Genomic DNA, 90731 nt, shown 5'->3' on the forward strand with positions numbered 1-90731 from the left:
GTCCCAGTTCATAAATTTATGCAATCCACCAGCCTCTTGCACGAGGTCTGGGCCTGGTTGCAGCCACAAGTGATAAGTATTGGCCAAGATCACCTGTGAGCCCATTTCATCCAATTCTTCCGGGCTAATTGCCCCCTTGATGGCTGCTTGGGTCCCCACTGGCATAAACATCGGCGTCTTAAAGGTTCCATGTGGGGTAATCAATTCGCCAAGCCGGGCGCCAGTGTGCTTTTCAGTTTTAATCAAATGATACTTAATCGCGGGTTCCATGAATCATCCTCCAATTGCATTACTTGATAAACATTGCGTCGCCAAAGCTAAAGAACCGGTACTTTTCTTCAATGGCATGGTGATAAGCGTTTAAGATCTGATCGCGGCCCGTGAAAGCAGCGACTAACATGACGAGCGTAGATTTAGGCAAATGGAAATTCGTAATGAAGGCATTGACCACTTGCCACTGATAACCCGGTTTAATAAAAATATCCGTCCAGCCAGAATCCGGCTTAATTTCACCCTTAAACTTCGTCCCAATCGTTTCTAGGGTACGAATTGACGTCGTTCCCGTTGCGATAATCCGACCACCATTGGCCCGAACCTCATTCAACGTTGACGCAGCCGCTTCATCTAGACGATAAAACTCACTGTGCATCTTATGATCTTCAATATTAGCCTCTTCAACTGGTCGGAACGTCCCTAAACCGACGTGTAAGGTGATATAAACCAGTTTAACCCCTTTAGCAGCTACCTGATCTAACAATTCTTGCGTCCAATGTAGTCCCGCCGTTGGTGCAGCGGCAGACCCATTTTCCTTCGCGTAGACTGTCTGGTAACGGTCCGGATCATCTAACTTCTCTTTGATATATGGTGGCAGTGGGGTTTCACCCAGCTGTTCCAAGATCTCCATAAAAATTCCATCATAGTGAAATTCGATCAGCCGAATCCCGTCTTCACGTTCTTCCGTCACCGTTGCTGTCAATTGGCCATCACCAAAGGTAACAGTTGTTCCGACACGTAAGCGCTTAGCCGGCTTCATTAACGTTTCCCACACGTCACCTTCGACATTGTGCAATAACAGGACTTCCACGTGTCCACCAGTTTCTGGCTTAATGCCGTACAGCCGGGCTGGCATGACCCGTGAATTATTCATCACAACGGCATCCCCGGCGTGTAGTTCATCTAAGATATCGTAGAAGTGCTTATCTTCTAACGTATTAGCTTGATGGTCCAACACCAGTAGCCGCGACGTATCACGTTGCTTAATGGGGGTCTGGGCAATGAGTTCATGTGGTAAATCGTAATCAAAATCGTCTAGCGTATAAGCCATAATCAGTTCGACTCCTTTAGTTGTTATCTGGCATGGTGCGTCCCAAGTGTTGATAGCCGGTAGCCGTCACAACTCGACCACGTGCCGTTCGTTTTAAATACCCCCGCTGTAAGAGGTAGGGTTCATACATCGCAGCAACTGTTTCGGTTTCCTCACCAATGTTGGCCGCCAAGGTATTCAACCCCACCGGACCACCATTGTAATAGTCAATCATCGTCTCTAATAGCTTAATATCGGTGGCATCTAGGCCTGCCGAGTCCACCCGTAACAAATCTAGGGCATGGTCAACAATTGCCAAATCTATCTGGTCGTGGTCTGGGGCCACTTCCGCGAAATCACGAATCCGTTTTAACAACCGGTTGGCAATTCGCGGTGTTCCTCGCGAACGCAAGGCAATCTCATGAGCTCCCTCAGTTGCAATGGCCGTATGAAAGATATCAGCCGACCGCAGTACAATTTCCTGTAAATCAGTTGTTTCATAATAGGCCATATGCTCCACAATACCAAAACGATCACGCAATGGGGCCGACAATAATCCTGCTCGGGTCGTCGCACCAATTAACGTAAAGGGTGGCAGAGGGAAATGCACGGGATGAGCAGTTGGTCCCTGTCCCACCACGATATCAATGTAGAAATCCTCCATTGCTGAATACAACATTTCTTCAACAATCTTAGGCAGTCGGTGAATTTCATCGATAAATAAAATATCTCCGGGTTGCAACTCATTCAGTAACGCCACCAAATCACCCGGCTTTTCAATCGCTGGCCCACTAGTGGTGCGAATCTGAACACCCATTTCGTTGGCAATCACCATCGCTAACGTGGTTTTCCCCAGACCCGGTGGTCCATATAGCAAAACGTGATCCAACGATTCTTCGCGTTGTTTAGCCGCTTGAATATACACCGACAATTCATGTTTAATTGGTTCTTGCCCAATGTATTGCGCTAAGACTTGGGGCCGTAACGACTTTTCAACAGAATCTTCATGGTCATCAGCCGTTTCTGGGGATACGACGCGTTCATCATCTACCATTGCTTTTCCCCCTTCCTATTTAGTCAACAACCGCAATCCTTCACTCAAGTAATCATTGGTTGTTTGACCATTAAACTGACGCAATTGCGCGGTGATTTTCTTAACCGCCGTCTCCCGGTATCCCAGTGCCGTCAACGCTGCCAAGGCATCGGCTAACTGCGGATTTTCAGTAGTTGTCGGGGCCACTTCTGGTGTGAACAGGGTATTATCATCAGTAGCCGGTGCTAAATCATCTAACTTATTTTGCAAGTCTAACACGATTTGACCAGCCGTCTTCTTTCCCACCCCAGGGAACTTGGTTAAGAATCCAGTATCGTTGGTTTTAATTGCCATCATCAGTCCCTGATGATCCGGGTTAGCCAAAATGGCCAACGCACTTTTAGGGCCAATACCGTTGACATTGATTAATTTTAGAAATAATTGTTTTTCGGCAAAATCGCTAAACCCGTATAAGGTTTGTGCCGTATCGCTGACTGCCTGATACACATAAATCGTAACTGCTGTGGCACTCACTTCATAACGATAAGGGTTCGCCGTATTCACTAAATAACCGACGCCATTGACATCTACCACTACATGGTCCGGATAGACCGCTGTAATGAGGCCGTGAAGGTATTCGTACATTCCAGTAACTCTCCTTTAAGAAAACGTATGTTTGCTTCTCAAATTGTACCACATCAGGTTGCAAAACTGGTAATTTTACTGGTCCAGCCTGCAACCCAATCATCTGGTCACTTACACCCATTACCGGCAATCCAACAGGCCTTACGCCTCTTCCCAATCATCCCCACTGTGGTGTGGGTCCTGAATTCGCTTGAATAATTTTTCCAAATCCTGATCCGTGAAATGAACCAAAACCGGTCGGCCATGTGGACAGTTGAAAGGATTCTCAGCTGTTGCCAATTTCTGGAGTAACGCCCGGGCTTGCTGATCGTCAAGGTGATGATTGGCTTTAATTGCCCGTTTACAACTCATCATAATTGCCGTCTTTTCCCGAAAAGCAGCGACCGAGATTTTGCCATCTTTGAGTACCCAATCAATCATTTCTTGAATGGTTGCCGTCTCTTGTCCTGCTTTGAACCACGTTGGATGTTCGTGCACAATGAAGCTGTTTGGTCCAAATGAGTCTAAGTGAATGCCCACACTTGCCAATGTTTCCAAGTGATTCGTCAACTCCAAGACATCCGTCGTTGGATAATCTAATACGATTGGCACCAATAATTTCTGTTCATCATCACTGACTTCTCCAATTGCCTGACGGTAAAATTCATAATTCACCCGTTCTTGAGCCGCGTGTTGGTCAACCAGGTATAGGCCATCATCCGCTTCTGCTAACAAGTAAGTTCCATGAACCTGTCCTAAATAGCGCAAAGTTGGGAACCGTTGTGCGGGTGTTGCTTGAACGGGTTCAATTGGTGCTATTGACTCTACGGCAGGCTGGTCGACAGCATCTGGGGCCGCGGATTGTCCCAATGGCGCGGCGACCTGCTCTTGCCGATACTTGGCATCAAATTGCTGAACTGCTGGTGTCGCAAAATCACGCTTATCATGAACCACGACTGGTTCAACGGGGACTTCCTCCGGCGTTTGTAACGGTGCGGGCTGCCCCGCTGACGTCGCGACCGGCGCAGCGTCACTGGGCTGGGCAGCACTTTCACTAGGCATCTGTTGGGCACCACGAACCTGCCGATCGGACATGTCGTACTTGGCCGAGACGTCATTTAACGCCATCGTCAGTTGATCTGTTGTTTTAGTTTCTGGTTGTTTGGTTTGGACCTCATCAAAAACATCTGGAATCAGATTTTCTTGGGACAAGCGCTTGAAGACGGTCTCTTGAATGAGCTGGGTTAACTCAGCTTCTTGGCTGATGCGTACTTCTTGCTTGGTTGGATGCACGTTCACATCCACTAAAAGTGGATCCATCTGGATGTCTAAAACCGCCAGTGGGTAGCGACCAACCATTAACTTGGAGCCGTATCCCGCAATCAACGCCTTACTCAATTGAAAGTTGTGGATATAACGCCCATTCAACAAAAGTGAAATATACTGCCGACTTGCACGCGTCAGTTCCGGTAAACTTACATATCCCGTTATCCGAAAGTCTGGATTTTGCCCACTAATCGCCACCATCTTGCGGGCACTCTGGACACCATAAATACCGGCAATGACTTGTTGTAAGTCACCACGCCCAGTTGTCCGGGTCAGCTCGCGACCATTATGGACTAATGAAAAAGCAACCGTCGGATAACTCAGTGCTAAGCGATTAACGATATCCGTAATCCGCGCTAATTCCGTTGCTGGTGACTTCAGATACTTCAACCGAGCAGGAACGTTACCAAACAGCTCTTTAACAATCACCGTGGTTCCCTTACGCGCTTCGGCCGCCTTGTGTTCTTGAATAATCCCACCGACATTATGAATCTCAGTTCCGACACCGCCAGTTGACGTAATCAAGGTCACATCGGCGACAGACGCGATACTAGGCAACGCTTCACCACGAAAGCCCAACGACTTAATCCGAAACAAGTCACGCCGATCCGTAATTTTACTGGTAGCATGCCGCTTAAAAGCCATCTCACTATCTTCATCGGCAATCCCATCACCGTCATCAACAACGACAATACGCTGTAGGCCGGCTTCTTCTACCGTAATATCAATTTGCGTGCTGTGAGCATCGATGGCATTTTCCACCAATTCTTTAACCACTGAGGCTGGTCGCTCAACCACTTCACCCGCTGCAATCTGGTCAGCTAGAACTGACGCTAATTCATGAATTTTTGGCACTGCCATCCGCTCCTTTCGTCATTATTTAGTCAGCTTTTGTTGCCACTGGTAGACCTGATTCATAATCGCCATGGGGGTCATCCCCATGAGATTCAACTGACTGATCTGTTCCAATACCTTAGCCTGAGCTGGGCTCAACTCTGGGGCATCTGAGAACAACGATAATTGTTGGTCCGTTTCCGGAACTGCTGCCACCTTTTCTTGCGGTTCTGACGCGCTTGCGACAACGTCCTGTGCTACCACCGAATCACTTACCGGTGCTTGGGCAGGCTCAGCCGGTGCACTGCTTGACTGAGAAGCAGCTGCTACTGGCTGATTAGCCGCACTTTGTTCCAGATCTGTCAAAATAACTTCGGCACGTTGAAGCAGCTTGGTTGGCATTCCTGCTAACTTGGCCACGTGAATACCGTAAGACTTGTCCGCAGGGCCTGGTTGCATCTGGTGCAAGAAAACTAAGTCGCCATCTCGTTCAACGGCACCCACATGAACATTCTTTAATTGCTTGAGTGATTCATCTAAAGCCGTTAGTTCGTGATAGTGCGTTGAGAACAACGTCTTGGCATGAACGCGATTATGAACGTACTCAATGATCGCTTGAGCCAAAGCCATCCCATCATAGGTCGCCGTTCCCCGGCCAATTTCATCAAATAGAATCAAACTGTTAGCCGTGGCGTGACTCAGTGCCCGATTGGCCTCTTGCATTTCGACCATGAACGTACTCTGCCCCGAAATTAAATCATCGGCCGCACCAATCCGTGTAAAGATCTGATCGAAGATGGGCATTTCAGCTGCTTCAGCTGGGACAAAGCAACCCATTTGCGCCATAATCACCGTCAAGGCTAATTGGCGCATATAGGTACTTTTACCAGACATATTGGGTCCCGTAATCAGCAAAATATTGGTTTGGTCATCCATCGTAACATCATTGGGCACATAAGATTGTCGGCCTAATACTTTTTCAACCACCGGATGCCGACCTTGGGTAATCTTTAACTGATGACCACTCACTAGCTTAGGCTGAACAAAGTGATAGTCTTCGCTGACGACTGCAAAGCTCTGCAAGACATCCAAACTGGCGATAACTGCGGCTAATTTTTGCAGTCTCGTAATGGCCGCTTTAACTTGTTCGCGAAGTTCCACGAACAACTTATATTCCAACGCCACCGATTTTTCCTCAGCCTCTAAAATCAACCGTTCTTTTTCCTTTAATTCTGGTGTCGAGAACCGTTCGGCATTGGTCAAAGTCTGTTTTCGCTCATAGCGGTCGGCCGGTAATTTACTCAAATTGACCTTAGTCACTTCAATGTAATAGCCAAAGACATGGTTGTAGCCAATTTTTAAATTATTAATCCCAGTAACTTCACGTTCATGGGCTTCCAATTCGGCTAACCAGGTCTTCCCATTACGCATAGCGTCACGATACTCGTCAAGTTGCGCATTAAACCCATCACGAATAACGCCACCATCGGCAACGGATAAGGGCGGTTCCGGAACAATCGCAGCACGAATGGCATCAGCCACGTCACTGACTGGATCCAAGCCCGCCAAAGTGGCATCAAAGACCGGCTCATCAAGTTCTTCAATGGTATGTTGAATCTGTGGGACTTGTTCGAGGGACGTTTGCAGCTGGATCAAATCACGGCCGTTAACGCTCCCAAAGGCCACTCGACCAGCCAATCGTTCAAGATCATAGACTTTGACCAACTCTTCTTGCAAGCTATTTCGTTCAAAGTAATGATCCAGCAGCGCGGCCACGCGTGCTTGCCGGTTTTCAATCTGTTGACGATCAATTAATGGGCGATCTAACCACTGCTTTAACAGTCGACCACCCATAGCTGTCTTGGTTTCATCCAGCAACCACAGTAGCGTTCCTGACTTTTTCTTGGTCCGCAAGTTTTGCGTCAGTTCCAGATTCGTTTGCGAAGCGTGATCCATCTTCAAAAAGGCCGTTGGTTGATAGACAACTGCCCGTTGCAAATGCGCTAAACTTCGCTTTTGCGTCATCGTCACATAGGTCACTAAGACACCCACAACTTGCCGTAATAAATCCGTGGTTAAGTCCTGCTCGACGTAGCTAATCTCTGAGCTAGTTTGGATGGCATCTTGCGTCGAAATCATCATGCCTAACTGCTTCATGCGTTGGCGTAGTCCCTCGGCAACCGTGGTATCAACCACGACTTCTTTGGTTTGTAGACTCATCAGCTCGTTCAACACAGCATCCTCGCCAGTGATCGCAGCGGCTTTCAGCTCACCGGTTGACAAGTCGGTGTAGGCCAGACCATATTCGCCTGAATCAGCCAACGTCAAGGCTGTCAGATAATTATTACGCTTGGCACCAGCTGCGCCAGTATCCGTTTGTGTCCCCGGCGTGACCAGTTGGATTACTTCGCGCTTAACCATCCCTTTGGCAAGCTTGGGATCTTCCATTTGTTCACAAATGGCAACCTTATAGCCCTGATCTACCAAAATATCAATGTAGCTCTGGACGGCCTTATGGGGCACGCCACACATTGGGATGGGATTCTTGGCGCTGTGACTCCGGGTCGTTAGCGTCAACTCCAACAATTGTGACCCCTTGACTGCATCCTCATTAAACATCTCATAGAAGTCACCGAGACGATAGAATAAAAAGGCATCGGGGTATTGATCCTTAATCTTCTGATACTGCTCCATCATAGGGGTTGTGCTTGTTTTAGTCATGAAAAATGGTTCATCCTTCCATCATCGATTAACTTTGGTAGGGGTGCTGCGGGCTAATCAGGATTGGCCGAATTGCCGTTGCATGCCCCGTTTTATCATTCAAATCAATTACGGCGCCGGAAAGTAGTCCCGGACCAGCCGCCTGTACCGTGTAACGCGTTGGTCGTTGATTCTCAAAGCGCTCAATCACACTATCTGCTTGCATGCCTAAAATACTATCAGCAGGACCGGTCATACCGGCTTCCGTCATAAAGGCCGTCCCGCCAGCTAAGACCTGCGCATCGCTAGTTTGGACGTGTGTGTGCGTACCAACAACCGCGGAAACCTGGCCATCATAGCGCATAGCAAAGGCCCGTTTTTCACTTGTTGTCTCGGCATGAAAATCAACAAACACAAAGTCTGTTTCTAACTTAGGGAACAAGTCATGCATCTTAGCAAAGGGATCGTCTAAAGGATTCATAAAGACTCGGCCTTGCAGATTAACAACGGCCAATGTCTGCTGATTAACCTTTACTTTAGTCCACCCTTGCCCGGGGGTGACGCCGGGAAAATTGGCTGGCCGAACTAGTCGCTTGGCATCACCAATGAAGTCATACAATTCAGCGTTATCCCACGTATGATTGCCCATCGTCACTACATCGGCGCCATCCTTGAGAAGCTGCTTATAAATGGTTTGACTAATCCCGCGGCCAACCGGGGTTGAATTTTCCCCATTCACAATCGTCACCTGTGGTTTTAGGTCCCGCTTGAGCTGTGGCAGGTACTCATGAATCATCGCCATTCCTAAGTTCCCAACAACATCGCCGACAAACAAAATTCGCATTTTCGTTCCCCTATCTAGCCTTCGTGGCCACTGACCCATGAGCCAGTTCTATTAAATACCCTCTATTTTACCATGCTTTGCGTCTAAACAGACGTAAAAAAGCTAGAACCAACTGGCCTAGCTTCTCTGACTTATTTTGCATATTCAACTGATCGTACTTCCCGAATAACAGAAACCTTGACGTGACCTGGATAATCCAAGTCACCCTCAATCTGCTGTTTAATGTCTCGTGCCAAGACCACAGCATCCGTATCCGAAATCCGATCGGGCCGTACAATGACTCGAACCTCTCGTCCCGCTTGAATGGCAAAACTATGATCCACGCCGTCAAATTCATTGGCAATGGTCTCCAGTTTATCCAAACGGTGAATATAGCTTTCTAAGGAATCCGAGCGTGCACCTGGACGCGTCGCTGAAATGATATCAGCGGTGCTAACCAGTTCCGCAATCACAGACTGCGCGGCCGTTTCTTCTGCTTGAGCGGCGATTGCATTGACGACAACGGAACTTTCACGATACTTCTTTGTCAGTTCCATTCCCGTGGTAATGTAAGAATTATCGTCTTCATGCTCGGCAGCACGACCAATATCGTGTAATAATCCTGCACGTTTTGCTAACGTAACATCCTCACCTAATTCAGCTGCCAACACCCCAGTGATTTTAGCAACTTCGATTGAATGGGCCAACGCGTTTTGCCCATGAGAAATCCGAAAGTTCAAGCGACCAACGAGCTTGACCAACTCGGGATGCATGGAATGAATGCCCAGGTCAAAGGTTGCTTGCTCGCCAAGCTCCCGGACGTGTTCGTCCAGTTCTTTTTTGGCCTTTGCCACCATTTCTTCAATCCGGGCTGGATGAATCCGCCCGTCTTGAATCAATTTTTCCAACGCAATCTTGGCCACTTCCCGCCGTAATGGATCAAATCCACTCAACACCACTGCTTCCGGCGTATCATCAATAATTAAATCAATACCCGTTAGCGTTTCGAGTGTTCGAATGTTTCGCCCTTCACGACCGATGATCCGGCCTTTCATGTCATCATTTGGTAACGTCACCACAGTAATCGTAGTTTCAGTTACCATATCAGCAGCACTTCGCTGAATAGCTGACACAATCAGATCCTTAGCGTTGGCCTGAGCCGTCTTACGCGCGGTCTCTTCACTTTCTTTAATCATCTTTGCTCGTTCGCTGGCCAAAGCTGTTTTGGCTTCGGAAATAATCAGCTCACGCGCATCATCCTGGGATAAGGCGGCAACGGCTTCCACCGCTGCCTGGCGTTTTTCAATCAGTGAGTCTGCTTGCTGTTGCTTCTTAACTAAATTCTGCTCTTCAGCACTGAGTTTCTTGTCCCGTCGATTTAGCGAGTTTTCGCGTTTTTCCAGAGAGTTATCTTTCCGGTCCAACGTTTCTTCCCGTTGAATCAAGCGATCTTCTTGCTTCTGAACTTCGGCACGACGTTCTTTCAGCTCGGTTTCGACCTCTGCGCGGTACTTGTGACTGTCTTCCTTGGCCTCTAACAGAGCTTCCTTGGTCGCAGTCTCAGCCTGCTTCTTAGCTTCAGCTAAGACACCAGCAGCGGTGTACTTAGCTGCATCTAGTTTCCGCTCGTGAACGGACTTACGTAAATAATACCCGCCCACAACACCAACAACGATAGCGATGATTGCGAGGATTACAATTGGAACACTCATGATTCCACCTCCGCATCATCAAAAATGACTAATAGTTAAATCAGACGTTTTAAGATGTTCATTTGCTAATTTGACACAACCTTAATTTTAATGGTTGCCCTCAATGCTGTCAACTAAACTCGCCGGAATCCACCAGTATCCACGCAAATAATTCATTAATCACGGGTTTGCCGGTTAAGACGGTTAACCTTAGGTTGGTTAACTTCTAAGAATTAAGAATTTTCTCGAACTAAAGTGATCTTTACTAACCCGACTATTCAGGGGTTATTTCAATTACGTTCAAAATTGCAGCAACTATGATTCTTAATAAGAAAGGAGTGCTGTCACATGAAGAAGATTATCTTGGCCTTTTCAGTTATGCTGCTTGATTGTCTCTGGATCGTTACTTCACCACACTTCGGTATGAACCAAATTATCGGTCTGATTATTCTCTTAGGCGTTACCGGCTATCTGCTGAGCAAACTGCAACGTCAACAATAAGCTAGCGTACCACTTCTTTAAATTTAAAAGATTATAAAAACCTCTAAGATCGATTAGTCGGTCTTAGAGGTTCTGGTCATGATTATTTAGCTGATTTGTCTGGTGCTAACTCAATCTGACCGGGAGTAACATCGGCCGGTTTATCTTTAGCCTTTGTCTTCCCTTTATCCTTGTCTTTAGGCGCATCAGTCTTCGTCTCAGTTGCTTTAGTCGCTGCGGCTTCTTCATCGCCAACACCGTAAGCAGCCCGGACACGTTGATTAACTTCAGCCATCATATCTGGATGATCTGCCAAGTACTGTTTAGCATTCTCTCGGCCTTGACCAATTCGGTCTTCACCATAAGAATACCAAGAACCGCTTTTATCAACGATATCTTTCTCAACCGCCATGTCGAGCAATTCACCGGTTTGTGAGATTCCTTGCCCGTACATGATATCAACTTCGGCCCGTTTAAATGGCGGCGCAACCTTGTTCTTAACGACCTTGATTCGCGTTCGGTTACCGATAACATCCGTGCCATCTTTAATCTGTTCGGCCCGTCGTACCTCTAACCGCACTGTTGCATAGAATTTCAGTGCCCGGCCACCTGGTGTGGTCTCTGGATTACCAAACATCACACCAACTTTTTCCCGAATCTGATTGATAAATAACGCGATTGTCTTCGTTTTATTGATGGTCCCAGATAGCTTCCGTAAGGCTTGTGACATCAATCGGGCTTGCAGACCCACGTGAGCATCACCCATTTCGCCTTCAATTTCAGCACGTGGCACTAAGGCTGCCACGGAATCAACCACGACAATGTCAATCGCACCACTGGAAATCAAGGCATCAGCGATTTGCAAGCCTTGTTCCCCAGTATCTGGCTGCGACAGCAATAAATCATCAATGTTAACCCCTAATGCCGTTGCATAGGCTGGATCCAACGCATTTTCAGCATCAATATAGGCGGCTGTTCCACCACGCTTTTGGACCTCGGCAACTGCGTGCAGAGCAACGGTCGTCTTCCCAGAAGATTCTGGACCATAAATTTCTACAATCCGTCCGCGAGGGTAACCGCCGACACCCAAGGCAACGTCAAGTGCTAACGAGCCTGATGGTACGGTCTCAACTTCGAGGTTACTATTGTCCCCTAATCGCATAATCGAGCCTTTACCAAAGTCTTTTTCAATCTTCTTCAGCGCTTTATCCAGCGCCGCTTGTCGTTCGTCAGCCATTGAGAACCTCCTTAATGGATCAATATTCAAGTAATACTATACGGGTTTACTAACTAAAAAGCAAGCAAAAGCAGAACAAAAGTTCCCCTTTTTTTATTTTACTTTTTGCAATGTTCGTCGCAACCAGTCCAACCCGGTCAAGACACTCCGTTCCCGAATTGCCGATCGCGTACCCGTCAAATGTAACAGTTTTGCCTGTGGTTGTTGCCCCCGTTGCGCTAAACCTAACCAGACTGTTCCAGCCGGTTGGCCTTCCAAGGCGTCCGGGCCAGCAACTCCCGTGAAGCTCAACGAAAAATCAGTATCCAGCCGTTCTCGAGAACGTGATGCCATTTCCTTAGCTGTGGCCGCACTAACCACACCATCTTGATCAATCGTGGCCTGCGAGACTCCCAATAAGTCATGCTTGGCACTGGCCGCATAGGTGACAAAACCACCAGGGAAAACCACCGAAACACCGGGAACACTTCCCAAGGTACTTTGAAATTGACCGGCCGTTAAGCTCTCAGCAGCCGTAATGGTCAATTGACGGTCAATTAGTGTCTGAACCACCACTGCCGCCAATGAATTATCATCACCATAACCATAAAGATAATCCCCTACGCGGGCCTTAATCGTCGCCGTTAAGTCATCTAAGAGGCGTTGCCCTTGCATCTCATCCGGGGCCTGTGCGGTTAAACGTAACGTTACTTCATTAACTTTAGCATAAGGAGCGATGGTCGGATTAGTCTGCTGGTCAATCAGATCACTCAGTTGAGTGACCAATTGACTTTCGCCGATGCCAAAGAACCGAAGTACCCGTGAAGACAAGTACTCACTTCGTGGATATGTTTGCTTCAGCAGGGGTAAGGCTTGCTCACGAAACATGGGTTCAGTCTCACTTGGTGGTCCCGGTAATAGCATGATGTCCGCACCATCAGGATCTTGATAAAAAGCTCCCACAGCTAACCCAGTCCGATTTGCTAAGGGTTGACTGCCTGCTGGATATAAAGCTTGTAGGCGATTATTAGGCGTCATCTCACGGCCATTGATAGCAAACCGGCGACGAATCTTAGCCATTGCCAACGCATCTTCAACCAACTTTACGCCTAACAAGTGAGCGACCGTTTGTTTTGTCAAATCATCTTTGGTCGGTCCTAATCCCCCACTAATAATCACTAAATCGCTCCGCGAACGGGCTTGTTCAACAACAGCCGTTAACCGGGTTGCGTTATCACCTACTAGAGAATGGTAATACACCTCAATCCCAGCTTCCGCCAGTTCGCGCGCAATGAAGGCAGAGTTCGTATCCACAATTTGCCCGAGTAAAATCTCTGTACCAACCGCAATAATTTCTGCTTGCACTTGAATCCCTCCCGATGATGCCTTAGTTACTTCCGCAAAAAGTTCCCGTTAGTTTTTATTCCGCTGAAGATTCCGCAAAAACTTGTCGGTTTTGAACAAAGTAATCAATTCCCGAGTAAATCGTGAAGAATAAGCAAATGTAGAAGAACGTCAACGCCATTGGGAAGTGTAGCGTACTAAAGCCGATGTTATTCAATAATAACAAAATAATTCCGACCATTTGAGTCGTGGTTTTTATCTTACCTGGCCAAGCTGCTGCTAAGACTTGACCACCCGTTTCAACCACGATTAACCGTAAACCAGTGACGGCTAGTTCGCGACAGACGATAATGGCCACTCCCCACGCTGGCACAGCGTTCATCGAAACTAACAAAATAAAGGCCGTCATGACAATCATCTTATCTGCCAACGGATCTGCAAATTTGCCGAAATTCGTTACCAGATGCTGCCGCCGTGCAATCTGCCCATCTAAGAAATCAGTAATCGAAGCCGCCGCAAAAACAACGGCGCCCCAAATTTGCGCAACCGGAATCGCCGTTCCTAGCCACGTAACCGTTCCCCAATTCAAAGGCAAGACCAGTAACAAAATAAAGATGGGAATCAAAATAATTCGAACAATAGTTAGACGATTGGGTAAATTCACAACAATTCCTCCTTATAAATAAATAAAAAAGCGTACCGGTCGCAACGGACCGACCCGCTTTCTGGTTACTTCAGTTCCAACGTCACAGTTTGTACTTGAGAAGACGTGGTTGTACTTGAACTAGATGCACTACTGGTACTGGTTGATGAGTTGAAGTTAAAGCTCTTGCCATCAATCTTTACCTTAGTTGCCGGTGCATTACCAAACTTAAAGGTCACACTCGTGGCTGAGCTTGGAATCGTTAACGAATGTGAGGTTGATGTCGACAAAGTCCCTTGCCAAGTTGTTGCCCCACTAATTGTTACTGACATCCAAGCGCTACTCGTAGCTGACAAACTAACCTTTGGCTTGCTTGATGCATTCTTTAGTTCCCAAGTTGAGCCAGACGTCGTTGAACTCAGTTTCTTAAAGGTTGCTGTCTTAGCCGCCTTCTTTTTCGAAGAGCTCTTTGAAGAAGATGACTGACTGCTACTGCTACTCGTCTTGGTACTGCTACCTGAAACGCTAACCGAGCTACTATCAACATTATCCTTGGTGCCTGAATTACCATTATGCGCGGCCGCCACCCAAATTCCGACTAAAACCGCTAACACCACAATGACAATGCCAATTACGGGAATTGTCCGGCGTAACTGAACATAACGATCATCAACTTTACGCTGTTGTGATCGGGTTTCTGGATTACTTTCATTGACCTTATCAACGTATTCTTGCGTCTGTGTACTAGGAAGCGTACTGTCAAATTGTTTCAGCAGCTCAGCACCATCCAAGTCAACCATATCAGCATACTGCTTGATAAAGGCCCGAACATAAAAATCGCCGGGTAACTCATCAAAGTTCTGATCTTCAATCGCAATCAAATAACGCTTTTGAATCTTAGTTGCTTGTTGCAAATCATCTAAGGTAAACCCCTTAGCAATTCGCGCATCCCGCAGCGTCTTTCCCAAAGTTACTTTGCTGTTATCACTCATGATTTAATTCTCCACCTGTTCAAAATTTCTCTATATGCAGTATAGCATAGGCACCGCCTCAATTTCAGCGACAGCACCTAGAATTCAGGATTTAACGGTTTCTTAACCTCCGTTTACGGCAGAATCGTGTAGACCGTCCGCTGACTAGCCGCTAAAAATGCCGCTAAGGCCTGTTGCACATCTGCAAAGGTCAACTGCTCCAAAATCGTCAGTTCATCAAAAATTGTCGTACCACCGAACAAGGGGCCATCATACTGATTGGCAATTGCCTCAACCGAGTTAATTGCCCCAATCAAACGGCCAATTGCCTCTCGTTTGACGAGGTCAAATTGTTCCTGAGCCGCAACCAGTTGCGCTGCTGCATCATCTAAAATTGCCGTTAATTCACTCACAAAGGTCTCCGGATGATCCGTGTCCCCTGCTAGTTGAGCAAAATGTGCGCCCCGTTGGACTTGGAAGTCATAGCCAAAACTATCATCAATAATGTTAGCATCATATAAGCGTAAATAGTGATCACCCGTGTCGTTGAATAATAGATCCAATGCTAATGACACAGCGGCACTATAGCGCAATCCAGCGCGACCAGCGGGAACCTCATCGTACCCCCGCAGGCCAATGCTAACTTTTGGCCGTGTGACCGTTAGATGCCGCGTCGTTTGGGGGACAATTTCAGCCGCGGGTGTTTGCGGTGATGCTACGCGCTGAATGGGCTCATTAGGTCCAAACGTTTTGCGTGCTTGATTAGCCGTAATCCAGGCCAGCACAGTTTCTGGCTCCAATTGACCAACGATTACCAAGCTCATATTGCTCGGATGATAAAATGTCTGATAGGCCGCATACAAATCATCCGCCGTGATTTGGGCAATTGACTCAACGGTTCCCGCAATATCAATGTGCAGCGGCTCGCGTGGATATAACTGGCCGATCATGCCAAAGTAGCTTTGCCACCCTGGATCATCATCATACATTTGAATTTCTTGACCGATAATCCCTTTTTCCTTGTTCACAGTTGCCGCGGTGAAATACGGTTCTTGGACAAAATCTAGCAAAATATCTAAGTTTTCTCGAACGTGATTCGTGGTTGAAAACAAATAGCTAGTTTGCGTAAAACTCGTAAAGGCATTCGCGCTTGCGCCATATTGTCCAAATAAATCAAACGCATCGTGATCCTCTTTTTCAAATAATTTATGTTCCAGAAAATGGGCAATGCCATCAGGGAACCGGACCGCCTGCTGCTGACCACGCGGCACAAATTCATTATCAATGGCACCATAATTTGTTGTCATAACCGCAAAAGTCTTATGAAAATCGGCCTTAGGAATCAAGATAACTTTGAGACCATTTTCGAGCGTGGTTTGATACACCGTCTCGCCTAGACGACTATACGCGTGTTTCGTTAGCATCACCGGTCTCCTTTCCATGTAAACAATAAGTTGCCTGTAGACTAACTTGCTGCGCTACACGTTGCACGTCAGCCACGGTCACTTGCGCCAATTTTTCCTGCCAATGCGTTAAAGGCTCTTGCAAATGCGTTAAACCACTGTTTAAGGCTCCCGTCAATTGCCGTTGCGGACTATCTAAACTGGCAAGTCGGGCATTCAATAAGCTTGCTTTAACTTCGGCCAAAAGTTCGGTCGACAATTTACCAGCTTGAAGGGCTTGCAACTGCTCCGTCACAATCGCAATCACCCGTTCTTGATTCTGTGCCTGAATCCCGGTCTGCACCGTCAATGCGCCAGTAAATGGATTGTAATCACTGCTAGCATAATAGGCTAGACTGGCTTTTTCTCGAACATTGGTAAACAGCAACGACAGCGGTGTGCCACCGAAAGCCGCATTAAAGACAACTGCCGGTAAGAAGTCAGCGTCTGACCGATAGATCGGTAACTGGTAAGCCAGATTTAACTTAGCTTGCACAACTGGTGCCTCGTCGTCTCCCGCCTGAACCTGTGACCGGGCCGTCCAGCGATAGTAGGGCTCAGTCGTTGGTTCAAGTCGCTCCGCCAATGGCCAAGCCGCTAATGCCGTTGTCACACGTTTCTCACTTACATCGCCAATGACCGCCACGTGAACAGCATCGTGCGCCAACATCTCGTGATAAGTCGCCAAAATATCATTCGCAGTCAACTCACCTAACGTTGTCACATCACCCAAAGCACTCATTGCTTGCGCTGGTTGTCCCGTAAATAAGAGTTCCTGCAACCGTCGATTGGCCAGATACTGTTTATCATCGTCTAACGACTTGATAGCGGTCAACAAATTTTGGCGTTGTTGCGTAAACGTTGTGGGATCAAAGTTACCGTTGGGTAATAACGGCGCGAATAAAACGGCCTGTAGTAGCGCCATGCCACGTTCAAATAAGGGCATCGTATCCTGATATTGTGCTAAATACTGTTCATCAACGACGGAACACGTCAAGCGAATCACGTGCTTAGTCCCCAACTTCACCACACTGATCCCAAAACTGGCACCGTATAATCGTGAGAGCTGACGCGCTAATGCTGTTTGGGTTGGATACTCGGCCGTACTGGTTTCCAACACTTGGGCCAGCAACGCCCGAGCCGTAATGGCCGTCGCCTGTAAGGGTGCGACAAAGTCCACTTTAATGCCAATGGTCTTAAATTTTTTCGTGGGTAACAAATCCAGTGTTACCCCATCTCGTATGCGAACGTGCACGCGTCATGGCCTCCTCTAGTAAAATACTAATCGGTGTTTAATTTTAAGGGAACCACGACATAAATACAAGCAACCGACCACAGAAAAACACAATGATTTCCCAACAAGCTGGGCATCATTGTGTTTATTGATCTATTTTAATAGTGGCGTGTCAACGTTGCTACCAAACCATTTTTCATTAATTTTCTTTAACGTCCCGTTAGCCGCCAACTGCTTTAACCCCGCGTTAATCTTGTGTCGCATTGTCACATCACCTTTACGCATCCCCACCGCAAACTTTTCCTTGGGTAGTGCGCCGGTTGTGACGCGATAATTTTCAGGGTGAGCCTGGTGCTTAATATAATAGTTGGCGTACGTACTATCTATCAACAATCCCTGAATCCGACCAACATTCAAATCAATGAAGGCATTCGTAAAGGAATCATAAGTAACCGCCTCGTGATTTTTAATTCGATTCTTCAGTAACTTCGGATACGTGTCAATATCATTGGCCCCCGACGACCCGGTCTGAGCCCCTAAGACTTTACCTTGCATATCGGCAAAGGAGTTAATCTTATTTTTCTTCAGTGTCACTAAGACCTGATCGTTATACAAATACGTGTCAGAGAAAGCCGCTTGTTTCTGGCGTTGCGGTGTGATTGAAAAACCGTTCCAAATCAAATCAATCGTCCCATTATGGAGCTCCGTCACATTCATGTTCCAATCAATCGTTTGAAAATCAACCTTGATGCCATACAGTTTAAAGACAGCTCGGGCCAAATCAATATCATACCCGACTAACTTACCACTCTTCTGCCGAAACCCCATCGGTACGAAGCTATCATCTAATCCAACAACCACTTTCTTTTGCTGCTTAACTTTAGACCAAGTATCCGCCGTATTAGCTCGTTGGGTCACGGTTCGACAGCCCGCCAAAAGTCCACTTAGTCCAATGCAAACAGCTAAGAGTGCCCAAATTCGTAATCCTTTTTTCATTTAAGCACCCTCCTAACTCTTGGCTTCAACCCGTAACATCTGATCCGCAATCGCTTCGGCAAATGGGATATCATGGGTCACGACGATCTGGGTAATTCCCTCATCTCGCAGTTGAACAATAATCTGTTGCACTTCGCGGCGAAGATCTGGGTCTAACGCCGACGTTGGTTCATCATAGCATAACAATTTAGGTCGCATCGCTAAGGCCCGTACAATGGCAACCCGTTGCTTCTGCCCACCGGACAATTCATATGGGTACAAATCAGCCTGATCAGCCAAATTCAATTGTGCCAATAAAGTCTGAGCCGTTTCATTGGCTTCAGCCGCTGACTGTTTAAGCACCATAGTGGGAGCCAACGTCACATTTTGTCGGACTGTCAAATTAGGGAAAAGTTGATAATCCTGAAAAACAACCCCGATTACTGCGTCATTGTCCCGATTGGTTGCTGGATCAAAAGGCTGTCCATCCAACAAGAACTGGCCACTATCAACCGTTTCAAGTCCGCTGATACACCGTAGTAGCGTTGTTTTACCAGCGCCTGAGGGCCCGACAATGGTTAAGATTTTACCATCCGTTACGGTTAAGTTCAGATTATCCAGAATGGTCTTACCACCAAATTTTTTTGTAATTCCTTTAAGCTCTAACATACTGTGACCATCCTTTCATTAACGCCAGTAACTATAGTGTTTTTCCAACCGTTTCAAAACAATCGTGCAAACCGCCGTGAGTAGCAAGTAAATCACACCAACTAGAACCAACGGTACCAAGGTCACATCACGCGACATGGCAACATTACCTGCTCGTAATAAATCACCCAAGCCAATAACATAAACCAGTGAAGAATCCTTGATTAAGTTAATAACCTCATTTCCAATTGATGGTAAAACAATTTTGACCACTTGAGGAATCACAATTCGCCGTAACGTTTGCCACCGAGTCAGTCGTAACACTCGAGCACTCTCGTACTGTCCCACTGGAATAGCCTGTAACCCACCCCGGAAGATCTCGGCAAAGTACGCCGTATAGTTTAAGATGAAAGCAAATAATGCCGCATCATAACGCTGGAAAACAACCCCAATGATCGGTAACCCGTAAAAAACAAAAATTAATTGCAATAACAGGGGTGTTCCTCGCATCAACCACACATAGATATTAATTAACCAAGTCAAGGGTTTAAACCGCGTGGTCATTCCCAAGCCGACTAAAATCCCTAATGGAATCGCCACAATAATCGTCCAAAAGAAAATGGATAACGTCATGCCCGTTCCAGAAACCAATGATGGTAAAATCTCATTTACGTAGTGCATCTAATTCTCCTCCTTCTAACAACTAAAAAACGCCCCCTTGAGATTGAAATCTCAAGAGGGCGTTTGAACGCGGTACCACCTCATGCTTTCGACGAACTCACGTCACGCCGACTCACGGAGTTCCCCGTTTCTCACTGTCATTTCATCGGTGAAATAAAAAAGTCCTCTTAGGTCCAAAGACCTAAGAGGACGATCACATCGTGGTTCCACCTCTGTTTGTTGACACATCACTGCGTCAACCTCAGCGAGTTGCAAGCAACTCCAGCGATAACGGGCTAACCCGGACCATTCTACTTCATTCAAACGGCCAACTCACAGATGTGTTTCGCCAAATTAAGACCGCTTCTTCCCATCAACCGAAGCTTTCTGATGACCCTTAATTCAACTACTCTTCTGTTCACTGTCTTTTTTCTTTCGTTGACAGTATCCTACGATTTTTATTGGAAACTGTCAAGTGCTTTTTTTTAGCCGCGGTGAAACCAACTGCTAACCCGATGCCAAAAACCGGTATCTTCTTGCTCTTCAATCTTCATTAAAGGCACCGTCTCGCCTTCCAAGCGACGGGCAACATTCCGATACCCTTGACCAGCCGGATTTTCAGTTTCCATCACAACCGGTTCCCCTTGGTTAGAGGTCGTGATGACAGCATCGTCATCAAAAATAATTCCTAGGAGTTCAATGCCCAAATGGTGCGTGATTTCATCAATATCCATCATTGACCCATCTTGCATCATATTGCGGCGAATACGGTTGATCAGCAACCGTGGTGCTTCTGTCAGGGGATGTTGTTCCAGTAATCCCACAACTCGATCGGCATCACGGACAGCTGAAATTTCCGGCGTCGTTACGACAATCGCGGCATCAGCACCAGCAACTGCGTTCATGAAACCCTGTTCGATTCCCGCTGGACAGTCAATCAAAACATAGTCATATTCTGGCTTTAATTCATCCACAATTTCTTTGACCTGTTCAGGTTCCAAAGCTGTCTTATCGGTATTTTGAGCAGCTGGCAACAAATAAAGCTTATCATCAAACCGCTTATCCTTAACCAACGCCTGCGGTAATTTAGCCCGGCCTTCCGCCACATCCACAATATCATAAATGATTCGGTTATCCAGCCCTAAAACCACGTCCAAATTCCGTAAACCGATGTCTAGGTCCATTAAGCACACCCGTTTACCCATTAAGGCTAAAGCCGTGCCAATGTTGGCGCTCGTCGTTGTTTTACCAACGCCACCCTTACCGGAGGTGATCACAATTGCTTTTCCCATTATTAAATTCCTCCAATCTGGTTGTACAACTTCGGATTGATTTTCTTCAAGTTCGCTAATTTACCGAACGTCAACACGTGTAAGTCATTGACGTGGGCAATTGTTTGTTGTGAGTCGCTCAATTGTCCTGGTTCAACAATCTCAAACTGCTCAGCAATTCGAACCTGTTGGGCATTTTGTAAGTTTCCCATAATCAATTTTGATTCATCATCGGGATACCCCGCTTGCAAAATCCCGGCGACATCCCCCATTGAGAAGATATTCCCCGTTGTCCGCAGTTTACCACCTTCATGAATCTTGCCTAAGAACAGAACGTCACCAGTCATGGCAACCTCCTGCCCATTACGAATCACTTTACTCAGGAGATGAACATTTTCACGCTCACGTAGCTGAACCGCATCAGCGATCGTCATAACATTTGCGGCAATTTTATGAATTTCAAATCGCGGATATTGGGCGATCAATTGCTCAATTCGAGCCTTTTCATCCGCCGTCAAAATTCGATCTTCTGTCAAAACATCCAACGAGACTTTCGACGCTGCTAACGCCTGCGGATCTACCTTGAGATTTTCTAGTAATACTTTTAAATCGACCAAGATCTGGTCCAGACTCGCTGATTGCTTTAAGACCAAGTCATAGCCGTTTTGCGTTCCGCGTAATACGGCAGCCTGCATAGTGTTCGTTCCCTCCACCTATTTTAACCAATTATACACCCAACGAATGGGGAAATATAAGATGACAAACATTGCCAAATTAAACGCCAGTGTTGGCCCTAAAGTATTCACCAAAAAGGCATTCCCCGAGGCATCATTGAGGTGCATCGCCCGGCTCGCTAAGTACCCCAAGGCTTCCACGACTGTAATGTCAATGAAATAGACCAAGAGACCACTCAAAAAGTTCGGTCGAATCCAACTCACTAGTCGACGCGTCATGTAGATGACCAACGGAAAAATAAAGACGTATAGACCAAAGATCCCCGTGTAATAGAGATCAAATACGGCCCCCGCCACTGCTGCCCATCGCGCCAACGGCATCGAAAGGGCACTATCTGCTTCAAAAATAGCGCCACACACTAACCACAACACCACTAAATGACTAACCATGGTTGATGGTGTTCGAAATAACTGAACGCTAAAAACTTGGCTAACAGTCCCATCTATCAATAACCAAAAGAATAAGCCGATGGGGAAGCCAAAGCGTAACTTTGATAATCGATACACGACTAATCCCCCTCTACGACTTCGTCACAGCAACCGTCACAATATTTAGGTCACTGAGATCAGTAGCTGGTGTAATGTAGAGTTTCGTGGATAACCCGTAGTCATCTCCAGTTGTCTTGGCAACTTTCCCCACATACAAGCCCTTGGGTGTTAGCCCACCTAAACCACTGGTAACGACCTTATCACCCTTGCTGATCTTAGCTTTGGTTGTAATGTTATTCATGGTAATTTGACCAGTTGCGGCCTTATACCCACTTAGAACACCATTAACTGTCTTGCCAGACTTCGTCGTAATTGAAACGGCAAAGCGATTAGCAGAGTCATTATTATCGGTGATTAATTCCACCTTCGAGTTGGTTTTATTAACTTCGGCAACCCGGCCAATTAAACCAGAGCCAGACATAACCGGCATGTTCTTTTGAACACCGGCAGACGCCCCTTTGTTAATCACCACTTGATTTTGCCAAGATGATGGTGTCCGCGTAATAACCGATGCCGTTACCGCTGTGTAATCCGTTAACGAGTTATTTAGACTAACTTCTTTTTTCAGCTGTTGGTTTTCTTTGGCCAGTGTTTGATCACGTACTTTAGTCTGAGCCAACTCGCTGACTTGTTTTTTCAGTTGTTGGTTTTCTTGATACGTATTCAACAATTCAGAAATGGAACTAACTGAACCACTCAACCCATTACTAGGAATTGCCACAACCCGATCGACTAGACCAACAATATCATTACCAAATTGTTGCACCAACGGCGGCGTCGATTTCTTGTTACGGATAGCAACAGACACTGTCATCAAAGCAAAGCTGACAATCAAGCAAACGATGATAATCACTAGTCGCCGATTGAAAGAAAATTTCTGCATGTTTGACCTCCATTTTTCGGGTACGCCCTTAACGACATACCGTCACAATAAAGAAGCGGGAAGCTGCCTTCCCGCTAGTCCCTATTTTTTCTTCATGACATCGATACTCTTTAATGATTCACCAGTACCAGCAGCCACACAATCCAATGGGTCACTTGCAATGGAGACCGGAACTTTGGTTGCTTCCGCAATTACTTCTGATAAGTTTTTCAATAGCGCACCACCACCAGTTAACACAATCCCATGATCAATCACATCGGCTGCGATTTCTGGTGAAGTTTCTTCAAGGGTTTCCTTGATTGCTGTAATCACATCTTGGACGGGTTCTTGAATTGCCTTAGCGACATCAACCGCCGACACTTCAACGGCTTTGGGCAGACCTGTAATCAAGTCACGTCCGCGAATCGTTGCGCCCTCAATCTTCTCAGCTGCCTCAACTGATGCGGAACCAATGTCCATCTTCAGCTTTTCAGCAGTCCGTTCACCGATTAACAGGTTAAAGTTAGACCGCACATAAGTTGCAATCGCATCATCTAACTTATCACCCGCTACCCGAATCGAACGGCTAGACACAATGCCCCCTAGGGAAATCGTTGCAACATCGGTGGTCCCACCACCCATATCAACAACCATGCTTCCAGTTGGGTCCATTACGGGCAAGCCAGCGCCAATTGCCGCAGCAAATGGTTCCTCAATCACATAAGCATCGCGCGCACCGGCAACCCGAGTGGCGTCAATCACTGCTCGTTTTTCAACTTCCGTTACACCGCTAGGCACACAAACCATGACATATGGCTTACCGCTTGAACGACCAACTGTTTTTTCGATGAAGTATTTCATCATGGCAACCGTTGTATCGTAGTCGGCAATCACACCATCTTTCATTGGCCGAATAGCCACAATGCTACCCGGTGTCCGGCCGATCATTGCGCGTGCGTCTTCACCGACGGACACAATTTCTCCGGACTTTGTGTTCTTGGCGACAACAGAAGGTTCACGAAGAACGATTCCCTTACCGTCAACGTAAACAATGGTATTGGCGGTACCTAAATCGATTCCAATATTTTTCGTTCCTAATCCGAACACTATGTTTCATCCCTTCATTGTCAACAAAATTTTAATGGATTTTTGTCTTATTCATTGATAGACGTATTATAACATACCTATCTACGTGAGAACACGTCGTCAATGTCAAGAATACCGAACTTTTAACGAGAAAGAAATACCTAAAAGTGATTTTAATTAGTTTTTAAAGGTTCTATCCTTTTTTCAACCGTTTTCGGTAAAATTCCGGCTTCCTTAAAACTAAAATAGCTATGCAGTCCCACCACAAAGCCATCCAATAGCGGAATTCCCATTAACTGTCCGCAGGCCGCTAACCGTTGCATAAACGCGCGATCACTAGTGGATGGTTGTGGCTGCCCACTCGGATGATTATGGGCCACAATTACTGTTGCAGCGCCACTCATCACCGCAACCCGGAAAATTTCTCGGGGATGGACGGGACAACTATTGAGTGTCCCCTGAAAAACGGTTTGTCGTTCGATAATTCGGTGTTGGGCATCCAGCGCCAATACCTCTAGTTGCTCCTGCAATAGGTAACGTAAGTCATCCATCAAGACTTGTCCCAGCTGACTGCTTGCCAGAACTTCACCTAAAATGGGCCGGGGTGCTTTTTCGGCCCACCGCCCTAACTCAATGGCTGTCAATAAGGCCTGACGTTGCCGATTTCCACTAACATAAGCCCGTTGCTGCCGACGACTGGCATACCGCACAGCGGCCACACTGTGAAAATACTGAAAAAAGCGCTGTCTTTCACTGGCGTGTGCTAGTCCCAAGCTGACCAATACTCGGCCGACCAATTGTGGTTCCGTTTGTGTCGTTAATTGTACCCGTTGCATGCGCCTCACCTCTTACAGCTTAGCTCCGCACTTATTGGCTTACGACGCGTCTGTTTCCTTAAAATAATGTCGAACTTCAGAAATAAAATACAAGGAGCCCGTGAGTAGCACAACATCCTCAGCAGACATGGTTGCCAGGATTTGTTTCAAGGCACTCGGCCAATCCGGCGCTGAACTTAATCGCTCGTGTGTCGTCGCTGCTTGTTCTAAGGCATCAGGACTGGCAGCCTGCCGTTTACCCGGCCCTTGAAACTGCGTCACAACCACATGAACGTTGGGGACCTGTAAGAGAGTCTTCACCATCTGCTGGTACTGCTTATCGGCCAAAATTGCCAGAATCACATAAACCTCTCGATCACCAAAGTGTTGACGCAAAAGTTGGGCCATTTCCACCATTGCTGGCTCATTGTGGGCACCATCAATCACCATCAGTGGTTGCTCATTCACCCGTTCAAAACGACCGGGCCACGCCGTGTGACTCAGCCCCTGTCGAATGGTAGTCACACTCACTGGCAATTGACGTTGCTGGTGATAGACCAGAAAAGCCGTTAGAGCCGTCGCGGCATTATCAATTTGATATTGCCCCAGTAAGTCGATTTGCAAATGTTGCCATCGATTCGTTTTAAACGCAAAACCGAAGCGCTCGCCCCACTGGTCATGTGGTTGATTGTTCACCTGAAAGTCTCGACCTAATGCAACTATCATGGCTGATTTAGCAGCCGCCGTTTGATCCATCACCGCTAATGCTTCGGGTGTCAAGCGACCACAGATAACGGGGACTTGTGGTTTAATAATCCCGGCCTTTTGCGCGGCAATCTCGGGAATGGTATCACCCAAAATTTTCATATGGTCTAACCCAATCGTGGTAATCACGCTGACTGCCGGTGTGATGATATTGGTGGAATCATACAAGCCACCCAAGCCAACCTCAACAATGACCATATCCACGGGGTGCTGGGCAAAGTAGCAAAACATCAGTGCTGTATCAATTTCAAATTCAGTCGGTCCATTCTCGGCCAGTTCTTGATCTAACTGCGCGACAACCGGCTGAACCTGTTGCGTCATCGCCACTAAGTCATCATCACTGATGGGAGTGCCATCCGTACTAATCCGTTCGTTAAAGCGCGTGATGAACGGTGAGGTAAACGTCCCCACCGTCTGCCCTTCTGCCATGAATAAGTCACGTAGAAATGCGACAGTCGACCCTTTACCATTGGTGCCCGCCACATGAATCATGGTTAACTTTTCCTGTGGGTTGCCTAGTCGCCGCATAAATTCGCGCATTCGATCGAGTGTCGGCTTTTTTTTGAAGCGATCCCGTCCATGAATAAATTGTAATGCTTCAGCATACGTCGTTATCAAAATCTACCCCTCCCGCATAATCACTGTGTTTAAGTGTAGCAGATTTTGCCCAAAATAAAACTGGGTTGGCCCGTCTCCGATGTGGAAACGACCCAATCCAGTTTTATTTAAGCTTACAGTTGACGCTTAATTTCAGCTAATCGTTGCTGCGTTGCTTCTAACTTCTTTTGGTTATCAGCTTGCTTTTCTCGTTCACCAGCAACCACTGCTTCGGGAGCGTTGGCAACAAATCGTTCATTGCCCAACTTCTTTTCAGCCCGTTGCACTTCTGCCGTGAACTTCGCAACTTCTTTTTCCAACCGAGCGGCTTCGTCATTCAAATCGACCAATTCAGCCAGAGGTACGGACACTTCAGCATCCGTAATCACTGACGTCATAGCCAGCTTTGGTGCGACTAAATCAGCGCCAATTTCCAGCGCTTTAGGATGAACAAACCGATCGATATAGTCTTTGTTGGCTTCAAAGACCGCCTGTAGCTTCGCATCACTCGTCTTGATCTGAAGGTCAATTGGTGTGGACATTGGGGCGTTAGCTTCCGCTCGAATGTTTCGCACAGCCTTAATCAAGTCAATCAGACTCGTCATATCACTTTCCGCCGTTGGATTCGTAAATTCAGGATGATCGACTGGGTAGGCTGCCGTTACTAACGATTGCCCATCATGTGGCATCGCTTGCCAAATCGCTTCCGTGACAAACGGCATGATCGGTTGCAGTAAGCGTAACGTTTGATCCAAGACGTAAGCCAACAGGTCTTGCTTGTTGGCCTTAGCCGTTTCATCATCACCCGTTAAGACTTCCTTACTCATTTCGATATACCAGTCACAAAAATCGTTCCAGATAAAGTTATACAAAGCGCGACCGGCTTCACCAAATTCGAACTTGTCAAACATCTCAGTAACGTGCTTAACCGTATCGTTTAATCGACTTAAAATCCATTTGTCGGTTAAATCCCAAGTTTCAGCAGCTGGCACAACGGGTTGCGTCTTATCGCCCAGATTCATGATGACAAAGCGGCTGGCATTCCAAATCTTATTAATGAAATTCCAAGCAGCATCCATCTTGGTGTAACTGAACCGCACATCCTGGCCAGCCGTTGAACCAGTTGACAAGAACCACCGCAAAGCATCGGCACCGTACTTATCGATCACTTCCATCGGATCGATCCCATTACCCAAGGACTTGCTCATCTTGCGGCCCTCTTCATCACGAATAAGTCCATGAAGGAGAACATTTTTGAATGGTCGCTTACCCGTAAATTCAAGACTTTGGAACATCATCCGTGAAACCCAGAAGAAGATGATATCATAACCCGTTACTAAAGTACTAGTGGGGAAGTAACGTTTGAAATCAGCGCTATCTTCATCAGGCCAGCCCATTGTTGAAAATGGCCATAAGGCACTGGAGAACCACGTGTCTAAGACATCTGGATCTTGTTCCCAGTTTTCAATATCTTTAGGCGCCTTCGTATCAACGTAGACCTCACCAGTCTGCTTGTTATACCACGCTGGAATCCGGTGGCCCCACCAGAGTTGACGTGAAATAACCCAATCATGGACGTTATCCATCCATTGTGTAAAGGTATTTTCAAATCGTTCTGGTACAAAGTTAACGGCATCGTCACCTTGTTGATTCTTGATAGCTTCATCAGCTAATGGCTTCATTTTCACAAACCACTGAGTTGATAAGCGCGCTTCAACTTGTACCCCGGTCCGTTCAGAGTGCCCCACGGAATGCACGATTGGGTCAACTTTCAGCAATAACCCCTGTTCATCAAGATCAGCGACCATCGCTTTACGGGCATCAAACCGATCCATGCCCGCATACTTGCCCGCCTTCTCATTCATGGAGGCGTCGTCATTCATGGTATTGATCCGTTCCAAATTATGCCGATTACCAACTAAGAAGTCATTGGGATCGTGTGCTGGCGTAATCTTTACCATCCCTGTCCCAAACTCAGGATCAACGTATTGATCGGTAATAATTGGAATTTCTCGGTCGGCTAACGGCAAGATCACCTTTTTACCAACCAATTCTTTGTAACGTTCATCACCCGGGTTCACCGCAACCGCCGTATCACCCATCATTGTTTCTGGACGGGTCGTGGCAATTTCGATGTAATGCTGACCGTTAAACGTGTCGTCTGGGTTAGCAAATGGGTACTTAACGTGATAAAACGCACCTTTATCGTCCTTATGAATCACTTCAATATCAGACAAAGCTGTCCGCGCTTGGGGATCCCAGTTAATGATGTATTCGCCACGGTAAATAAGGCCCTTCTTGTACAAGGTGACAAAGACCTTCTTAACGGCATCTGATAAACCATCATCTAACGTAAAGCGTTCACGAGAATAATCCAGTGACAGCCCCATCTTAGCCCACTGCTTGTGAATGGTGTCGGCGTATTCGTCTTTCCATTCCCAAACCTTTTCAACGAATTTCTCCCGACCGAGGTCATAACGAGAAATACCTTGTTCACGTAACTTAGCTTCCACTTTTGCTTGAGTCGCAATCCCCGCGTGGTCCATTCCGGGTAACCACAGCGTATCGTAACCTTGCATCCGTTTCTGACGAATTAACATATCTTGCAATGTCGTATCCCAAGCATGGCCTAAATGTAGCTTACCAGTTACATTTGGCGGCGGAATCACAATCGAATAAGGTTTGGCCTTTTGGTCGCCACTAGGTTTAAAGACATCTTCGTCTAGCCAAGTTTGGTATCGTCCCGCTTCAACGGCGGTTGGATCATACTTGGTCGGCATATCAATTTGCTTGTCTGCCATAAAAATCAAGTCCTTTCTAAATGTAGAAGCGCTGTGTGCTGGCACAAAAAAACTCTCCATCCTATCAATTAGGACGAAGAGTCTTCGCGGTACCACCTAAATTGGGCATTTATGCCCCACTTAACTTCTTTGTTAACGGAGAGTGCTCCGGAAAGGGCCTACTATTAGTTCAGCCCTTCAGCTCGCAAGCTACGTTCACGTCATCCCCACCACCGGTTTCCAGCATTCCCAGCTCTCTATTGGTCGGTCATCACGCTACTGACTTGTTCAACGCTAGTTTTACTTAGTGTACTCAAGATTGACCTAAACGTCAACTCGTGGAACCAGTTTTTCCAGTGCTTCAATTGCGGCTAAATAATTAGGTTCATCCGTTTGCTCATTGACGACCTGACGGTAAACAATCTTACCGGTATCATCAATAATCCAAATTGAACGTGCTAAGTTTCCGGCATTGGGGATGTATAACCCCATTTCATAACCAAAGGATAATTCAGTATCCGACAACATATCAATGTTTTCAACACCTTCTGCTGCACACCACCCCGTCTGTTGGGCAATGGTGTTGTTAGAAACGGTGTAGAACTTCGCTGCTGGGTAATGATCCGCTTGTTGAATAAATTTCCGCGTCTGCATGGTGCAAACAGGCGTTTCCAAGTCAGGTACCACACTAATTAAGGCTACTTTGCCGATTAAATTAGCCGTTTTCACCTTGGTATCGTTTTGATCAAACAATTTAAACTTTGGTAATTGTGTCCCCACTTCTGGCAGGTCGCCAGACAGAGACATCTTGTCGCCGCGCACTGAAACTTCCACGCAGATCAACCCCTTCACATTAATTAATCGGTCATTCACCGATCGTTGCCCTAATTATCGCGCATTTAACGGGTGAAAAACAAGCGTTTTGACAGGAAAAACCAAAAAAGGAAGTCAACCATTGGTCAACTTCCTTTCAGATTAAAGTAACTCTGCAAAGACATCTTCATTTTGATTCAAATAGTTATCGTCCGGATGGATATCCGTGATAATCATCCCGTCTAACGCTTCTTGCATCAGACCATCCACGTCAATATATTTTTCATATTTACGAGATTTCTCTAAATCTGGATGGGTTTTCGGTGCCGGTGGTGTAAAGATCGTACAGCAATCTTCATATGGCAAGATCGATAGATCATAAGTGTCGATGTTTTCGGCAACCTTGATAATCTCCGTCTTATCCATCGACAATAGTGGCCGCAGGATTGGCATCGATGTGACATCATTAATAGCTGCCATACTTTCCAACGTTTGTGAGGCCACCTGTCCCAGGGACTCCCCATTAAAGATTCCTTTAGCGTGCCGACGTTCAGCCACTGCCGCAGCTAGTCGCAACATTAACCGCCGTTGAATCGTCATCAGATAGCCTTCTGGTACCTTTTCTTTAATCGTCTCTTGAATCTTCGTGAACGGTACTTGAATAAACTGGATGCTCCCAGAGTAACCCGCTAGCCGAGCCGTTAATTCTTTGGCCTTGGCGAGTGCCTGTTCAGATGTATATGGCGGACTGAAGAAATGAACCATATCCAACTTAACGCCACGGCGCATGCCGTAATAGGCCGCTACTGGTGAATCAATTCCTCCAGATAGCATCATGACTGCCTTGCCGCCAGTTCCAACTGGTAATCCACCAGCACCTTGAATCGTCTGGCCGGACAAGAAGACCCCATTAAGACGGACTTCGACCCGTAAAGTTAAGTCTGGTTGCTTCATCTTAACCTGAATGCCAGGGACGTTCTCTAAAATATAACCGCCCAATAGGTCATTCAAATGGTTCGTATCATATTCAAATTGTTTATCTTGCCGCCGGGTATTAATCTTGAAAGTCATCCCCGGTGTAAAGATTTCCTGCACCATCGCTAAAGCCGTGGCTTTAATAGCCGCGATATCTTTCTCAACTTTCACGGAAGGTGAAAAGTTCTCGATACCAAAGACGCCCTTTAACCGATCCATCACTGCCGTTGAATCAGCACCATTTAAGGTCACATGTAATCGGTCATGCTGCGCTTTGACTTCAATCCCGTCAAACTGATGCAAGGCTTTGCGGGTATTTTGACCGAGTTGTTTGATAAAGTCTTTCTTGTTCTTTCCCTTTGTCGACAACTCGCCATACCGCACCATAATCTCGCTGTATTCCATTGCGCGACCCCTTTCGTCGTTTAGCGTAACTTGGCAAACCCACGATAGAGTTCGTCAAATACTTGATTAAATTGTTCAGCTTCAGCCAACGTGTTGTGTTCATCCAACGATACGCGAACCGCACTGGTTGCAATGCCATCATCAATCTTCATGGCTTGTAATGTACTGGATTCAACGTGTTTTTTAGAGGAGCAGGCACTCGTGGTTGAGATATAAATCCCGTGTTCTTCAAAGGCATGGACGATAGTTTCGCCCCGAACACCTTCAATCGCAAAACACAGAATGTGTGGTGCAAATACCGGTAAATCTTTAGAAAAAATCGTGACATGTGAAAATGTCTTGATGTGGTTAAGAATTGCTAACCGTACCTCTTGTTGTTGCTGGACTTTTGTAGCTTCATCGTCTAACAACAGCCGTAGTGCTTTAGCCATTGCAGCAATTGCGGGTAAGTTTTCAGTTCCGGAACGTAGATCCCGTTCCTGACCACCACCTGTCATCAACGGGGCAATCGTCCGACCTTGGCGCTTATACATAAAGCCAATGCCACGTGGCGCATGAAATTTGTGTCCCGAGAACGTGATAAAGTCAACCCGATCATTAAAGATCAGATCGTGTAGTCCTTTACCAATCCCTTGAACGGCATCAATATGCCAGTGAATTTTAGGAAAGTCCCGCATCACATCCGCAATTTCAGCCAAGGGTTGTACGGCACCAATTTCGTTGTTGACGGCCATCGTTGACACTAAAATCGTGGTTGGCCGAATAGCAGATCGCAAATCGCTTGCCGAAACTCGGCCGTTCTCATCAACGGGCAAATAAGTCACCTCAAAGCCCAGTTGCTTCAACTGTTCCATGGAGTTGTGCACGGCGGGGTGCTCGACTTCGGTTGTAATCAAGTGATTACCAAATTCACGTTTTGCAATCGCCGTTCCTTTGATGGCCCAGTTATCGCCTTCGGTTCCCCCACTCGTGAAGAGAATCTCACTGAGTGAAACACCTAGTAAATCGGCAATCTGTTGGCGCGACTGTTCCAATAGATTAAATGCCTGTTCGCCAAAGTTATGCAAACTAGATGGGTTACCCCAATATCGTTCACTGACTTTCGCATAAGTATCCACAACCGCCGGTGCTGCCTTAGTTGTGGCACTATTATCAAAATAAATCATGCTGAACCCTCTTATCTCTTTTCTATTGGTTCGACTCCGATAGAAATTCTTTCTCATTATAAACACAAACGTCGTGAACCACAAGGGGGAGCCACATAATGTTAACGACACAAAAAACGCGAACCCTCTAACGAGCGGTTCACGTTTCCATCAATCTTTAGTTGTACGGTGCGGTTTATCCGTTCCTTTACGTTGATAATAGGCATCTTCTAGCCGCTTGTATGACCCAGGCTCAACTTCATCTAAAACGGTCGCAATTGTTTCTAGGGCCTGCGCATACTGGTACTGATGTTCAAACAAATCCGAGGCCTTTTGACTAGCTTCGGCCACATTGGCATGACTCGTTTGGTAGCGGTTGGCATACTGCAACAGTTGTTCCGCCAGTTGGGAACTGTCCACTAAGTCTTCAGTCTTCTCTCGTAAGGTGTCTAAATCGGTTTGAATGATCAATAGCTGTTTCGTAATACGTTCCATGTCAATTTGGGGCTGGTCCATATCCGTTGCTAATTGTGCCACCTCATCGCGAACCACGAAGAAATAATCCAAGTAAGATTGCGGAATGCCCGGCAAGTTCAAATTTTCCACCTGACGTCTTAAGCTATGTAGATCAAAATCAAATTGTTGCAAGGTGTCACGAGCCTGACGTTCTTCATCAGCGAGTCCCGCCACACTCTTCAAAATATCGGCTTGCTGTTTCTCAATTTGTTCCAAGTCTTTTTCTTGCTGCTGTTGATGCGCTAAAATCTGGGAGTACGTTGCCGTTTTTCCGGTTAGCGTTTGCACATCTTGTTGATAAATACCATCAATGTGTCGTAACTGCTCATTAAGCTCGCGAGCCGTTTCTAATTCATGATGATCTAACGTGTAGTTTTGTCCGAGACGATCCAGTTCATTTAATAGCATATGACTTTGATTCTGAGCATGCGCAATGAACTTAGCAATCCCATCTAAGTTTTTTTCAACGGGTTGTTTAGCGTCAATTTCTGTTTGCATCAGATCATAAATCTGGTCAATTTGTTTGGCAATTCGTTCGTTGACCACCTGCGCATCTGCCGGTCGAAGGTCACTAAGCGTTGCCAAGTTCTCTTGAATGTGCTGTTCAATTGCTGTGACTTGCGCCACAATGTCTTGATCGCCGAAGTGAAAGTGTTCAGCGCTCAATTGCTGATAACCGGCTTTTAACTCCTTCAATTGATCGGGGAAAACCACAGTCAGGTCTTTATACAACGGTGGAATCGTGTCAATTAGGTCATCTAATTGTTTCGTATCATCTTGTAATTGGCTTAAAACGTCAGCCGCTCGTTCATGGTCGCCTTCTTGGGTCAACTGGGTGAACGTGTCAAAGTTCCCTTCTAACTGACCCAAGCGTTCCTCTAAACCATCAATACTAGGGCCAAATGCAAAATTTTTGGCCAGCAAAGTCTTTCGTAAGTCTTGATACTTATGCTCTAATTGCTGAACGGCCTCTCGGTGCTGCTTATCAACTTCTTGCAAACTAGCCAACTTTTCTTGGACGGATTGAACCAGCTCGTCTGTCTGGTTAACGAGTAAGGTTACCTTATCAAGGTTTTTCTTTAGTTGAAGCACATTTACCCCACGGGCATCCGCGAGCAATTGACTGAGCTGTTCATCAATTCGGGGAAACCGATTCGTGGTAATGTCCGCATAGTCGGTCTGTAAACTTTGATACTGTTCTAAGGACTGTCCGGTTAGACTTAATTGTTCAACCAATGCCAACTCGTCTTTTAACGGGATGGCTACCATGGATTCTTTTTTTGTCGTTAGCGCTGCCACTTGTCGTCGGATACGTTGCTGGTATACCAGCACGCCAACGTAAATGACAATCGCTAGTATCACGATTCCAATTAGCACACCTATCATAATTGACCCCATCCTTCATCGCTTTTCATCATTTATCCGAGTTGCAAAATCGCCCGGTTCAATTTACAATTTAATCTAACCTCGATTATAGCATAACTCACGCCTAGGCTTCACTAGGTTTTCACGATTCTCTATCCGTTTTTATGTGTAATTGAATGATTCAAACATTAAACTTTGGAGGTCTTTACAATGAGTGAGTCCCTAAATCCAATCATCACCAAACAGTTGGATGCCCTATTATATGGAGAAACAAACCTGGTGGCCAACTTATCTAATGCCGCAGCGTTACTTAATCAAACCTTATCAGACATCAATTGGGCTGGCTTTTACCTCTATCAGCCCGAAACGGATGATTTAATTCTGGGACCGTTCCAAGGTAATGTCGCCTGTGTGCATATTGAAAATAACCACGGTGTCTGCGGCACAGCATTAGCCACGCAAACCACACAGCGGATCGCCGACGTTCATCAATTTCCTGGGCACATCGCTTGTGACTCGGCTAGCAATGCCGAAATTGTAGTTCCGTTGACCATTGGTGAAACGAAATTTGGCGTCTTAGACATTGACTCACCAACTAAAGACCGGTTTACAGCCGCTGACCAACAGGTCTTAGAAGAATTTGCTCGGGTTTTGCTGTCACACATTGACAAAGCCTAGCGTTTCCGGTTATACTGGTCGTTGTGTAAAATAATGCAGCGATAAGTGGTAAGCTCGTCAACAGATTGTTGCCGTTACATTGGTTCAAGAAGTAACCTGCGGCTGCATACGGTGAAACTTGCAAAGCAACCTGCACGAATACTAAACTTATAAACAGCTTATTTTACTCCAAATAACTTATTTATTGGAGGAACTATCTATGTCTCGTTACACTGGCCCAAGCTGGCGTATTTCCCGTCGTTTAGGGGTATCCCTTTCCGGCACTGGTAAAGAATTAAACCGTCGTCCTTATGCACCTGGTGATCATGGTCAAGGTCGTCGTCAAAAGTTATCTGAATACGGTACGCAATTGCGTGAAAAGCAAAAGCTCCGGTTCACTTACGGCATGACTGAACGTCAATTCTACAACTTGTTCAAACGTGCCGGCAAGATCAAGGAAGGTACCCATGGTACTAACTTCATGATCTTACTCGAACGTCGTCTGGACAACATGGTTTACCGTTTAGGTTTGGCAACGACTCGTCGTCAAGCTCGTCAATTGGTTAACCATGGTCACATCACCGTTGATGGCCAACGGGTTGATATTCCTTCATACGAAGTGAAGATTGGCCAAGTCATCTCTGTTCGTGAAAAATCCAAGGACATGGCAATCATCAAGGGCGCTGTTGAAGCCGTTGTTGGTCGTCCACAATACGTTGAATTCGACGCTGACAAGTTGGAAGGTTCCCTTACCCGCTTCCCTCAACGTGAAGAACTCGATGCAGAACTCGATGATTCCTTAATCGTTGAATACTACAACCGTTAAGATTAATTTTAACTGGTGGAAAAACACCCGTCATTTGGCGGGTGTTTTTTTTCATGATCATCAGTGTATTTCATCCACTCTTTAACGTTTTTGGACGAATGACATTGCACGATTTACTGGTCTTATGCTAACCTATTAAAGTAATCCCCCTATTTTATTTATCTGCTACTACACTTTTAGCTGTGATAGTGGATTATTTAAACTAGCCTGGATTATCTGACCAAGTACTGATGTCTGAAAAAGCTGATCAGAAACGAGGAGGAGTTCGTATGCAAGAAAATGGTAAAGTCACTCCACAAGAAATCAAGGGCTGGAACTGGGGAGCCTTTATGTACAATGTATTTTGGGGTATTGGTAACAAAACCTATCTACCACTACTCACTATTATCCCAATCTTCAATATTGTATGGATTTTCATTGTTGGCTTTAAGGGAAATGAATGGGCTTGGCAAAAAGGCGACTATCAAGACGTTGAAACATTCAAAGCTGTCCAAGCTACTTGGAACCGTGCCGGTCTTTTCAACTTTATTATTGCAATTGCTATTTTTGTTTTATATTGGGTGTTCATTGGTTCAATGATTGCCAGCTTGTTTAACAACTATTAGTCACAAACCACCCGGTCAATAAAGAGACCGGGTGGTTTTAATTTAATCAGCAATCAATTGTTGGTATATCGGTAATAACGCTACCACTGTGTCACGAATGATAGCCGCCTGATCATCTGGCGTTGTCGTGAAAAAATCACTACCACGCATAAAATTACGGCCAAGTTGCCACTCCGCGTGTCGGTTAACCTGCTCACGCATCAGTGCTTGATAATTGGTCAACGTTAGCGGCTGACCACAATTTTTATCGGTATGGTCATTTCCACATTCGAATGTACTCGGCAGATTTAACACATCAGCCAATTGGACTTGCCCCAATAATCCTTGGCGATTTTTGGCTTCTTGTAAAACCGCCAACCAGATAAAGAAGCGATCATCCCAAAAACCAATCTCAAGATGCGGTAACATTTTGTACCCTCGTTTGGATGTGCTAAAGGCAACCCACGTATCAGTTGGTGGATTCTTCGTTCGCCGTCGATGTTGGGAGACGTGCTGATAAATGGGCACAGATAATTCCGCTAACACCGGCTCTAAATCCCCAGCGGTAATCAAAAATTTCGGATCAATTTGTTTCTGGATTTTTCCGAGTCGCCCAGCCAGTGTTTGATCCTCAAATACTTGAAAATCTTGGTCTTGATACATATCCCAATCCCCTTTCTAAACGTTCGTTCAGTTCCATGTTATACTAGGAGAACTAACTTGAAAAGAAGGGAAACTCATGTCTGAAAAAACACCGATGGAACAACACCTGCAAACCGCTATGTATGGCACACCAAAAATCAATCCCGATGAGCAGCGCAAATATCTCGGGACTTTTCGTGAACGTGTTTCTCTTGCCATGACGATTGCTGAGGTCACTAATCGTGATAATATTAGCGACTTTGTTACGGAAATTACAGATCATCCTAACTATCAAGTCATTTTTAACGGCCATATTGACCAAGCTGATTTGGCCCCTTACTTGAAGTTAGTTGGCCAACACAATCTCAAATTCACCATTCGAGAAGAAGCCATCTACGGCATTAACGACAGTGACCTGGGGTTAGTTGTTGCTAGTGATCAAGCCATTAATCAGTCCCCCATTACACTACGTGACAAATATCCAGTATCATCAGCTGAGACAACCTCATCACCAACTAAGACCAGCTGGTTCGATAAGTTGCTTGGTCGTTAAGAAAGGAGTCCCCGTCGTGGCACAACAACCTTTAGCTTACCGCATGCGCCCGCAACGTCTGGAGGACATCGTCGGTCAACAAGACCTCGTGGCCCCTGGAAAAATCATTGCCCGCATGGTGGCAGCTAAATTACTTTCATCAATGATTTTATACGGTCCGCCTGGCACTGGTAAAACGAGTATCGCCAGCGCTATTGCCGGGTCCACACAATACGCCTTTCGGAAGCTAAATGCGGCGACTGATTCAAAAAAGGATCTCCAGATTGTGGCCGAGGAAGCCAAAATGAGTGGGACGGTTATTCTTTTATTGGATGAAATCCATCGTTTAGACAAAACTAAACAAGATTTTCTGTTGCCCCACTTAGAAAGTGGTCGCATCGTTCTAATCGGCGCAACTACGGAGAACCCCTATATCAACATCAATCCTGCCATTCGCAGCCGAACTCAGATTTTTGAAGTTCATCCGCTAACACCAGATGACATTAAAGTCGCTTTGCATCGCGCACTCACGGATACCGAAAATGGTCTGGGGAAGCTGCCCATCGACTTAGACACTGAGGCCTTGAACTTTATCGCCGGCGCCACCAATGGCGATCTCCGTAGTGCGCTGAACGGTTTGGAATTAGCTGCCCAATCAACTCCAGCGGCCGATGGCGACCGCATTCATATCACTTTAGCCGTTGCTGAAGCTTGTTTTCAACGAAAAGCGCTCATGGGTGATAAGGATGGCGATGCCCACTACGATGTCATCTCCGCATTTCAAAAATCCATCCGCGGTAGTGATACCGATGCCGCGCTACACTATCTCGCCCAACTTGTTGCTGCTGGCGATCTCCCGGCCATTTGCCGGCGCTTGATGGTGATTGCCTATGAAGATATTGGCATGGCTAATCTCCCGGCAGCTGCCCGCACCGTCCAAGCCGTGCAAGCAGCCCAGCAATTGGGCTTACCCGAAGGACGTATTCCTTTAGCTGATGCCGTTATTGAACTCTGTCTATCGCCAAAATCTGATTCAGGGATTAGTGCCATTGACGCCGCCTTAGCTGACGTGTTAAATGGTCACAACGGTGCTGTGCCCGATCATTTAAAGGATGCTCACTACGCTGGCGCCAAGCAACTTGGTCATGGGACCGATTATAAGTATCCACATAACTTTCCCAATGACTGGGTAAAACAACAGTATTTGCCCGACACACTAAAAAATGCCGAGTATTACCACCCTAAAACCAACGGACGCTTTGAAACTCAACTGGCGCAACAATACCAGCGACTTCTCACAGCTAACCGACACTGAAAAATTGAATTTTTAATATTTATATGCTACCATACAAGTAGTTCTAAGGTGTACGCGTTGTCTCACTACAAGTTGCCGAACAAGTAATTCATTTTAGGGATCGCAAGATGCTGAGGAAGATGACATGCCTTTTCACTTGGAAGTCAGGCGCCTCGGCTAGCTTTCCCCCCTGCATTGTCATCGCGGGTCAACATGACTGGACAATTAACGGCACCACTTAGATCGCCAAAGCTTTGCTTTGAAGGCCATTCCATTGAATGGTCTTTTTCTTTTGCTTAAATGACCAGTTACCACATATTTCCTTTCACTGGTGAGTTCGGTATAATAGACCGTACCGTATCATTTATTCATTATTATTATTTACTAAGGAGGTCTCTTCATGGCCATCACCATTTTAATGGCTTGCTATACCCTGCTGGCTTTAGGAATTGGTTGGTACTTTTATGCTCATCGACGTCGTGCTTTCTTAGTCTTTCATCCCGAAAGTAGTCACGAATTAAGTCGTGTCTTGACGATCAGTGGTGTTGTTATGCTACTGATTGGTGTGCTGTCGGCAGTCGCCACCATCATGAACAACATGGTCTTCATTTCAACCATGTTGTTAGTCGGCGTTATTGCGATTATCAGTATTCAATTGATTCTATTACACTGGTTCCCTAAGGCGTAATCGGTTACACTTTCTCGCAGCTTTTTTACCATATCGCTTTTTATTTGCAGATAAATAACGTATGATAAGAGTATAAAGTAATGAGAGGTGAATATTATGTTACAACAATACAAGCACATTTTAGTCCCAGTCGATGGTTCCTATGAAGCCGAATTAGCTTTCAAGAAAGCGGTCGCTGTGGCTAAACGTAACGATGCTGATTTACATCTCGTTCACGTTGTTGATACACGGGCTTTCCAAAACATTTCTAGCTTTGATACCAGCATGGTTGAACAAGTCACAGAAACGGCCAAGAAGACCCTCGACAAGTACGTGGCTGATGCCAAGGCAGATGGTCTTGACAAGATTGATTACGCCATTGAATACGGGGCACCGAAGACCATCATTGCCAGAGATGTTCCTCGGGATAATGACACCGATTTGATTATGATTGGTGCTACCGGGTTAAACGCAGTTGAACGGCTATTAATCGGGTCTGTAACGGAATACGTCACACGGACAGCAGTTTGTGACGTGATCGTCGTACGGACGGACTTAGATAATCAACCAGCCAAAGCAGCGCACCCCGCAGAATAAATTTGCTAACTAATGCTTTAACTATTTGAAAATGGACGAGAAACCAAATTGGCTTCTCGTCCATTTTTATTTGCGCTAATCCGCGTCAGTCCTTTAACTAAACCCGTTCACTTGATCGCTCCAAGCCGGTAGGTCATCAGTAGTAACATTTAACCGTTCCTGCAATGCTTGATTGTGAGTCACCAAGGCTAGGGTTTTAGCAATCATCAAGCTACGCTTAGCTGCCGTTCTCGCCAATAGTGCCTGTTCGCCTAAGCCCTTAACCTCATACAACACATCAATCAAATATAATGAAGCCCGGTGTTTAACGACCCGTAACGCCGCTTCAACATTGGTAAGCGCCTGTTGTGGCTGTTCCAGCTTTAGGTACATCAACGCAATCTGATAACGTGCCCAGACCAGACGCTGAAAGCTACTCTCATCATGCCATTCAAAATTCGTCAAATAGCTGGTTGCCTCACCTAAATAGTATCGCGCCTGATCTCGATCTTGTCGCATTAAGTAGGCCGATGCCATCCCCACATTACCAATAATCGCATAAAGGTCCCAAGCCATATGAAATGAGCGCCGCAAAACCAAATTGAAGTGAAAAATCGCTTCATCTGGTCGCTGTTCAACCGTTAGCTCAGCAAATCCCCGATAATAATGATAGCGCTCACGGTCAAAAGCACTAGCCGCCTCCGTTGAAACATCCACTTGGTCCAATCGTGCTGCCATCTCAGTATACTTATCTTGCCGTAGATCTAAACAAATGGCATCAAACTGCTCATCCAAGCCACTTCCCACACCGGCTAAGATATCTCCGAGTGAGACATTTAATCGGCGACACACTTGTAAAATAATCTTAATACTGGGAATCTTATCCTTTTTTTCCATCAAACTAACCGTTGCTTGTGTACAAATTCCATCGGCTAATTCTTGCTGCGACAAATTTTTCTGTTTCCGATATTGTTTGACCTTACTCCCTAAAAGTCGCATCTGCTCTCTCCCTCACGAATTATGATCGTGCTGCTAATTTATAATAAAAGCCGAACATTTATTACAATCAGGTCGTTAGTCCTTTTCACGTTCTAACAACCACTGATGTCCCCTGAAAATAAATAATATCGTCGACTGGCTTCACCATTAATATCAATCATAAGTGATTTATCAGGAATTTCAAGCAAAATACGTTATCATGAGGGAACTCTAATCTGTCTAGTCCATTCTTTCATTCAAATATAAATTCATTAATATTTTATCGAACATTAACCATTTAATCGTTCTCGGTATTCGCTTATTCCTGGATCAATAGCTTCATGAGCAATTAAATGTAACTCAAAACAAAATTCTGCAATACTGCCCAACGCTGTGTCGCAACTGGCTGATGGACAACCCAACGTAACCGTGAGGCCTCATTGGTAATCTGACCATTAGTCCCTAGAGCCCACATCCGCGCCATTGCCACTGACGTATCCGGCGTCCAAACATAAGTGTTGATACGTTGCTGAGCTGCCGCCAAAATAAATTCTTGGCTCAATGAAATCCGTTGAAATGAATAAAAGTCGGCTGGCACCGAACGCGGCGATACCCAATTAAATGGTGTAATATAACCGACTGGCAACCGCGGAACTTTTTGCTTCAACCGTGTGACTACCCGATAGTCTAGCGAGTGAACGGCATCATGGTCGTGGATCAGTCGCTGACCATATTGACTGGCAAACCGTTGAATCATATGGGGCGTATCTTGTGGCGTTGTTTTCATCTCTACTAAGAGTCGCTGATGTTTGGCTTCTGCCGCTCTTAAGTACGTTTCCCAGCCAACTAAGTGATCCCGATAACCGTTCTCGCGAACGACTAGCCGCTGTAGTTGCTTTAGCGTTAAGTCATGTGGCGTCACTGAGCGTTGCGCTAATTGCTGTAGGTTTTCATCATGTAAGACGACCCAGTGACGGTCTTTGGTCTCATGCAGGTCCATTTCAACATAGGCTGGTCGTTGTTTGCTAACATGTCGCAAAGCCCCCAGCGTGTTCTGAACGCCATGGCCCGCGTCTACTCCCCGATGACTAATAATTGCTGTCGCCATAAACTGCGGTTGCTGATTAACCGACTGCCAGGCATTTAGTCCACCAACCAGTACCAGCGAGATGAGCAAGCGCCAATCAGGCAGCCGCCATGGTGACCCAAAAGCGGCTGATTGCCCACCCGCTAGACGTAATACGCCAATGAATAACCAAACGCCAACTGCTGATAAAACAGCCCAGATCAAAAACGCCAAGCCCACTGTCATTGGCCGACTGAATGACTCCGGTAATCGAGAACCACTCCACCAGGCAACACCAACCAACAATTCCGCAGTGAACAGGCCTAAGAATCCGCCACCAATCCCCCACCATCCTGAGCGCCACCACCCTTTCTGGCACGGGGGTAATGGGTACGGTGCAATCCGGCGGAGAAATCGGGGTAAATAATACCCGCCAGCAATAGCCAACACCAGATAACCCATGATGGCAATTCCGCCAAGAACGTGCCGGTGGAGTCCCACAAAATTAATCAGTGTTGCTGGCAATCGCAACCGGACCAATAACCGGCTACTAAGCCCCCAGAGGCCAAAGGGTAAGGTTAATAGTGTCAGCCAAGCCATTGCCAAGCCCCATCGCCACCAATGCCGCCACACCAGCCACCATGTGGCTTTGACCGTTAAATTATCCCCTCGCCAGCTCGCCAAGACGCGGGTGATTTGCCACGCGACTAACACCACAGTAAGTACAGCGAGTCCACCAAACCACCCATACGTAGCCGGATTAGTTCCCACCAATCGCAAACTAGTTAATAGGACAACGACACCAGCCCACCCTGTTACCAACTGTTTCTCCATCTTCATCAGATCGTCTCCTGTCCACAAAAAAAGTCGGTTGGAACGTCTCCGTTCACAACCGACCATTAAATCAACCTAAGCTTTAGGTTTGTAAGTTGAAGCTGCCGAATGATCATCCAACGGAATGAAATCGTAAGCCAGTTCATCCTGATAGTGGAACTCTGACAACGCTAACTCAATCAAGCGATCAATTAAATCAGCATAGTTAATGCCAGTTGCTTGCCACAATTGTGGATACAAACTGATGTTGGTAAACCCTGGTAAGGTGTTAACTTCACCAACATACGGTACCCCATCCTTGGAAACCAAGTAATCAATCCGGGCCATTCCTTTGAGTCCTAATGCCGCATACGTTTGTAGACCCATTTGCGTAATTTCTTGGGTCAACTCATCCGAAAGCTTGACGGGCACTTCAAACGTCACACCACTAGCATCAACAAACTTGTTGTTATAGTCGTAGAAGACATCAGATTCTGGTACCCGAATGGCTCCTAACTTGGATGCTTGCGGTTGTTCATTCCCCAAAATGGAAATCTCAACTTCTTGCGGACCATCAATGGTTTGTTCCACTAGGACTTTATAGTCGTACCGGAAGGCATCAGCAACGCCGTCCAGATACTCCTGGGCATTACTTGCCTTGTGAATTCCCACAGATGAGCCTTGATTAGCAGGCTTAATGAAGACATTATCTCCAAGCCGCGACTGAATCGTCGCGTAGTCGAAGTCTGCCCGATTATCGGGCGTTAAGACAACATACTTGGTATTCCGAATGCCATGAGCCGTTAAGACCTGTTTCGTCATATCCTTATCAAAGGACACCGCTGATGCTAAGACGCCACTCCCCACGAAAGGCTTTTTCAGTAACCGGAAAAGCCCTTGGATGGTGCCGTCTTCGCCCAAATTACCATGAATAATTGGGAAGAAAACATCAATGTCCTTTGCCTGAGATAAATTCCAAATGGGTGCCAATGGGTTAGAAGCGTCTACTTTGGCTTGTTCCTCTGCCGCAACTGTTGCTTCATCTTCGCCGTCAAATACTCGCCGAGAAGCCGCATCACTAAGCACAAATCCATCACGCGTTAATAAGAATAAACTAACGTTGTAACGATCCTTGTCCATCGCATCGTAAATATTGTGCGCCGAACGCTTCGACACATCATGCTCCGAGGAATTACCACCGAATAATAGACCTACGTGTAACTTTGTTTTCGTTTCCATTTTGCCACTCATCCTATCGTATATATTTCGGTTAGCCTTTAGTATACCATTTCTAAATTTCTTTGAAAATCAAATTAACCTAAAAAATCGATAGTTGAGTTCAAATATTTTTGTAAAGACGCCGGTAACTCCGATTGTAGCCGTAGCGAATCCAGTAACCGTTTGCGATTAAAGAAGCGGTTCCACCCCGCAATCGTATCCGGACGCCGATGTAACGCCACTTGCTGTCGCCACTGTTTTAGGGACAGTAGGAGGGTATCTGCATATAACTGATGGCGATTTGCCAGTTCGGACAAATACATCGCCATTCGATCATTCTCGCCGTAAATCAAAGGGGTATTGAGCCGCTTAACCCGCTCTAATAAGGTCATCATCAAGAACAACTTATCAGCTCGGGGAAGCGCCTCAGTACCGGCCAAAACGGTTAATAAATCGGTAATGGCCGTAAAAGCATGGGCCCAGCCGTGCTGGTTAACAAACCCCCGCGTGTCCGTTTCTAAACAAAGATATGTCGCCGCTAAAATAACTATCCGACGCAGATCAGGTGTATGCGACTGCACATCCGGAGTCACAAAATGGAGAACGACTGCTAACATGGCTACTCGAGCAGAACGACCAAAAACAGCCGTGTTAGCTGGTTCTAAGATATGGCTAAACAGAGCATCTGGCCGACTCAATTCATCAAGCAAAAATGCCATCTGAGCAGAGTCTAATGCATCCTGTTGCAAAGCATCATACAAGGTAAAGTTAATGCCTTGATAACGCAAGGCCATATCCGTTGAAGATAGATGGGCGGTTAGTAACGTTAACTTTTCGTGAGTCAGTGTCACCGGAACATTTTGTTCTAATTGATGGCGAAGTTCTGCTAAAACATCCTTCACGCCATCCTGATCATCTGGTAACACCACAGCCGTTCGCCGCCGTCGCGGAATACCATCCATGAGTTTCCCCAATCGCGTTCCTAATGACTGGTACACGGCCCCATTTCTTACTTGCTCATTTAGGCCGCTTAATTGGCGCATTAGCTGCTCTAACTGTTCGTCCATCCAAAAACCTCCAACATCTTCATTGTGCCACTATTCTACCTTACCTGTATTAATGACTGGCTGTGAACCTCGCTCATTAATGATTGAGACCATCATATTATTAATTAACTGCAGCTTTTGATTATCCGTTAAGTGCAAATCCGTTTCCGCAGCCAGCTGCTCAATAGCCCCTTCCGTGATCGATACAGCACCTTCAACAATAATCTTACGCGCCGAAAGAATGGCTTGGGACTGTTGCCGCTGAAGCATCGCTGAGGCAATCTCTGTCGCGTAGGCCAAATGGGTTAACCGGGTCTCAATAATCTGAACCCCGGCAACCTCCAACCGAGCCTGTAACTCCTCAGTCAGGTGATTCGACACCTCCGTCGGATTACTCCGCAGCGTTAGTGCCTGATGATCACCGAAGTTATCGTAGGCGTACTCTGATGCCACGTGGCGAATGGCTGATTCACTCTGAATTTCCACAAACTTTTCGTAATCCTCAACAGCAAACAAGGCCTTGCTTGTGTCGACAACCTTAAACACGATCACCGCAGCGATTTCGACTGGATTTCCTTGTAAATCATTCACCTTTAAAATGGCACTATTAAAGTTCCGAACCCGTAATGATACCGTGGTCTTCGTCGTTAGTGGCACCGTTAAATACAGTCCCGATTCTTTAATTGTTCCAATGTAACGGCCGAAGAAGGTGAGAACTTTCGATTGATTAGGTCCAATAATCGTTAAGCTACTAGCTGCCAAAACAGCCAATACCACCAAAATAGCCCCTAAGACTCCCCATCCCACGACCGATAAGTAAGCACCCAATCCTAGAATCACTAATACCAGAATTAGTCCTAAATAACCATTGATATGGAAAACTGGTTTTTCCGTCATGTGACTCACCCCGTTTCTTATTAATATCTCTATTATACCCGACTCCACCCAAAACCACTAGATAACGGCAAGACCACTAAAAAAAGCCCGGATTACGACTAACCGCAATCCGAGCCTTAACTATTAATCTTCTTTAACATCAACAAACCATGCTGCCGCAGTGTCTTGCCCATTCAAAGCGTCAAAATCAGTCGCTAAGGCCGGATTAACTGCTGTTACCCGTCCAGAAACTGGACTAGGAATATCTGAAACCGCTTTGTCGGCTTCCACACTCAACAGGTTCTCGCCCTGCTTAACGGTGTCGCCTACGGTTGGCAACTTAGCGAACTTAATCGAACCCAATTCGTCTTGGCCTTCTGTTGTTAAGCCAATCCGTGTACCATCGTCAACTGCTTCGGTCCAGAAATACTTTACCATTCCACTCATGTAAAAATCTCCTTTACTTGAACGACTCATTTCGACTAAACATGTAACTCTTATAATGATACCGCATTGACATGATTAAGCCAATCCCAATCAGGTTCCCGATCAAAGCAGATCCCCCTTGACTGACAAATGGCAATGGAATCCCGGTCAATGGCAACAGCCCGATACTCATCCCAATGTTTTCAAAAACGTGGAATAAAATCATCATGATAACCCCAGTTGAAATATACGCATAAAAGACATTCTTGGTATCAAACGTTACTCGGATCATTTGGTAAATCAACAAGAAATACAGGAAGATCAAAACACAGCCGCCAATAAAGCCAAAGTTCTCTCCAATGACAGAGAAAATCATATCCGATTCTCGAACTGGTACATACACATGCGACACATTAAAACCAGTCCCGAAAATTCCACCGGACCCAACTGCTTTCATGCTTTGCCACAGTTGGTAGCCACTATCGGTCGTATCCTGTGATGGATGCAACCACGTATTTACCCGGGAAAATTGATAGGCTTTAAACCCAACGGTCTGTAGGAGTTTTTGCCCACCGGAAGTCGTCACCAAGGCTAATGCTGACCCACCAACGACGGCGATAAGCCCAAACGCTGGCGCAATAATTTTCCAAGTGATCCCGGAAACCAAAATAACCCCACCCACAATGGCAAAGAACACCAACATGGTCCCGAAGTCATTTTGTAATTTCAATAACACGGCGACCGGAATCGTCCACAAAATTAGCTTACCAATCAACGTCCAGTCCGAGCGAACCGTGTGTACCGGGTTAGCATTATTGTGTTCCGTCACCACCCGTGCCAGCATCAAAATAAAGGCTGGCTTCATCACTTCTGATGGCTGAAAAGTCAATGAGCCAATTGCAAACCAGCTCTTCGCCCCGGTATTAACAAAATACGCTCGGCTATAGAAGACCAACACCGCCAGTAACAGGAAAATACCAAGCCCATACAAAACCGGCGCTACCTTCCACAACTGTTCTGAATCAAATTGCATAATAATGATAATCGCCACGGTACCAATCACATACCACGCCAACTGCGAAACAACGGCCGACGTGATACTCGTTCCACTTGTATCGTGTTTTGCCGCCACGTAAATCGAAGCCAAACCAATCAACGCTAACATTAAGACACAAAAGATAATGCCCCAGTCAATTCGTGATTCTGCATCGCTTCGTTGTTCGGTTGCATTCTTTGCCACAATGAATTGCTCCTTAACTCAACTAAGATTTGTCTTCATTATAAAGGCCGAAGTGAAATTCGACGTTTCGCTTCGGCCAACTTTACTAAAATTTATTAACCACGATGGAGGTGGTAATCCCGCAATAAGAGTTCTACACCCTCATCGACAGATTTCACCCGGTAAACGTCGCCATCATTTAACTGCGCTTCAAATCGATCCTCAACTGGCGTTACCGTTCCAATTGTATCAGACCCAATTTTTAAAATAGACGCTTTTTGACCATCTGGGAGTTTTTGTTCATCAATAGTTACTTGCACGGATTTTTCTCGTTTACTCATGCCAACTCTCCTTTATTTATGGGGGTGTCGCTCAATTTCATCTAGTTGCATCGCTTGCCGATACGCTGCCTCAGCGGCCGTATTTCGTTTCAGGGTAAAGTGATCCGGCACGGGATCAATCCCACCGCGAACAAATGGCTGGCACCGTAAGATACGCGCCAATCCCATTAAGCTCCCCTTCAACGCGCCATGCTTTGATAAAGCCTGGACCATGTAAGTTGAACAGGTCGGGTAATACCGACAAGTTGGCGGGAACAACGGCGAAATAAACCGCTGATACCCCCGAACGAACCAAATCAGGATGTGTCGCACGACCAGCCCCCCTTTTTACTTATGCTTAGGCGTTATTTTCTTGGGCATTTTTGGTATCCATGTGTTCCAATAACACACCGGCACCTTTGGCAACATTATCCAATGGATCTTCAGAAATGATCACTGGAACCGTCAACCGTTCAGAGAAGAGCTTATCAATGCCATCTAACAAGGCACCACCACCGGTCAGCATGATTCCCCGGTCAATAATGTCAGCCGCTAATTCTGGCGGCGTCGTTTCCAAAACAGCCATTGCTGCTGCCACAATCTGTTCGACAGAGTCATGAATCGCCACTTCAACTTCGGCCGCGTTAATGGTAGTCGTGGTTGGCATACCGCTAACAGAATCCCGACCCCGAACTTCCATCGTCTTCTCTTCGTTACCAGGTTCTGGATAAGCCGTCCCGATCTTAATCTTAACCGTTTCAGCAGTTCGTTCCCCAATAATTAAGTTATGTTTGTGCTTCAAGTAATTAACAATTTCTGTGTTCATCCGGTCACCAGCCACACGAATCGACCGACTGGCCACGATATCACCTAACGATAAGATAGCAATATCACTGGTTCCACCACCCATATCGATAACCATGTTACCACTAGGCTTGAAGATATCCATCCCAGCACCTAAAGCGGCAACCTTAGGTTCTGCTTCCAGATAAACCTTGGCCCCGCCAGACTTTTCAGCAGCTTGAACGATGGCCTTTCGTTCGATTTCAGTAATGTTCGTTGGTGCACAGATCATAATATTAGGCTTAGATAAGAAGCCCTTTACGCTTAATTTCGTGATGAAATAGGAGAGCATGGCTTCAGTGATATCGAAATCGGAGATAACGCCGTCCTTTAAGGGACGAATTGCCCGAATATTGCCGGGAGTCCGACCAACCATCCGGTACGCTTCAGAGCCCACCGCTAATACCTTATCAGTCTTCGTGTCAATTGCGACGACTGATGGTTCATTTAATACGATTCCCTTACCGACCACGTAGATTAATACGTTCGCCGTTCCTAGGTCAATGCCAATGTCTTTCGCCATACTTATGTGTCCTCCTGAGTTTTAATGCCAATTTTCAACATTTCATTATACCATAAACTGCCACAACTCTAAATAGCTCGTCGCTAGACCAAATAAAAAGGTGGCCAGTACATGCCACCTCAGCTTTGCTAATTATTGATGTGCGAATTCTTTAAAACGACGGCATCGTTGTCAGGTGCAGATACCCGTTTCACTTCTGCTCCTAACTCGGCCAACTTCTTATGGAAGTCATAGTAGCCTCGATCTAAGTATTTTAAATTCGTCACTTGCGTGTAACCGTCAGCAACCAGTCCCGCTAAAACCAATGCAGCAGCAGCCCGTAAATCAGTTGCGGCAACTTCAGCACCATTAAAATCAGTTGGTCCGTGCATCACAACCGTCCGACCATTTACTTGATACTGGGCATTCATCCGTCGAAGTTCCTCAAGATGCATGAACCGGTTTTCAAACACCGTTTCAGTCATCGTACTGGTTCCTTCAGCGGCTAATTGTAAGATGGTCATCTGTGGTTGCATATCGGTTGGAAAGCCCGGATATGGCAGCGTCTTCACATCCGTTGGTTGTAAGCGATCTGGTCCAATAACCCGGATACCAGCAGCTTCTTCCGTCACTTGAACGCCCATCTCTTGGAGCTTAGAAATCAGTGGCTTGTTGTGTTCCACAATGCCATCCTGAATCAAGACGTTACCGTGCGTCAACGCAGCGCCAACCATGAAGGTTCCCGCTTCAATACGATCTTGAACCACACTATGTTCCGTACCATGCATCTGATCAACACCATCAACCCGAATGGTTTCAGTGCCAGCACCACGTACGTTAGCCCCCATCTTATTTAAGATGTTAGCCAAATCAACAATTTCTGGTTCGCGAGCAACGTTATCAATCACCGTTGTGCCCTTGGCCAAACAAGCAGCCATCAGGATATTTTGCGTAGCCCCAACACTTGGAAAATCAAGATAAATATGTGCACCTTGCAAACGATCAGCAAAGGCTTCGATATAACCATCATGCTGTTCAATCCGCGCTCCCAGCGCTTCTAGACCCTTCAAATGCAAGTCAATTGGTCGTGTCCCAATGGCACAACCACCTGGCAAGGCCACACGAGCATGACCCAAGCGCGCTAACAACGGCCCCATCACAACGATTGAGGCCCGCATCTTTGAGACGTACTCAAAGGGAGCTTCACTTGAGACCTGCTTCGTTGCGTCAATCGTCACTTCTCGTTTGGCTTCATCAAAGTCAACCTTTAAATTCAAGAAGCGTAAGACCTTATTCATCGTATAGACATCAGACAAAACCGGAACATTTGCTAAATGGGTGATTCCATCCTGAGCCAAAATACTTGCTGCTAAAATTGGCAACACGGCACTTTTGGCCCCTTCGATATGAACCACACCAGATAAGCGGTTCCCACCATGAACGATAATTTTTTCCATGGGATACCTCCAAAAATTTTATGAGTCTACCGTAACAGGTAGCCCAGGTTACGAACGTTATTAATGAAGTCCAAAAAGAATGAGCTACAGCCAAACCCAACAGCAACCGCTAACATCACAATCAACACTCGTGATTGTCGTGGATAAAAGGTCATCAGTCGTTCAATATGTAACGCTGAAATCGCCCAAAATGCGAGGGCAATAAAGAACAAATGACTAATGATGGTTAGAATCCCCTGTAGTCCAACGAGTCTCATTTTCTCAATCCTTCCTAAACATTCTCACTAACTATAGCATAATTCTTTTCCCTTGTCCCTGAGAATGCGGTAAAAACGGCGTTTGTAATATTACAATTATTATATTCAATCAATTTAACTATCCAACCACTTTGTCATTATAACTAAAAAGGACCTCCCATTGTGGGAGATCCTTTCGTCAATTGCTGGTTAAAAACAAAGAACGTTTTTAATGCTTGGCAACGTTAATCCGGTTAACCGCACGCCGTAAGGCCACTTCAGCCCGGGCAAGCGTATCGGCATCATGTGCCTCTTGTGCCTTCTTAATCGTTGCTTCAGCCCGTTCCCGTGCATTCTCAGCACGGTTAACGTCAATATCGTCTTGACGTTCTGCACTATCCGCAACAATGGTCGCTACATTGCCAGAAAATTCCAAGAAACCACCATTAACGGCAATTTCATCTTCATTTTCTCCACGTTTAACCCGTGCTTCTTCCACTTCAAGTGAAGCAATCACGGGAACGTGATTCGGCATAATCCCTAATTGCCCACTTTTAGTGGTCACAATTAACAGATCGCCTTGTTCATTGTAGACTTGACCATCAGGAGTAACGATACTAACAGATAACACTGATTGATTATCAGCCAATTAGAATCCCTCCCTAGTTGTTGGCAACGGCGTCATTCATTTGCTTAGCCTTTTCTACAGCGTCTTCAATGGCACCGCAGTTCCGGAAAGCATCTTCTGGTAAGTCATCGTACTTACCATCTAAGATACCCTTAAAACTCCGGATTGTATCTTCAAGCTTAACGTACTTCCCGTCCATACCCGTAAACTGTGAAGCCACAGAGAATGGTTGTGACAAGAAGAATTGAATCCGCCGCGCCCGTTGAACAATCGTTTGTTCTTCATCAGATAATTCATCCATCCCAAGGATTGAGATGATATCTTGCAATTCATGATACCGTTGCAACACGTGTTGCACTTCGGTAGCCACGTCATAGTGTTCTTGACCGATGATTTCAGGGGCCAAGGCCGTTGACGTTGATGCCAATGGGTCCACGGCTGGGTAGATCCCTTGTTGTGTCAACGCACGTTCCAAGTTGGTCGTTGCATCCAAATGGGCGAACGTCGTCGCAGGGGCAGGGTCGGTATAGTCATCGGCAGGCACATAAACGGCCTGAATTGACGTAATTGACCCCTTCTTCGTTGACGTAATCCGTTCCTGTAACTGACCCATTTCAGTAGCCAACGTTGGTTGGTAACCAACGGCTGAAGGAATCCGACCCAAGAGGGCAGAAACTTCAGAACCGGCTTGCGTAAACCGGAAAATGTTATCGATAAAGAGCAACACATCTTGGCCCTTCACATCACGGAAGTATTCCGCAATGGTCAAACCAGTCAAGGCAACTCGCATCCGGGCACCAGGGGGTTCGTTCATTTGACCATAAACCATGGCCGTCTGCTTTAGAACCCCAGAACCTTTCATTTCCCAGTACATGTCGTTACCTTCACGGGTCCGTTCACCAACACCGGTGAAGACGGAAATCCCGTTATGGCCTTGGGCAATGTTATGGATTAATTCTTGAATTAAAACGGTCTTACCAACACCGGCACCACCGAACAACCCAATCTTCCCACCACGAACGTAAGGTTCGAGTAAGTCAATCACCTTAATCCCAGTTTCTAGGATTTCAGTTGTAGGGTTTAATTCGTCATACTTTGGTGCATCACGGTGAATTGGCATCCGTTCAGCGTCTGGTCCAAATTCGGCACCGCCGTCAATTGGATCCCCGAGCACGTTGAACACCCGACCAAGGGTATCGTCACCGACTGGAACAGAAATCGAAGCACCAGTGTTTTCGACTTCCAATCCTCGGCGAAGACCATCGGTACCGTCCATGGCAATGGTCCGCATAACCCCGTCACCTAATTCCAAGGCAACTTCGGTTACAAGGACACTACCATCATCTTTTTTGATGTTAAGGGCAGTGTTGATGTCAGGTAATTCATCGTTCAACGGGAATTCAACGTCAACAACAGGTCCGATAACTTGAACAATTTTACCAGCACTCATTATTCGTTAATTCTTCCCGTCATTAATTATTTAAGGCTTCCTGACCACCAGTAATTTCGGTGATTTCAGTCGTAATCGCTGCTTGTCGTGCACGGTTATAGTGCAGTTGCAACGTTGCAATCAAATCATCAGCATTATCCGTGGCGGACTGCATCGCATTGGTACTTGATGCATGTTCGGCAGTCTTTGCGTCCAAGATCGCACCATAAACCAAGCTTTCTGCGTACTGTGGCAGAACGACTTGTAACACTTCTTCTTCAGAAGGTTCCGTGTCGTATTCAGCAGTCAATGGCGCTGCTTGGGTGTCCTTAGCCGCATCAGTTGACATTGTTTCCTTATCAACTGGCAACATTTTTTCAGCCCGAAAACGGGATGAAATCCGGTTAACAAAGTGGTTGTAGCAGACGAAGAGTTCATCGAAAACTTCGTTGTTGAACATGGTGGTAACGGTCTTAACAATTTCCCGAACTTCATTAAATTCTGGAACGTCACTGACCCCACGATATTCATAAGCCACATTAACACCCCGGTGCTTGTAAAAATCCGCACCAGTTCCCCCAACGGCTAACACCATGTAGTCGTCTGGATTAGGTGTCCGTTCTTTAATGAACACATTTGTATCCCGTAAAACGCTGCTATTATAGCTTCCCACCATACCACGATCGGAGGTGATTACCAAATAAGCGGTTTTCTTTACCGGACGGTTCGACTGTAGGCTACTTGAGGAATTATCCAACAGATGAGACTGCGAAAGATGCATGACGACAGCCTTAACTTTAGAAACATAGTCTTGGTAGCCGACTGCTTGTTTCTGAATCTTATTTAACTTCGCCGTCGAAACCATGTGCATTGCCGACGTAATCTGCCGGGTTGCTTTCGTGGAATTAATTCGACGTTGAACGTCATGAATTGATTCAGCCATTATTTCTCACCATCCTTCCTTCAAGTAATCTTAATCAGCCGTTTGGGCTGCCGTATCATCTGCTTCGGCAGTTGGTTGGAACATCCCATCGAATTCCTTGATTGCGTCTTCCAGTGTGTTGCCTTCTGGCAAGTTTCCAGTCGTCGTAATCGAATCTTCAAGGTCCTTGTGACTAGCGTCCATGTAATCAAACAATTCGTTTTGATAACGTAAAACGTCAGCAACTTCCAACTTGTCCAAATGACCATGAGTCAAAGCAAACAAGATAATAACTTCCTTAGCAACTGGAACAGATTCATGCAAGCCTTGCTTCAAGACTTCCACAGTCCGTTCCCCACGTGCTAACCGTGCTTGCGTAGCGGCATCCAAATCAGAGCCAAATTGAGCGAATGATTCCAGTTCCTTGTAGGCGGACAAGTCCAACCGCAAAGTCCCGGCAACCTTCTTCATGGCCTTGATCTGAGCGTCCCCACCAACCCGAGAAACGGAAGTCCCGGCATCCATGGCTGGCCGAACACCTGAATAGAAGGAATCACTGTTCAGGAAGATTTGACCATCGGTGATGGAAATAACGTTGGTTGGAATGTAAGCAGAAACATCACCGGCCTTGGTTTCAATGACTGGCAAAGCCGTCATCGAACCGCCACCAAGTTCATCGTTCAACTTAGCTGCCCGTTCCAATAAACGAGAGTGGGTGTAGAAAATATCACCAGGGTAAGCTTCACGACCTGGTGCACGCCGCAAAATCAAAGAAAGTTCACGATAAGCATCGGCTTGCTTGGTTAAATCATCATAGACAATCAACACATGCTTGCCATTGTGCATGAACTCTTCACCCATCGCTGCACCGGCATATGGTGCGATGTACAGCATAGGTGCTGGTTCGGAAGGACTAGCGGTAACCACGATCGTGTAGTCCATCGCGCCGAATTTTTCCAGCGTTGAAACTTGCGCCCGCACCGTTGAAGCCTTCTGACCAATTGCGACGTAGATACAAATCATATCTTGGTCTTTTTGGTTAATGATCGTATCGATGGCAATGGAAGACTTCCCAGTCTTCCGGTCACCAATGATCAATTCACGTTGACCACGACCAATTGGAACTAAGGCATCAATGGCCTTGATCCCGGTTTGTAGAGGTTCACTAACCCCTTGCCGGTCCATAACCCCTGGTGCTTTATGTTCAATTGGACGCGTCTTATCCGTGGAAATGTCCCCTTTACCGTCAATTGCTTGACCCAATGGGTTAACAACCCGGCCAATCAGTTGATCGCCAACGGGAACTTCCATGATTCGGCCAGTCCGCTTAACCGTATCGCCTTCAGTGATTCCAGTGAAATCACCCAAGATAACAATACCAACGTCACTGGCTTCGAGGTTTTGGACCATCCCATAAACCCCGTTGTCAAACAACAGTAACTCACCTTGTAAGGCATTGTTCAGACCGTGGGCCCGAGCGACACCATCACCAACGTAAGTAACCGTACCAGTTTCTTCAACTGAGATTTCATCTTGATAGCTTTCTAATTGTTGTTTAATTAGAGCACTGATTTCCTCAGCTTTAATGCTCATGAAAGTTTCACCTCTTTATCACCGAATTCGTTATGCGAGCAGTTGCTGCCGTAAACGATTAATTTTAGTTCGTAAGCTACCGTCAAGAATCGTGTCCGCAGCTTTAACAATAACCCCACCAATAACATCAGGATCAACTTTACTGCTTAAAACGACCTTTTCTGCCCCAACGCGCTTGGCGTAAACGGCTTCAATTTGAGACTTTTGTTCCGCGGACAGTTCAACCGCCGTGGTCACCTCAGCATAAACCGTGTGGTGCAGTTCATCATACAGCACTTGGAATTGATCGATAATATCGACCATGTTTTCCATGCGACCATAATCATAGACCATTTGAATCAGATTCTTGATATACGGTGATGCTTGCTTCAACAATGGTTGAAGTAACGCTTCGCGATCAGCAACCTGCAGGCTAGCGTCTGAGAGCATCGTGCTCAACTGTGGGTTGTCCTGGAAGATACGCCGAAGTTCTTGTAGCTCTGTGTAGCCTGACTCCAGTTGGTCTTTTTCGGACAACAAATCAAATAATGCTTGTGAGTAGCGCTTAGCTACCGTTGCCCTATTAAGACTCATGTTGCTTCCCCAACCCTTCGATATAAGAATCAATTAATGCCTTTTGATCGTCAGCCTTTAATTCTCGTTGAATGATCTTGGAAGCAATCTCAATAGATAAGTCCGCCACATCGTTCCGAGCATTTGACAAAGCGTCTTGCCGTTCTTGTTCGATGTCCTTTTGGGCATTTTGCTTCAACGTTTGGACGTCTGCTTGGGCTTGGGTCACGATTTGTTCCCGTTGCTGTTGGCCATTGGCCTTGGCATCGTTAACGATCGTTTGGGCTTCTGACCGTGAGCTTGCTAATGCAGCTTGACGCTTTTGAACTAATTCAGCAGCATCATTGCGGGACTTTTCAGCTGAGTCAATATCATTACTGATTTTGTCAGCCCGGTCCTGCATCATCTTAGTCACTGGCTTCCAAGCCAAGACTTTAATAATCCACATTAATAGTAAGAAACACACGGCGTAAAAGATCGAATCACCATAGTACAGGCCTTGACCAACCACTAAATGTGAGAGCATCTATTGACACCTCCTTTTACTATCAGATAGAAACATTATCGTCAGTTAAACTACTTGTTCATAACCATCAAAGCCACAACGAAGGCGATGATAGGCATGGCTTCAACAAGCCCAACCCCGATAAACATGTTCGTCCGTAATTGACCTGATAGTTCAGGCTGACGGGCCATACCTTCTAGCATTTTGGAAATAACGATACCATCACCTACACCACCACCAATAGCGGCTCCGGCCATAGCGATACCAGCTGCAATAGCTCCCATAATCTGTGTTTCCTCCTTAAAATTAAATAATTCCTTTATTCCTCAACTTCAAGCTTTTGAGAAATGTAAACAGATGACAACGTCACGAAAACGAACGCTTGGATTGCCCCTAAGAAAGCAGAGAATCCTTGCCAAATCATTTCGATTGGTACAGCGACCACCATCGTTGCGATGCCGTGTGAAATTGCCAGCTCCCAGATCAACTTCAATAGCATTTCACCAGAGAAGATAACCCCGAAGATACGAAGGCCCAACGTCAAGAAGTTCGTGAACTCTTCAAAAATACTAATTGGTAGCCAGAACACGAATGGTTTCATGTAATTCGCAAAGTGGGTCTTGTACCCTAACTTGCGGACCCCAGCAAACTGGGCCAGCATCAATGTCATCAATGAGAAAGTCAACGTCACGATTGGATCAGACGTTGGACTTCGGACGATTGTGGCACCGCCGCTGGTAGCCAATTGGATAAATAACCCTAATTGGTTAGACAAGAACAGGAACAAGAACAACGTGAATCCATACAAACCAAACCCGCCAACTTCCTTAGCAGGAATGGAACCCTTCAAAATTCCGTTGGTAAAATCAATCAGCCATTCCAAAAAGTTTTGCCCTTTGGTTGGCTTCATGGCCAAGTTTCTGGAAGTGAAAAAAATAACCGCAACGACCAGCAAGAAAACCACCAAGCCAGAAACAACGTTCGCAGTACTAAAAGTCAGTCCCAGAAATTGGAAGGTCGAAACTGGACCATCATTCACCGAATATCACCTCTTTTCAACACTATATGGACGCAATCCCCAAGGTAATTTCCTCAATAAATCAGGTATTTCCATTAAGAAAAGCGGAATAGCAAACGAAGCGAGTGCTCCATTCAAATACACTGGAAATGATACCACCAATTCACACAAAAAACAAAACAATTTTTCAGGGTCTAAACATTCTAATCGACTTAAAGGGAAGTATCGCCATATCAACAACGAGAACGTTTTCAAATTGTAATTGCGTGCGCAAATTGCCTCATATTTTGTGAACATTGTCAAGCGAAATTTATTTCAGCAAAACAAAGAAGAGATTCGACCCTAAATTGGTCGAATCTCTTTGACGTTTATTTCGTTCCAAATAAGCGGTCCCCGGCATCCCCGAGACCTGGCACAATATAGCCATCTTCATTAAGATGGTCATCTAAAGCGGCTGTATAGATGTCAATATCTGGATGTTTTTCACGGAGGGCTTTAACCCCTTCTGGTGCGGATACCAAACACACAAACTTAATGTTGCTGGCACCGCGCTTCTTCAGGGCATCAATCGCCATAATCGCTGATCCACCCGTTGCTAGCATTGGGTCGACCACGAAGACCTGCCGTTGACCAATATCAGATGGCAATTTAACGAAGTATTCATGTGGTTGAAGCGTTTCTTCATCCCGGTACATCCCAATATGACCAACCTTGGCCGCTGGAATTAATTCGAGAATCCCATCAACCATACCAATTCCTGCTCGTAAAATTGGGACAATAGCCACTTTCTTACCAGCAAGTTCTTTAGCGGTCATCTTAGCCACTGGCGTCTCGATCTTTTTATCTTGCAATGGCATGTCGCGTGAGACCTCGTAAGCCATTAACGTCGAGATTTCATTGACAACTTCACGGAAACTGCGGGTCCCGCAGTCTTTGTTCCGGATAATCGTCAGTTTGTGTTGAATCAACGGGTGGTCAAGTACTTGAAACTTCCCCATGAATAAACGCTCCTTTATGATTTCTTACAATTGTACCATGTATTATCGCTATCAAACTGATTAATTTAAAATGAAAACGTTTTTTTTCACAAATTAATCCAATTGCGACAAAGGATGGGCACTGGTCAGTTCCTTAACCTGTTGCCGAACACCGGCTAAGACCGCTTCATCCTCGGGATTTAAGAGCGTTTTGACAATCAGCTGAGCCACTTCACGTGATTCATCTGCGTTGAACCCACGAGTCGTAATCGCTGGCGTTCCTAAGCGAATACCCGATGTTTTAAATGGACTGAGTGTTTCATTAGGAATCGCTTCTTTATTCGTGGTAATCAAGACACTATCTAATAATTCTTGTGCTTGTTTGCCGTTTAATGCCGTCTGGGATAAATCTAACGTCATTAAGTGATTATCTGTGCCACCAGAAACGACCCGAACTGTTGGTAACTGGCTAAATTCATCAGCCATGGCTTGGGCATTGGTGATAATTTGTTGCGCGTATTCCTTAAAAGCCGGTTGGCTATCTTCAAAGAATGCCGCTGCCTTTCCTGCAATCACATGTTCTAAAGGTCCCCCCTGAGTTCCCGGGAAAACAGCCGAATTGATCTTTTTCGCATTCTCCGCTTGAGAGAGAATCAGACCGCCACGGGGTCCCCGTAACGTCTTATGCGTTGTCGTGGTTACGACATCAGCGATTCCTACTGGACTTGGATGAAGACCAGTCGCCACTAAACCAGCAATATGGGCCATATCCACCATTAAATAAGCCCCGACTTCATCGGCAATGGATCGGAAAGCTTGCCAATCAATCGTCCGTGAATAGGCTGAAGCCCCTGCCACAATCAACTGTGGCTTCACTTTTCGTGCAAGATCCCGAATCATGTCATAATCCAGTAACTCAGTTTCCGGATTCAAGGCATAGCTATAACTGTTGTACAGCTTACCCGAGAAGTTCACCTTGGCCCCGTGGGTCAAATGTCCACCGGCATCCAACCCCATCCCTAAAATCGTGTCTCCAGGTTTGAGGAAAGCCGCATAGACAGCCTGGTTGGCCTGTGATCCAGAGTGAGGTTGAACATTGGCATATTCCGCCCCAAATAATTTTTTTGCTCGATCAATGGCTAGTTGTTCCACCACGTCAATATACTGCGTGCCGCCGTAGTAGCGCTTCCCGGGATACCCTTCGGCGTACTTATTGGTCAACACGGAGCCTTGAGCTGTTCGCACAGCGTGACTAACAATATTTTCTGAGGCAATCAACTCAATGGTTTCCTCTTGACGTTGTTCTTCATCAGCAATAGCGCCCCATAACGCTGGATCTTTTTCTTTAAAATTCAAACGGCGATCCCTCCTAGACTGTAGTTGGTATTATTTTACCAAACTTTCCAGTCAAGTGGGACCGCCGTGCTTACAAATCTTTAATTTGTGAAATGCTGTTGTCCGGCCGACTTATTCAACCGGTTCATGTAGGCCGCGCCTAAGCCCTCAGCCGTGAACCCTTGGGCCAAGATCCCCGTCACGGGTGATTCTAAATCAAAATGCCGTAGCCCAGCAAATAACCGGTGACTCGCACTGGTTAAATCATGACCAAGTGAGAAAGCCTCGACGTTATCTGGTAGGTTGTGGGCCTGTAAAATCCGGTCGGCGGCCATCACACCAATCGTCCCTGACTGTTCGCTAGCCCATTGCAGCGCCGCCGTCCAATCTGCTTCATGGTCCACGATGGTGACCTGCGCATTGGGCGCATAATGTTTGTACTTCATGCCAGGTGCCTTAGGAACTTCAGTTTTGCCCACCTTATGGTGACTGGATTGAACGGTCCCAATCACGGCAGCCAACTGTTCTTCCGTCACACCACCTGGCCGTAAGATCGTGGGAATATCCGTCGACATGTCCAATACCGTCGATTCAACACCGACCTTGGTCGGACCATCGTCCAAAATACCAGCAATTTTGCCATTCAAGTCATGGTATACGTGCTTAGCCAACGTTGGGCTAGGCTTGCCCGAAGTGTTCGCTGACGGTCCAACTAATGGTACTCCGGCTGCCTTAATCAGTGCCAAAGTGGCCGCGTTATCCGGATTACGGAAAGCAGCCGTGTTGAGTCCACCCGTTACCGCAGAAGACAGCTTCCCTGGTTGTAGCGCAAAAATCAAGGTTAACGGGCCTGGCCAAAATGCTTTGATCAGCGCCTCAGCCTTATCTGACAACGGTTGGGCAAATGCCTTTACCGTTTCTTCGCCAGTAACGTGTACAATCAACGGATTGTCGCTTGGCCGGCCTTTGGCTAAGTAGACCTGTTTAACGGCCGCTTCATTGGTTGCATCGGCCCCCAAGCCATAGACGGTCTCCGTTGGAAAGGCCACTAACTGACCTGCCTGAATGGCAGCCGCTGCCTCAGCAATTTGATCAGTGTTAAATATTTTGGTTTCCATCTTATCTCTCAACTCTCCTATCCCTTTGATGTTAAGTGGACATGGATCATGCGATCATGCCCATTAATATCTGATTTAACGGTCACCTGTGCATCTGGTAACGCCTGTTTAAAAATCTGTTTCACTGCCGCGCCCTGATGGTACCCAATTTCGGCAAAAAAGTCGCCGGTTGGTACCAAATACGTCGTCAGAACTTGCGCAAAGCGCTGATAAAACGCTAGTCCATGATCGGCAGCATACAATGCCTGCTCCGGCTCATAACGTTTCACACTGGTATCCATCTCCGGCATTTCAGTACGATCAATGTATGGTGGATTAGACACAATGACGTCAAAGCGCTGACCCGTAACTGGCGCCAATAGATCCCCTGTCGCCCACGTCAGTTGTGCGGTGAGGCGTTGCGCATTCTTTTGCGCAACTGCGATGGCGGCATCCGAAATATCGGTCGCTGTCACCAACCACGTGGGTCGTTCTTTTTTCAAGGTCACGGCAATCGCGCCACTGCCAGTGCCCACATCAATGACCTTAGCAGTGGACTGCTGAACCACCTGTAGCACCCATTCTACCAATTCTTCCGTTTCTGGTCGGGGAATCAAAGTAGCCGGGGTTACCCGAAACTCACGACCATAAAAGGGCGCGTATCCCAGCACGTATTGCGCTGGTTCCCCCGCGCAAACACGAGCAAGTTGCGCCTGGAACGCTTGGGTCTGGGTTGGTGATAGTGCTTCACGGTAATGCTGCACTAACTCCGTAAACCGCCACTGATTACCTTCCAGCATCAGATACTGGGCCAGTTCAGGGTCTTGTCCGGCCATCTGCAACTGCTGCTTAGCAGCTTGCAAGATCGCTAACACCGTTTGCTTAGCCATTATTCTTTAAGTCTTCAAGCTTAGCGGCCTGGTCAGACACAATCAAGGCATCAATAATATCATCTAATTCACCATTCATGATCCGATCCAGCTTGTTCAGTGTCAGCCCAATTCGGTGATCAGTCACCCGGTTTTGTGGATAGTTATACGTCCGGATTCGTTCAGAACGATCCCCTGTCCCCACTGCCGACTTCCGTTCAGCGTTATAGGCACTTTCTTCTTCTTGCTTGTAGTAATCGTAGACCCGCGCCCGCAAAATTTGCATCGCTTTGGCCCGGTTTTGTTGTTGTGACCGTTCGTCTTGCATAGCGACGACAATTCCAGTCGGTAAGTGGGTCATCCGAACTGCTGATGAGGTCTTGTTAATATGTTGTCCACCAGCACCGGAAGACCGGTAAACATCTGTCCGAATATCTTTAGGATCAATATCAATATCCACGTCTTCTTCTTCAGGCATGACACCGACCGTCGCGGTACTGGTATGCACTCGACCCGCTGATTCTGTTACGGGAACTCGTTGAACCCGGTGCGCGCCATTCTCATACTTCAGCTTGGAATAAACTTTATTCCCGGTAATCATCATAACGATTTCCTTAAAGCCGCCCACTTCAGTCGCATTCTCATCAACCACTTCGATTTGCCAGCCCTGACGTTCTGCGTACTTGGAGTACATGCTAAAGAGGTCTGCCGCAAATAAGCTGGCTTCGTCGCCACCAGCAGCCCCATGAATTTCCATGATGATGTTCTTATCATCGTTAGGATCCTTAGGCAACAGTAAAACTTTGATGTCTTCTTCTAAGGCGGCCTTTTGTGCCGTTAACTCCTTTAATTCATCTTTAATCATCGATTCCATATCGGCATCTAACTTGTCACGAAGCATCTCATCATCGTCCGCAATCTGTTGGGTGACATCTTGATACTGATGGTACTTATCGACCGTTTCTCGTAGTTCTCCCTCTTCTTTAGAGAGGGCCATAAAACGCTGCGTATCTGCAATCACTTCTGGATCACTGATTAACTCATTGAGCTCGTCATACCGGTCTGCGACCGCCTGCAGCTTATCAAACATTTCATCCATTTTTTCTTAACCTCGTTTCGTTATTTCCCAATCTGATCCAATGGTGGGTTGAAATAGTGGCGACGACAAACGGGGTAATAGGCTTCATTACCACCAATTTGCACTTGTTCGCCCTCGTACACGGGTTGGTCATTGTGAAAGCGCAAATTCATAATCGCTTTTTTGGTGCAGAACCAGCAAATCGTCTTCATTTCTTCTATTTTATCTGCGTACAACAACAGGTATTTGGAACCTTCGAATAATTCGTTACGAAAATCGTTCTTTAAACCAAACGTCATAACCGGAATCTTCAGCTCATCAACCACCTTGGCCAACTGAAACACATGTGCTTTGGTCAAAAACTGCGCCTCATCAATTAATACGCAGTTCGCTTGGGCATCAATACGTTGAATTTCTTCAAAGAGATCCGTGTCTTGAAAAATAGGATGTGCTTGCCGTTTTAGTCCAATTCGACTGGCGATGTAACCGACCTCATCACGGGTATCTAATCCACTGGTCATGATGATCACTCGCTTATGTTGTTCCTCATAGTTATGGGCGACCTTTAAGATTTCAATGGTCTTCCCGCTATTCATTGCACCATACCGAAAAAATAGCTGCGCCACGTTACTCCCACCTTTTTGACAGTTTCTATCTATTATAGCTGATTGCCCCGGAAAATTCGACCGTCCAACCAGCAAACTTTCTTAGCGATTTGGCAAAGTTCAAGCGCTAGACTCCCCTAATGGCCGAAAAAATGCTAAAATTAAGGCTTGAATATTAAGGAACCCGACATTAAAAAAATTGTCGCAATTAAGGAGCGAAAAGTTCATGTCATTTAGAAGCGGCGTTGCCACCTTCGCGGGGAAATCCTCTTACTGGTTTCTCCATACCTTTCTTCACGGAGGAAGTTCTCTTCCCGGAAAAATTACGTTAAAGCTTGATCCGAATATTTTACGCACACTAGGTGCCAAATACGATGTCATCGTTATTACCGGGACTAACGGTAAGACGCTAACAACGGCTCTGACCGTTTCGGTCCTCCACGAAAAGTACCCGGCCATTTTAACGAACCCCACCGGGTCCAACATGGAACAAGGGATCGTTACCACCTTTTTGAACGCCAAGAACCCCAAGACGGGGCGTCCGTTGGCTGTCTTGGAAGTCGATGAAGCCAACGTAATCAAAGTCACACATTACATTGAACCTAAAGCCTTTGTCTTCACCAATATTTTCCGTGATCAAATGGATCGTTACGGTGAAATCTACACGACCTACCAAAAAATCTTGGACGGAGTGGCTTTGGCCCCTAAAGCAACGATTATTGCCAATGGCGATTCCCCCATTTTCAACTCCAAGGAACTCCCGAACCCAATTCAATACTACGGGTTTGATAATGAACCTGACACTGACATGAAAGCCAAGCCCAATACAGATGGCGTTTTATGCCCCGTCTGTCAGCATATTTTACATTACCACTCCTTGACCTACAGTAACCAAGGAAAGTACTTCTGTCCCAACTGTGGCTTTGCCCGTCCAGAGCTTACTTATCGGTTAACCGCACTGGGCGAACAGACCCCCACTTCATCTCACTTTGATGTTGATGGTCATCCATTCACCATTCAGGTTGGTGGTACCTATAACATCTACAATGCACTGGCAGCATACGCTGTTGGCCGCTTTATGGGCGTGGCTCCGGAACAAATTGCTCACGCCTTTACAGCAAATGAACGGGTCTTCGGTCGGCAGGAAGTCATCAATGTGGGCGACAAACGAGTCACCATTATTTTAGTGAAGAATCCAGTGGGTCTCGATCAGGTCTTACACATGATTGGCACCGATAAAGAACAATTCTCATTTGTCGCCCTGTTGAATGCGAACTACGCGGATGGTATTGATACCAGTTGGATTTGGGACGGCGATTTCGAACAGTTAACGGCGCTTGACATTCCTACGTTCATTACCGGTGGTGAGCGTTATAAAGATATTACCTTCCGCTTAAAGGTGGCCGGCGTCCCCGACGACCAGCACATTGTGGAACCCGATTTGGAAAAAGTCGTCGACCGTATCACGGACTTACCGACGGAACGGGTCTACGTTCTTGCAACTTATACAGCCATGTTACAGTTGCGTAAGATTTTAGCCACCAAAGGCTACATTAAGGAGGGATTTGGCGCATGAGTACTCATTTAACCATTGCTCACCTCTATGGTGATCTGATGAATACGTACGGTGATGCTGGTAATATTTTGGCGCTTAATTACTATGCCAAACAAATGGACGTCACCTTAGATGCTAAAGTTGTCAGTTTAGAAGAAGACTTCAAGGCAGCAGATTACGACATGGTCTTGTTTGGTGGCGGCCAGGACTTTGAACAAACCATCGTGGCCCAAGACATCCAAACTAAAAAAGCTGAATTGATTAAGTTTATCGAAGATGACGGGCCAGTACTAGCCATTTGCGGTGGTTTCCAATTATTGGGTCACTACTACATTGGTGCTAATGGTGAAAAGCTCCCCGGAATTGGTGCCTTAGATCATTACACCCTTGATCAGGATAATAACCGATTTATCGGTGATATTGAAATTAAGAATGCCGAAACTGGTGAAATTTACCATGGCTTTGAGAATCATCAAGGCCGGACTTTCTTGGGCAAGGGTGAACGACCATTAGGAAACGTGATCACGGGTAAGGGCAATAACGGTGAAGACGGTACCGAAGGCGCTATTTACAAGAACGTCTATTGTTCTTACTTCCATGGCCCCATCTTGACACGCAACGGTGAGATTGCCAAACACCTGTTGTTAGCAGCGCTTCGCCGAAAATACCCAGAGGCTGATTTCACAACCCAAGCCGCACTTCCAATCCCGGCAACTTTCTAAAGATATAAAAAACGATGTGTCCACCCTACTCGTGGAGACATCGTTTTTAATCGGTTTATTGTCGACTTTTCTCAGCTAAATAAGTGCTAATCACCGCATTTCGTTGATCCAAATAAGGCTCGTTAGGTGCTATCGGATGCACACGATTCGTTAAGAAAACCATGGCTTGTTGCATCAGTGGGTCAATGACCAGATACGTTCCCGTAAAGCCCGAATGCCAAATGACTCGGTGAGCAGTTGGCCACTGCGCTGTGGTTAATGCCCAGCCCAATGAGCGACCAGCCTGGTGGGTCGGTGTCCAATCGCTCAGTAAGTGGTGAACCCACTGCGGCGGCAAGACCGTTGCGGCCGCTTCTGGTCGTAAGTAGGCCTGACAAAATCGGGTCAAATCGGCAACGGTACTAAACAGCCCCGCTGACCCACACCGGCGTTGTAGCACCAACCCTTTGGGATCATGAACCATCCCACGAATCACGCCCCGCTCAGCTGTTATTGCTGTTGGAACACACTGTTCAGCATTGGTTGGTGTAAACGTGCTGTGCTGCATGCCCAAAGGCGTCAAAACTCGTTGCTGGGCAACCGCTTGAATGGGTTGTTGGAGAATCTGCTCGACAATCCAGCCTAAAAAAATATAGTTCACATCGGCGTAAACCATCTGCCGATTGAATGTGGGACCAACGTGTAACTGCAATAAAGCCGCCGTTAATTCCGGGGCAGCTAACTGATCGCGATGGGGAATATACCCAGTGATCCCGGAGGTATGGGTTAATAGATGCTGAATGGTGACGCGTGAATCTTGCCATTGGGGTAACCAATCAGACACCGAATCTGTCAAATGTAGCCGTCCTTGTGCTAACAACTGTAAGACGACACTCAAGGTTCCCACCACTTTGGTTAGGGACGCTACATCGTATAACATTCCGGGACGTAATGGCTCCGCTTGGGGCACCAATGCTGCCTGACCGATGACCCCCGTTTCTACACGATCACCATCAATAAAGCTATAGCTGACGCCCGGAACCACGCCGTCCGTTACTAGCCGGTGCAACGCCAGTTTTGTTTGTGGATAAGTCACGCCCTCACCCCTTTCTACTTGTCACCCATTGTACCCATCTTTCTTGCCCCCATGCAACTCGCGAGATTAAAAAAGATTAGCCATCACGTCATCCGCGATCAAGGCTAATCTTTTTATTTTATGCTAAGTTGTTTCCAGAGAATTGACTGTTGTACAAATCAGCGTAGAACCCATTTGCAGCTAACAAGCTATCATGATTCCCCGTCTCAACGATGTGCCCATGGTTCATGACCACAATATTTTCAGCATTTTGAATGGTTGATAAGCGGTGTGCGACAACAAAGCTTGTCCGACCCGCTAATAAGCGTTGCATCGCGTGCTGAATCAGCATTTCCGTCCGCGTATCAACTGAACTAGTCGCCTCATCCAAAATTAAAACATCTGGATCGGCCACAAATGCCCGTGCAATGGTTAATAACTGTCGTTGTCCTTGTGAAATATTGGTTGCTGCTTCATTCAAGACCGTCTCATAACCTTCTGGTAATTGACGAATGAACGTATCGGCATGGGCGGCCTTGGCTGCCGCATAAACCTCATCATCCGTTGCATCTTCTCGACCATACTTAATATTGTCAAAGATACTCCCCGTGAAGAGCCATGTATCTTGTAAGACCATGGCAAAGTGACGCCGTAATTCCGGTCGACTAACCGACTGCGTATTTTGACCCCGATATTTAATTTCCCCAGAACGAACATCATAGAAGCGCTCCAGTAAATTAATAATCGTCGTCTTTCCGGCACCAGTTGGCCCGACAATGGCCACCATCTCGCCCGGTTTAACTTTCAAGTTAAAGTCTGCAATCAGCGGATTAGCTGGAACGTACTGGAAAGCTACATCGTTGAACTCAATCACATTGCCATTGGCCGCAGTGGCTTCTGGTAGGGTTCCCGTAGCTTCCGTCGACATATCCGTTTCATCCAGCACCGCGAAAATCCGCTCGGCTGATGCAATGGTGGCTTGGATCGTATTGGTCAAGTTAGCCATTTGCGTAATCGGTTGTGAAAACTGGTTGGTATACTGCAAGAACGCTTGCACGTTCCCCAAGCTAACCGTCCCGTTAGCAACTTGAATCCCACCGATAACTGCTACAGCTAAATAATCCAAGTTTTTAACAAAGTTCATCAACGGAAAAATTAAGCTAGAAACAAACTGTGCTTTCCAAGCAGAACGGTAGTATTTGTTGTTATGCTCTTCAAACTCTGCTTGAGCCTCGGCCTCTTGATTAAACGTCTTCACAACTGTATGTCCAGCATAAGTTTCTTCGACTGTGTCATTTAACAAGCCTAGGTTCTTCTGTTGACTGGCAAAGAATCGCTGAGATCTAGGCGCTACGATCATGACAACAACCAGACTCAAAGGCACTGAAATCAAGGCCACCAACGTTAACCAGCCGCTAATGGTGAGCATCATATAGAGCACACCGAAGAACGTCAGAACACTGGTTACCATTTGTGAGAGCGTCTGCTGCAGCGTCCCACCAATGTTATCCATATCATTCGCCATCCGTGACATCAAGTCACCGTTGCTATGTGTATCATAATAACTGATCGGTAGACGCTGCATCTTTTGTTTCAAATCTCGCCGTAGTCGGTAAACGACTCGCTGCGAGATCCAGCTCATAATCAGCTGTTGCACAATCCCGAAGATTGCCGCACCAGCATACATCACGCCAACCACCACTAAGATATGACCAATCTTGCCAAAATCAATTGGTAGACTGTGAATCCCAATGCCGGCCTTCAATTGCGCCTGACCTTTCATCACACCTTTAAAGAGTTCAGTCGTAGCCTGGCCCAAAATTTTAGGCGTTCTAATCTGTAAAACAACCGAGACAATCGCAAAAATTAACACGACAAAAATCCCAGGAAGCCAGCGCTTCATGTACCGAAATAACCGACCCGTCGTTTTCCAAAAGTTCTGTGGCCGCTGTTTAGTTGCGGACCCACGTCCATTACGCATCGACAGCATCCCCCTTTCGGATTTGCGAATCAAGAATTTCTTGATAAGTCTTGTTGGTGGCCTTTAATTCATCGTGCGTACCTTGACCCACAATCTTCCCACCATCAATCACCAAAATCAGATCGGCATCGGCAACCGTAGACACCCGTTGCGCCACGATAACGGTCACACCAGCCTGAACTTGCTCGTCTTGGCGCAATTGTTGTCGTAGTAAGGCATCCGTCTTAAAGTCCAGTGCTGAGAATGAATCATCGAAAATATAAACACTCGCGCGCTTTAAAATCGTTCGTGCAATCACCAGCCGTTGTCGCTGACCACCAGAGAAGTTATCCCCATTTTGCTCAACAACCGCGTCTAAGCCGCCCTCTTCTTTAACAAAGTCACTCGCCTGAGCAACATCTAGAGCATGCCATATTTGACTGTCACTGGCATCTTGCATGCCATAAACCATATTGCTACGAATCGTCCCTGAAAACAGTACGGCTTTTTGCTGGGTAATTGACACCGCCGCATGCAAGGCCTGTTGACTCATTGCTGTTAGGGCAGTGCCGTTTAGCTTAATTTGACCGCTCTCTGGATCAAACAACCGAGGAATCAGGTTCACCAGTGTTGATTTACCGGAACCCGTCCCCCCAATAATCGCCACCGTTTGTCCAGCCGTCGCCTGAAAATTAACGTCTGCTAGCGCCAACTTTTCGGCGCCTGTATAGCGGAAATTGACATGGTCAAAAACCAAACTAGCTGCTTGATCCTTAACTGTCACGGGTTGATCTGGATCATTAATCTTAGACTTCAAGTCCATCACTTCATTGATTCGGGCAGCTGAAGCCTGGGCCCGGGGAACAAAGACGAAGACCATCGAAACCATCATAAAACTAATCAATAATTGTGTGGCGTAAGTCATAAAGGCCACTAGGTTCCCAACCTCCATAGATTGGTTGCCAATCAATTGCCCCCCATACCAAACGATCCCAATATTTGTTCCGCTCACAATCAACGTAATAATTGGGAACATCAATGATACAATCATGAAAACCTTAATCCCAGTTTTCGTGTAATCTTGGTTGGCTCCTTCAAAACGATCCTGTTCGAACTGATCTTGGTTAAACGCCCGAATGACCCGCACCCCCGTCAGTCCTTCACGAAAGACCAAGTTGATGCGATCAATCTTCTTTTGCAGACTCTTAAAGAGTGGTACCGCAAAATACATCACTAATCCCGTAAACAAGGCCAAAACTGGTAATGCCACTAAGAAGACCATTGTCAGCCGCGGACTCTTAACATAGGCCAAGACCCCCGCACCAACTAGCATGATCGGCGCCATTAACATCATCCGTAACATTTGAACCATAACATTTTGAATCTGGACCACATCATTAGTCGTCCGGGTAATTAGTGACGCATTACCGACGGTTTCAAATTCTTCCGTTGATGCATAAGTAACTTTCTTAAAAATAGCACTGCGGATTCGTTGTCCCATCTTTTGGGATTGAGTGGCAGCAAAATAGACATTCCCTGCCGCTCCCAGAACACCAATGAAACTTAAAAGGAGCATTTTGCCCCCTGTTCGCCAGATGTAACCAATATCGTTATTCGCAATTCCCTTGTCAATGATATTTGAGGTTAGCGTTGGTAACGATAGGTCACAGGCAACTTGAATAATCATAAAACCCACAGCAAGGACTACTGCCCACCAGTCCAAGTGTTTTCGGGCAAGTCGCATCATTAGAAATTTGGCCTTCTTTCTTTGCATTACTCTATGAAACATCAAAAAAGCATATGCGATAATTATACTCGCCTATTGACCGTTTGCAATAAAGGATTACCGTTCTATCTTACTGGCAAACCAGCAAATATTTGTTACAATGTAGACACCGAAGGGAGAAAGAGAACTGTGGCGAGTAACTCGGATTCAATCTATAACGTCTTAACCTACATTCATCGGCATCAAGACCGCGTACGTTTTATTCGTCAACGCAACAGCAATGTCATTGCGATTGGCGTTCCGGATACGGTTCCTGTAGCTAATCCGGAAATTTACTTTCCGGTGGGTCACCTGCTAGTCAACCGGATGGACAATGATTTTCTCGCGAAGCATGGTGAGCTACTGAATGACTTCTTCGCCCGTACTAATAGCTCTAAGCTTGACTATCAAGAAGTCTGGATCACAACCAGCTACATTAAAAATGCCCAAACGTATTTGGTTGAACTGTCATTTGAATAAAAAATCGCCATTCACTGACTCGTGAGTGGCGATTTTTTTATTCAACTTAACTGAACAATCCTCGCGAGATCCAAAGACCCCCGCCGACAACCAAAACCGCAACAATCAAAAAACGAAAGATTGCCGCAAAGGCCACTAAGACAATCGCACCGATGATTAACGTGCCCACTAGGCCTAATAGCCAACCGGCCAGGCCAAAGACCAATCGTAAAAGTGGAAATAACAGTAATAGTAGTAAAAGTAATAAAATCACGGATGAATGCCCCCCGTTAAACCAGTCTATTTGATTAGCAGCTATTCTACCGCATTTTTATTAAAAACGCACCTGCCGTTACTCCAAAGTAATTTGTTGGCGTCCCATCTTTTTCGAACGATACAAATGAGAGTCAACCCGTTTATAGAAATCCAAGGGGTTGTGATCCGTACGATGCAAACTCGAAACGCCCACTGAGATGGTAACGTTGAGTTCCACATCATTATACGGAATTCGCAGGGCTTTCACCCGATCAAAGAACTCCTGCACCAACGGTTGCGCTTGGGCCACAGTGTAGCCTGGAAAAATCACGTTAAACTCTTCGCCACCGGTTCGGTACAACACAATCTGCTCATCTTTTTCTTTTAATACATCAACAACCGTACTGGAAACTTGCTTCAACACTTCATCACCAGCCAAATGGCCATACGTATCATTCACACATTTGAAGTGATCGATATCAAACATTGCCATTGTTAGATTGTTGTGCCGGATGAGGCTTCGACTAAAATGATAGCTAATAGCGCGATCATACGCCGCGTAATTTTGTACATGGGTTAACGCATCCCAATTAGCAGACTGAAATAGTCGATCTTTAATGCGCCGATCCTTATCCTGAATCTTAAAGTACCCGTACATCAAAGTTGCCAAAAAGGCATAATCCGCAATTTCAATCCAATAAGTTACCCAAGGCAAGTGAAAGCGCATCTTGACTAAAAACCAGAGGACCATTCCAAAACTAAGTGCCACTAGAATATAGCGGGGATACGGCCAACGCCACAAATGAACGCTGTGTTGATAAGCGACCACGTAAAAGCCTACAAAAACCAACGTGAATACCCAGGATAATGGGGCAGTTACATTTCCATTCATTAACATGAACCCAATAGCGACTACAAAAACTAACCAATATGGAATTTTAAGTTGTAGGAAATAAGCAACAAACAAAAGTAGGAGCAATTGAAAATTAACAAAGGTCCATCCTAGATGGCTATCTTGAACCAACAATTGCAGTGCAAATACCGAGATAATCGCACAAATCGTTCCAACTGCAATTTGAACCTTCTGCACGTTAACTGGCTTACTTTGTGATTCGGCTTTAGTCGTCGCCCAAGTGAAAATTGACCAATAAAGGGTAATTACCCCAAGTACAAAGAAAATACTCGTGATAATTGGGGGAACTAGCCACATTGTCCATGACATTACATCATTCTCCTTGGAAATTAATTAGGTTTATCTCTAAACTTTCCTTATCAGTATACCGCGAAAAACAACTGATAACATCTACATTCTGCTATTTTATATAATAAAACCATATATTTTTATCAAAGATAATATATTAAGGGCTTACGCTTTTTAGCACATACCCTATTTTAATTCCCGTTAAAATAACGTATGATGGATGTAGATATTTTTTTAAGGAGGATGGCCACATCATGTATCGTTATTTTTTGCAGCCGCAAATTGATGTTTTAAACAATTCACTAATCGGCTACGAAATGCTAATTCGGCAACAGATTGATGATAAATGGGTCTTGCCACACGACTTTGCCTCAATTCCAATCGACGTGCAGGCCGACCTCATTCAGCGCACAGCGCAGAAGCTAATTTTAAAGATCGGTTCGGTTTCGTATAACGTTAACCGCAGTCAATTCATTGATCCAACGATTGCACAAGCTATTATTGACGCACAACAACAAATTTATCCCATTACCCTTGTCTTAGAGGTTACTGAAGAAATTACGGATAAAACCATTTCCACTCAACAACTAATCGATCAGGTCCACTACTTTGATGAACATGGCATTCAGTTGAGCCTAGATGATGTGGGCACCGGGGTCAACACCTATGATCACTTGGAGCCGGTGTTGTCTTACGCCAGTGAAATCAAATTTGCTATGCAGAACTTTCGCCAAGAAGATCGCGCTGATGAAATCCCGGATAACTTAAAATTCTGGAAAAAGATTGCGGAAGAATACAAACTCCGCCTGATTCTGGAAGGAGTCGAAAATCAAGCTGAACATGATATGGCTAATCGTCTCCAGATTGATCTTCGACAAGGGTGGTTCTATGGCAAACCCCACTTATTTAAATTATAATGATGAAACAAGACTATCGGGCAACGGTGTCTTGTTTTTATTTTGGCTTGAAAGAGAGGAATTATTGCAATGAAAGCTGTGACCACCCGTATCTTACACGACAAGGTTCTATGGATTGCCGCGGTGGCTGCTGGGCTTAGTTTATTTGTCGGCCGCCCACAAGTCCATGATATTAACTGGACCACCATCTGGTCACTGCTAGCGTTGATGGTTTGTGTCCAACTGCTTAACGGCTACCACGTTTTAGACCAACTTAGTCAACAGTTACTAACACATTCCCATAATCAACGACAAATTGTGCAATACACTGTCCTATTAGCCTTTGTAGGCGCTATGTTTTTAACCAATGATGTTGCCATCTTAACCTTATTCCCCATGTATATCCGACTAGCACATCAACAGCACTTGCCCATTGCCTTCCCCACTACCCTAATTGTGCTAGCGGCCAACCTGGGAAGTGCCTTTACACCATTTGGTAATCCACAAAATCTCTTCTTAGTGGCTCACTACCACATTGACGGCCTGGCCTTTCTAAAATTGTCAACGCCATTAATGCTTATCGGATTATTCAGCTTAGCTGGACTCACTTATGGTATCGCGCCTCGATCAACTAAGGCTGCCCCTACACGACTCTTTCCTCAGCATCCCGGAAAGATTGCCTTAACCATTCTTCTGTTCGGCTTAACCCTATTGGGAATCTTTCAAATATTTCCTTTGGGTTGGATAACCGTGATTGTTATCATTAGCGGTTGGCTACTAAATCGCGCCGCCATCAAGCAAGTGGATTATGGCCTTCTGCTGACCTTTATCTGTTTCTTCATTTTAGTCAGTTCATTCAGTCATAATGCTACATTAACAACCTTGATTGCCCACGTCACCCGTACCCCAGTCGCAAGTTATCTCACCGGTTTGACCATCAGTCAGGTAATCAGTAACGTTCCGGCCACCGTGTTGTTAGCGAACTTTACCAATCACCTAACTGCTCTGTATTGGGGCGTTAACTTGGGGGGGCTAGGCACCTTAGTGGCCTCCCTTGCCAATCTGTTGGCCCTCAAACAACTTCTTTTCCTAACCAATCGGCCTACCGTCCGGGAGTTCTTTAAGGTCTTTGCCCTCGTGAATCTAGGATTGCTAATTGTTCTGGGAACAATTGGCTACTATTGGATACGCTAGTTTGTTTCTGCTGTCCACAAAAAAGCCGTCAACAACGCATAACCGCAGTTAACGACTCACCTTCTATTTAGATTTACCAGAAACATCACTTCATACTTACACAAGTCAGTGACTGTTAACCACCTTGGTTAGCAGTTTTTAATTCAACAAGTTTAGCGTAATTAGTTTGTAGTTTCCCTTAACGTTATTAGTTGTGTGTTGGACTACCTTTGACCCTTTATTTTTAATCAGGTACATTTTTGTCGCTTCCGTATAACTTACATTTTGAATCTTAGTAACAATTAATTTTTGTCCCTCTTTCAGCAAATACTCCTTCTCACCTTTATTCTTTGAGATTGGATCAATATAGGCCCCATGGAACCCGGCTGGAATATTGATTCTCAAAAGACACTGACTACTGAATCCTAAGGCGACTTGCTTAGAGAGACTAGTAGAAGAGAAGGCCTTGTCTTGATAGATTGATCCAACGCTTAATCCCCGGTTATTTAGTGAGAGCTTTAAGCCTTTGTTAGATATACCACGATAAACTGTCGTATTGTAACGTAGCTTGAATTTAGAAATCCCCTTTTGGACCAGTTGCGCTTTTTTGACAACTTTTTTCTGACCTTTACCATTTCTCAAATACCCATTAATTTTTTCATAACCATCACCAGTATAATAACCGACCGCCTGTACACTCTTTTTCCCGATTTTTGAGGACCATTTTTTAGAATCCTTAGCCAGCACTTTAATTTGCTTTTTACTTAGTGATTTTACATCACTGGAATATACAAATTGCTTATCGTTACTTAAAAATAATTTATCCGTGCTTTGCGGTTCCGTAACAATATGTCCTCCCTCAACCGTCTGCCGCACTGTTAATGGCACATTTTTATTGATAGACACACTGGCAGTATAATCAGGCGCCTTACCAATTGCTTTATAAGCAATTGCATTCTTCTTTGTGACTAGATATCGGTATTTTGAATCATGAATATAATTATTGCGAGTAGTCATAGAAACTATAGAGTCCCCTGAAGCAAAAGAGGCCGCATTCACATTCTTTGTCCCTATAGTCAAAACCCCGCCGATAACAATTAAAGACAACCCCAATTTTCTTAGCATATTCCCCTATCCCCTTTCAACTAATCCCATTATATATTAGTTGTTGAAAAAATATCATCACTTTTCATCCCCATTTTAAAACTTTCAAATACTCTGCTCTTCTGTCAAAATGTGAACTAAACCCTGCCACCATCTATAAAACACTAAAGTACTAAAAAAGCCGCTGTCATAAGGGTTTTGACACCCTAAGACAACGACTGATAAGTAAGAATTGGGTATACTGGGCTCGAACCAGTAAATTACGGATTCAGAGTCCGCTGCCTTACCAATTTGGCGAATACCCAATAAGCTGTGATGCTTGAAACAACTATTTAATAGTAACTTGTTCCGCTTTAGGTGTCAACCAGTTTTCCTGAAAAAACCGGTATTTTGTATGAATTCCCACTTGTGTGTAATTTTATGCAAAGAACAATTGACATTTTTCGTTGGATAGCGTAAATTAGATACTGCTAGTAAATGACATTGCCCGCTGGTCAAACTGGTTTAAGACGTCGCCCTCTCAAGGCGGAGTTACGGGTTCGAGCCCCGTGCGGGTGATACTGATATACTGAAAGGTGATAAAACGTTGATTTAATAACGTTTTATCACCTTTTTTTCGTTTATTAACTAGTAGAATCGCACCTTTTCCAGATGCATAGAAAAAGACGACAAACTCTGATTAAATGACGTTTGTCGTCTTTTCTGCTTAGCGTGATCGTCCACTTTCCTTAGTATGCGGCATTAGCCAAACAATTACGTTAATGACCAGTCCAACAAATGGAAATGGTGGGAAAAACCAAGTAATAACTAACGTTACTAAGTTAATACCAAATGACAGATTCTCCTGATGGCTCAGATTATACATATTATCAATGTGATTTTTGGCAATAACTTGACGCCGCAAAACAGCCATCGTCAAATTAAAAAGTAATACATTGATAATATAAAGAATCGCCGATGGGCGGGCAAAAATATCAGCACCCAACCACGCCGTCGTAGCCGGTAGTAATGAGGCTACAAACAGCCAAATAAAGTTGACCCAAATAATTTGGTTATTAATTGTTTGGGCTTGGGAAAAGAGAAAATGATGATTGACCCACATCGTCGCTATAAAAATAAAGGTCATTATATAAGCGGCAAACTGCGGCAATATAGCAATCAGTGCCTGAGCAGAATGGTTATGCTCTGGTAGTCTAAGTTCCAAGACCAATATGGTTAAAATTATAGCAATGACAGCATCCGTAAATGCCTCAAATCTCTCTTTTTTCATCATCGTCAATCTCCTTCGCTTTAAAACAATATTTCATTATACGCTAACGGTCTTGTCGCATACATATCACCGCTATTTGTCAGTAAATAATCCCTATCTTCAATGCCTTTAAGTTCAAACACCCCTTGCCTATATGTTAAACTGTGTCTAAATCAACTTAAGGAGGGATGGCCGGTGAATCTCCATTACCGAAAATTCAATTGGCTCTATTTGCTGGTATTTATCATCGTCGTTGAAGGGATTGGTAGCTTGTCGGCACTCTTCGCTGGCAATATCCAACAACACTACAATTCATTAACACTGCCTGTCTTGTCACCACCGGATTATTTATTTGGGATTGTTTGGCCGATTCTCTACGCCTTAATTGGCATCTCTGGCTATTTGATCTTTCTGCATACCACTAAAGCTAATCGCGCGACCAACTACACCCTATTTTTACTTCAATTATTTATCAACTTTGTATGGAGCATTCTATTTTTCAACTACAATGCCTACTGGATCGGGTTCCTTGTCATCATTGTCTTAGACCTACTAGTCTTACTCTGTATTGGACAGTTCTATAAAACTTCTAAATTAGCTTCATTATTGCTGGTCCCCTATCTGATCTGGATTGTTTTTGCTTCTTATTTAACCATTGGTGTCGCCATCTTAAACTAACCGTCACCTCGCAAAAAAGCTCTAGTCATAAATTGGCTAGAGTTTTTTTGTGTAACTGATAAATAAGTTTTAGTGGGAACCGAATAAGTTCATTATAGCACAAACTATTTTCAAAACCTCATTATTTTAGGAAAAGGTGCTGTCAAATGATTGAACAGCACCCTAAAGGAGATAAAAAATGTAAACGTGCTCCCTATTTATGGCACATCGTTAATGTTAGCACAATGGAATTCAGCAATCAAGTTCATACACCGGTATTAAATTAGGTGTTAATCAGATCAACCTGCCAATTGAAGGAGCACCACGCTATATGCTAAAAAAATGGCGGGCACTTTAAACCTGTGTCCACCACTTACTGACTCATTTTATTTACGACGATACCACCAGGTGCTGCCACCAACTACCAACAAAATCAACAATCCGACTCCGCTCAGGAATAGCCCAATTCGTAGTCCTGGCGTGTGATAAGTTAAAACAATCCGATGATTTCCTGGAGCAAGACGTGCCCCAATAAAACCAACGTTAACCCGTTTGGTTGCCTGCGCTTGACCATCAACTGTCAACCGCCAGCCAGATGAATAAGGAATTGATGTCGTTAGCACACTAGCTTGCGATGCTTGTGTGGTTCCAGTCACCCGGTTATCACGCACCGTCAGCTGTCGTAGTCCTTGACGTTTCAATTGCATCAACCGTTGCTGATACCCTTTGCCAAACGGTACGGCTACTAACTTCACTGACTTAAAGTTCAGGCGCTTCACACCACCCTTAAAAGTCAGCTTAATCGTCCGGCGCGGCTTGGCTGAGTAGCCTAGATTAAGCAGTACCCGATGTTTCACCTGATAATCTGATAAATTAGTTTGTCCCAACTGATTAAAGCTAGCCACATTGTGAAACGAGCTAACTGTCATTGAGTAGGCACCATCGCTCATTCGCCACAAGGCGTTTCGAAGAACGTTCAATCGCTGAATACCCGTATAGGCAGTATTGCTGAACGCGCTGGTCGTCTTGGCCCCGTGATAATTATTAGCCACATTCAGGCGCTGTGCCTGAATGCCATCCAACTCCAGATACAGTTCCGTATGCGCGGTTCGTTGCGGTCGATCCACTTTCAAGCGATACGTTACGGGATTATTCTGATTATCACTGGTCATTTGCCGTAAACCATGTTGATTCTTTTTAGCATTCTGCCGTAAGATTTGTCGATTCTGCCGGGTCAATTGCTTTAGGCGGGCTTGACCTGTCCGAATATTAACAGACCGGTCCTTATTTTTCTTCCGCAATGAAGACTTTGTGACCTGAGCCAACTGAGCATCATTTTGGTTACCCTGTTGCCGGTACGTGACCACTTTCTTCAAACTATCTAACACAGTCGTATCGTCCTGAACGACACGATAAGCGATTGGGCGGCCCTGCTTATGATACGTTCGCGTGGGTACCCCGTGGGCGCCACCCGCAACCAGTGCCCCGGTGGTTAACGCCTGCTCACGTTCAACACCATTTAATTGCCAAAACTGAGTTGCATTTAATTGGTGCGTCTGCAAATAGGCCAATGGGAGAGCGTATTTAGACTGAAGCAAAACGGTATTGTAATTATTGCCAAGATCATGCACCGGCTGATCGCGGAATGTGACGCGCTTACCTTGGCGTTTAACTGGTCGATAGCCGTCTGGAAAGGCTTGAATGCCCAACTGATTACTACGAGCAAAAATGGTTCGCACGCCCAACAGGTTATTTAACGTGGTCCGCCCATCAGCTTGATTGATGGGTTTATTCATCTTGAACTGAGAGTTATCCATTGCCTGACTAAAATCACCAATAGCGCCATTTTGAATCGAGAAGTAGCTCATAATATCATGCGTTCCCAAGTTCATCCCCATATTGGTTTTCGCATCAGTTGCGTAATAATAGTATCGACTGGTTGCTGAACGATGAAAGCCACCCTGTGCCTTAACGAATCGCTGAGCGCCATCGTAATAATTCTTTTGAAATTTCGTTGCGACGCCGCGCGCCAATAACTGCTGACTTGCCCCACCAGAATTAGGACTGAAATAGCCATAACCATTAGCTACAATGTTTAAGCCTAATAAACTGAGCAGAGCCATTTGCCATAAACGTGGGGTCCACTGGTAAAAGGACCCAACAATCACAGCTCCCAGCGTTAATAAAAGCAGACCATACATCGTAAAGTCATGTCGATGGTTATTATAGATAAAGCCGTTGGCAGCCCAGACAATGATTAATAAGCCTAAAACGCTCCAAATAAGCGTTGCGATATCACCGCGACTAAATTGTGGCAACTCATCGACGAAGGTCATCACGGCCAAACTAAAGGCTAAACATCCCAACAAGAGCCAACGTTGCGATGGCGTTGTTCCGCCATTCATTACGGCCGCAACGGCTGGCAATAGCACCCCAACCATCAACAAAATTAGACTGATATTCAACCACAGGTACCGACGGAAATGGCGCAAAACAAACACCAAGGCCAAAAAGGTGAGTCCGCTCAGGCCTAAATTCACCCAAAACTGTAGCGGATTTCCCGTCGTAATAATCGCATTGGGAAACCGTAAATAATAATTCAAGGGATATAACCAGTACCCATTCGCAAAGTTAGCGGTTGCCCGTGTCGAGCTGAGAACACCTAAAAGCGAGGGGATAAATAAGACGCCCGCTAGTAAGAAACCCGTCAAGCCAGCCCCAACCAATTGCCACAGTACGCGCCAGTGAGGCAGCGACACTGTTTGTCTAATGGCCAAGTACCGTAAAACAGCATAAACTAAACTTCCTAGCGCTAGAATATACGCAAAGTAAAAATTACTAATCAAAGCTAGACCTGTAAAAATAGCCAATGGTATCCATGATTTTCCACTTAAAACATGGTCGATTCCATAAGCTAAAAGTGGAAAAAGAATCATTGGTAACAGAAAGAACGGATGCCGGATACTAACGTATAAGCTATATCCGGTAAACGTATAGGCTAAGGTTCCTACCAATTGACTCGCGGGTTTGAATGACCGCTGCCGTGCAAAGAATAGAAAGGCTAATCCGCTCGCGTAGAGTCTTAGCAAAATTAACAAATTATAGCCTAATTCCAAGCGTCCTTTCGGAAAAAAAGCAATCAAATAACTGAAGGGATCGCCCAAAACATAATAAGAAAATGTCGTCAGCTTATCAGCACCCAACCCTAGATCCCACGACCAACCGGTCAAGCTTCCTTGGTGCAGCCACGTATAAAACTTTTCTAAGATTGGGTAGTGTTGCGCTAAACCGTCTCCTTCCCAGATAAAGGACTTCCCCGTTAACAAAAAAATACCATAAAGTGCCACTACTAAGATCATAAACATCCCCGTGTAGTAGGCATATTGTCGTTTCGTTGCTTTCAAAATCTTCTCCCCTTAATCATATGTAACATTAGTTGTCCCCTTCCCCTGAGGACGCCATTAACTATGATAAAAGTTATTGTTTTATCATACAAGTCAACTAACCAAACTGTAATCCAAATTTTAATTCCCGTTACCTGAATGTCGTCAAAAAATCATATCACGGATACATTTTAGCATGTTCAACTAGCCGACCGTAGCTTTCTGCTTAGTCAGTCCATTAGTTATCCCAACAAAAATGGCCCAAGGCAAATGCCTTGAACCATTTTTTCTTAACGATTCTTCTAAAATTAAAGTCGTGCGTTTAATTCTTTGCCCAAGTCTTCAAATCCTGGTTTGCCCAACAAGGCAAACATATTTGTCTTGTAAGCTTCCACACCGGGTTGGTTGAATGGGTTAATCCCATTTAAGTAACCAGAAACTGCAACGGCTACTTCAAAGAAGTAAATCAAATAGCCCAAGGTGTATGGTGTTTGATCTGGAATGTGCACACTCATATTTGGTACACCGCCATCTGTATGCGCCAGCACAACGCCTTCGTATGCCTTCTGGTTAACAAAGCTCATCGGCTTGCCTTCCAAATACTTCAACCCATCCAGGTCATCTTCAGCACTTGGCACAGTAACGTCATTTTGCGGCTTATCAACCACAACGACCGTTTCCATCAAGTTACGTAACCCTTCTTGGATATATTGGCCTAAGGAGTGCAAATCCGTACTGAAGTTAGCAGAAGATGGGTAAATCCCTTTTTGATCTTTACCTTCAGATTCACCGGTCAGTTGCTTCCACCATTCAGCAAAGTATTGTAACCGTGGTTCATAGTTTTCCAATAGCTCAGTCGTGTAGCCTTTACGATACAAAATATTACGCGTAGCGGCATATTGATAAGCTTCGTTCTTGGTCAGGTCAGGGTCTGTGTAAGTTTCTTGGGCATCAGCTGCCCCTTGCATCAATTGGTCGATATCTGCTCCGGATGCAGCAATTGGCAATAAACCAACCGCCGTCAATACGGAGTAACGACCACCGACGCCGTCAGGAATAACGAATGTCTCGTAACCCGCAGCATCAGCTTCCGTCTTCAAGGCCCCACGCTGCTTATCCGTAGTTGCATAGATTCGGCTCTTGGCGCCTTCTTCACCATACTTCTTAATAAGCATGTCCTTGAAAATGCGGAAAGCAATTGAAGGTTCCGTCGTGGTCCCAGACTTCGAAATAACATTAACAGAGAAGTCGCGGTCACCAATTAGGTTAATCAAGTCATGCAGATAGTCTGGGCTGATTGAATTCCCAGCAAAGAAGACTTGCGGACCTTGCCGCTTTTCGGCTGGTAGCGTGTTAAAGAAGGTATCGTGCAAAAAGTCCACGGCCATCTTAGCACCCAGATAAGATCCCCCGATACCAATGACGATAAAGACTTCGGAATCCGAGCGAATCTTCTTAGCAGCTGCCTTAATGCGGGCAAATTCGGCTTTATCATAATCTTTTGGTAAAGTCAGCCAGTCACGGAAGTCACTTCCGGCGCCAGTGCCTTGACGCAATTGTGCGTCAGCGGCATTAACCATTGCTTGCATTTCTCCCAGTTCATTGTCATGAATAAACGGTGTCAGTTTGGAACGATCAAAGGCGATATGTGCCATATTTAGATAACCTCACTTTTATTATTATTGACTAGTCCATTATAACGCATTTACTCAAAAAGTAAATGGTCTAGTCCGCATTTTTTCAAAATATAAAAAGGCTGATAACCCACGTTATCAGCCTTTTTATTACCCTTTCATGACACCAAGAGTCACCCCACCAATGACCACTAGAATTGAGCCAATAGTGATGTAGACCATTTCACGTTTTGTTTTCTTTTCACCCAATAACCAAATGCTACCGAAAGTTGAAATAACAATCCCACATTGTGCTAATGAGTAGCTAATGGCCAGTCCAACTTTAGGAATTGCCATGAACATAAAGAAGTTCCCAATCCCCCAAACTAGCCCAGTCATGATATTCTTTACCGTTGCTTTATGCCAAACCTGTTGCCGAGAGAATAGCACGAAAATAATCGCACCCAGAATCATGCCCAACGATTGTGGGAACAAAACTGTCTTAGAATCTAAGCCAGATCCGGTAACAATTACCGTGTAGAGCACGTAGCCAATTGTTGAAATAATAATGGCAATCGTCCCTCGACCAGCTTCCACCGGTTCACTGGTTCCAGCAGCGGCACGCTTGTCGCGTAAAGATGTCATCGCTGCGCCAGCAATTAAGACAATCACAGCGATTGTGCCCATCGTCACCATCTTAGTCGTCTTCCATTCATGAAAGAGCAACACGCCAGCCAAGGCGGTACCGACTAATTGTAAACCGGTTGAAATCGGTACGGTCCGTGAAATCCCAATAAACTTCATCGATTGGAATTGTTCAAACTGACCAACTGCCCAGCATAACCCAGAAGCAACACCGACTAACATCGACATCCGGGTAATCGGTTCGTGAAAATAGACTAGGGAAAACAACCCGAATAAAACGGCCCCTGCTGTCATACCCAGGGTTTGCTGGTAAGAAGTTCCGCCCAAACGTCCACTGATTAATCCAATACTTCCCCAACAAACGGTGGGGATCAAAGCTAAAAGAATATACATTTTGTAAGCCTCAATTCTCGTTTCATTTATGTCAATCTTCTCTGTAAGCGCTTTTTAATTTGCAATAGTTAGTTTAAAGGTTTCTATTCTAAATGTAAACCATTATTGCTCAAAAAAAGACCGTTAGGCGAGTGGTCTAACCACTCAAAACGGCCTTTTTTAGCAATTTTCACGTGCTTTCATTATTCGACGATTAACAGCAATCCCCGAAGTGCTTCACTATGACGGTCAGCATCGTTCTGCAAAAAATCGGCTGGTGCATGAAATTCTGTGGAAGCAGTTACATGACCGGTATAATTTTGCGTGGCGTCACTCACAGCCTGCTTTAATCGCTTCATAGAATAGGTCGGTGTCGTCGTAGTCACCAAAATCTGACTACCACTTTGAGCCACTTGCAAAGCTTGTGCCACTAAAGCGGGTAAATCTTGTTCTAGTGTAAAGGCACGTTTTTTGCCTCGAATAAAAGCGGGTGGATTGATTGTAATCGTATCAAATGTGAGACCATGCTTGATGGCATAGTCCAAGTAATTAGGCACATCCATCGTCCGCATTTCAACTGCTGCTTGATCAAGATTGTTAGCCGCTAACTGAGCCTGAATCGTGGTGGTTGCCCGATTAGTCGGATCAACCGTAATGGCTTCAACGGCACCACCTAACATGGCAGCAGTTACGACCCCAGTTTCCGCACTGAATAAATTCAGAAGCCGCTTTTGCTGACTAGTCTGCTTAACCCAATCACGAACCTCCCGAAATTCCAGAGCAAGTTGCTGGCGGCTAATAGTTAGGTCGACCGGATAGGTTACGCCATTTTCTAGCACAGACGTCACCGATTTAGGGAATTGCCCACTAACCAGTTGCATCTTCTCTTGCCCGGAGGTAGCCGCTAAAATGGTTTGCCCTTTACCTAAAACGCGTTCAAAACCAGCATAAATTAATTTAGCCTGCCGTTTCAGGGCTTGATTTTGCCACCGAAAGACAAATTGGCCATTGTACACATCGACCACTAGTCCCCCGAGATTATCACCACTACCGTTAAACAACCGGTAGGCGGATACATCGGTAAAGGCCGAACGCTTGGCTACAGCCGCTCGGAATTTGCTGGCAAAGAAACGTTCATCAATCGCTTCGTTTTCTCGCAGGCTCAATACATACCCGATCCCCCGATGTTGTTTGGCAAAGTAGGCGGTCGCCACAAAATGGCCGTGATTTTCTAGTTGGACCCAAGCGCCGTCTTCAAAATCTTGACGATCTTCTAAGTCAGTTAAAGATACGATAGGATAGCCGTCCTCAAACTTACGGACCGACTTCCCGGTAATTTGTACTCGTTTCAAAAGTTTCCTCCTTAATGGTTCCTCTCATTGTATCACGGTTGGACGCTAGGCCCTAACGCTATTCATTAGTTTTCGCACGTTGTGAATGGGTCTGATGCTGATCTGGGAAAATAACCGTAAAGGTTGTCCCCACACCCTCTTTACTCGTCACACTAATTTTCCCATGATGAAGTTGGACTAATTGGTGGACAATCGACAAGCCCAAGCCGGATTCACCATACTTGGTATTCTTGCGTGATGGGTCCGCCTTATAGTACCGTTCCCAAATATTTTTCAATTGTTCGTCAGACATGCCCATCCCCGTATCAGCAACCTTAACAATTGTTTCTTCATATCCACGTTGCGCCGACAAGGTAATCGTGCCATTCTGCGTAAACTGAATGGCATTTTGCGTGATATTAAACATGACCTGAACAAAGCGGTCATAGTCTGCGTAAACCTCAATTTCTTTGGGAGCCTGCAATTCCAGAACATTGCCGGAGTCATCTGCCTTTTGTTTTAGCTGTTCCACAATGTTATGCAACGCATCAACTGCATTAAATTCATGTAAGTTCAATGCGATCTGATTAGACCGAATCTTTTCATAATCCAAGTTCTCATTAACTAGACGAATCAGACGACTCGTTTCACTACGCATTAACTCAATGCTTTCTTCTTTGCTTTCCTCGGGAATGGCGTCATACGCCAACCCCTCCAGCAACCCGTTGATTGTTGTCAGTGGTGTCCGCATTTCGTGTGACGCATTGGCCATGAACTCACGCCGCCGTTTCTCTTGGCGTTGAATCTCCTCTTGTGACGCTTTCAATGAATGGGTCATCCCATTAAAATCATTGATCAAATCATCAATTTCATCTCGGTTACGACTAGCCATTTGAACATCATAGTTTCCCCTGGCCACTTGGTTGGTCGCCTTTCGCAATCGATTAATCCGTGACGTATAGTACCGCGCTAAAATGTAGCTCGCAACGATTGCAACTAAACAGGAAAATAGGAGTGAGCGAATCAGATTACGGTTAATCTGATTCACGTTAGTATTAATATCTGAAACAAAAGCCCCCATAACCACTACAGCAACTAGTTTATGATTATAGAAATAAGGCTTCATCACTTCAGTCACTGCCGGACTAACACGTCCATTCTTGTTGCGAACCCGGCGGTCAACGACTTTATGAATAATCTGATTATTTTTCAATTTTTTCCAGTCGGTCTGATTGATCGCTTGTTGATAGATATTAGCCGGAAACACAATGCGATTTGACGAACTGTAAATCGTGGTACTGATCGCCTGGTTTTGTAACAGTTGTTCACTATTCTCTAAGGCCGTCGTATCAAAGTTAACCGTCTTTGGGCTTTGCGAACTGATCCGCAGCGATTGCTCAATCAAGCTGTTTGAATATTTTTCTAGCGAATTCCACGTGTTGCTATACACCATGTGACGGGTCATTTGTGAATAGGATACCCCCATTAGCACCAAAATGATCGTAATCGCCGCAAAGAAGCCTAGCATTTGCTGGTACATGAGTTTCATTGCTGATCTGCTCCACTATCATCAAATTTATAACCAACGCCCCACACGGTCTGAATGATCTGTGGGCCAACCTTTTCAATCTTCTGCCGTAACTTTTTAATATGGGCATCAACCGTCCGCTCATCGCCATAATACTCATAATCCCAAACTAACTGTAGCAATTGTTCACGTGAGAATACCTGTCGTGGCTTTTGGGCCAGGGTTTTTAGTAGATCAAATTCCTTAGGCGTGAGATCCTGAATCTGATGACCATTCAAGTAGGCCTCCCGCGTCTTGGTATTTAACTTAAAGTTCTCCGTGACAACATCAAAGGCCTCAGTCTCGTTCAATGGTTCAGCTTCGGTCGGCTTAGCGGTGGGCCCCAATTCAGCCCGGCGATGTAAGGCCTTGATCCGCGCAATCAAGGTAATCGGACTAAATGGCTTGGTGACATAATCATCAGCCCCCATTTCCAGTCCCAATACTTGATCACTTTCGGAGTCCCGGGCCGTTAGCATAATAATTGGAACGGTCGGCGAAAGTTTACGAATTTCAGCACTGACCTGCATGCCATCCATACCAGGCAAGTTCAAATCCAGCGTTACCATATCCCAAATGTTGGGGTTAGCTGAAAACATCTCCACTGCTTCGTTACCATCGTAGGCAAATTCGGCGTCCCATTGCTCTTTTTTAAAAAACATCGACATCATTTGTGATACGGAATGGTTGTCTTCAATCATTAATAACTTCATTGCTACCTCCAAAGGTTGCACACCCCGGGCATTAGCAAAAAGTTCGTTAGCCATAGTACCCTGAAACTACCAGGTTTATCAGAAATGACGATGATAGAACTATGAAGATTCTGTAACTTTTTGTCTGCCATAAATTAGCCCAGTGGTGTTGCTGACTTAGTTACCTATTATACTATACTGAAAGTCAAGATTTTTCCTTAAATTAAGCGTTATGGGCGAAATATTTTGCAGACGTCGTAGAATATGCTAAACTAGTAAAGTAATTGTCACGGGGCCGTTCTGGATTCGACTGGTATAGGTTGCGCCCCAACTGCACTCCGTAGCGGCATCTACGTTAAAAGGTCCAGTTTAATTATAACTGCAAAAAATAATAACAATTCTTACGCTTTAGCTGCTTAATAGGCGCTTAACGTAGATCCTCCTAGGCTTGTCCGTGGTCTAGATCTGGGTCCTAAATTTAACGGACTTACGCTAACGACTCCCACCTGAAGTACGTTAGAAGAGAAAAATCAGGTTAGCTGTTCATGTGGGCCCTGACAGGCGGCAAGTTGGGCAGTGAAACCTTAAGTAGTCTGAATATGAGTGTAGACGTTGGGGTGGCAATATGCTAGGACGCGGGTTCGATCCCCGCCGGCTCCATATATGAGGAATCACGGGGTGTTATAAGCCCTTAAAACGCCGGTGTAAAGGCGTTTTTATTTTTGGCCGTTTTCATAGATTAGCACAATTTGATTACCTTTCGTTACCTTTTTGATTACCTTTTACAGAATTTAGAATCATCACGGCAGGGCAATGGGGCTATCGGTTATTTTAACCGGTGGCCTTTTATTTTGCCCTCAGATACCACAAAAGCCCCACCCGAACCGTCGGGTAGAGCTTTGCTTGTGTGTAATACAGAGACGCATTACTATTAAGTTTTAATGTTATCGGCTAGAGTCAATTATACTACCTGCTGCAGGGATGACCTAACTAGTTATGCTCTGTCGTCCCCACTCTGAGGCGTATTCCAAACACACGTTCACGATTGCAGGTAGGTGCTTATAGGTTCAGGGTTACGTATCACCCTACCTAGCTGTATCATAATGGCAGGGAGTGAGTTTATATGAGTAATAGAATGCTAAAGAAAAAGATTGAACATCAACGGATTTATTTAAGTATTGCTGTTACAGTCGGTGTGCTATTCGTAGTTGCCAATATCTTAGTCCAGTAGTCAGGATATCACAATGGAAAGTAAAAAAGTAATTGCTTCGCCGTATGTGGCTATTGCGGTTAGTTTCCTGTCCCTACTGGCAAACGTAATTAATCTAATTTTGAGGTGATAGCTTGGCAACACATATTAATTTAAACAATCCAGACATTATGACTGCGAAAGACGCCGCCTTGCGCTGGGGTAAAGCTCAAGACTATGTTCGCCAAGTCCTACGCAGTAACCCTGCACGCTTTCCTGATGGGACAGTTAGAGTATTCTCTCGCCAAATTCTCGTGACGCGTGAGGGAATGGAAACAGTAACCGGTCACGGCGAGATTGCGCAACATAAGTAACAACCATCTTTCTTATTCAGAGGATGATTTTTAATTTACGTTTAGCAGCGTTACACTACTTGTGTACCACATATATATTAGGGGGTAACTACATGAAAAAGTTAACACACAAATACGCCACTGCTCTCATGCTGCTAGGGACAGTTGCAGGGATTGGACTTACTGCGGGGACAACTACAGCAAGTGCTAAAGCTAAAACACCCACTGCTGCACAGATAGCTGCTGCTCGCAAAAAAATAGCAGCTAACGAGAAAAAAGTTGATAGTGCTATTGATAAAATTGATATTAGTAATTTATCTAATCTAAACTCTATTTATACTTATGGCCCTATTGCAACTCAAACCGTGCAGCCATATAACATGTATCAAACCTACAAACTGAAAAGTCCGTTAACATTGACCAACGAGTTTAGACACAAGACTGTCACTTTACCCAAGGGCTCAGTTGTCACTGGTTTAAATGACGGCAAAGGTAACTTTCAAAATATTGATAACACTACCCTAAGTATCAAGAATCAGAAAAAGGTGTTCAAAAAATTAGGCAATTGGCACCGTAGCTTTGCAATGTCCAAGAATAACGGTGGCGCAATGCAAAAGTACACTCGCAGTACTGCCTTTTCTAAAAACTCGCTGGCAAGTTTCCCACAATTATCAGTTAAGACTGCAAAAGCACAATATGATAACGCGGCCTCAAGCCTACCTTTCATTTCAGTAACTGCTGATAGCCAACTTGCTTACCACAAGACGGGCCAAACTTTCAGCGCTATTAGTTACGCCAAAATTAAAAAGTTCAAGCGTACTCACTCAACCATCACTTACTACCTAAACAAGCGATTATCCGGTGTAACTACCAGAAAAATCAAGGTTGGTAACTCATATCAGTACAAGTTAAGTCTTAGACTGGGGCACGTTTTCCAGAGTAGTGATAGTTACAATGGTGACGCTGGTGCCTACAATCTGACTGTAAACAATGGCAAACAAGCCTTTTTCCTACCACTCGACAATGTAGCTGAGTCCTATATTTCCTCAATAAACGGCGATGAATACGTTAGTGATAATGATAAAAAAGTATCAACTGCTTTCGTCGAGGGACTATATTAGACCTTTTCAAAGAGACTACCCACAACAGGGTGGCCTCTCAGACCCGTCACTACTCCACACAGAGCACCACAAAACCAATGTACCAGTCCACAACTAACAATACACAGGGAAGAAAAAACCAGCAACACTAACACACCATTCAAAAACTCCCTACTACGTATTGGTACACTCTCAGAATCACCGTTCAGCAATATGGTAATAACTATGTCAGTGCTAATGACAAAACGGTATAACCGGCTTTAATTAGAACACTATATTCATAACAATCATAATTTTACCAAATACAGGTAACCCATGACTCTACTCCTATCCCCCGCAATAGCAAAAAGTGTATTTGTTTCGCACTTTCATCCCATAGACGGTATGATAAACTCAGAGTTAAGTGATGGGAGGAAATAAACATGACAAGTCCGATTCACGTAATGTCCGAAATTGGTAAGTTAAAGACGGTAATGCTCAAGCGG

At 45.5% G+C, this 90731-nt stretch carries 85 protein-coding genes, 2 tRNA genes, 1 other RNA gene and 2 other annotated features (1 of these 90 only partly in view); of the genes, 18 read left to right on the forward strand and 70 right to left on the reverse strand.

The window, feature by feature from the left end; all coding sequences use genetic code 11:
* The 8 genes from tgt to rny all read right to left on the reverse strand — a co-directional run.
* A protein-coding gene (tgt, locus tag FC61_RS11025) for a tRNA guanosine(34) transglycosylase Tgt (protein WP_021742885.1) crosses the window boundary here: on the reverse strand, positions 1–270 show its 5' end (the start). It extends 876 nt beyond the left edge of the window; the window shows 270 of its 1146 coding nt (coding positions 1–270); its start codon is at positions 268–270; its stop codon lies off the left edge, out of view.
* A gap of 19 nt (positions 271–289) precedes the next feature.
* Complete coding sequence (gene queA / locus FC61_RS11030) at positions 290–1324, reverse strand: tRNA preQ1(34) S-adenosylmethionine ribosyltransferase-isomerase QueA (RefSeq protein WP_021742884.1); 1035 nt, start codon at positions 1322–1324, stop codon at positions 290–292.
* A 16-nt stretch (positions 1325–1340) separates the two neighbouring features.
* On the reverse strand, positions 1341–2357 hold the full coding sequence (ruvB, locus tag FC61_RS11035) for a Holliday junction branch migration DNA helicase RuvB (RefSeq protein WP_011667966.1): 1017 nt from the start codon (positions 2355–2357) through the stop codon (positions 1341–1343).
* 15 nt (positions 2358–2372) lie between these two features.
* Entirely contained in the window at positions 2373–2981 is a 609-nt protein-coding gene (ruvA, locus tag FC61_RS11040; protein WP_011667967.1) for a Holliday junction branch migration protein RuvA, read from the reverse strand.
* A gap of 141 nt (positions 2982–3122) precedes the next feature.
* Positions 3123–5141, reverse strand: a complete 2019-nt coding sequence (gene mutL / locus FC61_RS11045) for a DNA mismatch repair endonuclease MutL (protein WP_035465107.1) — start codon at positions 5139–5141, stop codon at positions 3123–3125.
* Positions 5142–5162: 21 nt separating this feature from the next.
* Positions 5163–7841 (reverse strand): DNA mismatch repair protein MutS, encoded by a 2679-nt coding sequence (mutS, locus tag FC61_RS11050; protein WP_035465106.1) that lies wholly within the window; start codon positions 7839–7841, stop codon positions 5163–5165.
* Between the two features lie 28 nt (positions 7842–7869).
* On the reverse strand, positions 7870–8664 hold the full coding sequence (locus FC61_RS11055; protein ID WP_024525499.1) for a TIGR00282 family metallophosphoesterase: 795 nt from the start codon (positions 8662–8664) through the stop codon (positions 7870–7872).
* Between the two features lie 131 nt (positions 8665–8795).
* The gene (gene rny, locus FC61_RS11060; RefSeq protein ID WP_011667971.1) at positions 8796–10355 is read right to left on the reverse strand and encodes a ribonuclease Y; all 1560 of its coding nucleotides are present in this window, start codon (positions 10353–10355) and stop codon (positions 8796–8798) included.
* Positions 10356–10682: 327 nt separating this feature from the next.
* Here rny and FC61_RS12500 point away from each other — a divergent pair, with 327 nt between their 5' ends.
* Complete coding sequence (locus FC61_RS12500) at positions 10683–10835, forward strand: hypothetical protein (RefSeq protein WP_021742880.1); 153 nt, start codon at positions 10683–10685, stop codon at positions 10833–10835.
* 82 nt (positions 10836–10917) lie between these two features.
* On the opposite strand, the gene recA is transcribed toward FC61_RS12500, so the two are convergent.
* From recA to ezrA, 21 genes are all read right to left on the reverse strand, one after another.
* On the reverse strand, positions 10918–12051 hold the full coding sequence (recA, locus tag FC61_RS11065; protein ID WP_011667973.1) for a recombinase RecA: 1134 nt from the start codon (positions 12049–12051) through the stop codon (positions 10918–10920).
* Positions 12052–12144: 93 nt separating this feature from the next.
* Positions 12145–13395: a competence/damage-inducible protein A gene (locus FC61_RS11070; protein WP_021742879.1), complete on the reverse strand. Its 1251-nt coding sequence runs from the start codon at positions 13393–13395 to the stop codon at positions 12145–12147.
* A gap of 55 nt (positions 13396–13450) precedes the next feature.
* On the reverse strand, positions 13451–14038 hold the full coding sequence (pgsA, locus tag FC61_RS11075) for a CDP-diacylglycerol--glycerol-3-phosphate 3-phosphatidyltransferase (RefSeq protein WP_011668109.1): 588 nt from the start codon (positions 14036–14038) through the stop codon (positions 13451–13453).
* A 65-nt stretch (positions 14039–14103) separates the two neighbouring features.
* Entirely contained in the window at positions 14104–15009 is a 906-nt protein-coding gene (locus FC61_RS11080) for a helix-turn-helix domain-containing protein (RefSeq protein ID WP_021742878.1), read from the reverse strand.
* Positions 15010–15122: 113 nt separating this feature from the next.
* Positions 15123–16412, reverse strand: coding sequence for an EF-P 5-aminopentanol modification-associated protein YfmH (gene yfmH, locus FC61_RS11085; RefSeq protein ID WP_021742877.1), 1290 nt, complete (start codon positions 16410–16412; stop codon positions 15123–15125).
* A complete protein-coding gene (gene yfmF, locus FC61_RS11090; protein WP_021742876.1) occupies positions 16390–17685 on the reverse strand; it encodes an EF-P 5-aminopentanol modification-associated protein YfmF in 1296 nt (431 codons plus the stop codon). Before yfmF ends, yfmH begins: the two co-directional genes overlap by 23 nt.
* A 132-nt stretch (positions 17686–17817) precedes the next feature.
* Entirely contained in the window at positions 17818–18660 is an 843-nt protein-coding gene (locus tag FC61_RS11095) for an amino acid ABC transporter substrate-binding protein (RefSeq protein WP_021742875.1), read from the reverse strand.
* Positions 18661–18672: 12 nt separating this feature from the next.
* Positions 18673–19308 (reverse strand): amino acid ABC transporter ATP-binding protein, encoded by a 636-nt coding sequence (locus tag FC61_RS11100; protein WP_021742874.1) that lies wholly within the window; start codon positions 19306–19308, stop codon positions 18673–18675.
* Positions 19309–19326: 18 nt separating this feature from the next.
* The gene (locus FC61_RS11105) at positions 19327–19968 is read right to left on the reverse strand and encodes an amino acid ABC transporter permease (RefSeq protein ID WP_011668114.1); all 642 of its coding nucleotides are present in this window, start codon (positions 19966–19968) and stop codon (positions 19327–19329) included.
* Between the two features lie 182 nt (positions 19969–20150).
* Positions 20151–20378 (reverse strand) — a binding site (T-box leader).
* A 54-nt stretch (positions 20379–20432) separates the two neighbouring features.
* A complete protein-coding gene (gene minD / locus FC61_RS11110; RefSeq protein WP_011668115.1) occupies positions 20433–21239 on the reverse strand; it encodes a septum site-determining protein MinD in 807 nt (268 codons plus the stop codon).
* A 2-nt stretch (positions 21240–21241) separates the two neighbouring features.
* Positions 21242–21913 carry a septum site-determining protein MinC gene (locus tag FC61_RS11115; RefSeq protein WP_035465104.1) on the reverse strand — a complete coding sequence of 224 codons (672 nt, stop codon included), beginning with the start codon at positions 21911–21913 and terminating at the stop codon, positions 21242–21244.
* An 18-nt stretch (positions 21914–21931) separates the two neighbouring features.
* Positions 21932–22459, reverse strand: coding sequence for a rod shape-determining protein MreD (gene mreD, locus FC61_RS11120; RefSeq protein WP_011668117.1), 528 nt, complete (start codon positions 22457–22459; stop codon positions 21932–21934).
* 13 nt (positions 22460–22472) lie between these two features.
* Complete coding sequence (gene mreC / locus FC61_RS11125) at positions 22473–23324, reverse strand: rod shape-determining protein MreC (RefSeq protein ID WP_021742871.1); 852 nt, start codon at positions 23322–23324, stop codon at positions 22473–22475.
* An 81-nt stretch (positions 23325–23405) separates the two neighbouring features.
* Entirely contained in the window at positions 23406–24410 is a 1005-nt protein-coding gene (locus FC61_RS11130; RefSeq protein WP_011668119.1) for a rod shape-determining protein, read from the reverse strand.
* Between the two features lie 152 nt (positions 24411–24562).
* Positions 24563–25225, reverse strand: a complete 663-nt coding sequence (locus tag FC61_RS11135; RefSeq protein WP_021742870.1) for a JAB domain-containing protein — start codon at positions 25223–25225, stop codon at positions 24563–24565.
* Between the two features lie 39 nt (positions 25226–25264).
* Positions 25265–26587 (reverse strand): bifunctional folylpolyglutamate synthase/dihydrofolate synthase, encoded by a 1323-nt coding sequence (locus FC61_RS11140; RefSeq protein ID WP_021742869.1) that lies wholly within the window; start codon positions 26585–26587, stop codon positions 25265–25267.
* Positions 26588–26700: 113 nt separating this feature from the next.
* Complete coding sequence (locus FC61_RS11145) at positions 26701–29367, reverse strand: valine--tRNA ligase (RefSeq protein ID WP_035465101.1); 2667 nt, start codon at positions 29365–29367, stop codon at positions 26701–26703.
* A 66-nt stretch (positions 29368–29433) separates the two neighbouring features.
* Positions 29434–29647, reverse strand: a binding site (T-box leader).
* A gap of 23 nt (positions 29648–29670) precedes the next feature.
* Positions 29671–30180, reverse strand: coding sequence for a thiol peroxidase (gene tpx / locus FC61_RS11150; RefSeq protein ID WP_035465099.1), 510 nt, complete (start codon positions 30178–30180; stop codon positions 29671–29673).
* Positions 30181–30321: 141 nt separating this feature from the next.
* Positions 30322–31539, reverse strand: a complete 1218-nt coding sequence (thiI, locus tag FC61_RS11155) for a tRNA uracil 4-sulfurtransferase ThiI (RefSeq protein WP_011668124.1) — start codon at positions 31537–31539, stop codon at positions 30322–30324.
* A gap of 20 nt (positions 31540–31559) precedes the next feature.
* On the reverse strand, positions 31560–32705 hold the full coding sequence (locus FC61_RS11160; RefSeq protein WP_035465097.1) for a cysteine desulfurase family protein: 1146 nt from the start codon (positions 32703–32705) through the stop codon (positions 31560–31562).
* Between the two features lie 150 nt (positions 32706–32855).
* Complete coding sequence (gene ezrA / locus FC61_RS11165) at positions 32856–34586, reverse strand: septation ring formation regulator EzrA (protein ID WP_035465095.1); 1731 nt, start codon at positions 34584–34586, stop codon at positions 32856–32858.
* A gap of 189 nt (positions 34587–34775) precedes the next feature.
* Between ezrA and FC61_RS11170 the strand changes: the two genes are divergently transcribed.
* From FC61_RS11170 to FC61_RS11180, 3 genes are all read left to right on the forward strand, one after another.
* Positions 34776–35243 (forward strand): GAF domain-containing protein, encoded by a 468-nt coding sequence (locus FC61_RS11170; RefSeq protein WP_011668127.1) that lies wholly within the window; start codon positions 34776–34778, stop codon positions 35241–35243.
* 199 nt (positions 35244–35442) lie between these two features.
* Positions 35443–36048: a 30S ribosomal protein S4 gene (gene rpsD, locus FC61_RS11175; RefSeq protein ID WP_021742864.1), complete on the forward strand. Its 606-nt coding sequence runs from the start codon at positions 35443–35445 to the stop codon at positions 36046–36048.
* A gap of 269 nt (positions 36049–36317) precedes the next feature.
* A complete protein-coding gene (locus FC61_RS11180; RefSeq protein WP_011668129.1) occupies positions 36318–36653 on the forward strand; it encodes a hypothetical protein in 336 nt (111 codons plus the stop codon).
* Positions 36654–36695: 42 nt separating this feature from the next.
* Here the strand turns inward: FC61_RS11180 and FC61_RS11185 are convergent, their stop codons facing one another.
* Positions 36696–37295, reverse strand: a complete 600-nt coding sequence (locus tag FC61_RS11185) for a DUF1054 family protein (RefSeq protein ID WP_021742863.1) — start codon at positions 37293–37295, stop codon at positions 36696–36698.
* Between the two features lie 76 nt (positions 37296–37371).
* Here FC61_RS11185 and FC61_RS11190 point away from each other — a divergent pair, with 76 nt between their 5' ends.
* The 4 genes from FC61_RS11190 to FC61_RS11205 all read left to right on the forward strand — a co-directional run bounded on the left by FC61_RS11190 (position 37372) and on the right by FC61_RS11205 (position 40364).
* Positions 37372–37827, forward strand: coding sequence for a YueI family protein (locus FC61_RS11190; RefSeq protein WP_021742862.1), 456 nt, complete (start codon positions 37372–37374; stop codon positions 37825–37827).
* A gap of 43 nt (positions 37828–37870) precedes the next feature.
* On the forward strand, positions 37871–39121 hold the full coding sequence (locus tag FC61_RS11195; RefSeq protein WP_035465114.1) for a replication-associated recombination protein A: 1251 nt from the start codon (positions 37871–37873) through the stop codon (positions 39119–39121).
* Between the two features lie 379 nt (positions 39122–39500).
* Positions 39501–39788, forward strand: a complete 288-nt coding sequence (locus FC61_RS11200) for a hypothetical protein (RefSeq protein WP_011668133.1) — start codon at positions 39501–39503, stop codon at positions 39786–39788.
* 96 nt (positions 39789–39884) lie between these two features.
* The gene (locus FC61_RS11205) at positions 39885–40364 is read left to right on the forward strand and encodes a universal stress protein (protein WP_011668134.1); all 480 of its coding nucleotides are present in this window, start codon (positions 39885–39887) and stop codon (positions 40362–40364) included.
* A 93-nt stretch (positions 40365–40457) separates the two neighbouring features.
* On the opposite strand, the gene FC61_RS11210 is transcribed toward FC61_RS11205, so the two are convergent.
* From FC61_RS11210 to FC61_RS11335, 26 genes are all read right to left on the reverse strand, one after another.
* Positions 40458–41342: a helix-turn-helix domain-containing protein gene (locus tag FC61_RS11210; RefSeq protein ID WP_015473520.1), complete on the reverse strand. Its 885-nt coding sequence runs from the start codon at positions 41340–41342 to the stop codon at positions 40458–40460.
* 328 nt (positions 41343–41670) lie between these two features.
* Positions 41671–43227, reverse strand: a complete 1557-nt coding sequence (locus FC61_RS11215) for a glycerophosphodiester phosphodiesterase (RefSeq protein ID WP_233995604.1) — start codon at positions 43225–43227, stop codon at positions 41671–41673.
* A gap of 69 nt (positions 43228–43296) precedes the next feature.
* Positions 43297–44439: a D-alanine--D-alanine ligase family protein gene (locus tag FC61_RS11220; protein WP_035465093.1), complete on the reverse strand. Its 1143-nt coding sequence runs from the start codon at positions 44437–44439 to the stop codon at positions 43297–43299.
* A 74-nt stretch (positions 44440–44513) separates the two neighbouring features.
* Entirely contained in the window at positions 44514–45485 is a 972-nt protein-coding gene (locus FC61_RS11225) for a DUF2785 domain-containing protein (RefSeq protein WP_021742857.1), read from the reverse strand.
* Between the two features lie 30 nt (positions 45486–45515).
* Positions 45516–46361, reverse strand: a complete 846-nt coding sequence (locus FC61_RS11230; RefSeq protein WP_024525520.1) for an SPFH domain-containing protein — start codon at positions 46359–46361, stop codon at positions 45516–45518.
* A 123-nt stretch (positions 46362–46484) separates the two neighbouring features.
* Entirely contained in the window at positions 46485–46787 is a 303-nt protein-coding gene (locus FC61_RS11235) for a glycine cleavage system H family protein (RefSeq protein WP_035465092.1), read from the reverse strand.
* Between the two features lie 13 nt (positions 46788–46800).
* On the reverse strand, positions 46801–48006 hold the full coding sequence (locus tag FC61_RS11240) for an FtsW/RodA/SpoVE family cell cycle protein (RefSeq protein ID WP_011668141.1): 1206 nt from the start codon (positions 48004–48006) through the stop codon (positions 46801–46803).
* A 95-nt stretch (positions 48007–48101) separates the two neighbouring features.
* Positions 48102–48326 (reverse strand): DUF2969 domain-containing protein, encoded by a 225-nt coding sequence (locus FC61_RS11245; protein WP_011668142.1) that lies wholly within the window; start codon positions 48324–48326, stop codon positions 48102–48104.
* A gap of 12 nt (positions 48327–48338) precedes the next feature.
* Positions 48339–48638, reverse strand: a complete 300-nt coding sequence (yidD, locus tag FC61_RS11250) for a membrane protein insertion efficiency factor YidD (protein WP_011668143.1) — start codon at positions 48636–48638, stop codon at positions 48339–48341.
* Between the two features lie 25 nt (positions 48639–48663).
* Positions 48664–49671 (reverse strand): rod shape-determining protein, encoded by a 1008-nt coding sequence (gene mreB, locus FC61_RS11255; protein ID WP_021742853.1) that lies wholly within the window; start codon positions 49669–49671, stop codon positions 48664–48666.
* A gap of 128 nt (positions 49672–49799) precedes the next feature.
* On the reverse strand, positions 49800–51107 hold the full coding sequence (gene murA / locus FC61_RS11260) for a UDP-N-acetylglucosamine 1-carboxyvinyltransferase (RefSeq protein WP_021742852.1): 1308 nt from the start codon (positions 51105–51107) through the stop codon (positions 49800–49802).
* A gap of 26 nt (positions 51108–51133) precedes the next feature.
* Positions 51134–51364: a DUF1146 family protein gene (locus tag FC61_RS11265; RefSeq protein WP_011668146.1), complete on the reverse strand. Its 231-nt coding sequence runs from the start codon at positions 51362–51364 to the stop codon at positions 51134–51136.
* Positions 51365–51572: 208 nt separating this feature from the next.
* Positions 51573–51992: a F0F1 ATP synthase subunit epsilon gene (locus FC61_RS11270; protein ID WP_021742851.1), complete on the reverse strand. Its 420-nt coding sequence runs from the start codon at positions 51990–51992 to the stop codon at positions 51573–51575.
* Between the two features lie 13 nt (positions 51993–52005).
* Positions 52006–53421 carry a F0F1 ATP synthase subunit beta gene (gene atpD / locus FC61_RS11275; protein WP_021742850.1) on the reverse strand — a complete coding sequence of 472 codons (1416 nt, stop codon included), beginning with the start codon at positions 53419–53421 and terminating at the stop codon, positions 52006–52008.
* 22 nt (positions 53422–53443) lie between these two features.
* Positions 53444–54343: a F0F1 ATP synthase subunit gamma gene (locus tag FC61_RS11280; protein ID WP_021742849.1), complete on the reverse strand. Its 900-nt coding sequence runs from the start codon at positions 54341–54343 to the stop codon at positions 53444–53446.
* Between the two features lie 30 nt (positions 54344–54373).
* Positions 54374–55915, reverse strand: a complete 1542-nt coding sequence (gene atpA / locus FC61_RS11285; protein ID WP_021742848.1) for a F0F1 ATP synthase subunit alpha — start codon at positions 55913–55915, stop codon at positions 54374–54376.
* A 30-nt stretch (positions 55916–55945) separates the two neighbouring features.
* Positions 55946–56488, reverse strand: a complete 543-nt coding sequence (gene atpH / locus FC61_RS11290) for an ATP synthase F1 subunit delta (protein WP_011668151.1) — start codon at positions 56486–56488, stop codon at positions 55946–55948.
* Positions 56478–56993 carry a F0F1 ATP synthase subunit B gene (gene atpF / locus FC61_RS11295; RefSeq protein WP_021742847.1) on the reverse strand — a complete coding sequence of 172 codons (516 nt, stop codon included), beginning with the start codon at positions 56991–56993 and terminating at the stop codon, positions 56478–56480. Before atpF ends, atpH begins: the two co-directional genes overlap by 11 nt.
* Positions 56994–57043: 50 nt before the next feature.
* Positions 57044–57256 carry a F0F1 ATP synthase subunit C gene (gene atpE, locus FC61_RS11300; protein WP_011668153.1) on the reverse strand — a complete coding sequence of 71 codons (213 nt, stop codon included), beginning with the start codon at positions 57254–57256 and terminating at the stop codon, positions 57044–57046.
* A 35-nt stretch (positions 57257–57291) separates the two neighbouring features.
* Positions 57292–58011 (reverse strand): F0F1 ATP synthase subunit A, encoded by a 720-nt coding sequence (gene atpB, locus FC61_RS11305; RefSeq protein ID WP_011668154.1) that lies wholly within the window; start codon positions 58009–58011, stop codon positions 57292–57294.
* Positions 58012–58358: 347 nt separating this feature from the next.
* Positions 58359–58988: a uracil phosphoribosyltransferase gene (upp, locus tag FC61_RS11310; RefSeq protein ID WP_021742844.1), complete on the reverse strand. Its 630-nt coding sequence runs from the start codon at positions 58986–58988 to the stop codon at positions 58359–58361.
* A gap of 93 nt (positions 58989–59081) precedes the next feature.
* A complete protein-coding gene (gene glyA, locus FC61_RS11315) occupies positions 59082–60323 on the reverse strand; it encodes a serine hydroxymethyltransferase (protein WP_021742843.1) in 1242 nt (413 codons plus the stop codon).
* Between the two features lie 80 nt (positions 60324–60403).
* On the reverse strand, positions 60404–61420 hold the full coding sequence (locus tag FC61_RS11320; RefSeq protein ID WP_021742842.1) for an L-threonylcarbamoyladenylate synthase: 1017 nt from the start codon (positions 61418–61420) through the stop codon (positions 60404–60406).
* A gap of 17 nt (positions 61421–61437) precedes the next feature.
* Positions 61438–62289: a peptide chain release factor N(5)-glutamine methyltransferase gene (prmC, locus tag FC61_RS11325; RefSeq protein ID WP_021742841.1), complete on the reverse strand. Its 852-nt coding sequence runs from the start codon at positions 62287–62289 to the stop codon at positions 61438–61440.
* On the reverse strand, positions 62282–63367 hold the full coding sequence (gene prfA / locus FC61_RS11330) for a peptide chain release factor 1 (protein WP_021742840.1): 1086 nt from the start codon (positions 63365–63367) through the stop codon (positions 62282–62284). The genes prmC and prfA overlap by 8 nt, the downstream gene beginning before the upstream one ends.
* Positions 63368–63387: 20 nt before the next feature.
* Positions 63388–63972, reverse strand: a complete 585-nt coding sequence (locus FC61_RS11335; RefSeq protein ID WP_011668160.1) for a thymidine kinase — start codon at positions 63970–63972, stop codon at positions 63388–63390.
* Between the two features lie 205 nt (positions 63973–64177).
* On the opposite strand from FC61_RS11335, the gene FC61_RS11340 reads away from it, so the two are divergent.
* Positions 64178–65527 (forward strand): Mur ligase family protein, encoded by a 1350-nt coding sequence (locus FC61_RS11340; RefSeq protein ID WP_011668161.1) that lies wholly within the window; start codon positions 64178–64180, stop codon positions 65525–65527.
* Positions 65524–66228, forward strand: coding sequence for a type 1 glutamine amidotransferase (locus tag FC61_RS11345; protein WP_021742839.1), 705 nt, complete (start codon positions 65524–65526; stop codon positions 66226–66228). Before FC61_RS11340 ends, FC61_RS11345 begins: the two co-directional genes overlap by 4 nt.
* A gap of 55 nt (positions 66229–66283) precedes the next feature.
* On the opposite strand, the gene FC61_RS11350 is transcribed toward FC61_RS11345, so the two are convergent.
* The 3 genes from FC61_RS11350 to FC61_RS11360 all read right to left on the reverse strand — a co-directional run bounded on the left by FC61_RS11350 (position 66284) and on the right by FC61_RS11360 (position 70989).
* A complete protein-coding gene (locus tag FC61_RS11350) occupies positions 66284–67303 on the reverse strand; it encodes a serine hydrolase domain-containing protein (protein ID WP_042516662.1) in 1020 nt (339 codons plus the stop codon).
* Between the two features lie 118 nt (positions 67304–67421).
* Positions 67422–69263, reverse strand: coding sequence for an ABC transporter ATP-binding protein (locus FC61_RS11355; RefSeq protein ID WP_021741887.1), 1842 nt, complete (start codon positions 69261–69263; stop codon positions 67422–67424).
* Positions 69256–70989 (reverse strand): ABC transporter ATP-binding protein, encoded by a 1734-nt coding sequence (locus tag FC61_RS11360; RefSeq protein WP_011667976.1) that lies wholly within the window; start codon positions 70987–70989, stop codon positions 69256–69258. The genes FC61_RS11355 and FC61_RS11360 overlap by 8 nt, the downstream gene beginning before the upstream one ends.
* Positions 70990–71157: 168 nt before the next feature.
* Between FC61_RS11360 and FC61_RS11365 the strand changes: the two genes are divergently transcribed.
* The gene (locus tag FC61_RS11365) at positions 71158–71487 is read left to right on the forward strand and encodes a hypothetical protein (protein ID WP_011667977.1); all 330 of its coding nucleotides are present in this window, start codon (positions 71158–71160) and stop codon (positions 71485–71487) included.
* 46 nt (positions 71488–71533) lie between these two features.
* Here the strand turns inward: FC61_RS11365 and FC61_RS11370 are convergent, their stop codons facing one another.
* Positions 71534–71740, reverse strand: a complete 207-nt coding sequence (locus FC61_RS11370; protein WP_011667978.1) for a hypothetical protein — start codon at positions 71738–71740, stop codon at positions 71534–71536.
* Between the two features lie 78 nt (positions 71741–71818).
* Entirely contained in the window at positions 71819–72943 is a 1125-nt protein-coding gene (locus FC61_RS11375) for a GGDEF domain-containing protein (RefSeq protein ID WP_035464631.1), read from the reverse strand.
* Positions 72944–73176: 233 nt separating this feature from the next.
* On the opposite strand from FC61_RS11375, the gene FC61_RS11380 reads away from it, so the two are divergent.
* Together FC61_RS11380 and FC61_RS11385 are read left to right on the forward strand one after the other, a co-directional pair.
* Positions 73177–73839 (forward strand): EAL domain-containing protein, encoded by a 663-nt coding sequence (locus tag FC61_RS11380; RefSeq protein ID WP_021741883.1) that lies wholly within the window; start codon positions 73177–73179, stop codon positions 73837–73839.
* 69 nt (positions 73840–73908) lie between these two features.
* Complete coding sequence (locus FC61_RS11385) at positions 73909–75012, forward strand: SLC13 family permease (RefSeq protein WP_021741882.1); 1104 nt, start codon at positions 73909–73911, stop codon at positions 75010–75012.
* Between the two features lie 138 nt (positions 75013–75150).
* Here FC61_RS11385 and FC61_RS11390 read toward each other — a convergent pair whose 3' ends face one another.
* Complete coding sequence (locus tag FC61_RS11390; protein ID WP_021741881.1) at positions 75151–76116, reverse strand: ADP-ribosyltransferase; 966 nt, start codon at positions 76114–76116, stop codon at positions 75151–75153.
* A 211-nt stretch (positions 76117–76327) separates the two neighbouring features.
* A tRNA-Gln gene (locus FC61_RS11395) sits at positions 76328–76400 on the reverse strand.
* A 179-nt stretch (positions 76401–76579) separates the two neighbouring features.
* Between FC61_RS11395 and FC61_RS11400 the strand changes: the two genes are divergently transcribed.
* Positions 76580–76653, forward strand: a tRNA-Glu gene (locus FC61_RS11400).
* A 148-nt stretch (positions 76654–76801) separates the two neighbouring features.
* Here FC61_RS11400 and FC61_RS11405 read toward each other — a convergent pair.
* On the reverse strand, positions 76802–77368 hold the full coding sequence (locus FC61_RS11405) for a TMEM175 family protein (RefSeq protein WP_021741880.1): 567 nt from the start codon (positions 77366–77368) through the stop codon (positions 76802–76804).
* A 171-nt stretch (positions 77369–77539) separates the two neighbouring features.
* Between FC61_RS11405 and FC61_RS11410 the strand changes: the two genes are divergently transcribed.
* The gene (locus FC61_RS11410) at positions 77540–78022 is read left to right on the forward strand and encodes a TspO/MBR family protein (RefSeq protein WP_035464630.1); all 483 of its coding nucleotides are present in this window, start codon (positions 77540–77542) and stop codon (positions 78020–78022) included.
* Positions 78023–78387: 365 nt separating this feature from the next.
* Here FC61_RS11410 and FC61_RS11415 read toward each other — a convergent pair whose 3' ends face one another.
* The 6 genes from FC61_RS11415 to FC61_RS11440 form a co-directional block, all read right to left on the reverse strand.
* Entirely contained in the window at positions 78388–81405 is a 3018-nt protein-coding gene (locus FC61_RS11415; protein ID WP_035464628.1) for a YfhO family protein, read from the reverse strand.
* A gap of 287 nt (positions 81406–81692) precedes the next feature.
* A complete protein-coding gene (locus tag FC61_RS11420; RefSeq protein WP_011667989.1) occupies positions 81693–83039 on the reverse strand; it encodes a glucose-6-phosphate isomerase in 1347 nt (448 codons plus the stop codon).
* Positions 83040–83168: 129 nt separating this feature from the next.
* Positions 83169–84035, reverse strand: coding sequence for a GRP family sugar transporter (locus tag FC61_RS11425; protein WP_021741877.1), 867 nt, complete (start codon positions 84033–84035; stop codon positions 83169–83171).
* Positions 84036–84217: 182 nt separating this feature from the next.
* Entirely contained in the window at positions 84218–85366 is a 1149-nt protein-coding gene (locus FC61_RS11430; protein ID WP_015473495.1) for a class I SAM-dependent methyltransferase, read from the reverse strand.
* Positions 85367–85424: 58 nt separating this feature from the next.
* Positions 85425–86894 carry a sensor histidine kinase gene (locus FC61_RS11435; protein WP_021741876.1) on the reverse strand — a complete coding sequence of 490 codons (1470 nt, stop codon included), beginning with the start codon at positions 86892–86894 and terminating at the stop codon, positions 85425–85427.
* Positions 86891–87625, reverse strand: a complete 735-nt coding sequence (locus FC61_RS11440) for a response regulator transcription factor (RefSeq protein ID WP_024525558.1) — start codon at positions 87623–87625, stop codon at positions 86891–86893. Before FC61_RS11440 ends, FC61_RS11435 begins: the two co-directional genes overlap by 4 nt.
* 270 nt (positions 87626–87895) lie before the next feature.
* Here FC61_RS11440 and ssrA point away from each other — a divergent pair.
* From ssrA to FC61_RS11450, 3 genes are all read left to right on the forward strand, one after another.
* Positions 87896–88267, forward strand: a transfer-messenger RNA (tmRNA) gene (ssrA, locus tag FC61_RS12330).
* Between the two features lie 681 nt (positions 88268–88948).
* On the forward strand, positions 88949–89167 hold the full coding sequence (locus FC61_RS11445; RefSeq protein ID WP_035464625.1) for a helix-turn-helix domain-containing protein: 219 nt from the start codon (positions 88949–88951) through the stop codon (positions 89165–89167).
* 92 nt (positions 89168–89259) lie between these two features.
* Positions 89260–90267, forward strand: coding sequence for a hypothetical protein (locus FC61_RS11450; RefSeq protein WP_021741874.1), 1008 nt, complete (start codon positions 89260–89262; stop codon positions 90265–90267).
* Positions 90268–90731: the final 464 nt, after the last annotated feature.

This window comes from Levilactobacillus brevis ATCC 14869 = DSM 20054, assembly GCF_001433855.1.
Taxonomy (GTDB): domain Bacteria; phylum Bacillota; class Bacilli; order Lactobacillales; family Lactobacillaceae; genus Levilactobacillus; species Levilactobacillus brevis.

Excerpts from the sequence above, each read along its gene's own strand:
- queA (WP_021742884.1), bottom strand. The coding sequence starts at position 1,324 with ATGGCTTATACGCTAGACGATTTTGATTACGATTTACCACATGAACTC.
- ruvB (WP_011667966.1), bottom strand. The coding sequence starts at position 2,357 with ATGGTAGATGATGAACGCGTCGTATCCCCAGAAACGGCTGATGACCAT.
- ruvA (WP_011667967.1), bottom strand. The coding sequence starts at position 2,981 with ATGTACGAATACCTTCACGGCCTCATTACAGCGGTCTATCCGGACCAT.
- mutS (WP_035465106.1), bottom strand. The coding sequence starts at position 7,841 with ATGACTAAAACAAGCACAACCCCTATGATGGAGCAGTATCAGAAGATT.
- FC61_RS11055 (WP_024525499.1), bottom strand. The coding sequence starts at position 8,664 with ATGCGAATTTTGTTTGTCGGCGATGTTGTTGGGAACTTAGGAATGGCG.
- rny (WP_011667971.1), bottom strand. The coding sequence starts at position 10,355 with ATGAGTGTTCCAATTGTAATCCTCGCAATCATCGCTATCGTTGTTGGT.
- FC61_RS12500 (WP_021742880.1), top strand. The coding sequence starts at position 10,683 with ATGAAGAAGATTATCTTGGCCTTTTCAGTTATGCTGCTTGATTGTCTC.
- recA (WP_011667973.1), bottom strand. The coding sequence starts at position 12,051 with ATGGCTGACGAACGACAAGCGGCGCTGGATAAAGCGCTGAAGAAGATT.
- FC61_RS11080 (WP_021742878.1), bottom strand. The coding sequence starts at position 15,009 with ATGAGTGATAACAGCAAAGTAACTTTGGGAAAGACGCTGCGGGATGCG.
- yfmH (WP_021742877.1), bottom strand. The coding sequence starts at position 16,412 with ATGCTAACGAAACACGCGTATAGTCGTCTAGGCGAGACGGTGTATCAA.
- FC61_RS11095 (WP_021742875.1), bottom strand. The coding sequence starts at position 18,660 with ATGAAAAAAGGATTACGAATTTGGGCACTCTTAGCTGTTTGCATTGGA.
- FC61_RS11100 (WP_021742874.1), bottom strand. The coding sequence starts at position 19,308 with ATGTTAGAGCTTAAAGGAATTACAAAAAAATTTGGTGGTAAGACCATT.
- FC61_RS11105 (WP_011668114.1), bottom strand. The coding sequence starts at position 19,968 with ATGCACTACGTAAATGAGATTTTACCATCATTGGTTTCTGGAACGGGC.
- minD (WP_011668115.1), bottom strand. The coding sequence starts at position 21,239 with ATGGGAAAAGCAATTGTGATCACCTCCGGTAAGGGTGGCGTTGGTAAA.
- FC61_RS11115 (WP_035465104.1), bottom strand. The coding sequence starts at position 21,913 with ATGCAGGCTGCCGTATTACGCGGAACGCAAAACGGCTATGACTTGGTC.
- mreC (WP_021742871.1), bottom strand. The coding sequence starts at position 23,324 with ATGCAGAAATTTTCTTTCAATCGGCGACTAGTGATTATCATCGTTTGC.
- FC61_RS11135 (WP_021742870.1), bottom strand. The coding sequence starts at position 25,225 with ATGCAACGGGTACAATTAACGACACAAACGGAACCACAATTGGTCGGC.
- FC61_RS11145 (WP_035465101.1), bottom strand. The coding sequence starts at position 29,367 with ATGGCAGACAAGCAAATTGATATGCCGACCAAGTATGATCCAACCGCC.
- thiI (WP_011668124.1), bottom strand. The coding sequence starts at position 31,539 with ATGGAATACAGCGAGATTATGGTGCGGTATGGCGAGTTGTCGACAAAG.
- FC61_RS11160 (WP_035465097.1), bottom strand. The coding sequence starts at position 32,705 with ATGATTTATTTTGATAATAGTGCCACAACTAAGGCAGCACCGGCGGTT.
- ezrA (WP_035465095.1), bottom strand. The coding sequence starts at position 34,586 with ATGATAGGTGTGCTAATTGGAATCGTGATACTAGCGATTGTCATTTAC.
- FC61_RS11170 (WP_011668127.1), top strand. The coding sequence starts at position 34,776 with ATGAGTGAGTCCCTAAATCCAATCATCACCAAACAGTTGGATGCCCTA.
- rpsD (WP_021742864.1), top strand. The coding sequence starts at position 35,443 with ATGTCTCGTTACACTGGCCCAAGCTGGCGTATTTCCCGTCGTTTAGGG.
- FC61_RS11180 (WP_011668129.1), top strand. The coding sequence starts at position 36,318 with ATGCAAGAAAATGGTAAAGTCACTCCACAAGAAATCAAGGGCTGGAAC.
- FC61_RS11185 (WP_021742863.1), bottom strand. The coding sequence starts at position 37,295 with ATGTATCAAGACCAAGATTTTCAAGTATTTGAGGATCAAACACTGGCT.
- FC61_RS11190 (WP_021742862.1), top strand. The coding sequence starts at position 37,372 with ATGTCTGAAAAAACACCGATGGAACAACACCTGCAAACCGCTATGTAT.
- FC61_RS11195 (WP_035465114.1), top strand. The coding sequence starts at position 37,871 with ATGCGCCCGCAACGTCTGGAGGACATCGTCGGTCAACAAGACCTCGTG.
- FC61_RS11200 (WP_011668133.1), top strand. The coding sequence starts at position 39,501 with ATGGCCATCACCATTTTAATGGCTTGCTATACCCTGCTGGCTTTAGGA.
- FC61_RS11205 (WP_011668134.1), top strand. The coding sequence starts at position 39,885 with ATGTTACAACAATACAAGCACATTTTAGTCCCAGTCGATGGTTCCTAT.
- FC61_RS11210 (WP_015473520.1), bottom strand. The coding sequence starts at position 41,342 with ATGCGACTTTTAGGGAGTAAGGTCAAACAATATCGGAAACAGAAAAAT.
- FC61_RS11215 (WP_233995604.1), bottom strand. The coding sequence starts at position 43,227 with ATGAAGATGGAGAAACAGTTGGTAACAGGGTGGGCTGGTGTCGTTGTC.
- FC61_RS11220 (WP_035465093.1), bottom strand. The coding sequence starts at position 44,439 with ATGGAAACGAAAACAAAGTTACACGTAGGTCTATTATTCGGTGGTAAT.
- FC61_RS11225 (WP_021742857.1), bottom strand. The coding sequence starts at position 45,485 with ATGGACGAACAGTTAGAGCAGCTAATGCGCCAATTAAGCGGCCTAAAT.
- FC61_RS11230 (WP_024525520.1), bottom strand. The coding sequence starts at position 46,361 with ATGACGGAAAAACCAGTTTTCCATATCAATGGTTATTTAGGACTAATT.
- FC61_RS11235 (WP_035465092.1), bottom strand. The coding sequence starts at position 46,787 with ATGAGTGGAATGGTAAAGTATTTCTGGACCGAAGCAGTTGACGATGGT.
- FC61_RS11245 (WP_011668142.1), bottom strand. The coding sequence starts at position 48,326 with ATGAGTAAACGAGAAAAATCCGTGCAAGTAACTATTGATGAACAAAAA.
- mreB (WP_021742853.1), bottom strand. The coding sequence starts at position 49,671 with ATGGCGAAAGACATTGGCATTGACCTAGGAACGGCGAACGTATTAATC.
- murA (WP_021742852.1), bottom strand. The coding sequence starts at position 51,107 with ATGGAAAAAATTATCGTTCATGGTGGGAACCGCTTATCTGGTGTGGTT.
- FC61_RS11265 (WP_011668146.1), bottom strand. The coding sequence starts at position 51,364 with ATGAGACTCGTTGGACTACAGGGGATTCTAACCATCATTAGTCATTTG.
- atpD (WP_021742850.1), bottom strand. The coding sequence starts at position 53,421 with ATGAGTGCTGGTAAAATTGTTCAAGTTATCGGACCTGTTGTTGACGTT.
- FC61_RS11280 (WP_021742849.1), bottom strand. The coding sequence starts at position 54,343 with ATGGCTGAATCAATTCATGACGTTCAACGTCGAATTAATTCCACGAAA.
- atpA (WP_021742848.1), bottom strand. The coding sequence starts at position 55,915 with ATGAGCATTAAAGCTGAGGAAATCAGTGCTCTAATTAAACAACAATTA.
- atpH (WP_011668151.1), bottom strand. The coding sequence starts at position 56,488 with ATGAGTCTTAATAGGGCAACGGTAGCTAAGCGCTACTCACAAGCATTA.
- atpF (WP_021742847.1), bottom strand. The coding sequence starts at position 56,993 with ATGCTCTCACATTTAGTGGTTGGTCAAGGCCTGTACTATGGTGATTCG.
- atpE (WP_011668153.1), bottom strand. The coding sequence starts at position 57,256 with ATGGGAGCTATTGCAGCTGGTATCGCTATGGCCGGAGCCGCTATTGGT.
- upp (WP_021742844.1), bottom strand. The coding sequence starts at position 58,988 with ATGGGGAAGTTTCAAGTACTTGACCACCCGTTGATTCAACACAAACTG.
- FC61_RS11320 (WP_021742842.1), bottom strand. The coding sequence starts at position 61,420 with ATGGAAACCAAAATATTTAACACTGATCAAATTGCTGAGGCAGCGGCT.
- prmC (WP_021742841.1), bottom strand. The coding sequence starts at position 62,289 with ATGGCTAAGCAAACGGTGTTAGCGATCTTGCAAGCTGCTAAGCAGCAG.
- prfA (WP_021742840.1), bottom strand. The coding sequence starts at position 63,367 with ATGGATGAAATGTTTGATAAGCTGCAGGCGGTCGCAGACCGGTATGAC.
- FC61_RS11340 (WP_011668161.1), top strand. The coding sequence starts at position 64,178 with ATGTCATTTAGAAGCGGCGTTGCCACCTTCGCGGGGAAATCCTCTTAC.
- FC61_RS11345 (WP_021742839.1), top strand. The coding sequence starts at position 65,524 with ATGAGTACTCATTTAACCATTGCTCACCTCTATGGTGATCTGATGAAT.
- FC61_RS11355 (WP_021741887.1), bottom strand. The coding sequence starts at position 69,263 with ATGCGTAATGGACGTGGGTCCGCAACTAAACAGCGGCCACAGAACTTT.
- FC61_RS11360 (WP_011667976.1), bottom strand. The coding sequence starts at position 70,989 with ATGATGCGACTTGCCCGAAAACACTTGGACTGGTGGGCAGTAGTCCTT.
- FC61_RS11375 (WP_035464631.1), bottom strand. The coding sequence starts at position 72,943 with ATGTCATGGACAATGTGGCTAGTTCCCCCAATTATCACGAGTATTTTC.
- FC61_RS11380 (WP_021741883.1), top strand. The coding sequence starts at position 73,177 with ATGTATCGTTATTTTTTGCAGCCGCAAATTGATGTTTTAAACAATTCA.
- FC61_RS11385 (WP_021741882.1), top strand. The coding sequence starts at position 73,909 with ATGAAAGCTGTGACCACCCGTATCTTACACGACAAGGTTCTATGGATT.
- FC61_RS11390 (WP_021741881.1), bottom strand. The coding sequence starts at position 76,116 with ATGCTAAGAAAATTGGGGTTGTCTTTAATTGTTATCGGCGGGGTTTTG.
- FC61_RS11405 (WP_021741880.1), bottom strand. The coding sequence starts at position 77,368 with ATGATGAAAAAAGAGAGATTTGAGGCATTTACGGATGCTGTCATTGCT.
- FC61_RS11420 (WP_011667989.1), bottom strand. The coding sequence starts at position 83,039 with ATGGCACATATCGCCTTTGATCGTTCCAAACTGACACCGTTTATTCAT.
- FC61_RS11425 (WP_021741877.1), bottom strand. The coding sequence starts at position 84,035 with ATGTATATTCTTTTAGCTTTGATCCCCACCGTTTGTTGGGGAAGTATT.
- FC61_RS11435 (WP_021741876.1), bottom strand. The coding sequence starts at position 86,894 with ATGAAACTCATGTACCAGCAAATGCTAGGCTTCTTTGCGGCGATTACG.
- FC61_RS11440 (WP_024525558.1), bottom strand. The coding sequence starts at position 87,625 with ATGAAGTTATTAATGATTGAAGACAACCATTCCGTATCACAAATGATG.
- FC61_RS11450 (WP_021741874.1), top strand. The coding sequence starts at position 89,260 with ATGAAAAAGTTAACACACAAATACGCCACTGCTCTCATGCTGCTAGGG.